The sequence below is a fragment of the Haloarcula marina genome (assembly GCF_024218775.1).
In the GTDB taxonomy this organism is placed as follows: domain Archaea; phylum Halobacteriota; class Halobacteria; order Halobacteriales; family Haloarculaceae; genus Haloarcula; species Haloarcula marina.
In genome coordinates this window covers 2747379-2853625 of sequence record NZ_CP100404.1, presented here as the reverse complement: position 1 = coordinate 2853625, position 106247 = coordinate 2747379, and the positions used below count along the sequence as shown (strand labels likewise).

Genomic DNA, 106247 nt, shown 5'->3' with positions numbered 1-106247 from the left:
GCCGCCGTCCTCTGGGGCCGTGAACGTCGCCGTGTACGTCTCGTCGCGGGTGCCTACCTCGGTCGTCGTGTGGCACATCGGCCCCCTTCGTCCGGGTCGCTCCGTCCGGGCCGTGAAAGTCCACCTCGATAGTGTAGCCCGGCGGTGCGAGGCCGCATTTGTCGCCGTCCCACGGGTTGATGTAGGCCGCGCCGTTGGAAACGAGCGCGTCCACCTCGAAGGACTCGCCGGGGTCCACATGGTCCGGCACGTCGACGCGGCGCAAGATGATGTTGCCGCCCTTCGTCTCCGTCATGCTTGCGCCCCCTCGAAGATGATGCCCACGCCGTCACCGGCGCTGTTGGTCTTGATGTGCAGGTCTGCGGTCGTGGTGCCCTCCCAGCCGAATACGTTGCCGGGGTCGGTCAGCGGTACGAACTGCTCGGCGGCGTCTCCGAGGTACACGTCGCCGCTGTTGCCGGGAAGGTAGACGATGAGCGCCGCGCCCCCCGTCCGGTATCGTCAGGTCCGGCAGTTGCTCCGGGTCGGTCCCCGAGGTCGTCACCGTCTGGATGGTCGCACCGTCGGGGTTGCTGACCGCGGCCTCAATCGACTTCTGCCGCTTCTCGTTGCTGGGGGCCTGCGGGTTGCCGTCCTCGTCTTGGACGTTCAGTAATGTCCTCCACTCTGCCGTTAGAGTAGATGGTCACTCGCCGCTCACCTCCCAGCCGATAGGTTGGACTGTGTACGTGCGGGTCGTCGTGTCCGAGAGGTTGCGGCAGTAGACGGTAAGACGGCTCTCGAACCGCTTTGCCGGGATGAACGTCGGCACCATATCGTCTATGTCCGTCGGCGGGATGGGCGACGGGCCGTAGACGCGCTGGCCGTCCATCCACACCTCGTAAGACGAGTCCGGGTGCTTGCTCATCGCGAGGAACGGCAGGACGAACTCGGTGATACGCTGGCGCGGCTCGAAGGTGACGACGAGCTGTTGTCCGGGGTCCAGCTCGCGGGTGATGGGGTCGTTGTACCCCACGTCGCCGGGTTCAGGCTTCGGGATGACCGTCACGCCTGACCGCCCTCCTGCTTGATTCGCTGGCGCTGAGTCTCTACCTCGGCGTCGTCCATGTCCTCGACGACAGCCTCAGTTTCCGGCATGGGCAACCTCCTCGCTGACTGGCGATGAGTCCGGCCAGCGCGACTACGATACCGACGGCCTCGGGGTTCTGCTCGATGGTCGCTCGGAGCTGTGCCGGGATGCCCTGCTGGTGGCCGCCGTCGCCTCGGTCGTCAGGCTGACGGGGCGCGTTGGGCGGTGTGGCTCCCTCGGAGTTGTCCGGGTCGGCGTCGTTGACGCCTCCCGAATCCGTGCTGTCGTCAGGTCCGGGGACGTTAACCCTGACCGTCCCCGTCGCCATCGAGGACGTTGGGGCCGTCCTCGTTGTTGGCGTCCGGGTCGTCGCCGTAGTGGTCCGAGGGCATCCCGCCCCTCGTAGTTCGTCCGTGGTCGTCTCGCTCTCGTCAGGGTAGCCGATGCGCTGGCCGCTGACGGTGATTCCGCCGAACTCCTCGGCGGCCTGTATCTGTCGGTCGGTCGGTTCCCCGCCGTACCGCAGATTGTTGCTGAGACTACTGCGGAGGGCGTCGAGGGCTGATGCCGTTGGACGCTACGGGTTGTCGTCGCCGTCGGAGTCGTCCCCGATGCTCACCCCGTCGCTGTCCGAGGAGCTGGAGTCCGTCGACGTGTCCGACCCGTTCACCGCCTCGTCCCAGCTACTCGTATCGTCGTCGTAGATGGGCGCGTTGCCGCTGTCGTCGTCGGCGGTGTTGACTCCCGTTTCGGTGTTGGTGATGCTCCCGTCGTCCTCGATGACCATATCATCCCTCTCAGCCACCCATTGCTCCATCCCGTTGAGTTCGCTCATCGGCTATCACCGTCGCTGAAAGCCTCGTAAACGAGTGCGAGGAACAGTAGGATGTTGATGAGCTGGGCGGCCATCATCACATCGTCTTGGCTCCAGCCGGACCGCTCGACGGTCGCCGTCAGCGGGCCGTTCGTCTGACTGTTGCTCCCCGGTACGGACTCGTCGCTGTCGGCGTCGGTCGCCTCGAAAGTGACCGATTGCTCGAAGTCCTCGCCGGGGGTGCTGTCGCTCTCCCATATCGGCGTGTAATCGCTCGAAAATGGCATTGTGAGACTCCTACGCCTGCCCCATCGCCGCCTTGATTGCGGCGGTGAGGCCACGCACCTCACTCGACCCCCGCATGACCGGGACGTTGAGTAGGGCGTTGGTCGGTTCGGTGCCGTCGCCGTCGTTGTCGGTCCATCGGACCGTGTACGGTGCATCGAGGTACGCGATAACCTCCATATCAGCGCCGAGCCACGGGTGCATCTGACTGTCGGTGAGTCGCAGGTACTCGGGTTGCTCCAGCTGGGGTGCGGCGTTGACCAGACCGAGGTTAGCGGAGTACAACCGCTGGCTCTGCTTGGTCGACTCGCCCGGCGCTCGCTTCCGAAGCTCCAGAGAGGCCGCGTCTCCGGCGATGTAGTAGACGTGAACGTTGCTGTTGGTGTTGGGGTCCGTCACGTCGATGGTGTCGGCGTCGTAGTCCACGGCGTCCGGGGTGCCGTAGTACGTGCCGTCGAGCCACACGACGACCGACTGAGTAACCGGACTGTCCACGAGGTCGTGCGTGAGGCTGAACGTCTCGGAGTCGCCCGCGCTCCCGTCGCTGGTGAACTTCTCGTACGCCGGGATTGCGACTTTGAAGGGGTTGTCGCGCCCCTGTCGGATGTAGTGCGCCGTATCGACTCGGTAGGTGCCGATTTCAGACCGCTGGCCCTGCGAGTTGACCGACGTGTCCATCTTCTCCGGGGTGATGTGCCCCGGCTGGCGGGTCGTCTGCTCCAGTCGCTCGGCTAGCTCTGCCTCCATGAGTTACCGGCTCCGTTGCTCCACGGCGGCGGAGTCGATGAACGCCTGAGACTCCGACCAGTCGATTTGTGCCGCCGAATCACACATCAGGTACGCCGTGTCGATGTCGCGCACGTCGACGTACGGGGTGGGTTCTCCGGCCTTCGAGGGGTGCGACTCGGGGAACTGGAGAGTGAGCTTGCAGGCGTCGATGTTGTCGACGTTGCGTTGCTCGGTGATGGATAGCGTCACGTACTGGTCGATGGACTCGACCACCTCGGAGACGACCAGCTGGCCCGTGTGCCCGTTGGGTTCGATGACGAGGTACAGCGTGGTGTTGACCGGGAGCGGGTCGCCGTTGCTGTCGCGCAGGTCGAGATACAGGGGGAGGCCCTGCATCTCACCGCGTGCGATTTGGTTCAGGATTCGGAGGAACTGGCCGCGCTCCGGCGAGATTTCGAGGATGGGCGTCGGGACCGGACTCGACGGGGCGTTTTGAACCGGAGTGACCGCCTCCGCACTCTTGCCCTTCGACGCGTAGAGGTCTTGTCCCATCAGTTACCCTCCATCACGCGGGTTCGGAGTGCTTCGAGGGTGTGGACGCCGCCGCCGATAGCGACCTTGCGGCCCGCGCCGCCGTAGACAGCGCCGCCCGCCGCGACGGTCAGGCCGTAAGCCTCGTCGGGGAGGTCCTTGCCCATCTTGTTCTCGACGCCGTGCTTGACGAGTGCCGGTGCAGCGAATCCACCCATCACGAGGGCTACGTCCATGACGTACTCCTCGGATGCGAGGGTCGACATTGCATTACTAAAATCCATGCAACCCTACGCACGACTCCTCTACCCATCAAATACCGACGAACTGAAGAAGTACGATAGCAACCTGTGGCTTGCCCGGACTGTCCGAGCCAGTCAGAGGTCGGCCATGTCCATCAGCGCCCGGACCGCCTCGGCGTTGCACGGGGTACTACCGGGACGGTCCTTGCCGATACGTTCCTGTATCCGCTCGAAGCGTTTGGCGTCGTCTCCGTAGAGTGTTATTTGTGTCCTCATGCGCTGTACTCCGGCATTTGGAGGTGGTTGCCCTGACTCCCGTAGTGCGTGCTTTCCATGTTGACGTGCTGAGTGTTGATACGGCGGATTTCGCCGTCGTTGTTGCTGTATATCCACTCGCTACCGATGGTGTGGCCGTCCTCGTCGGTATGCTTCTGGAGCGTGGTCGGCGTCTCGCGGTCCGACGGCAACAGCTCGTCGGTCAGAGTCGACGCCGGGACGTTGGCCGCCGGGTTGTGCAGGTTGTCGGGGTACTCCACGTCGACGGCCCCGAGGTCGCCGCCCCGGAACCCGCCTAGAATCCGCTCCTGACATTGCGTACTCACGGTCAGGTCTATCTCCGCGAGTCGCTGAGTCACCCACATGGATGACGTGCCCTCGCCTCTCCCGGTCGTCGCTATCTCCTTGATGGGTTCGGGCAGTTTGACCTGCTGGGGTGCGACGAAGTGGGCCTCATCCACAACTACCAGCTCATCGCGCCGGAGCGTCCTCGACGCCGCCGCAATCTTGGTACAGACCTGCCGCCACTCGTCGGTAGTCACTTGGTGGTGACGCTCCAAGACGAGCATCGGATTTTCGTCGAGGATTGCCCGCCAGTCGTCCACGGAGAAGTGCAGTTCTCGCGGCCCAACTATCCAATGCGCGGCGTATCCTGCTTTGACGAGTCCCCGGTACTCTCCGCAGTAGTCCAGCACCGTGAGGGCGGCGTACGTATCGGCGTCGGCTACGTTCGTCTCCATCCACGCCTGAGCGTGGAACGACTTGCCCCAGCCGCTCTGTGCCGCCAGTAGCAGACTACTCACGCCTCGGTATCCTCCTCGGCGGCGTCAGCGGTCGTCAGCCGGATAGTCTCGCCCTGTGCCGTGCCGACCGTCTGCGCGTCTCCCTCGGCCAGCGCGGTCAGGTCCACCTCCCGAAGTATCGCGTGGTCTGGCCGGTCGTCGCGGTCGCCGGTCGCCGTCGACGCCCCGTGCATCTCGATGGCGGCGACGAGTCCGGCGACCAGCAGGCCGACGCCGATTGCCTCCAGCACGTCGCCTCGGGTGGCCCTCATTGCAGGCCCTCCGTGTTGGCGCGGATGGCCGCCTCGGTCGCCTCGCTCGCTCCGGCGAGTATGTCGGTCAGGGCGGTGGCGCGGTCGAACTCGACTACCTCCGCCTCGAAGCGAGAGAGTGAGATGCCCCACGTATTGACGGTGTGGGCGTCGGCCAGCGAACGGTCCGAGTGCATCGAGTCGGCCCCGTTCGCCCGGTACGTGTCGGCCCATCGCTCTATCTGTGCGTCCCACTCCTCGGGCGTCATCTCGGCGTAGTGAGCGAGTTGGGCGGCTTCCTCGCCGTCCAGCTCCTCGGGGCCGCATTGCCGAATCCACACCTCAGACAGCGACGGACCGCCGGGGCCGTAGCCGTCCACGAGGTCGATAATCTCGGCTACCCGCTCCTCTTTGTCGAGTCGGTCCACGTCGTCGGCGGCCTCGACGCCGAGGGTGTCGCGCTGGTCCATGACTGCCGCCCGTTGCTCCGTCTGGATTTCGGCCAGCACGTCAGCGAGCGCGCGGATACGGTCGCTTTCGTGGGGGTTGGTGAGTTCGGCCTTTGCCTCTCGCGCCTGCTTGAGTTTGTCCATCATCGTCAGAAGTTGAGTGCGTCCGTCAGTTCGCCGCTGAGGGCGTCCATTGCGTCTTTTGCGAGGTCCGTTTCAGTCAGGATGACCACCAGAGCGATGCCGAGAGTTCCGAGGGCGAGTGCCTGCCCCGGCGGTATATCCTGACCGACGCCGGACTGAGCCAGCCACTCGTCTACCTGCTGGTCCAGCTCGACAGGCGGGGCGCGGGCCAGCTCCTCTATGTCCTCGGCAGTCTTGCCCGTCTCGCCGTCGCTCTGCTCGGCCACTTCCCCGAGGACGAGTGCCAGCATCGTCACGTACTGGTCCCCCCACGACTCGCCTTCGATGCCTTCGAGGGGGTCGGGCATCTCGTCGGCCTGCTCGTCGCCGTCGTCGGTCGCCTCGTCGCCGTCGTCGTCGGCTTGGTCGTCAGACTGAGCGCCCGCCTCGGCCTCTATCTCCTCGGAGTCGATACCGAGTGCATCGAGGTCCACGTCGGCTTTCTCCTCGCCCTCGATTTCGGGGCGGTCGTCCTCCTCGACGGACTCGCTCTCCGGGCCGTCCTCCGCGTCGACCGGGGCCGCGCCGGGGTCGGACTCGTCGGTATCGGCCTCACTCATCCCACGTCACGCCTCCGTCTGCGTCGGCGGCGTCGTCGCGGTCGTCGCGGTCGCGGTCGCCGTCGCCGTCGCCGTCGGCAACCTCGCTCTCTATCTCGACGGGTTCGCTCGTCTCCTCGCTCTCTCTGGTCGCCATGATTGCGAGCAAAGCGAGCAACCCGACAGCGGCCAGCGCCTTGCCGATAGGGACGCCTCGCCCGCCGCCTTGATTCGCCTGATTCTGCTTGCTTCGGTCGCTCTCTGTCTGCTTCTCGCCGCTCTCCTGTTGCTGTATCGCCTGCTGTTGCTGGTACTCGTCGGCTTGGTCCATGTCTGAGGTGGTCGTCTGCTGGTCGTCGCCTTGCTCGTCCGGGTCGGATTCCGGCGCCTCGGCCTGCTCTCCGTCTGCTTCTTGCTGGTCGTCGCCTTGCTCGTCCGGGTCGTCGTCCTCTGTCTGTGCCTCCACGTCGGCTTTGAGGGCGTCCCAGTCGTGCTGTTGGTCGCTCTTTGCGTTGATGTGGGACCGGATGGACGCGAGAGACGCGCCCCCGGTGTGGTCGCACCCCTCTACGGGGCAGTAGTATGGCTGTTTCATCAGTAATCGAGTAGTCCCCCGCTGTCGGGGTATGCCTCTTTCTTCGCTTCTGCGGCGGCCTCCTGCAACTCTCTGTCAGCGTTGTGTCCCGTCACCTCGTTGGGCTGGAGTCGGTCGGTGAAGGCTTCCGCCACCTCCTCGGCGGTCGCCGCGTCGTCTGTCTCGACTATCTCCATCGGCCCGGCGGGGCCGGTCAGCCTGACGACCCATACGCCACGGCTGGGACTGTCGAGAGAGACGGAGTGCGGGCCGCCGCTCCACGTCGTGCCCTGCTGTCTCCACGCGGTCGGGGCCGTCTCGTTGCCCGCGTCGTCTGCTCCGGTGAGAGTCACCTGTTTTTCTTCGGCGGCTTCCTCGCTCTCCACCCCTACCGAGAGTGTGCCCTGTTGCTCGGCGGCGAACTGCTGGGCGCTCTCCGGGCCGTCCTCCGCGTCGACCGGGGCCGCGCCGGGGTCGGACTCGTCGGAGTCTGCGAAGTGGTCGAGCGTCCTCACTATCGGGATGTTGCCGGGCATCGCGTCGGCGGCGTCGAGGAGCGTGTGCAGGCGGTCGGGGTGCATCTCGTCTTGGCCGTTCGCCTCCCGAATCCGGTTGATGGCCCGCCACGCTTGCCGGGCGTTGATGGTCGATTCTCTCACCTGCGAGATGGCCGCCTCCAGCTCCCGTATCGCGCCTTTGTAGCCGGTCCAGCTCTTGCGGAGTGCCCCGGCTACCTCGGGCCGTAGCTCCATCTCGGGGTACTCGTCGCCGCCGACCGTCACCAGCTCGGTTTGCTCGCCCTCGTCGTCGCGGTCGTCGTCGAGGAACTGTGCCACCTCATCCTCGGAGTAGCCGCAGACGTTTTGAAGGAACTCGCACGCCTCGGGGTCGCCGTTCTCACACCCGCCTTCGGCGTGGTCGCACCCTTCCTTTCGCGCTCGGCGGGCGGCCCGGCCCGCCTTCTCCTCGACGCTCTCCGTACGCCGTTGGTCGCCGGACTCCCGGCCAGCTCGTTGCATCACCTCTCGATGCTCGTCCACCGTCAGCGTGCCGTCGTAGTAGCTCGTCCAGTCCTCGACGCCCTCGGCCTGCGCGATGCCCTTTACCGACCGGGCGTGCCCCTCGTTGGCGCGAGGTTGCGAGTAGTCGAGACGGTCGCGCTCGGCGTCAGATAGCGGTACCTGACCGGGGCCGCTGGACCGCTCGCCTTTGCCGTCCTCGGCCCGCAGGCGCTCGTCCTCTAACACGGCGTCGGGCGTGTCGGAGACGTACGCGACGGTCAACAGCCGCCGGTCGTCGTCTACCGGGCACAGGTAGTCCTCTCGTCTCTCTCGCGCCGCGTCGGCGGCGTCTTTACTTCCATACTCAATTCGCTCAGTCACTTCAGTAAGGTCCTCCGCGAGAACGGACGGACTTACTAGAAATAAAACCTGTTGATAAATTGATAATTAAGCAAGCAAAAAGAATGCAGTAGCCGACTGACTACGTATCTCTTTGCTGGTGAGTGTCCGCAACTACCGTGCAACTCTGAACGACGTGCCGCGGATAGTCACGCTTCGCACGACGGCGTGCGTCGCGTCGGTCTTCTGCTTTGACTTGGATGTGCGTCCGGGAGTTCGAGGCAGGGTTGTCAAGCGTCACCCGGTACGTTCCGCTCGCAGACTGCTCACGCATCTGCCCTCACACCTCCCTTCGCGGGGTCGTGCCGGGAGTACGGGCGGACGTGGACGGCCATATAGTCGCTCGGCGGAATCCCGTTCTGGAGGTGGACGTATCCGCGCTTCTCCAACCGACGGAGAAGGCGGTGAGCGTCGGTCTGGTCGATGTTGTCGACGGCCTGTGCCAGCGCTCGCTTGGCCGTTTCGCCCCGCACGATACCGCTCTTGGTTCGCTTCTTGCACAGCGTCCGGTACGCAACAGCGAGGTCGCGGTTGTCGGGGTCAGCGTAGGGTTCGAGTCCGCCGTCTTCACTCGGCTGGTTGACCTGCTGGCGGACGTACTTTTCGAGGTCGGCACTCATGTTGTCGACCTGCTCCTTGAACTGCTCTTTCAGGTGCGTAGGGAGCCGGAACGTGATTTTGTCGTTCCCGCTCTCCTCGTGCAGTTGGTTCCCGCCGGTCATGTCTGACTAGACACCTCCTCGTAAGACGTGGCGAAATCCCCATACGGCGCGCTGACAGCCGACGGGAATAGTACTTGTAGGACAGGGGGGCGGGGGGTCGCCGGAAGGTCTCGCGCTAGGGCGGGTGCGTGTGTGCGCGTCATCGGCGGCCCTCCGTCTTCTCTCGGGCGTCGGCCAGCAGGTTCCCGATAGTGCCGGGCGACCGACCGGACAGCCGTGCGTACTCCCGAACGCCGAGGCTCCCGAGGTCGCAGGTGAGGAAGGCGTCGAGTTCGGCAGGAGTAAGGTGGTCGTAAGCGGTCGGGTCGTCGTCGAGGCGGAGCCATGCTGGTGGCGCTGGGTACTGACGCCCCGTGTCGAGATGGGTCACGACGATGCCGCCACGGACCCACTGCCACCACAGAGAGGCGACGTGAGCGCACCATCCGCTGTGGAACTTGTAGCCCGCGCAGTCGCACTCGGCGGCGAGTGTGCGGCCTGTGAGTGCCCACAGAACGCGGTGGTAGTCGTCGCCGTCGGACAGGCTGACGATGCGCTCGGCGTCGTTCACAGCGCCGCCCTCGTCGTCCTCCTGCTGTGCGCGTTGCCACGCCGTCGACAGCGTCCAGTCGGCGGGCATGGAGAGCGTCGACGGCCCGCCCAGCATACCGGGCAGGTCGTCGCTTGCCTGCCAGCTACGGTCGGCGCGACTCATGGCCGACAGCCTCCCTCGTCGAGCGCCGGACAGCGTTTCAACTCGCGGTCGATGACGAAGCCGCAGATGGTACAGACTTCCCCGAGGTGGGCGTCAGCCGCGTGGCTCACGCTGACCACCTCGTTGAAGTGAAAAAGCGGCATAGAGGGCCGCTTTCCTTTATTTTGGAGTGGGACCGCCGAGATTCGAACTCAGGTCCTACCGACCCCATCGGCAGAGGATACCGCTACCCCACGGTCCCGCACTCGGGAGGAGGAGGCTGTTTTAATTAAGGCCTTCGCTTCACCGACGCCGTGGGCCGGTGTGACTCGGTCCGGTGGCCAGTTCGGCGATGGCGTTGGCGAGGTCCCGGAAGAACGGGGAGGGGTCCGAGAGCGAGAGGTAGTCACAGTTCGGATGCCGCCACAGCGACCAGACCGCGTCGGCGACGGCGCGGCCGAGGCCCGGCGGCTCCACGAGCGGGCAGGACTTGCTGACGATACTGTAGAGGTAGGACAACTCGCCGCGAAGGATGTGGGTGCCGACGCCCGTCTCGTAGGTAGATGGCTCGATTGGGTCGCCGCTGGCCAGTCGGAGGAGCGCCGTCGGATAGTCGGCCCCGGCGACGACATCCGTCGAGACGGACGCCCACAGACGCGGGTTCGCCTCCATCAGGAGGTAGCCGTCGTCGGTCCGGAGGAACTCCACCTCCGCGAGGCCGTGCCAGTCAAGTTCGTCGAGGAGGGCCCGTCCGAGTTCCTCCAGTTGCGGGTCGTACATCGACTCGCGATAGACGCTCGCGCCGCCCATGTAGTGGTACGCTCGATGCTGGCGGATTTGGCTCGTCAGGACGGGGTCGCCCTCGTCGTAGAGCGCGCGAAACGAGTACTCGCCGCCGCGGACGTACGACTGGACGAGGGGGACGTGCCCCATCCGCTGGACTAGCGCCTCTCGGTCGGGTTCGGTTCCGGGTTCGAGGTACACCGTCGAGGGCGGTTTCCGGAGGTGCGTCCCGTCGATGGCGGCGTCGTACTCCGCAGTGAGGAGTGCGTATCGCGACTTGACGACGTATTCGGTCGTCCAGTCGTCGACGGCAGTCAGGAGCGCTGACCGCGGGTACGGGACGCCAGCCCTGTCGGCGGCCTCGAACAGCGCCACTCGGTCCTGTGTCGTCCGAATTCGGTCGGAGTCCGGCCACACCGTGCGGAGGTGGTCGGCGAACTGGTCGCGATGCTTGCCGAACAGGAAGGCGTCCTGTTCGCGGGCCAAGACGAAGGTCAGGACCGACGGCCGGCGCGCGAGGTCAAGCAGTGCGGCCGTGTAGTCGGTCCGGTCGGCCAACGGTGGGAGCGGGACGAACTCCGTACAGTACCGCGAACTGGCACACGGCGGGCGAGCCAGTTCCGACGCGACGACGACGTCGACACCGTGACGACCGAGCGAACGGACCGTCGAGATACTGCTGGGAGACCCGCTGTCGAGGACGACGGCGCTCCCGGTCGTGTCCTCCATCGGTTTCTCAGGGGGACTGCGCCACATAGGTAACGAGCGAATTACCAAGGGGGAACAGCCACGCTGTGTCCGATAATCACCTCCTAGACGGTCGAATCAGTCAGACGAGAACGCGTTCGAGTTCGACGACCGTGCCGCTCTCGGCGGCCGGGTCGCCGACCAGCGTCCCCAGACAGACGGCGGCGTCGTCGGGCGTATAACAGGTAACGAGCGCTCCGTTCTCGGGTTTCGCGTCTCCGGCCGCGGCCGGTTCAGCGCGGATAATCCCCGGCGCGTACACCGGCGCGCCGTCGGCGACCGCGCGGGCGGCGCTCGGCGCGATGGTCACTCGCGGGAGGGCCACGAGCGCGCGTTCGGCGGGGGCGACTATCTCCCGGAGCGGCCTCTCGTCGCCGTCCTCGGCGAAGGCCAGCGCGTCCACGAGGTCGTACATCGTCGCGAGGTCAGCGTCGTCGAAGGTCCCCGTAGCCGTTCGCCGCAAGTCGCCCATGTGCGCCCCGGTGCCCAGCGCGAGTCCGATGTCGTGACACAGTTTGCGGATGTAGGTCCCCGACGCACACCGAACCCGAAGCAGGGCGCGGCGGTCCTCCCGTTCGAGTACGTCCAGCGCGTGGATGCGGCGACTCCGCAGTTGTCGCTTGACCGCGCTCTTGCGGGGCGGTTTCTGGTAAATCTCGCCTTCGAACTCGGCGACGACCTGGTTGAAGTCCGCGGGGGCGCTGTCGTGGAGTTCCAGCACCGTGACGTACTCTTTGACGGCGTCGTCGAAGACGCGGGCGGCGCGGGCGGCGTCGCCGAGTAGCATCGGCAGACAGCCGGTCACTTTCGGGTCGAGCGTGCCGCCGTGGGCCACTCGGTCCTGTCCGGTGGCGTCACGAACCCACGCGGCGACCTGATGGGCCGACGGGCCGGGCGGCTTGTCGAGGTTGACGACGCCGAACGAGAGCAGGTCGTCTACGTCCCGGTCGTCGGGTGGGCCACGGAGCGGCATGGCTCAGAACTCGTACCGGATGTTCTCGATGGGCGCTTTCCCCTCGTCGCCCTCCGGCCGGTAGGAGTCGATGGCGTGCAGCGAGACGGCGAGCACGCCCTGAGGGTCCCAGCGGGCGGTGTTGACCGAGATGTCGTAGATAGAGAGGTCGTCGAAGTCGATGTCGTAGTAGTCGCTGTAGCGCTGGGCCTCGCTCTCGCCGCGCTCTCTCGTCTCCGTTCGCGCTTGCTCGAACGGCTTGTTCTCTCGCTGGGCGATGCGGTCGGCGCGAACGTCCAGCGGCGCGGTCAACCAGAGTTTGATGTCGGCGTACTCGCCAGCCATCCACCCGGCGAGACGGGATTCGAGGACGAGGTTGTCGCGTTCGGCGGCGATGTCCCGCAGTCGACGGTCCAGGTCCCGGTCTATCTGGGCGTCCTCCTCGGCGGCCTTGTTGAGTTCGAGGGGCGTCATCCCCCGTTCCTCGGCCAGCGAGCGGAAGATGTCGCCGCCGCTGACGTGGTCGTAGTCCAGGGCGTCGGCGAGACTCTTCGCGAGCGTACTCTTCCCGCTCCCAGCGGGACCAGAGACGGTAATCAACATACGTCCTCTCCGCGAGAGGCGATAAAAGGAGTTGTGTCTTCGGGTCGAACGACAGCGCGGAAGCGAGGCCCGGATTAGCCCGCCGTCGGGTTCGTCTCGACGTTGAGCGCCTTCCGGATGATCTGGGTGAAGGAGAGCGAGCAGAGGAAGTACCAGACGATCCACGCCTGCATCGGACCGACGACGCCCTCCTGCCAACTGGCGACTTCACCGGTCAGGGGGAAGGTCATCACCGGTGCGTCGACGGTCATGCCCGTGCCAAAGACCATCCAGTATATCCAGAGGAAGACCGGGATGTTGATGAGCATGATCCACACCATCGGGCGGAACATGGCGAACATCGAGCCCATCTGCTCGCTCATCATCTCCATCTGCTCCTCTTCGATGCGTTCGAGGGCCTCGTCGTCGCCGCGCTCCTTGGCGGCTTTGCGGCGGTCCTGGAGGTCCTGCATCTTCGCCTGACTCTCCTGCATCCCGGCGGTGTCCATCAGTTGGTCCTGCAGTATCGAGGACGTACTCCCGGTGAACACGGCGAGGACGAGGATGACGACGTAGAAGGGGAGGAGGTCCGCGAGCGGTCCCAGCGCGATGTCGATGACGCCGCCGATGGCGTCGCGGACGGAGTTGAGCGAGTAGCCCGCGAAGAGGCCGAGCGTCGCGAGACCCGCGAGTTTGTCCCACGTGCTCCAGCCCTCGTCGTCGTCGCCCTCGGCGGGCGCGGCGTCCGTCTCTTCGAGTGCGTCGCGCACACCTTCGGGGTCGTCGACGACGAACCCCTCGCCGTCGGCGTCGACGAGGAGACCCGACTCGATGAGTCGGCCCCACTCGCCGCTGGTGATGTCGTCGCTGACGTCACTCCACGTGACGGTCCCCTTCTCCTCGGCGACCGAGAGGACCGCGGCGAGCGCGTCGGTCATTGCCTCGCCCTCGTCGGCGAGTCGTTCTACCTTCGGCGCGGTGCGTGCCATTGTACTGTGTTCAGCAGGGACGACTTATCAACGTTTATTCTGCGTGTTCGTCGACGGCGGCCTCGATGTCTGTCCAGACCTCGTCGGGGGTCTGCTCGCCGTCGATGCTGACGAAACCGGCGTGGGATTCGTAATGTTCGATGACCGGGGCGGTGTTCTCGTCGAAGACGTCGAGGCGGTTGCGCACGGACTCCTCGTTGTCGTCGTCGCGCTGGATGAGGTCGCCGCCGCACTCGTCGCAGACGCCCTCCTCCTCGGGCGGGCTGAACTCGACGTGGTAGTTCGCGCCACAGTTATCACAGACGCGACGGCCGGTCAGGCGGTCGACGAGTTCCTCGCGGGAGACCGACAGCGAGAGAATCACGTCGAGGTCGGTCATGCCTTCGAGTTCCTCGGCCTGTTCGAGGTTTCGGGGGTAGCCGTCGAGGACGAACCCGTCGGCCTGCGACAGGGCCTCGTCGACGATGGCGTTGACGACGGCGTCGGGGACGAGGTCTCCGGCCTCCATGTACTCCCGAGGCGTGTCGTACTCGGTGTCCATGTCGCTGATGTCCATGTCCTTGTTCGCCCGGAGGGCGTCGCCGGTGGTGATGTGTTCGACGCCGTAAGCGTCGGCGAGGTTGGCGCTCTGGGTGCCCTTACCGGCTCCCGGCGGTCCGAGAATCAGGATTCGCGGGTTCGACATGGACGCGACTTGTTCGGCAGTCGTTAAATGGTTGTCCAAACGCGGCCGAACGGCGACACTGCCTGCACCGACCCGAGTCCATAAATCCGTCCCGCCCTACCTACCGGTATGCTCGAACCCGGCGACTCGGCACCCTCGGTGAGCGCACAGAACCAGTACGGCGAGACGGTCACACCGGCGTTCTCGGACCCGACGGTCGTGTACTTCTACCCCGAAGACTTCACCGGCGGATGTACCATCGAAGCGCGGGACTTCCAAGCGACCCTGCCGAAGTTCCGAGAGGGCGGCATCACCGTCTACGGCGTCTCCGGTGACGACGTGGCGACCCACGACGAGTTCGCCGAGGAGGAGGGCATCCTCTTCGACCTCTTGGCGGATACGGACGGCGGGCTCGCCGAGGCGTTCGGCGTCGACGCACCCGACGGGCGGCCGAACCGCCGGACGTTCGTGCTGGCCGACGGCGAGGTGAAAGCCGTCTACGACCCGGACCGCGGCGACCCGTCGGGCCACGCCGAAGAGGTCCTGACCGACACGCGAAACGAGTACGTGCAGGGCGGTTGAGTCAGACCCACGGCGTCTCGGGGTCCACCGGATTCGCGGGGTCGTCGCCCTGCAAGACGGCCGCCACGTCGCTGGCGACGCTTCGAGAGAGGTCGGCCCGACTCTCCTCGGAATACCACCCGACGTGCGGGGTGCAGACTACGTCGTCGCGGCCAGCCAGCGGGTCCTCGGGGCCGGGCGGTTCCGTCGCGCGCACGTCGAGACCCGCCTTCGCCAGTTCGCCCGCGTCGAGCGCGGCGACCAGCGCGTCCTCGTCGACGACCGGTCCCCGCGAGGTGTTGACGAGGACGGCGTCCTCGCGCATCCGCTCGAAGGCCGCCGTCGAGAAGAGTCCGCGCGTCGCCTCGTAGAGCGGGACGTGGACCGAGACGAAGTGCGAGCGCGCCAGCAGGTCGTCGAAGCTGACCCGTTCGACGCCGTAGTCGTGCATCGTCGTCGCCGGGACGTTCGGGTCGGCGGCGACCACGTCGACCCGGAAGTCCCGGAGTTTCGAGGCGAACCGGCGGGCGATGCGACCGAACCCGACGAGTCCCAGCGTGCGCCCGGCCATCCGATGGAGCGGGCGGCCGGTCTTCCAGTCCCACGTTCCCGCCGCTATCTCGCGGTCGTAGCGGGGGACCCCGCGCACGCAGGCCAGCAACAGCGAGAGGGCGTGGGTCGACACCTCGTCCAAGCAGTAGTCGGGGACGTTCACCACGGTGACGCCCGCGGCGGCGGCCGCGTCCACGTCGACGTTGTCGACGCCGATGCCCGCGCGGCCGACGACTCGGAGCGTGTCAGTCCCCGTGAGCGACGCGGCGGTCACCGGCGTGGCGGCGTCTACGATGAGGGCGTGCGCGCCGTCGACGGCCTCGGTGACGGCCGCTTCCGTCTTCTCGTCGAGTATCTCGATGTCCGCACCCGCCGCTTCGAGGAGGTCGGATTGCGAGGCTGGGTCGACCGTTTTGTTGTCACAGATGACGACTGTCTGGTCCATACGTCCCCTCCCGACGGCCACCACAAAGAGCGTATGCCCCGGTTCTCGGGCGGTCTGTCCCGCGCTCCCTCCTCTTGCGGGTCGTCGGTGACGACGTGTTCGTCTCCACATCCCGCTCGATGGTCCACCGTCTAGTTGCACTGCCGTCAGGAGTCGGGGCTAAATAGTTGGCCAGAAGATATATGCTATCACTCGCCCGGGTTTGTGACAATGAGTCCGAATTTCAGCCAGCGGATCAAGTCGCTGTTCTCGGCGACCGACCCTGCGCACGGACCGGGACCGGACGCACAGGATAGGACGACGACGACGACCGCGCTCTGGTGTTGTGCGGAGTGTTCGAAGACGTTCATCGTCGAGGAGATGGAGGTCTGCCCCGACTGCGGGTCGGCCGTCGAACAGACGCCGACCGAACGCGACCTCGGACTCCTGTAGTCAGAAAATCTTCGCGCCGCCGCCGATGCGCGTCTGGTACGCGCGGGCGTCGACGCCGCGTTCGCCGAAGGTGTCGAGCATCGTGTCGGCGATGGCTCGCTGGTCGGCCTCGTCGCAGGCGGCGATGACCGTCGGCCCGGCCCCGGAGATGGTGACGCCCGTCGCGCCCGCGTCGAGGGCCGCCTCCCGAACCGATTCGTAGCCGTCGATGAGTTTCGCGCGGGCGGGCGTGACGACCGTATCGTGCATCCCCTCGCCGACGAGTCCGGGGTCGTTGCGGTGCATCCCCGTCGTCAGCGTCGCGGCGTTACCCACCGTCTCGACCAACTGCTCGACGCGGGCGTGTTCCGGGACGACGCGGCGGGCGTCCCGCGTCGAGACGACGATGTCCGGGAGGCAGGCGACGAGCGGAATCGACGCGTCGACCTGCCGGACGCCCGAGTGGGTGGCGATGGTGAATCCGCCCAAGATGGAGGGCGCGACGTTGTCGTCGTGGGCGTCGCCAGAGACGACGGCTTCGCCCTTCGCCGCGATAGGAACCAGTTCCTCGCGGGTGTGGCCGCGGTCGTACAGTTCGTTCAGTCCCACCGCGGCGGCGGCCGCACTCGCCGCCGAGGACCCGAGTCCCGAGGCCGGTCGCACGCCCTTGTCTATCTGGATGTGGGCGGGCGCGTCGAGGGCCTCGGCGACGGCCCCGACGGTGTTCTTCTCGGGGTCTTCGGGGATGAACTGACTCCCCGCGCCGGTCACTTCGATGGTCGTCCGGTCGGCCTTCGACAGGCGGACGACGTCTGCGGGGCGCTCTAACGCGACGCCGAAGACGTCGAAGCCACTGCCGAGGTTCGCGCTCGTGGCCGGGGCCCGGACGGTCAGCATGCGTGCGAGTTTTTGTAGTGTGGTCAAAAAGGTAGCGGACCGCCACAGCGACCCGTGCGTCCCTCTCACGATTGAGAACGTAACCCAAAGTAATAAGCGAAACAGTCCGGTGGTAGCGGTAGGGACGAGGATGGACGTCGATGTGGGTTCCGCGGTCGTCGTGGGTAGCGTAGTCGGCGGTATCGTCAGCGTCGGTATCGTCGCTCTCGCGTGGCGACACCGGACCATACCGGGTGCCGTCCCGTTCGGGTGGCTGATGCTCGCCGCCGGTGGGTGGTGTTTCCTCGAAGCGGCGTGGGTCATGGCCACGACGCCGACGGTCGCGACGACGCTGTTCTTGCTCATCAGGTTCACTTCGGGGCTGATGGTCGGCCTCTGGGTGCTGTTCGCCCTTGTCTACACCGGCCGGGACGCGTGGCTCTCGCCCGGCCGCGTGGCGGCGGTGTTACTCGTTCCGAGCGCGTACGCCGTGCTGGCGCTGACCAATCCGATCCACGGCCTCGTGACCATCGAGACGGTGGCCCAGACCGTCGGTGGACAGACGTTCTTCGCCGCCGTCACCGGCCCGGTGTACGCCGCTCAGACGCTCGTCTCCTTCGGGTTCATCCTCATCGGATACGCCCTGTTCGGCGAGTTCCTCCTCCGCTCGCAGAACGTCTACCGGCGGCAGACGTTCGTCGTCCTCGTCGCCGGGTTGCTGACCGCCGGAGTCCACGCCCTGTTCGTTCTCGGCGTGACACCCCATCCCGGCCTGAATATCGCCCCGCTCACGTTCGCTGTCAACGGCCTGCTCATCGGCGTCGTGCTGTTTCGATACGACTTCCTCTCGGTCAGTCCGCTGGCCGGGAACCTCCTCGTCGACGAACTCCCCGACCCGGTGCTCGTCCTCGACACCGACGACGTGGTCGTCGACCACAACGCCGCCGCGGCGACGGCGCTGGCCGCGCGAGACGACCTCACGGGCCGTCACATCACCGACATCAAACCGGAGTTACTCGCGGACATCGAGTGCGGCGAGACGCTGACGCTCCGGTCGACGACGACGTACTACGACCCGCAAATCAGCACCGTCACCGACCACCACGGGACCGAACGCGGACGGATGGTCGTTCTGCGGAACGTGACCGGGCAGAAGCGGCGACAGGACCGTCTCGAAGCCCTCCAAGCCGCGACGCAGAAGTTCATCGAGGCGGACCAACCGGAGACCGTCGCCCGACTGACGGTGAACTTCGCCGCACGGGTGCTCGACCACAACTCGGCGGGCGTGTTTCTCGCGACCGGCGACGGGACGCTGGAACTGGTCGCGAGCAACGACGGCACCGGCGTCGCACTCGAACACGACGCCGCCGTCGGCGAGGACGCGGCCGACGCACCGCTCTGGGAGACCTACCGGGACGGGACGCGGCGCGTCGCCGCAGTCCCCGGCGTCCCGGCGTTCGAGACGGCGCTGCTCCTGCCGCTGGGGGAGCATGGCGTCGTCGCCGTCGGGTCCACCGACGGGACGTTCACCACCGAAGACGAGCAGTACACGGAGATACTGGCCCGGACGACGCAAGTTGCGCTCGAACAGGTCGACCAGCAGCGCGAACTCCGCGAGAGCAGGACCTCGGTCCAGCGGCGCAACGAACAGGTCGAGTTCTTCAACGGCGTCCTCAGACACTCGCTGCGCAACGCGATGCTCGTCATCCGGGGCCGAGCGGAATACGTCCGCGACAACGTGCCGGCCGACCAGCACCGTCACCTCGACAGCATCACGGAGTGGTGCGAGGAACTCTCCGAGATGAGCGAGACCATCCGCGCCATCAACGAGACGGTGACCGCGAGCGAGCGACAGCGGTTGGCGACTATCGACCTCTCGGCGACGCTCGCGTGTGCCATCGAGGACATCGAGGCGGCGCACCCGAGCGCGAGAATCGAGGCGAACGTCGGCCGTGAGTACGTCCGCGCCAACGGACTCGCCAAAGCAGTACTGGACAGGGTCCTCGAGAACGCCGTCGAGCACAACGAGAGCGGCGACCCGACGGTGCGCATCTCGACGCAGGAGGCGGGTGACTGGCTTCAACTCCACATCGCCGACGACGGGCCGGGCGTCAGCGACGAGCTAAAAGCCGCTATGTTCGAGCGGTCGTTCAAGCCGAACCACTCGGGCGACGGGTTCGGTCTCTACTTCGTCTCCGTGATGATGGAACTGTACGGCGGGAAGGTGTGGTTCGAGGACAACGACCCCGCTGGGACCGTTACCGTACTGGAGTTCCAACGGGCGACGAACCCGGCCCCCGCCGAGGGGCCGCGGGACGAGAGCGTCACCACCGGCGAAGCACAAAGTAAATCCGCCGACAACTGAAATCGGCGAGTATGATTGGCGTCGTCGGCGGCGGTATCGCCGGGCTCTCTGCGGCGTACCGCCTCAGGGAGCGCGGGCACGAGGTTCGCGTCTTCGAGGCGAGCGACGCCCTCGGGGGTCTCGCCGCGGTGTACGAGACTGCCGGTGACCCCATCGAGAAGTTCTACCACCACCTCTCGAAATCAGAAGAGACCATCGTCGAACTCGCCGAGGAACTGGGACTGGGCGACGACGTGGAGTGGCACGTCGGGAAGAACGCCTACTACGTCGACGGCGTCGTCCACCCGATGGACACGCCGTGGGAGATTCTCTCTTTCCCGCACTGGAGCCTCTACGACAAGTTCCGACTGGGGATGCTCACGCTCGACATCGACGTTCGCGGCGGCGTCCCGTCGTTCGACACCTACGAGGAACTCTCGGACTTCGAGGACGTGCCCGTCGAGCAGTTCGCCCGCGAACACACGACCCAGAACGTCTACGAGACTTTCTTCGAACCCCTGCTGGACGCGAAGTTCGGCGACCGGAAGGCGGACGTGAGCGCCGCGTGGCTGTTGGGACGCATCAAGTTCCGCGGCGAGCGAGACATCCTACGCGGGGAGATACTGGGCTATCTGGACGGCGGGTTCGGACGGTTGCTGGACGCACTCGTCGACGCCGTCGGCCGCGACAACATCGAGACGGGGACGCGCGTCACCGACCTCCACACCGCCGACGGCGAGGTGACCGGCCTCACCGCCGAGAACGCCGACGGCGAGACGACCCACGACGTTGACAGCGTCGTCGTCGCGGCGATGCCGAACGTCCTCGAATCGCTCACGGGCTACCCCTGCGACATCGACTTTCAGGGGACGGTGTGCTCGGTCATCAGCATGGACGAGTCGCTACTCGATACGTACTGGCTCAACGTCGCCGACGAAGCCCCATTCGGCGCGCTCATCGAGCACACGAACTTCATCCCGCGGGAGCGGTACGGCGGGGAACATCTGCTGTATGTCGCCCGCTACGTCCAGTCGCTGGACGAGGACATCTGGCAGCAGGACGACGAGGAGGTCCGCGAGACGTGGCTCTCGGCCATCGAGGACCTGTTCCCGCAGTTCGACCGCGAGGCCGTCAACTGGGTCCGCACGGCGCGAAACCCCCGGACAGCGCCGGTCTACGAGCGCGGCTATCTGGACATGGTCGTCCCCTACGACCTCGGCGACGAGGTGGCCGACGGCGTCTACTACGCCGGGATGGCCTCCGCCGCGCAGTACCCCGAGCGGTCGCTGAACGGCGGCGTCGTGGCGGGCTACGAAGTCGCCGACCGTATCGACGGCCGCGCGGACGCCGCGACCGACCACGTACCCACCGCGGAGTAGGCCGCCCCGTTTTGTCGCTCCGGCCCGAAGCCCTCCCATGCGCCGACGCGCCGTCCTCGCGGGACTCGCCGGACTCTCGGGAGTCGGCGGCCTCGCCGGGTGCAACGCCCTCGGGGCCGCCGAGGACGACGCCGACGGAGACCCAGAGGTGACGCCCGCACCCGTCCCGTCGGCGACGGCCACCGCGGCGGACCCGTGGCGTCGCTTCGACGACGAAGTGTGTCCGCGATTCGACCGCCGCACCGACCAGACGGTGTGTTCGCACATTCAGACCGACGAGTCGGGCCTGCGACTCGTCCCGGACAGGCCCGTCGTCAGTCTGGTCGAGGGCGACCCGGCGAACCCGCTCCGGGTGACGCTGTACTGGCGCGTCGAGGGCGACCTGACGGTGTTCGCGAACGACTGGTACCTCTTCAAGCGGCGCGCGGCGGCCCAGGGCGCGGAGTGGACGAACGTGGCGACGGCCGACCCCGGCGGCGAGACGGCGACGCTTCGGACGGACGAGCGACACGAATGGCTCCTCGATACGACGACCCGCGACACCGGCGAGAACGTCGAGTCGGTCGCGACGAAACTCTCGCCCGGTCGGTACGCCTTCGCCGTTCAGACCGTCGGGCAGAATTCGACTGTGTACACGGAGTGTCTCGCGCTGTTCGACGTGGTGGACGAGTCCGCAGAACCGTGACCGCCGCTCATAGTGACTACTGTCGGTCTGTTCCACATCGACCGCACGACTGCGTGCGGTCGGAGCGGTAAATCGCTACAGCAATCACTATCAGTCGCTCGTGGCTTCGTCGTCCGCGCCGGGGGCCATCGACGGGTCCACGTCGTCGGGTTCCGCCTGTCCGCCCGCGATTATCTCGCCGTCTTCCGTCTCGACGTAGGCGTCGTCGGCGAACCCGCCCTCGGCATGGGGGTGCTCGGGGTTCTCCAGTTTCTCGGGCGTCGACGGGGCCGCCGTGATACCGTCGGCCGGTCGGAACGTCCCGAGGGGGTCGTCGATGGTGATGTCGTAGCGCTCGAAGAACGCCGCGTAGCGCTCGTAGTGGGCTTCGAGTTCGTCGCTCGGGAACTCCATCATCTCCGTCCAGCCGTGGTTGTAGAAGTCGAAGTTGGCCTGCACGTGGGTGATTTCACGGGCTTCGGCCTCCGGGAACCCCGCGTCCAGCGCGGCGACGTAGGTGTCCATCGTCGCGTCGAAGAAATCGTCTAAGTGGGGCCGTCGCTCCTCGGCCCGGTCGTCGTCGGCCTTCTTCGCGAAGACGTTGGTGTGGAGGTCCACCAGCCAATCGTTCACTTGCTCGCCGACCACCGGGAGCGTCAGCGCCTGCTTGGCCGCGAAGTGCTTGACGTTCTGACGGAGTTTCATCACTTCCGCTTAGGACTCGAACGCCTTCAATACCCCGACTACCGCCCGATTTCGGGGATTCGACCCCCGATAGCGCAAACGATACGGAGATAGCAATCCACATTAAGCACGATTTCCTACGCACCGAACATGAGCACGTCGCACGTGATAATCGGAGACGGCATCGCGGGAGCGTCCGCGGCCGAGACAATCCGGGAAGAAGACCCGGACGCAGATGTAACCATCATCACCGACGAGGGCGAGGCCCTCTACAACCGCATCCTCATCAAGGAGTTCGCGAAGGGCAAACTCCCCGAGGCCCCCATCTCCATCCACGAACCCGAGTGGTACGAGGAGCGGGACATCAACCTCGAACTCAACACCCACGTGACCGACATCGACCCCGACGCTCACGAGGTCAACACCCACAAGGGAACGACCTACGAGTACGACAAACTCCTCGTGGCGACGGGCGGCACGCCCGCACAGGTCCCCGTCGAGAACAGCGACGCCGACGGCATCCACCACTTCTGGACCTTCCAGGACGCGCGCGGCATCGCCGAACACGCCGAGGAGTCCGACAAAGGCATCATCGTCGGGGCTGGCCTGCTCGGCATCGACCTCGCCGCGGTCTGTGCCGCACAGGGTATCGACGCGAAGTACCTCATGCGCGGTAACCGCTGGTGGCGCTACGCGCTCTCGGAGGACGGCGCGGAAATCATCCACGAGGCGCTGCGCGAGAACGGCGTCGAACCCGTCTTCGACTCCGGCGTCGACCACTTCACCGTCGACGACGACGGCCACGTGACCGGTGCCGTCGACCCGAACGGCGAGGCGTACGACGGCGAGTGGGCGGGCGTCGCCATCGGACTGGACTTCAACACCGAGTTCCTCGGTGGCTCCGGTATCGAACTCGACGACGGCATCGTCGTCGACGAGTACATGCAGACCAACGTCGAGGACGTCTACGCCGCCGGTGACATCACGCAGTTCTACGACACCATCCTCAACGCGCAGGCCCAGAACGGTGCATGGGGCTCCGCGAAGGAACAGGGGTCGGTCGCTGGCACGAACATGGTCGCCGACGACGAGGCCGACGAGTTCCGCTGGGTCTCCTCGTACTCCATCACTCACTTCGACTTCCCGTTCCTCTCCTTTGGCCACCCGGCCCGCGGCGACGACGAGGCCGAGCGGAAGTACTCCGACAGCGAGTGGCGGCGTCTCGCCTTCGAGGACGGCCAACTGGTCGGTGGCGTGCTCATCGGCGACCTCTCCCAGCAGTCGAAGTTCAAGAAGCTCATCCGCGAGGAGCGACAGGTCGCCGAGAAGAAGGAACTCCTCTTGGAGAAGGACGTCGACCTCGAAGAAGTGAAAGCGCAGACGGCTGCACCCGCCGAGTAAGCCGCGACGACCCCCGACTTTTCCTTTCTGGACACCCAATCGGTAGCTGTGCTCCGAGCAGTCCTCCGGCGTCTCCGTAGCACCCTCCGTCGGGGCGACAGAGGCGACGCCGAAGACGGCGACGACGGCTTCGCGGGGGCCCGACTCGACGCCTCGGTCAACCAGAGCCACGGCGAGAGCGGTCAGACCGCCGCGCGTGAGATGGACGAGATACAGGAACGGGCCCAGACGTTGTCGCAAGCGGACCAGCGTCGGCGGTAGTCGGCGGGGGATAACGACGCCCTTTTTTCTGCGCACAGCGGAGGTAGCGCCATGGACGGCGGCAGCGGCGACATGACCCTCGCGTTCGACTTAGACGCGCTGAAGCAACTGGCGTATCCGGACAGCGTCTTCAACGACGCCCGCCAGTGGTCCGAGTACGTGGGCGTCATCTCCGACCAGCCCACCTACGTCGTGACGAACTTCACGCGCAAGCACCGCATCCGACAGGACTTCTTCTCCGGCCCGCGGGGCCGCGAGGAGAGTCTGGTCAACGTCAAAGAGCAGTTCGACACCGACCGGCACGTCTTCGTCGGCACCGACGAGGAAGCCGCCGCACTGGCCGAGACGGCCGGGTGGGAGTACCTGCCCGTCGAACAGGCCGCCGAGGCCGCCGAGTGGGAACTCGGCGAACCCGAGGCCCCGGCGGCGACGACCAACGAAGACGACGAACGCGACGACTGGCCCTGACGCCCCGTCTGTTTCACGCCGGAACCGGTATTTATTATCGCGTCCGCCGAGTCGAACGAACATGTCCCTCGACATCGGAGCGGCCCTCCGCCGCGGCTTCGACGACCTGACGAGCGAGACGGGACTGCTCGTCGTCGCCGTACTGGTCCTCTACAACCTCGGCAACCTCGTCGCGACACAGAGCTTCAGCAGCGAACTGCTCGACATCGTGTTCGAGAGCGGCGCGTACACCGAGGCCCAACAGCAGGCCATCGCCTCCTTCGCCGCGAACTTCCCGTTCGCGCTCGACTTCGGCATCGCTCTCGCCACCGTGCTCGTCCTCCTGTTCGTCCTCGCTGGCGAACTCGTCCGGTTCTGGGCGATTCGCTCCTTCGCGGGACCGAGCGAGACGGCCGTCGGGTCGGCCGCCGAGCGAGCGGGGATGGTCCTCGTTCTGGGTGGCGGCGTCGCCGTCCTCCTGTTCGTCCTCGGGTCCGTGGCCCCGACTCTCGGACAGATATACGGCCCGATGGGGTCGATACTGGGGTCACTGCTCGGCTCCGTCGGGTCGCTCGTCCTCCTGACCGTCTTCGTCTACCTCCGACAGGAAATCGCGCTGAACGACGGCGGCTACGGCGAGACGGTGCGCAACAGTTTCGCCCGGTTCATGGACGACCCCGCGAGCATCATCGTCCTCTTGGTCGTCCTCGGCCTGTTCGGCCTCGTCGCCAGCGTACCCACGTTCCTGTCGGCGTTCCTCGGTCCCGGTCCCGTCGCCGGCGTCTCGGGGCCCGTCCTACTGAGCGTCGTCTCGACGGTTCTCAACGCCGTGTTTCAGGCGCTCGGTATCGCCGCGGTGACCGCCGCCTACCTGCAAGTGCGAGCGAGCGCGGCCGAAGCCGAGGTCTAAAGCCGTATCGCGGGCTTTAACCCCGCGAGTCGCCTACCGCCGGTAATGGCAGAACCGCGCGTGCCCGGCGGGCGCGAGTCCGAACTCGAACTCCCCTGCGGCGAGGTCATCGACACTCACGACGACCTCCACATGGGGATTCGCGAGTTGGACTGCGCCTGCGGCGCGACTCACGCCGTCGTGCTGGACGCCCATCCGCTGGCCCGCTTCGTCCCCGAGTTCTTAGAGCAGGTCCTCGTGGAGACTGTCGAACCGGCCGACGACCACGACGAGTTCACGATGGCCCACCTGATGGGCGTCGTCATCGAGGAATTTCCCGAGCGAGTCGCCGTCGCCGACGCCGCCGAAGACGGGGCCGTGGGCTTCTCACTGGCGTGGGTCACCGACTTCGACTCGCGCCGCCTCCACGAAATCGTGGTCGAGTTGCTGGTCGAACTGATGGAACACGCCGTCAGTCACGCCGAAGACGACGCCGTGATGGCCGAGTTCGAAGAGCAGATGCTGGCGTTCGACGTGAGCGCGTTCGTCGAGCAGTACCGCGCGGAGCGGAACTTCGACGACCGACACGACACGGCGATCTGAGTGTCGGTCGAGGCGTTCCTCGGAAGTCTCGTGAACGGCGTGAACGAGCCCTCGATAGACGCAGTCTATCGGTGCTTCGACGACCGACACGACACGGCGATCTGAGTGTCGGTCGCGGCTAGCTGAGACAGTACTGTTTCCTGCGAGCAGTCCGTCCTTCGAGTGATGGACTGGCGTCCCCTCGCCGTCGCGACGCTCCTCTTGCTTACCGGCTGTAGCGGCTTCACCGCCGGAGAACGGACGCCGACGGTGACGCCCGCGCCGGTCCCCGAGCAACCGACGGGGGCGGCGGGGATTCCGGGCCTGACCAACGACAGCATCGCCGACCCCGAGGCGCTCGCGCTCGCCCACCGAGACTTGCTGGCGAACCGGTCGTACACGCTGGGCATCCAGTGGAGGGGCGGCAACAGGGGTCGGGTGACGGAACTCGCCGTCGAGAGCGAGCGTCGGTATCGCTACCGGAGCGAACGCACGACCGGTGGGTACAGCGACCGGACGTTCGTCGACGGGCCGGTCCGCTACAGTCGCGCCCGCCGACCGCTCGGCGTGCAGTTCTCGCGGGCCCAGTCCGTTCCCGCGCACGACCGCTTCGGCCACGTCACCGGTCGCCTCCTCGAAAGCTACCTCCCGGTCGGGAGCGCCCGAATCAACCCTCACCCAGGCGGGTACGAGATTGTCGCCGGGCGTGCGCCCGCGGGGTTCTACCGGACCGAGGAGTACGCCGTCCGTGCAGTCGTCACACCGCCCGGGTTCGTCCGCTCGTTCGCAGTCGGCTACCGCGACGCGGCGCAGAACACCACGGTCAGCTATCGCTTCCGGTACACGCGGGTCGACGAGACGACGGTCGACCGTCCGGGGTGGGTGCGCGACCAGTGGCCGAACGCGAGCGTCGAGACGGCAGACGCGACGACGCCGTCGGCGTATGACAACGGCTGACAGGACGCGCCCCTGCGCCGTCCGTCGATTTTCGCTAAAACGCCGTCTGACGGCTGTCTGACGGTGTTATATGGTGTTTCGGGTTTTGTATGTCCTCATGGCCATCCGCCACGGCGAGTTCGAGCGCATCCAATCGGTGCTCGACGACGCTGACGCCGACGGCCCATTCACCGCCCGGGAGATTCTCGACCTCCTGGAGCAACACGACGTGGATTTCGGGAGCGCCCACCGCGTCGCGACAGTACTGGGGCGGCGCGCCCAGTCCGGTGAGGTCGAGGTCATCGAGGACCAACCCTACCGCTATCAGTTCCCCGACAACGGGAACTGACCCGGCCAGTCCCGTCTCGGGCCGCGAGGATGTGAGGGGCCACCGTGTGAGACGGTCGCATTACGATATTCGAAATCGGGCTTCGAGACTCGTACCTTTTCGCCGGGCTTATTACGATGTGTGGGTTCGACTGGTGTAATGACAGAGGACGAAGACCGCACTATCCTGCTCATCGGGAGTGGCCCCATCAAAATCGGTCAGGCAGCCGAGTTCGACTACTCCGGCGCGCAGGCCTGCCGGGCGCTCCAGGAGGAGGGCGCGCGCGTGGTACTGGTCAACTCCAACCCCGCGACCATCATGACGGACCCGGAGATGGCCGACAAGGTGTACCTCGAACCCATCAACACCGAAGCCATCACCGAGATTATCCGGAAGGAGGACCCCGACGGCGTCATCGCTGGCCTCGGCGGCCAGACGGGCCTCAACGTCACGGCCGAACTCGCCGAGGAGGGCGTCCTCGAAGAGTACGACGTGGACGTGATGGGCACGCCGCTGGACACCATCTACGCGACGGAGGACCGCGACCTGTTCCGCCAGCGCATGGAGAACATCGGCGAACCCGTCCCCCGGTCGACCACCATCTCGCTGGACGAAGGCGAGTCGGTGACGGATTTCGACGAGGAAGCGCTCGAATCGCGCGTCCAAGACGCCGTCGACGAAGTCGGCGGCCTGCCCGTCATCGCACGCACGACGTACACGCTAGGTGGTTCCGGGTCCGGCGTCGTCGACGACTTCGACGAACTCATCGAACGCGTCCGCAAGGGCCTTCGCCTCTCCCGTAACAGCGAGGTTCTCATCACCGAGTCCATCTCTGGCTGGGTCGAACTGGAGTACGAGGTCATGCGCGACGCCGACGACTCGTGTATCATCATCTGTAACATGGAGAACATCGACCCGATGGGGATTCACACGGGCGAATCCACCGTCGTGACGCCGTCGCAGGTCATCCCCGACGAGGGTCACCAAGAGATGCGCGACTCCGCGCTGAAGGTCATCCGAGAACTCGGTATCGAGGGCGGGTGTAACATCCAGCACGCGTGGCGCGACGACGGCACGCCCGGCGGCGAGTACCGCGTCGTCGAGGTCAACCCGCGCGTCTCTCGCTCCTCCGCGCTGGCTTCGAAGGCGACCGGGTACCCCATCGCCCGCGTCACCGCGAAGGTCGCACTCGGCAAGCGCCTCCACGAAATCGAGAACGAGATTACCGGCGAGACCACCGCCGCCTTCGAACCGGCCATCGACTACGTCGTGACGAAGGTGCCGCGCTGGCCCATCGACAAGTTCCGCGATACGGACTTCGAACTCTCGACGGCGATGAAGTCCACCGGCGAGGCGATGTCCATCGGTCGGACCTTCCCCGAGAGCCTCCTGAAGGCCCTGCGTTCCTCCGAGTACACCCCCGCCGTGGACTTCGATGAACTCGACGACGAGGAACTCGAAACGGGATATCTCGTCCGCGCCTCGCCCGACCGCCCGTACGCCATCTTCGAGGCGTTCACCCGCGGCTACACGGTCGAGGAAATCGTCGACCTCACCGACATCAACGAGTGGTACGTCGAGCGCTTCGAGGAAGTCGCCGACGCCGCCGAAGCCGCGATGAACGGCGACTACGAGACGGCCGCACAGGCCGGGTTCACCAACCAAGAGATCACCGCGCTCGCGGGCGGCGAGTTCAACGACACGCACGTCTCGTGGCTCCCCGCCAGCCTCGAGGCCGAGGACGGCGACGAACCGGCAGTCGAAGCCGCGACCGACGGGTCGGGCGTCCAAGTCGATATGGTCGAAGACGACACGACCCACCGCGACTACAAACTCGTCGACACCTGCGCCGGTGAGTTCGAGGCGACGACGCCGTACTACTACTCCACCCGCGACCCGGTTTCGGGTATCGACCGCAACGAACTGCAGATCGACCCCGACGTGGAGAGCGTCGTCGTGGTCGGCGGCGGCCCCATCCGCATCGGGCAGGGGGTCGAGTTCGACTACTGTTCGGTCCACGCGGTCCGCGCCCTGCGCGAGATGGGCATCGACGCCCACGTCGTCAACAACAACCCCGAGACGGTGTCGACCGACTACGACACCTCCGACGGCCTGTTCTTCGAACCCGTCACCGCCGAGGAAGTCGCCGACGTGGTCGAGTCCACCGGCGCGGACGGCGTGATGGTCCAGTTCGGCGGCCAGACCTCCGTCGACATCGGCGAACCGCTGGAGGACGAACTCCAGCGCCGCGGCCTCGACTGCGAGATTCTCGGCACGAGCGTCGAAGCGATGGACCTCGCCGAGGACCGCGACCGCTTCAACAAACTGATGGACGAACTCGGTATCGCACAGGCCGAGGGTGGCACGGCCACCAGCAAGGAGGAAGCGCTGGACCTCGCCCACGACATCGGCTACCCCGTCCTCGTCCGTCCGTCCTACGTGCTGGGCGGCCGCGCGATGGACGTCGTCTACAACGACGACGACCTCGAAACGTACATCGAGGAAGCCGTTCGCGTCTCCCCCGACAAGCCCATCCTCGTCGACGAGTTCCTCGCCGACGCGGTGGAACTGGACGTCGACGCCGTCGCCGACGGCGACGACGTGCTCATCGGCGGCGTGATGGAACACGTCGAGACGGCTGGGGTCCACTCCGGCGACTCGGCGTGTATGATTCCGCCCCGCTCGCAGGAAATCAAGGACGTGATGCCGCGCATCCGCGAGGTCACCGAGGACATCGCCGACGCGCTGGACACCGTCGGCCTGCTGAACGTCCAACTGGCCGTCCGCGACGGCGAAGTGTACGTGCTGGAGGCGAACCCGCGCTCCTCGCGTACCGTGCCGTTCATCTCGAAGACCACGGGCGTCCCCATCGCGAAACTCGCCGCGCAGGTGATGGCGGGTCACAGCCTCGACGAACTCGACGTGGACGAGCAGATTCCCGAGCAAGTCTCCGTGAAGGAGGTCGTCCTGCCGTTCGACCGCCTGCCGGGTTCGGACCCGCGTCTCGGTCCCGAGATGAAGTCCACGGGCGAGGTCATGGGTACCGCTGGCTCGTTCGGCAAGGCCTACCAGAAGGCCCAGATGTGCGTCGGCAAGCCCATCCCGCTGTCCGGGACGGCCATCGTCGACCTGCCCATCCTCGGCTTCGAGGAGCACTTCGACGTGAAGGACTTGGACGACTTCGAGGACACCGAGGCCGTCGTCCAAGCCATCCAGGACGGCGAAATCGACCTCGTTGTCTCCCGTGACCGCGACGTGCTCGAAGCCTGCGTCGAGGAGACGGTCACCTACTTCTCGACCATCGAGAGCGGCGAAGCGGCGCTCGAAGCCATCAACTCCGACGACCAACCGCTGGCGGTGCAGGCCGTCGACGACCGTCCCAAGACCCAGCGTCAGTGGGGCGACCAGTAGCCCCGACGGCACGGTAGTTTCGATCCGTTTTCTCCGCGGCTTCGCGATGGGAAATAGCCACGCCGCGACTCCCGCAAATGCAGTTCGCCCCCGATGTCCCTCCGCCGCTCCGTCTTCGGGAGCATCCACTTCAACGGACTCCCTGTAGTCCCCGAACAGGGCCAGCGAATCGGTGACCTCGTCGCCGGAACGACGGTCGCTCGCGACGGTAATCATCTCGAAATTCGGATACGGCGAACATTCAGAATACTCGTCAAAAATTCCATGTTCGGCCCCCTCATACCGAAATATACAGATGGTGGTGGGCCTATTTCGTCAATAATACCACGTTCGCAACCCTCATGTCCGTGTAGCGAGTCCGACCGGCCATGGAGCGTGTCACGGACGGGTTCGCTGTCGACACGGCGCGTCGATGACCGACCAACGAGTCGTCGATAGGGCGCTGACGCTCGCCGAGATGGCCCCGAACGATTCGGTGACCATGGCGGTGCTCGCGGGTCGGGAAGGGCCGCATTCGAAGGCCGCGCCGCTGAACGAACCGCCGGTGACGTACCTCGAAGGCGCGGAGGCGCCGGCGTACATCCTGAGCAACGTGAAGCGGGGCATCGGCCTCGGGAGCAAGCGGAACACAGTCTCACCGCAGGGCGACCGACAGGCGCTCGTGCTCGTCACCGGTCGGCGGACGCTCTGTCTCGTCGGCCGAGAGTCCGAGGACGAACGCATCGAGATACCGCACGAGGCGGTGGCCGAAGTCACGTACAAGACCGGATTCCGAGCGCATCGGCTGACGCTCACGACGCCGCACAAGGAGTATCACTGCTGGGTCCACCGCAAGACCGAAGAGACGCTGCTCGAACAGGCGTGGACCTTCATCGAGGACCGAAAGCAAGAGACGCCGTCGGCCATCGACGACGAGGACGGCGCGAACCGAGTCATGTACCGCGGTCGGCCGGTCAAGACGGACGCCGAGACGAACGGGAACGGTGACGCGACGGCCGACGGGTCCGACGACGAGGACGCGACGAGCGAGACGTCCGAGAGCGAGGAGTACACCGTCATGTACCGCGGTCGGCCGGTCGACCGGTCCTCGTGACCGGCCGCGCGGTCGGAGCAGATACCGGCGCCGCGTAGCCGCGTCAGCCCCGGAGACCGTTCCCGTCGGTCGGCGTCTCCCTATTCTCCCGCCATCCCCAGCACGTCGTCGAAGAAGCCGAGCGAGTCGTGCGGGCCGGGGTTGGCCTCGGGGTGGTACTGGCGCGTGATGATGTTCAGGTCGTCGTTCTCCAGTCCCTCGGGGGTGTCGTCGTTGACGTTGACCTGCGTCACGTCGAGGTCGTCGCCGGGGTCGGCGACGGTGTAGCCGTGGTTCTGGGTCGTCATCACGACCTGATTCGTGCGCAGGTCGCGGACCGGTTGGTTGACGCCGCGGTGACCGAACTCCATCTTCTCCGTCTCGCCGCCCAGCGCGTTGGCGACGACCTGCTGGCCGAGACAGATGCCCGCGAGCGGCACGTCGCCGACGTACGTCTCGACGAGTTCGCCCGCCTGCTCGAAGTTCTCGGGGTCGCCGGGGCCGTTCGAGATGAACAGGAGGTCCGGGTCGACGGCCGCCACGTCGTCCTCGCTCGCGTCGTACGGGAAGACGTGGACGGCGGCGTCGCGTTCGACCAGCGAGTCGATGATGGACCCTTTCGCGCCGCAGTCGACGAGCGCGACGGTCGACCCGTCGCCGCCCTCGTTGTGGACTTCCACGCTCTCGACGGACACCTGCGCGCCGATGTCCGTGTGGTCGGACATGTGCTTACACTGGTGGAGTTCGTCCAGCGCGTCCTGCTCGGTCACGTCGGGACCGGCCGCGATACCGCACTTCATCGCCCCCTCGTCGCGAATCTCGGTGACGATGTCGCGCGTGTCGAGGTGGTCGACGGCGGGGACGCCCTCGCTTTCGAGCCACTCGGCCACGTCGTCGGTCATCTCGCGGGCGACGGCCGCGCGCGGGTGGACGCGGTCGGACTCGAAGCGCTCCTCGCGGACGCCGTAGTTCCCGATGAGCGGGTACGAGAAGGTGAGGACCTGTTCCTCGTAGGACGGGTCCGTCAGGCTCTCCTCGTAGCCGGTGTACGCTGTGGTGAACACGACTTCGCCGCGTGCGGTGCCGGGCGCGCGAGCGCGGGCCTCGATGACGCGGTCGCCCGCCAGTGCTACGTATGCGTCTGTCATTACGAGATGCGTACAGGATTCCGGTTCATAAGGATTGCTTTCGAAGCCGAGTTACGATTTTCGTAATCCTCAAGTCCACCGGGCGGGAACCCACGAATCTCGATGGACGAACTGGACAGGGAGATACTCTCGATACTCAGGCGGGACGCCCGAACCCCCTACACGGAGATAGCCGACGAGGTGGGGACCTCCGAGGGGACGGTCCGAAACCGCGTGGACCGACTGGTCGACGAGGGCGTCATCGAGCGCTTCACCGTCGCGACGCGTACCGGGAACGTCAAGTCGATGATAGAGGTGGGCGTCGACGTCAACGTCGATACGGAGGCCGTCACCGACCGTATCGCGGAATGGCCCGCCGTCGACTTCGTCTGGCAGGTGTCGGGCGAACAGGACATCGTGGTCGTCGTCGACGCCGCCGACACCGGCGCGGTCAACGACCTCATCACGCGGGCGCGAGAGTTGGACGAGGTGGTGAGCACGAAGACGCGGCTGATTTTGGACGAACGGGTCGGGTGAGCACCCTATCTGACAGCTAGCTTTTACGTCGCCACCGGCAGTACCGACCGGTATGCAGTTTTCCGGCACCCTCCCCGGCGACATCACGTCGACGTACACGCAACTCGTAAACGACGGCGCGGAGTTCCTCGCGGTCGCCGCCCTCCTGTACGGCCTCGGTCGGTTACTGGTCGTCCCCGGCGTTCGCTGGGTCCTCTCGCGGTCGAAGTTCAACCGAACCGCCGAGAGTGCGCTCGTGAGCGCGACGCACCTGCTGGTGGTCGTGGTCACGGTGGTCGTCGCGGCCAGCGTCGCCGGATTTCGGGGGAGTCTGGCCGGGTCGACGCTCATCGCCGCGGGCATCACCATCGCCATCGGGTTGGCCGCACAGGACGTGCTTGGCAATTTCGTCTCCGGCGCGTTCATCGTCACCGACCCCGACCTGAACGTCGGTGACACCATCGAGTGGGACGGCAAGCAGGGAACCGTCGTCGACATCGACCTGCGAGTGACGCGGATACGGACCCCGAACAACGACCGCATCGTCGTCCCGAACACGACGCTGGCGACGACGGCCGTGACCAACCACACGTCGACGGACCCCGTCGGCATCGACTACGAGTTCGGCATCGACTACGAAGCGGACGTAGACGACGTCGAAGCGATAATCCAGAACGTGGCACGCGATTTGGACCACGTCCACGAGAAGCCGAAACCGACCGTCGCCGTCGCCGACCTGACGAGCAGTTCCGTGGTTCTGGTGGGTCGCGTCTGGATGCCCGTCGAACGGAAGAACCGCGCTCTCGCGGTCAGGTCGGCGTTCATCCGCGGCGTCTACGAGGCCTGCCGGGAGGAGGGCATCGACCTCAGCGAGACGCCACACACCGAACTCTCCGGCGAGGTGACCGTCCACGAGTCCGGAGCGGCGGGGGAGTGACTCACTCGCTGGCGAGGAGGCCATCGAGCAGATGGATGGCTCCGTGCTTGTCGAGCGGGTCGTTGGCGTTGCCACAGTGGGGCGACTGCACGCAGGCCGGACAGCCGTCGGCGCAGTCACAGGAGCGCAGCATCGACAGCGTCGTCTCCATCAGCGGCCCCACCTCGCGGTAGGCCGCCCGCGTCAGGCCGATGCCGCCCGGATAGCCGTCGTAGATGAAGATGGTCGGTTCGCCGGTGTGGGGGTGTAACGGCGTGGAGAGGCCGCCGATGTCGCCCCGGTCACAGAGGTACTCGAAGGGGAACATCGAAATCATCGCGTGCTCGGCGGCGTGGATCGCGCCGGGGAAGTCCCCGGGGTCGCCGCTCCCGTCAGTCTCGACGGCCCGCCCGTCGTCGGCCGTCTCGGCGGCCCCGCCGCGAATCTCGCTTTCGAGGTCCGACGGGACGGTGTAGTACAGCGCCTTCGTCTCCAGGGTCGTCTCCGGGAGGTCCAGCGGCCGCCGCCCCAGTACGTCCCCGGAAGAACCGTCGCGGCGCTCGTAGCCCGTAATCTGCTTGCGCATCGTCACCGAGGCGAAGCGGACTGGCACGTCCTCGCGGGTCGGCAAGGGTCGCTCGGCCAAGTCCGTCTCGACGGTGATGGTCTTGTCGTGGCGGACGCGCGTGTAGTAGTTCGCCCACGTGCGGTCGAGTTCGGCGACGCCCGTCGACAGGTCGAGGTCCGTCACCTCGTAGCGACGGCCCTGGTGGTGGTATATCGCGCCCGGATGGGCGTCCCGCAGGGCGTCCTCGAAGGGGAGTCTGGCGATAACGTCGCCCTTCGCCACCAGTTTCACCTCGCGGTCGTCGACGGTGCGGAGGCTCATGTCGTGGTGCGGGCGGCCGTTCGAGAGCCACCGGACCCCCTCCTCGGTCGACCGGCGCTCCAACTTCCCCGCGGATTCGAGGCCCGCCACCACGTCGGGGAACGTCTCGCCGAAGTGCCGGTCGTCTCCTGGCGAGAGCCAGTTCTCGCTGGCGGCGGCGAGGACGTGGTTCGGGAGCAACTGCTCGTTCTCGGGGTTCGTCACCGCCTGCTCGGCGGCCTTCTCGAACAGCGTCTCGGGATTGCGGAGGACGTACTGGTCGAGTTGGTCCTCGCCGCCGACGAGGACGACCAGCGCCGGGTCGGTCCCGCGCCCCGCGCGGCCCGCCTGCTGGAACGCGCGCATCCGCGTGCCGGGGTAGCCGTCCAAGACGACGGCGTCCAGTCCGCCCACGTCGACGCCGAGTTCCAGCGCGCTGGTCGACCAGACGCCGCGCAGGTCGCCCGACTGCAACCGGGTTTCGAGGTCGCGGCGCTTCTCGTCGGTGAGCGCCGCCTGATACGCGCCCACGCCGTCGGCGAGGTCGTGGTGGCCGCGGTCCCGTAACTCGTCGGCGCTGTCGCTGGCGTAGCGCTCGGCGGTCTGTCGGGACCCGGCGAACACGACGGTCTGGAGGCCCCGTGCCACGAGGTCGACGAACAGCCGTTTCGTCTCGACGTGACTGGACTTCCGCCGGCCGCTCCCCCACCCATCCCCACCGTCGGACGAGTCCGACGAGCCTCCGCTCGCGGTGCTCGCGGAGACACCGTCGTACTCGGGCGGATTCCACAGCAGCCAGTGTCGCGGGCCGCTGGCGCTCGCGTCCGCGTCGACGAGCGCGTACGACGACTCGGGGTGGCCGGTGACCGTCGCCGCGTGGTCGACCGGGTTCCCGATTGTCGCCGAACAGCAGACCCACTCGGGGTCGCTGTCGAACCGCTCGGCGATGCGCTGGAGGCGGCGAAACACGAGCGAGACGTGGCTCCCGAACACGCCCCGATACCCGTGGACTTCGTCGACGACGACGGTTTCGAGCCGTTGGAAGAACCAGTCCCACAGGCGGTGGGCGTGTGGCAGGATGCCGTAGTGGAGCATGTCCGGCGTCGTCAACAGGACCGTGGGCTGGCGCTCCCGGATGGCCTCCTTCTCGGAGTTGGACTGGCGGCCGGTGTACTGGGCCACCGAGACGCCGGAGGCGAATCCGAGTCCCTGTGCCAACTCCGAGAGCGTCTCCGTCTGGTCGTTGATGAGCGCGACCTGCGGGGCGACGTACAGGGTCGTCGCTCGGCGGTCCAGCGCCCGCTCGAAGGCCGGGACGGTGTAGGCGAGACTCTTGCCGCTGGCCGTCTCCGTCGCGAGGACGACGTTCTCGCCGTCGCGCACGGCGTCTATGGCGGCGACCTGGTGGGCGTAGAGGTCCGTGATGCCTTCGTCGGCGAGGACGCCCGCAAGCCGAGTATCGAGGTCGCAGTCGGCCAGCGTCGCCCCCCGTCCGGGGACGGTGCGCTCGTCGACGATTTGGCCCTCGTAGTACGGACGGTCCCGCAGCCACGCGATAGTGTCGTCCACGGGCGGGCTAGGGAGCGGGTCAGTATCGGTCTTGCTGTTCGTGCGAGACGGTCGCACGCCCGGGAGCGCGGTCGGGACCGGCCCCCGGCGGCAGGTCGGCGACGGCCTCGGGGAGCGAGTCGACGGTCGCGACGGTCGTTCGGCCGGACTGAATCGCGGGGACGCCCTCGCCCTCGACGACGACGAGTCGGTCGGCGGCAGCGACGACGGACTCGTTGGCGTCGCCCGCGTCGCCCGCGAGGACCACCGCGTCGGCGTCGCGGACCATTTCGCACGCTCGCTCGCGCGCGTTCGCGTCGACGCCAGCGAACGGGGGGACGGTGACCGACTGACAGTCGAGTTCGGTCGCGCGTTCGGCGGCGGCGTCGCCCGCGGGAACGACGCCGACGGTCACCGATAGCCCGGCAGCCACGAGGCGGGCGACGGCGGCCGCGGCCTGCGTGCCCGTGCCGACGACGTGAACCGTCTGGTCCCGTGGCTCGCGGTCCGAGAGCGGCGTCACCAGCGGCGCGTGGGTTCCCGGTTGCCGGGTCACGAGCGTCTCGGCGTCGAAGGCGTCGCCGAGCGTCTCGGAGGTGAGCACGTCCGTTGGGTCGCCCGCCGCCCGCACCGTGCCGTCGGCCAGCAAGACGAGTTCGTCGCAGTACCGCGCGGCGAGGTTCAGGTCGTGGATAGCCGCGACGGCCGTCTTCCCCTCGTCGACGAGTTCGGCGACGAGTTCCAACGTCCGGACCGCGTGGTTGATGTCCAGATTCGCGGTCGGTTCGTCCAGTAGGAGGACCGGCGTCTCCTGTGCGAGCGCCCGGGCCAACAGCACCCGTTGGCGCTCCCCGCCGGACAGCGAGGTCACGTCCCGGTCGGCGAACCGCGCGACTTCCGCGCGTTCCATGGCGGCCTGCACGGCCTCCCGGTCGGTCTCGTCCGCGCGGTCGAACCGGCCCAGATGCGGGGTCCGACCCATCTCGACGGTCTGTTCGACGGTGAAGCCGAAAGAGAGCGTCGTGGCCTGCGGGGTGCTGGCGGCGCACCTGCTGACTTCTTTCGCGGAGAGTCCGTCGATGGACTCACCGGCGACCCGCACCGTCCCGCTGTCGGGCGAGAGCGTCGCCCTGAGCGTCCGCAGGGCCGTCGTCTTCCCCGCGCCGTTGGGGCCGACGAGGCCGACGAACGACCCGCACTCGGCGGTGATGTCCACGTCCGAGAGAATCTGTTGTCCCCCGAGCGAGACGCCGACGCCGTCGGCTTCGAGCATCGGAATCGGGTCGCCAGCGTGACCGCCCGCATCGTCCCCCGTCACAGTTCGTGCACCTCCCGATTTCGGAGGAGATACAGGAAAAAGGGCGCGCCGAGCGCGGCGGTGACGATACCGACCGGTATCTCGGCCGTGCCCGAGCGAGCGAACGTGTCCGTGACGACGAGGAACGACGCACCGGCCAGCGCCGCCGTCGGCAGGAGGATGCGGTGGTCCGGGCCGACCACGAGTCGCATGACGTGGGGGACGATGAGGCCGACGAAGCCGATGATACCGGCGACGGCGACGCCCGCCGCCGTCGTCAGCGAGGCGAACGCCAGTAAGATTCGCTTGGTCCGCTCCACGTCGATGCCGAGGCTCTGGGCGTCCTCCTCGCCGAGCAAGAGGACGTTCAGGTCCCGCGCGTACACCATGAGGACGGCGAAGGGGACGAGGACGAGGAGGAGACTCGACCACACCTCGGGCCACGACGCGCCCTTGAGGTGGCCCATCAGCCAGAACAGCGCCCGGCGGATGCTCTCGCCGCTGTGGAGCAGGAGAAAGGAGACCACGGCGCCGAGAAACGTCTGGACGGCCACGCCCGCCAACAGGAGCGTCGCGACGGGGGTCTGGCCGTTCTGCGTCGCGATGAGGTAGACGCCGAACGCCGCCAGTAGCGCCCCCGAGAAGGCCGCGGCGCGCAGACCGAGGCCGAAGGGAAGCGCCACCGGCGCGACGATGAACGCCACCGCGCCGACGGCGGCGCCCGAGGAGACGCCGATAATCGAGGGGTCGGCCATCGGGTTCCGAAAGATGCCCTGCATAATCGTCCCGGCGGCCGCGAGCGAGAACCCGACGACCGCTCCCAGCAAGATGCGCGGGAGGCGAACTCGGAGGACGATTTGGCGCTGGAGGTCGTCGACGGCGAATCCGAAGGGCGACAGCGTCGTCACGCCGAGTGTCGTCCCCGAGAGGTCGACGGCCGTCGGAACGGCGACGGCGTTGAGTAGCACTTTCCCGACCGCGCCGGGCGGAATCCACACCGGGCCGATACCGGCGCTGACGGTGACGACGGCACAGAGGAGCGCCGCGAGCGCCAGCGACCACGTGAGCGTTCGGCCCGACTGTTGCACGACTGCAACGTCACTTGCATTAGGTAAATATTTATTGTTCCCGCTCGCCGCCACACACGATGCGACGATACGCCACGCTGGTGGTCGGCCTCGCGCTCTGTCTTTCGGTAGTCGGTGCGACTCCGGCCGCCGCGAGCGCGCAGTCGACGCAGTCGGACTGTTCGTTCCCGATGACGGTGACAGACGCCACGGGAACCGAGGTAACCATCACGGAGCGCCCCGACCGGGTGACGACGACCAACCCGTCGGCCGCTCAGACGATGTGGGAAATCGGCGGCCGCGAGCAGGTGGTCGGCCTGACCCAGTACGCCTCCTACCTCGACGGGGCCGATAGCCGGACCAACGTCTCCGCCGGGTTCGGCGTCAACGTCGAGAAAGTTCTCGAAACGGAACCGGACCTCGTTATCGCGCCGAACTCCAGCGCCGGTGACGTGGCAGCGCTACGACAGGCGGGCCTGACGGTCTATCACCTCCCGGCCGCGACGACAGTCGACGACATCCGCGAGAAGACGACGACCGTCGGCCGCATCACCGGCAACTGCGAGGGCGCGGCCGAGGCCAACGCGTGGATGACCCAGAACGTCGACGCCGTGCAGAACGTCACCGCTGACGTCGAAGACCGCCCGACGGTCGTCTATCCCCTCGGAAGCGGCTACGTCGCCGCGAACGGGACGTTCATAGACGCGCTTCTCACCATCTCCGGCGCGGACAACGTCGCCGCCCGGAACCACAGCGGCTACCCGCAACTGAACAATGAGGTGTTGCTCCAACTGAAACCCGAGGTGCTGGTCGTCACCGAGCGGACGGTCGGTATCGTGAACGAGGAACCGTACGCCAGCACCACCGCGGGCGAGACGAACGCGACGATTCGGCTTCGCGTGCGCGACCTGAACCAGCCGGCCCCCCGTAGCGTCGTCAACACCGTCCACAACGCGACTCGTCAGCTCTACCCCGAGCGGTACGACGAGGCGGCGTACGTCCCGCGGTCGGCCGTCAGTAGCGAGACGGAAACCAGAACGGCAGCCCCGACGGTAGCTTCCCACTCGGCGACGCCGACTGAAACAGCGACGACGACCGGGAGCGGTCCCGGATTCACCGTTCTCACCGCGTTGCTGGCCGTCCTCACCGCGACAGCGCTCGTTCGGCGGCGCTAACGGAGGCTATCCGAGTCCTCCGGATAAGCCGCGTTTACTCGGCAGTTGTTTTTCTTTACAGGAGATGCTGCTTCGAGTGTACTGTAAATACAATTCCAAATTGTTTGGGTAAAACAGCTGTCGTAACAATGTAAATTTGCGCAAAATTTTTTGTTTAGGGTGCTAACTGTCACGGTAGACCGTTTGTGATTTAAGATGACTGACAAAAGTTCCCGCCTCCACGACGCGCTCTCACGACGAAAACTCATGCAGGCAGTTGGGGGCCTCGGCGTCGCCTCGATTGCTGGCTGTTCCGGCCTGAGCAACGGCGGTGGCGGTGGCTCCGTCGACCCCGTCCAAGACCGCGTCACCGTCGACCCGGCCGACATCCAAGAGGGCGGGACGTTCCGGACCGCCATCGGCGCGAACCCCGACACCTTCGACTTCCCCGAGAGTTCCTCTGCGACGGCCTCCATCCTCCACAACCTCCTGTTCGACGGGATGATTACCACCAACGCCGCCGGCGAACTGTTCCCGTGGCTGGCCGAATCCTACGAACAGGTCGACGTACAGGACGTTTCTGCGGGCGACTACACGGACTACATGACGACGGTGCCCTACGCCGAAACCGAGGACGGCACCGTCTACATCGACACCGAGAAGCAAATCGTCATCGAGAGTCCCGACAACCCCGACAGTCCCTCCGCGGGTGACGAGGCCCAAGTCCTCACGGTCGACGAGGCGGGCGACGCCGTCGCCGACGGCACCTACGGGATGCACTACCAGTTCGAACTGCACGAGGGCGTCGAGTTCCACGACGGCGAGGAGATGACCGCCGACAACGTCGTGGCCTCCTACGGCCGTATCGAGAACTCCACGCTCTCGGGGCAGGTGTTCGACTCGCTCCTGTCCATCTCCGCCGACGGCGACTACACTGTCGACCTCTACGCGCAGGAACCGGACGCCTCCGCCGTCCGCGAACTCGGCGGTCTTCCGGTGTACCCCTCCGAGATTACCGAGAACGTCCCGCTGGGCGAGATGGACCCACGGCAGGGCAACACCCCGCTGGGAACCGGGATGTTCACGCTCGACGAGTTCCAGAACGAGGAGTACGTCATCTTCGCGAAGAACGAGAACTACTGGTTCGACACCGAGATGAAAGACTGGTTCGACGGCCCCTCGGAGTTCCCGAACGGCCCGGTCGTCGACGAAGTCGACATCTCCATCATCTCCTCGGACTCCCAGCGTGCCGGAGCGCTCCAGAACGGCGAAATCGACATGACGTTCGGCCTGACCGCGAGCACGCTGACGAACTACCAGCAGTCCGAAGACTACCGGACCGCGCCGACCGACGGCGCTGGCTACACGTTCATGCAGTACCCGGTCCGCGTCGAACCGTGGACCAACGCCAGTCTCCGCCGCGCGGTGAACAAACTCATCCCCCGACAGAGCATCTCCGACAACATCTTCCAGGGCTGGGAGAGTCCCGCGTGGGTCCCCTTGCCGCCCATCGGGGCGTCCACGGGGTCGACCGACTACGAGGCGATGGTCGAGGAACTCCGGAGCTACAACGAATACGAACCGGAGGCCGCGGCCGAACTCGCCGAGGAGGCCGCGAGCGAAGACGACATCGAGTTCCCCGTCGAGGTCACCTTAGAGACGAACTCCGACAACGACGACCGGGTCCGGACCGTCGAACTCATCGCCGAGTCGATGAGCCAAGAGATCAACGGGACCCAGTACTTCGACGTGACCGTCAACACGAAGGAGTTCCTGACCTTCGTCAGCCAACTCCTCTCGGAGGACTACTGGGACCAGGGCAAACTGGCCTTCATCGGTCTCTCCGGCGGCTTCAACCCCCACGGCTACGCGAAGTCCGTCCACAGCCCCGAGAACTTCGCCCAGTGTTGTAACTTCCAGAACATCGACTTCCCGGACCTCAACGAGGCGATGCGACAGGCCCGCTACGGCGTCGACGTCGCCGAGGACACGCAACTCCGACAGGAACGCTACGAGGATATCTGGGAGATGATTCTGGAGTTGAACGGCAACTCCTACGGCACTCACAGCACGCTGGTCGGCGTCGTCAACAACGAGGTGAAAGGGTTCAACACGTACCCGAGCACGCAGGACATCGTCGGCTACGCGCTGTACAACCCGACGGACGAACAGATAACCTACCTGGACCGGTAGGCTCACTATGAGCCTCCGACGATTCATCGCGAAACGCGTCCTGCTCATCTTCCCGATACTGTTCGGTGTCTCGGTCATCACGTTCGCGCTCGTCCACATCACGCCGGGCGACCCCGTCGACGTGGTGGTGGCGCTGAACCCGGACATCTCCCCGGCCGAGGAGGCGCGTCTCCGCGGGCGGTACGGGTTGAACGACCCCATCTGGCGGCAGTACCTCGATTGGCTCGTCGGCGTCTTACAGGGCGACTTCGGGCGCGTCATCGCCACCGACCGCGCCGTCAGCACCGTCATCGCGGAGCGCCTCCCCGAGACGGTCGCACTGGGCATCTTCGGGTGGGTGTTCGCCGTCGTCATCGCCGTCCCGACGGGTATCTACGCCGCCGTCCGGAAGGACGAACTCGGCGACCACGTCAGCCGGTTCCTCGCGCTGTCGGGCATCTCCATCCCGAACTTCTGGTTGGGGCTGATGCTCATCCTCGTCGGGGCACTGACGCTGAACCTCTGGCCGGTGCTCGCCCCGCGGTCACCGCTGTACGCCCCGGAGATGCTGTGGTATCTCCTCTTACCGGGCATCACCATCGGCACCGCGTCGGCGTCGACGCTGATGCGCATCATGCGCTCGTCGATGGCCGAGGAGATGAACAAGGAGTACGTCACCGCCGCCCGCGCGAAGGGCTTGCCCGAGCGAACGGTCGTGCTGAAACACGTCCTGCGCAACTCCCTCATCTCGGTGACGACGGTGGCGGCGTTCCTGACCGCGAGCATCGTCTCGGGGTCCGTCGTCGTCGAACAGGTGTTCGGGTGGCCGGGACTCGGTCGCGCGCTCATCAGCGCGGTCAGCAACCGCGAGATAGACCTCATCTTGGGGATTACGCTGTTCATCGGCGTCGCCATCATCCTCGCGAATCTGGTGGCGGACATCCTCTATGCAGTACTGGACCCACGGATTAGATACGATTGACAATGTCTACAGAACGAGGCCGTATCCGGGTGACCGGATTCGACACTGACCGCGTGACGGAACGAGACGCCCTCTCGGATTGGTCTGCGGCGACGACGGGCGGGACACAGAGCCGATGGCGGCGGGCGCTCCGACGCTTCCGACACAACCGAGTGGCGATGCTCGGCGTCTACGTCGTCGCCATCATGGCGCTGCTGTCGCTGTTCGCCCGCCCGGTGACGATAGCGGGCGTCACCGTCCAACCGTTCTCCATCGCACCGTACGACCCCGGAACGATTCTGTACCTCGAACCGGGGTCGACGGTCGGGCGCTACGACCCGCCGACGCTGGCCCACCCGATGGGCACCGACGCCTCCGGCCGGGACCTGTTCTCGCGGGTGCTGGTCGGCGGCCGTCTCAGCATCTCTATCGGCTTCGTCGTCGTCGGCATCACCGCCACCTTCGGCCTCGCCTACGGGGCCGTCGCGGGCTACTACGGCGGGTGGGTCGACGAGGCGCTGATGCGACTGGTCGACGTCATCTTCGCTTTCCCCGGACTGGTGCTGGCGCTGGTCATCGTCGCCCTACTGGGCGGGGGCTACTGGCCGCTGGTCGTCGCCTTCTCGGTCCCCGGATGGGCGGGCTACGCTCGTCTCATCCGCGGGGAGATTCTCTCCGTGAAGGAAAACGAGTACGTGCTGGCGGCACAGGCGCTGGGCGCGCGCGACCGGTCGGTCATCTTCCGCCACATCGTGCCCAACGCCATGGCGCCGCTCATCGTGCAGGCGTCGCTGTCTATCGGCACCGTCGTCATCGGCGTCGCCGCGCTGGGCTTCCTCGGTCTGGGCTTCGAACCGGGGACCGCCGAGTGGGGGACGATGCTAGACCAGACCCGCGAGACGCTGATTCAGGGTCCCGGCGGGTCGATTCCGTGGTGGGCCACCGTCTTCCCCGGCGGCGCCATCTTCCTGTTCGTCATGGCGATGAACATGATCGGCGACGGCGTCAACGACGCGCTGGACGCCCAAGAGGTCGGCAACGTCGGCCAGGGAGGCGGCGGATGACCTTACTGGAAGTGAACGACCTCACGGTGAACTTCTACACCGAGGACGGGGTCGTCACGGCCGTCGACGACCTCTCCTACCGCATCGAGAGCGGCGAGACGTTCGGCGTCGTCGGCGAGAGCGGGGCCGGGAAGTCGGTCACCGCCCTCTCGCTGATGCGACTCATCGAGAGTCCCGGCCGCATCGAGAGCGGCGAGATTCTGTTCAAGGGCGAGGACCTCCTGGCGATGAGCGAGGAGGAGATTCGCTCGGTCCGGGGCAACGAAATCGCTATGATATTCCAGGACGCCCAGACCGCGCTCAATCCGGTCTACACCGTCGGCGAGCAGATTTCCGAGGCGATTCGCCACCACTTAGACTACGGGGACGAGGCGGCCCGCGAGCGGAGCATCCACCTGCTGGACCGCGTCGGCATCCCCGACGCCGAGAGCCGATACGACGACTATCCGCACGAGTTCTCCGGCGGGATGCAACAGCGGGCGGTCATCGCGATGGCCCTCTCGTGTGACCCGGACCTGCTCATCGCCGACGAACCGACGACGGCGCTGGACGTGACCACCGAGGCGAAGATTCTCGACCAGATAGAGGACTTAGCCGAGGAGTTCGACACGGCGATTCAACTCATCACCCACGACTTAGGCGTCGTGGCGAAGATTTGCGAGCGCGTGATGGTGATGTACGCCGGGCGACCGGTCGAGAAAGCGCCGGTCGAGGACCTCTACTACGACCCGAAACACCCCTACACCGTCGGCCTGATGAGTTCGATTCCGCGCATCGGCGACAAGCGCGACCGCCTCCAGACGATTCCGGGGACGATGCCGGACCTCGTCGACGTGCCGCCGGGGTGTGCGTTCCACCCCCGGTGTCCGTACGCCGAGGAATCCTGCGCCCGGACGCAACCGGCGCTGGTCGACCCCGAGACGGGAACGACGGCGACGGCCGCCGACGACCGGGCCGCCGCCTGCCTCGAATACACCGGCGACTTGGAGGGCGAACTGGACTTCGAAGTCGTCGTCGAGGGCGAGAACCCCGTCCGGGAGGAGACCCACGATGCCCAGTGAGGACCCCATCCTGAAAGTCGAGGGCTTGAAGAAGTACTACGACTCCAGCAGCGGCGTCATCGACAACCTGCTGGGGCGCTCCCAGCAGGTGAAGGCCGTCGACGGCGTCGACCTCGAACTCCGTGAGGGCGAGACGCTGGGCGTCGTCGGCGAGAGCGGGTGCGGCAAGACGACGCTCGGCCGGACGCTCCTGCGTCTCATCGAACCGACCGGCGGGGCCGTCACCTACCGCGGCCGCGACCTCACGGCGATGGACTCGGGCGAACTGCGGGACCTGCGCAAGGACCTCCAGTACATCTTCCAAGACCCCTTCGCCAGCCTGAATCCGCGGCTGACCGTCGGCGACATCGTCGGCGAACCGCTGGACATCCACGGCCTCGCCGAGGGTGACGAGCGCGAACAGCGCATCTACGACCTCTTGGAGACGGTGGGGTTGAACTCCAGTCACACCCACCGCTACCCCCACGAGTTCTCGGGCGGCCAGCGCCAGCGCATCGGCATCGCCCGCGCACTCGCCGTCGACCCGGAGGTCATCGTCTGTGACGAACCCGTCTCGGCGCTGGACGTGTCCGTGCAGGCCCAGATTCTGAATCTGCTGGAGGACCTGCAGGACGAGTACGGCCTCTCGTACATCTTCATCGCGCACGACCTCTCTGTGGTCGAGCACATCTCCGACCGCATCGGCGTGATGTACCTCGGCGAGTTCGCCGAAGTCGGGACGACCGAAGAGGTGTTCGAACCGCCGTACCACCCTTACACCGAGGCGCTGCTGTCGGCGGTCCCGGAACCGGACCCGCTGTGGGAGGGCGACCAGATATTCCTCCCCGGGACGGTCCCGTCACCGCTGAACCCGCCCAGTGGCTGTCGGTTCCACACGCGGTGTCCGAAGGTCATCCAACCCGACGCGTACGACCTGCCCCAGTCGGTATGGCGGTCGGTGATGGACCTGAAACTGCGGGCCGCGACGGCCGAGAGCGTCGAGTCGCTGACCGCCGTCACCGACGACGGCGAGACCGACGCCGAAGCGGTGGACCGGGCCATGCTCGGTGACCTCGTCCGCGCGGAGTTCGACCTCCCCGACCGCCTCTCCGACGCCGCCGCCGAAGACGCCCTCTCCTCGGCCATCGACCGGCTCCACGGCGGCGACGTAGACGGGGCGTCCGCGGCGCTCTCGGAGGCGTTCGTCTCGCCCTGTGAGACGGACGAACCGCGAGCCGTCGAGACGGGCGACAGCCACCGCATCGCCTGTCATCTCCAGGACCCCGAGTACGCCGACGACCCGCGGGAGACCGGCGGTGCTGACGCCGTCGCGGACGACTGACCACCCCAACCTTTTCCCCACCTCGTCACCGAGAATCACCGACTACCGATGCGTCGAATCTACGAGTCACAGGCGCTCAGACGGGACGACGACGACGCGTTCGCACCGCGTGAGCGCGGCTCCGAGGACGCGAAGCCAGCGGCGATGCGGTCTGTCCCCGGGGCGGCGCTGAGTCGGTTGCTCGTCCCGTCGTGGCTGGCCCACCGAGCGATACGGGTCACCGTCGAGACGCCGGAGACGGCGTTCCCCGAGGGGACGGACGTGCCGATTCGCGTCACCCTGCGGAACACGTTCCCCATCCCCATCAGCGTCCGGACGGCCACCCCGCGCCTGTGGACGTGGACCGTCGACGGCGCGCCCGAGGGGTCCCGAGTGCCCGACGACCTCCCGGACGAAGAGCGCGTGTTCACGTTCGACCGGGGCGAGCGCAAGCAGTTCCTCCGGCGCTGGCCGGGCCTGTTCAAAGTGACCGACACGGAGTGGGAACCCGCGGACCCGGGCGAGTACACCATCGGTGCGGCGCTGGACGTCGAAGACGCCGCCGAGAAGGGACTGGCCGCCGAGACGACGGTCCGCATCGAACCCGAGTGAGCGGGGACGACCGACGGCGCACGCTTTTGCCCGTCGAGACGGTAGAGGGAGCAATGCCTACCGACGGGCCGTCGCCGCTCGGACGGATGCGGAACGCCGAGCACACCGGGGAGAACCGCTGTTGGCCGTGTACGGCCGTCAACGTCGCTATCGCCGCCGTTCTGAGCGGCCTCGCGGCGTTAGTCGCGGTGGAACTCGCGCTCGCTGTCGCGCTCCTCTCGCTGGCGGCCATCGCCCTCCGCGGATATCTCGTCCCCGGAACGCCAGCACTGACACGGACCTATCTCCCCGAGCGGGTCCTGCGCGCGTTCGGCAAACCGTCGCCGCCGACCGAACCCGACGACTTCGAGACGCTACAAAAGGTGGCGTACCACCGCGAGAACGCCGTCGACGCCGACGACTTCCTCGCCGAGGCGGGCGTCACGGCTGACCGCGACGAAGGCCGCGAACTCACCGAGGAGTTCGTTGCCGCCGTCGCCGAGCGGTTGGCGGAGACGGCGGAAGTCGAGACGCTCCGTGCCCCCCTCGCGGACGCCTTCGACGCCGACCCGAGCGAGGTGACCGTCGACGGTGACGAACACCCGTCTGTGAGAGTCGGCAACCGAATCCGCGAGTGGCCGTCGTGGAGCGCACTTCGCGTCGACGTGGCCGCCCACGAGACGCTCACGGCGCAGACCGACGATTGGGCCGCCGTCCCCCTCGAACAGCGGGTGAACATGCTGGAGACGGTGCGCTCGCACTACCCGACCTGTCCCGCCTGCGGCGGCGGGGTCCGACGTGCTAACGAGGTCCAGACCTCCTGCTGTGGCGTCCACGAAGTCCTCGCGGTGGCGTGTGACGACTGCGGGGAGCGACTGGCCGAACTCGACCCGACGACGCACGCCGGTCGCCTCGTCAGCTAACCGCGACCGTTTTTCCCGGCGTGGCCCCTCCCGTCGGTATGGACAAGCAGGCGATTCGCGACCGGGTGTGGGACGCGCTGGAGGCCGACGGCGTCGCCCGGTTTCCGTTCCCGCCACACGACCGGATTCCGAACTTCGCGGGGGCCGACGCGGCCGCCGAGCGAGTGACCGAGACGGCGGTCTGGACGGCCGCGGAGACGGTGAAGGCCAACCCCGACTCGCCGCAACTCCCGCTTCGCCGGGCGGCCCTCCGCGCTGGCAAGACCGTCTACATGGCCGTCCCGCGCCTGCGCGACGAGAAGTGTTTCTACGAACTCGACCCGGCGCGACTCGACGACATCGAGGCCGCGCCCGCCGTCTCGAACGTCGCCGACCACGCTCGGCAGGTCGGTCCCGAAACCGTCGGCGAGGTGGACCTCGTCGTCTCCGGGTCCGTCGCCGTTACCGAGGACGGCGCGCGCATCGGGAAAGGCGAGGGGTACAGCGACTTGGAGTACGCCGTGCTGTCGGAACTGGGCCTCGTCGACGAGGAGACCCCGATACTCACGACGGTCCACGAACTGCAAGTCGTCGGTGGGCCGGACGGCGTCGTCGACACCGAGGTCCCGGTCGACGCCCACGACGTGCCGATGGACTACGTCATGACGCCCGAGCGCACTGTCGAGACGGAGACGCCGTACGCTCGCCCCACCGGCGTCGACTGGGGCGCGTTGCCGCCGGAGCGAATCGAGGAGATTCCCGTCCTCGCCGCTCGCTCGCCCGAATAAATATCATATATATTTCTTGTTCCCCTACTCATTTAACACAACATCCCCTACGAGGGATTGTGACTAAGCCCCTAGCCACGGTTGACCTCGACGAGCGGGCGGGCGGCTACGGGGCCCGTACGCTTCTGTACGTCGACGACAGCCCGGACGCCGTGGCGGCACGAGACGCGCTGGAGAGCATCGCGGACTCCGTCGACGTGAGGACGGTCCGGAGCGTCGAGGACGCGCTATCGACGCTCCGGAGCGAGCGGATTCACTGCGTCGTCACGGAGTACACGCTACCCGACGGAACGGGGCTCGATATCCTCGACGCGGTGCGCGAGACGGACCGAGACCTCCCGGTAGTGCTGTTCACTGCCGACGGGACGGAGGCTATCGCGAGCGCCGCTATCGACGCCGGTATCACGGGCTACCTCAAGAAGCGACCGCTCGACGACCAGGTCACGGCGCTGGCCGACCGCGTCGGGACCATCCTGACCGAACGTACCAGACGAGAGGCCATTCTCGGGCGGATGACCGACGCGTTCTTCGCGCTCGACGAAGACTGGCGATTCACCTACCTCAACGACCGGGGCCGTGAGGTAATCGGCGAGGCGTCGGTCGACGCCGACGCCACCGACGACTTCGTCGGCACGTCCATCTGGGAGGTCGTCCCCGAGGCCGTCGGCACGGAGTTCTACGACGCGTACCACCGAGCCATGGACCAGCAAGAGCCAGCGTCGTTCGAAGCCTTCTACGAACCGCTAGAGACGTGGTTCGATGTCAGAGCCTATCCGTCGCCGACCGGCCTTTCGGTGTACTTCCGAGATGTCACCGAACGACGGGAACACGAGCAGTCGCTGGCCGAGCGAGAACAGATACTCACCGACATGTACCGCGTCATCGCGGAGAAAGGGACGCCGTTCGAGGAGAAAGTCGACCGGCTACTGGAACTCGGGTCGGCGGCGCTGGGAACGGAGTCGGCCGCCTTCTCGCGCGTGGATGACGACGACTACGTCTTCGAGGCCGTCATCTCCCCCACGGAGAGCGTCGAACCCGGCGACGTGGTCGCCCTCCAGTCGACCAACTGCGAGCGGGCAATCGTCGAGGAGGAGACGCTGGTCCTCGCCGACATCTCGTCGGACGCCCCGGACCTGACCGACCGCGTTGGCAACGTCGACTTTGGCATCTCCTGTTACCTCGGGATGCCAATCGTCGTCGACGACGAGGTGTACGGCACCTTCTGTTTCTACGACCGCGAACCCAAGGGAGAGGCGTTCGCCAACTGGGAGGTGACGCTGGTCGAGTTGATGGGCAACTGGATTAGCTACGAACTGGAACGCGAGCGCCGCGAACTCCAACTCACCCGCGAACGCAACCGACTGGAGGACTTCGCCAGTCACGTCTCACACGACCTGCGGAATCCCCTGACCGTCGCGGCCGGTCGTCTCGAAATCGTCGGCGAGAGCTACGACGGCGACCCCGAACATCTCGCCGCGGTCGAACGCGCGCTCAATCGGATGGACGAACTCATCGACGACGTGCTGACGCTGGCCCGGTCTGGGGACCGGGTCGACGACGCGACGCCGACCGAGTTGCGGCGACTCGTCACCGACGGCTGGAAGGCCGTCGAGTGCGAGAACGCGACGCTCGAGGGCCCGGCAGACGACCTGACCGTCGTCGGCGACGCCAGCCGCCTCCAACAACTGTTCGAGAACCTGTTTCGGAACGCTGTGGACCACGGGTCCACGAACAGTCAGCCCCAGACTGGCGACGACGTGTCGGGCGGCGACCGGCCACACGTCACGGTCTCCGTCGGCGTTCTGCCGAACCGCGACGGGTTCTACGTCAGCGACGACGGTCCCGGTATCCCGGAGACCGACCGAGAGCGGGTGTTCGAGAGCGGGTACACCACCCGCGAGGACGGGACGGGGTTCGGTCTCCGAATCGTCCGCGAAATCGTCGAGGCTCACGGCGGCACCATCAGTGTCACCGACGGCGAAGCGGGCGGCGCGCGCTTCGAAGTGAGCGGTCTCCGGACCGAGTGACGCCGTTCGACGCAAATCGCGGGCATACGCTTATGGAAGTGTAAATAGAACTACACGATATGGCGCATCAACCCGAACGGCCGACGGAGTACGTCTGCGAGAACTGCCACACGATAGTCGCGGGTACCGTCCACGGTGAACCGCCGGACCACACCTACAGCGCACCCGAGAAGTGCGCGGCCTGCGGCAGTGTGGAGTTCGTCGAGTTAGAGAGCTATCCGTCGGCCTAAGCGTCGTCGAGGTCGGCGACGCAGTCTCGGATGAGGCCGTCTAAGTTCTCGGGGAGCGTCGGGTGGTACGCCCGGTCGGGCAGGTCACGCACGTCGAGTCCCAACTCGACGACTATCTGCATCGTCTTCGCGAAACTGTCGGCGTGGTAGTGCAGGCCCTGCCATCCCAGCACCGTGCCGTCGGCGGCGTCGACGACGAGTTTCGCCAGTCCCTCGGGCACGTCTTTGGACTTGAACACGCCGTCGTCGCTGGCCTGTCGGGTCGCCGTGACCACGTCGTAGCCCGCTTCGCGGGCGGTCTGTTCGTTGTGGCCGACGCGGGCGAATGGGTAGATGCCCAGTCCCGAGAAGATGACGTGATGGTGGACGTTCTCGTACGCCTGCGGGTCCGCTCCGGCCTCCTGTCGGAGGATGTTCTCGGCGGCGGTGAAGCCCTGCTCTTTCGCGACGTGGAGAATCGGCTCTTTCTCGTTCACGTCGCCGACGGCGTAGACGTGGTCGGCGTCCGCGGTCTGCATCGTCTCGCGGACCCACTCGCCCTCGGCCGAAATGGACGTGTTTTCGAGGCCGAGACCCTCGACGGTGGGTCGACGGCCGGTGAAGAGGAACAGTTGGTCGGCCTCGTAGGTATCCGTCTCGCCGTCCTCGAACTCGACGTGGAGGCGGACGCCGCCGTCCTCGGTGCGTTCGAGTTTCCGCTCGTGGCAGTTGGTCGGAATGTCGATGTCCCAGTTGTCCTCGTAGATGCGCCGGGCCTCGTCGCCGAACGCGGGGTCGGCCTCGTCGATGGGGCGGTCGTCGTGTTCGACGACGGTGAGTTCCATCCCCCCGGCCTCGGCGAGATACGGGACCATCTCCATCCCGATGTACCCGAGGCCCATGACGATACCCGAGTCCGGGAACTCCGTCGCGTGGAGCACGTCCTCGCTCGTCATGAAGTCCACGTCGTCGATACCCGGCGTGTCGGGGACGTTCACCGACGACCCGGTGGCGATGACGACGTAGTCGGCCTCGTACTCCTCGCCACCCGCCCGGACGGTGTGCTCGTCGACGAACGTCGCCGTGTCGTGGACGAACTCCACGCCCTCGCGTTCGGCCATCGAGTGGATCGAGTCCCGCCGGTGGCCCGCCCACCCGCGGGTTCGCTCGTTCTTCGTCTCGACGACCGCGTCGAGGTCGATGTCCGGGACGCCGCCGGTCAGGCGGTGGTCGTGCCGGACCTGAAAGCGATGGGCGCCCGCGGAGAGAACTTCCTTCGAGGGCATGCAACCCTCGAGGATACAGAGGCCACCGCCGGGGTCGCCGTTGTCGATGAGCGTGAGTTCGATACCGTCCTCGTCGACGAGTTCGCCAGCGACGGCCGCGCCAGCGCTCCCGTACGCGCCGATGATGACGACGTGGGTCATACGGGAGGATGGCGGTGGCGTCGGATAAAGGCTTCAGTGGCGTGCCCGGTGGGGACACGACCGCGCCACAGACGAACTGGTAGGCGCCGATACCGGACCGACCGCACGGGCGCGTGCGGTCGACCCGAAAAACAGTTCCGACAGTCCGTCTCAGTCGTCGCTCTTCGTCTTGCTGGCCTGAATCCGCTCCGGCCCGCTGATGTGGAACAGCCGTCGGAGCGGTTGGTCGTAGTTCGTCAGGCCGTCCCAGATGACCAGCACGGACGGGAGGACCAACAGCGACGTGAGGAACGCGTAGGCGATGGACAGCGCCGTCAGGATGCCGAACTGGCCGATGGCCGGGAAGACGGCGAGCGCCAGCACACCGATGCCGAAGACGGTGGTGAGCATGCTGCCGAGCAACGCACCGCCGGTCCCGCGAACCGTCCGGTCCAGCGCCGTCACGAGGTCGTAGTCGTGTATCTCGTCGGCGAAGCGGTGGGTGACGTGAACGGAGTAGTCCACGCCCAGGCCGATGGTGATGGCGAGCATCGTCGCCGTGATGGCGTTGAACGGAATCCGGAGTAGCCGCATCGTCCCCGCCAACAGCGCGACGGTGACGACGACGGGGATGACGTTCGCGATACCCAGCGACGGCCTGCCCTCGAGGACGTAGTAGATGAACACGAGAAACACCGACGCTCCAGCCAGCGCGATGGCTAGCGACTGGACGGCGGACTCGAGAATCACGTCCGAGACGGCCTGGAAGACGACGATGGACCCGGTCGCCACCGCGTCGTAGCGGAAGTCCTCGGCGACCGTCCGCGCGTCTTCGGCCACCTCGGAGTCGCTCGCACCGGCCTCGACGGTGTAGACGACGCGCGTGCTCCGGTAGTCCTCTGTGATGTAGTTCAGCGCCCGGTCGCGCGATGACGACGACAGGAGGTACTCGTAGACCTCTTCGAGGTTGTCGTCGGGGACGCCGTTGTCGTTGGCGTCGTTGCGCTCGACGAGGCGGCGGAACTCGGGGTCGCGGGCCGCGCGGTCCTGGATAACCGTCACGATAGAGGTCGACGACGCGCGGCCGTCCTCGCGGACGAACGAATCCGGCGGGTCGTCACCGGCCCGGTAAATCTGCTCTAACGCCGAATCCTGTCGCATCGGCCCTTGTACGTATATCGTCGCCCGCCCGCTCTGGGTCGAGTCGAACTTCTCCTCTAAGAAGTTCGTCCGCTCGGTGACGGTGTACTCGCTGGGGGCGAACGGTTCCGGGAGCGACTCAATCCAGTCGGGGTTGTCCTCCGGCGGGAGGAAGTCGTCCTGCGAGAAGGAGGTCGAGATGCCCGTCGCGTAGACGCCCGCGCCCGCCGTGAGCACCAGCGTCGCGAGCAGGAAGACGACCGGCGCGCGTTCGGCGATGACGACGCCGCCGCGGAGGACGCCGCCCAGCGCGGAGTCCTCGGAGCCGAGGGGTTTCTCCGTGAACGTCGGAATCGGATAGCGCTGGCGGAGCGTGTCCAGTTCCACCTTCGCCGCCGGGAGGAACACGCCGAAGATGAAGAACGTGAACGTGATGCCGACGGCGGCGACGAACCCGAAGTCCTGAATCGGCGGGAGCGAACTGGTGAGATTCGCCGCGAATCCGATGACCGTCGTCCCGGTGACGATGAAGAAGGCGACGAGCAACTGGTCGGTGGTGATACGCATCGACCGGTGGATGCTCGTCCCGTGTTGGCGCTCCTCTCGATAGCGGTTGATAGCGTGGATACCGAAGTCGATGCCCACCGCCAGCAACAGCGGTGGCACCGCGATGAGCATCTGCGAGAACGGGATACCAGCGAGACCCATGAACCCGAACGTCCAGATGATAGCCATAAACAGGGCGATGAGACCGAGCGCCATGTCCGCGAGGTCACGGTACGCGATAGAGAGGAAGATGAGGATGAAGATGACCGCCGCCGGGACGGTCAGGATGAGCGAGTCGAAGACCACGTTCGAGAACTCCGCGGCGACGATGCCCGACCCGAAGACGGTGATGGTCCCCTGCCCGGCCGACTGGACCGTGAACTGGGCCTGTCGCTGGATGCTCGTCAGCGGACTGGACCCGCCCTGCCCGGACCCCGAAGAGATACCGGCCGGGAGTTCGTGCGTGACGAGGCCGAGCGTGACCGACGCCGAGGCCGACCCGCGGTTGAAGTCGCTACTGACGAGCGAGCCGAACTGCGGGTTCTCGGCGGCCCGGCGGACGGCCGCGTCGATTTCGCCGCTCGAGGCCGACTCAATCGCCCGAATCTGCGCCTCGGTGGTCCGGGCCGACGGGTCGAGTTGCTGGGCGACGATGGTCGCGGCGCTCGACGTGCCGGTCACGCGCAAGTCCCGATGTTCCTCCAGTCGCTCCTGCGCGCGGAGCATCCGCAACAGGGCGTCCTTCGAGAGGACGTTGTTCCCTTCCTGTATCAACTGGGTGTTCCCGGTGTCCGGCGAGAACGCCGGTGAGAACTCCGTGTTGACCTGCGAAAACGCCTCTTCGGCGGGCAGGTCGGTGGTGAACTGGGAGGTCCCCGCGTTCGTCGAGATGTTCCCCAGACCGGCGCTGAAGACGAGCGTCACGACGATGAACGCCAGGACGACGCGTCTGGAGTCGTCGACGATGCGGTCGTCCGCCCAGTCGATGTACCGCTGGTAATCCATCTTAGCGGAACCTGACGTACCCACCGATTGCGAGGAGACTCACGAGCGAGACGGCACCGATGGCCGTAAGCGGAAGGCCGCCGCCGCCACCGCTCCGTTGGGTCACGTCGATGGCGACCCGGTAGGTGTCGGACATCGGCGTGTCGCCGTCGGGTTCCTCGTACTGGAAGTCCAGCGAGACGGGGTAGGACTTCGCCATCGCCCCGCCGCTGGCGCTGATGCCGAACTTGAGCGTCTCGGACTCGCCGGGGGCGAGTTCCGCGACGTACGCCTCGTCGTCGGTGACCGAGATGGGCGAGTCGGCGAACAGTTTCGCCGAGATGTCGGTCAGCGGCACATCCTCGTTGTTGGTCACCGTCAGTTCGATGACCGCGGACTGCCCCGCGCCGACCGTGGTGTTGGCCGATTCGACGGCGAACTCGTCTTCGTCGGCGGCCACTTCGGCCTGCACTTCGAGGATGTCGCTCTCGCGGCGGTCACCGTTGTCGTCGCGGTACGCGGCCACGAAGTCGAACTGTCGCGGCCCCGCGACGGCGCTCTCGGAGGCGTCCACGCCGAAACTCGCCGTCGCGGACTCGCCGGGCGCGAGGTTGCCGACGGCGTACTGGGTCTCCTGTGGCGAGAGGTTGCTGTGCTCGCTCTCCCAGTTCAGGACGACGTTCTCGACGGCCCGCTGACCGTCGTTCGTCAGCGTGACTTCGAGCGTCCCGTCCGCACCGGCCTGTAAGTCGGCCTCGACGTCGGACAGCGAGAAGGACTGTTCGGGGAGCGGCAGGATACCCGTGGCGATGTCGCCGGAGGTGGCGGCGTCGCCCTCGGGGTCCTCGTACCCGACGCTCGTCGAGAGCGCGTAGCCGCGGGTTTCGGCGTCGGCGCTGGCCGTGGCGTCGACGCGGACCGTCCGCGTCTCACCCGCGTCCCACTGGCCGACGTACTGCGTGGTCGACGTGGCGTCGCCGAACGTGATGTCGGGACTCTGGGAGGCGACGGTGACGACGGCGTTGTCGACCGGCACCGGCCCGTTGTTGCGGAGCGTCACCGCGTACGTCCCGGTGTTGTCGACGGCGACGGCGCTGGAGACGTTGACGACGGAGAACGTCTGTTCGGGGTCGGGCGCGATGCCGACCGAACTGCCGACCGACTGCTTGCGGACGCCGTCGGTATCGTCGAACGCCACGTCGAGGCCGAACTCGTACGGTTCGGGTTCGGCGTTACTCGACGCGCCCACGCGGAACCGGAAGGTCCGCTGTTCGCCGGATTCCCACGTGTCCACGTAACGGGAACTCTGCGTGCTCCCGCCGACGCTGAGTTCCTGGTTCTCGCTCTGGAGCGTGACGGCGGCGTTGCGGGCGGCTTCTTCGCCGGTGTTCTCGATGGTGACGGCGACGGACCCGGTCGAACCGACGCGGGCGTCGGATTCGACGTTCGTCACGTCGAAGGTCGCGTCGTCAGAGACGCGGAGTTCCACGTCGATAGTCCGTTCGACGTCGGTCTCGTCGCGGTTCCCGTCGGCCTCGGAGATGTAGTCCGTGTGCTCGTAGCGGAGTTTGACGGGTATCTCGTAGGTGCCCGGGTCGGCGTCCTCGTCGACGCTGATGTCGAACGAGACGGTCGTCGGCGGCCCCTGTGCGAGCGTCCCGACGGACTGGCGGGACGTGGTGACCGAAATCGGCGCGCCGCCAGAGTTGACGGCGACGGACAGGCCGCGAGCGGTCGTCACTTCGCTGTTCAGACTCGGATTGCGGGCGGACCCGCTGGTCAGGTCGCCGCTGTTGACCAGCACCACGTCGAGTGTCGTTTCCTCGCCAGCCGAGACGGTGTTGTCCGCGAACGTCGCGTCGATGTCGGGACTACCGGTCACGGCGGCGGCGGCGGTCCCGGCAACGAGCAACAGTGCTACGACGGTCAGCGTGAGTGGGATTCGAAGTCTCATACGTACCAAATCGGCTCTGAGAGGGCGGCTTTCGATGCGAAGCATCGAACCCAGACGGAGGAGAGGACTGCGGGGTGACCGGAGTCGGTGCGGTCGAAGGTCCAGTCGGCCATCTCGTATCGAACGAACGTTCGGTCAAACATCAACGTTCCGGTTAGCAGTCGGTACGAAGGCTTTTTTGACACCGACCGAATATTCGTTCGGGATGACTGACGCCGACGCGATTCCGTTCACGGGCGAACCGGCCGACTCGCACGAAGCCATCATGCGTGCGACGTTCTACGCCCTGCAAGAGCACGGCTACGCGGGCCTCTCTATCCAGCGTATCGCCGACGAGGCCGACCTGAGCAAGTCGACGTTCTACCACCACTTCGACGGCAAGGACGACCTCCTGCTGGCCTTTCTGGAGTTCATCTTAGACGAGTTCGACCGAGTGTTCCAGTTGGAGTCCTCCGGCGACCCCGCACAGGACCTTCTGACCTTCTTCGCGCTCATCCTCGGCGACTTTCCGACCGCCGAGGAGATGCCCGACCCGAACGACGTGTTAGCGTCGTACGTCGAACTCCGGGCGCAGGCGGTCCGCAATCCGGAGTTCAAGACGAAGTTCACCGAAACGGACCACCGCTTTACCGCCCGCATCACCGCGCTCATCGAGGAGGGTATCGAGAAAGGCGTGTTCGCCGACGTCGACGCCGAACGGACCGCACAGTTCCTGCTGACGAGTCTCGACGGCATCCTGTTGCAGAACGCGACGCGAAACGACAACCCTCTTCCCGGCATGCGCGAGGCGATGGAGCGCTACATCGAGCGCGAACTCTTGCTGTCCGACGGCGAGTAGGCCCTCAACTCGATCCGCGGTCGATTGCCCGGTACGTCTCGACGATGGCGTCGAAGTCGTCGAGTTCGGTCCTGAGTTGCCACTCCAGTTCGTCCGCGCGGGCTTCGAGTTCCGCGTACTCCTCGCTGGAGTCGAGTTCCGACGGCGACTTCTCCCCTTCCAGCACCGCGAGTTTCGAGGAGACTTCGAAGTACTCCTCCAGTCGGTCGTCTCTGACAGCGCCGTCGAGGTGCTGTTCGAGCGTCGACAACAGCGTCTCTCGGTCGACCGGTTTCTGGAGGTAGTCGTCGAACGCCATCTCGAGGATGTTGAGGTCCGGGTCGACGGCGGTCAGCATGATGACCTTGCCCTCGTAGCCCCGTTCTCGAAGGCGGTCCAGCACCTCGTCGCCGTGGATGTCGGGCATCCGCCGGTCCAGCAGGATGGCGTCTATCTCCGGCCCGGCCATCTCCAGTGCCTCGTTCCCACCGTAGGCGACGCTCGTCTCGTAGTGGTCACGCAACCGCAACGCCTGCGTGTCCGCCACGTCGTGTTCGTCGTCGACCACGAGTACGTGCCCACGGCCCGGTGTCCCTAGTGCCACGTCAGTAGATGATAGTCACGAGGACGGTTTATGCTTTACCGCATCGCTCGCGCACTCGTGGGTGTAAACTCCGACATCGGACCGAGACGTGTCATCGGTCGGCGTGATTAGTCCGGGCGACGCCCGATTTCCTGAAACGCGGCGTCGATATCGTCGAACTCCAAGAGGGCGTCGTCCATCTCTCGTTTGAGTTTCTCGGCCCGCTCCTGTAGCGATTCGACGCCCTCGTTGTTTTCGAGTGTCTGGGGCGTCTTCTCGCCCTCCAGCAGGGCGAGTTTCGACGTGACTTCGAGGTACTCCGCGAGGCGGTCGTCGTAGCGCCGGGCGGCGAGTTGCTGGTCGATGGCCGCGACGAGGTCCTCCTTCTCGACCGGTTTACAGAGGTAGTCGTCGAACGGCATGTCGATGATGTCGAAGTCCGGGTCGACCGCGGTAATCATGATGACCCGCGTCGAGACGTCCCGTTCGCGTATCTCCGCGAGCACCTCGTCGCCGGCGATGTCCGGCATCCGTCGGTCCAGCAGGACAACGTCCACGTCGTCGTCGATGCGTTCGAGTGCTGCGCTGCCACCGTAGGCCGTCTCCGTCTCGTACTGATTACGGAGACGTAACGCGTAGACGTCTGCGACCTCTTTCTCGTCGTCGACGACGAGAACGGTTGCGTCTGCAGTCGAATCAGGCACGATGGGGTGTACTGTGGGCCGCGGACATATAACTACACGCCACTCGCCTCGGCCGCCAACGGGCGGGGAGGCGGACGGTGCGGAGTCACGCGGCCCGGCGGCCAGCGGTGACGTAACGGAACTTTAAAGATTGCGTCACGGTCAGATTCGGAGTAGGAATGCTCGTGCCACCGCTGCAGATCATCGACAGTTTCCTGCTGAACTACACTATCGGTGATGTCCTGCTGTTCGGGTTCGCCGTCGGCGCTGTCGGCATCTTGCCGATGCGGTCCCTGCGCATGCTTGGGCTACACACCATCGCCATCGGCGCGCTGCTACTCATCACCCCGGCCTCGGCGATGGAACCGAACGCCGGAAGCATCCTCGCTTCGTCGTTCCAGTACAAACTGTTCGGCCTCGTGATGCTGGCGCTGGCCCCCGTGCTGTACGCCGTCGGCCGCCGCTAACCGCTACCCAAGTTTGCCGAGCGCCGTGAAGAAATCGAGCGGTGGACCCGCCAGCCTGATTGGCTCGCTCGCCCGCGAGAGCGTCACTCGCGCCGGTGGCGTAATCTCTTTTCGCACCCGTCCGTCGCTGACGACGACGCCACGTTCCGCGTCGGTCAGCGTCACGGTCACGTCGCTGTCGGTGTCGACCACCAGCGGGGGCATCCCTTCGTCCTGTGCCATTCCCGTGACCACGAGACCCGCAACGTCCGGATGCACTAGCGGGCCGCCCTCGCTCAGGTTGTACGCCGTGGACCCCGTCGGCGTCGCCACCAGTACGCCGTCGGCGTGGCCGCTCGTGTACAGCACGCCGTCGACGCGGATTTCGAGCGTTCCGCCGCCGCCGTGGCCGCGGTGGCCGCCTTGCACGACAACCTCGTTGAGCGCGGGCGAGAGTTCCCAGTCGGGACCGGTCGCGCGCAGTCGCGGCATCGCGCGAGTCCGGGCGCTCCCGGTCTTCTGGATGTGTTCGACCTCCGCGACCACCGTCTCGACGGCCTCCTCGGGAGCCAGCGCGTTGAGGAAGCCGACTTCGCCGAGGTTGACGCCCATCAGAGGCGTCGACCCTGCGCCGCGGGCGGCGTAGAGGAACGTCCCGTCACCGCCGATGCTGACGACGAGGTCACAGTCCCGCATCTCTCGGACCGGTTGACTGTCCGGTTTCGCGGCCTCCCACGCCTCGTGGTCGGTGAGCGCCGCACCGGTGGTCTGGTCGACGACGACGGCCTCCCCGACCGCGTGGAGGCGGTCGGTCAACTCGCTCGCGAGCGCCATCGCCCGGTCGTTGTCGCGTTGCGCGACGATACCGACGGTCATTGCCCGTGCTTACCCCCCGTCGGACATAAACCCATCACGACGGCAATTATATCTGTCTGGGCGAGAATCGGGATGCATGGCCCGGGTCTGTGGCCGGTGGTTGGGGCGATGAGTGACAACGGGCAGGACGACGACGACTGGTTCGAGAGTGCCATCGACGACGACGGCGAGGACGGGTCCGACCCCGAGCAGACCCACGACGCCGAACGCGACGGCCCGTTCGGCGACACTACGTTCGGTGATTCTGAGGCCGGAAGTTCGTTCGGCGACACGGAGAGCGACAGCCCGTTCGATGGGACGGGCGGCGACAGTCCGTTCGGCGATTCGGGTGACGACAGCCCGTTCGGCGACTCCGGCGGCGACAGTGGCGGCCTGTTCGAGGACGACTTCGCGTCGGCGTTCGAGTCCGCGGGGAGCGACGCGTCCGGCGGCGACAGCGAGTTCGCGGACGAGGACTTCGAGTCGGACATCCCGCGCATCGACATCGGCATCGAGGGACTCGACCGGATGATACAGGGCGGCATCCCCGAACGACACCTCATCGTCACCGTCGGGTCTGCCGGGACGGGCAAGACGACCTTCGGACTCCAGTTCCTGCACCACGGCCTCCGGAACGGCGAGAACTGCGTGTTCATCACGCTCGAACAGTCACACAGCGCCATCATGGACACCGCCAACGACCGCGGGTGGGGGTTCGACGAGTACGAAGCCAACGGCCAACTCGCCGTCGTCGACTTAGACCCCGTCGAGATGGCGAACAGCCTCGACAACATCCGCGGCGAACTCCCGAGTCTCATCGAGGACTTCGACGCCGACCGACTGGTGCTCGATTCGGTCTCCCTGCTGGAGATGATGTACGACCAGCCAGCCAAACGCCGGACCGAGGTGTTCGACTTCACCCGGTCGCTGAAGAAGGCGGGCGTGACGACGATGCTCACCTCCGAAGCCAGCGAGGACAATCCCTACGCCTCCCGTCACGGCATCATCGAGTACCTGACCGACGCCGTGTTCATCCTCCAGTACGTCCGCTCGGAGACCCGCGAGACGCGCCTCGCCGTCGAGATTCAGAAGATACGCAACGCGAACCACTCCCGGGAGACGAAGCCCTACGAGATAACGATGGACGGCATCAGTGTCTACCAGCAGGCCAACATCTTCTGACCGCGGGACGCCGGGCTATCCTTTATACCGCAGTCCGTCGAAGGCCCGACTGTGACTTTACTCGTCCCCTTCGACGGTTCGGACCTCTCGACGGCCGCCCTCGAACGCGCGACCGAGTTCTCGGAGTACACCGGCGAGGACGTCGTCGCGCTAGTAGTCATCCCGAACGAACCGGACTACGCGCTGGAGCGAAACTGGCTCACCCCGAACGACCCGTTCGACCACGAGGCAATCGCCGAGCGCTTCCGCGAGCGCATCGCCGAGATTGCGCCCGACGCGCAGTTCCGCTACGAAGTCCCCGACGACGTGAGTTCGATGGCCTCGAACACGACGGACGTGGTGCGGACGATTCGCGCCGTCGCTCACGACATCGACGCCTCTATCGTGTTCATCGGGAGCGAGAACGCCGGACGCGTTTCCACGCCGGTCAGTAGCGTCGGCGCACCCGTCTCCGAGGACCCGCAGTACGACGTGCACATCGTCCGGCACGCCTGAGAACGCGCGTCAGCGGACGACGGTGACCGGAATCGACGCCCGCCGGACGACCGTCTCGGCGACGCTCCCCAGCAGGATTCGGGACACGCCCGACCGGCCGTGACTGCCCATCACGATTTGGTCGATATCGTTGTCCTCGTCGTCGGCGTAGTCGACGATGGTCTGGGTGGGCCGACCGACTTCGAGGACGCGTTCGACGTCCGAGACGCCGCCCTCGTAGGCGAGTGCTTCGAGGTCGTCGAACAGCGATTCGGCGGCCGATTTCTTCTGCTCGTACCATTCCTCGGAGAACGATGGGACCGACGCTTGCGCGCTGTACCCCGCCTCCGCGGGGTTGATGACGTGGAGGAGGACGAGGGTCGCGTCGGGGTGGTTGTCGACCACGAACTCACAGGCAGTTCGGGCTTGGTCGGACCTGTCGACTGGAACGAGGATTCGCGGTGCCATACGACCACTGGCCGCGCCCGTCGGCTTGAATGTTCGGCCTTCGACAATCAAGGCACGCGCAGTCGGACCGTCCACAGCGACCGGACGGCATCCGCGAGGGCGTCCTCGGGGTCGCCCGTGGCGTCGACGCTCTGGGTCAGCGCCGCGAGGTCGGTGAACTCGTGGATGACGGAGCGCTCGCCGACGACGTACAGCGTCTCGTGGTCGACCGCTTCGATGGTCGCCCGACACCGCTCGACGTGGTTCTCGATTTGCTGGTCGCGCAGGCGCTCGAACCGGGACTGCGAGAAGCCGCCTTTCGAGTGTTGGCTCTTCAGTTCGGAGTCGAAGCCGTGGAAGGCAGTCCGCTCGCGGCCGTCGTAGACGCCCAGCGCGAACAGGTCAGAGCGCACGAGGGCAACGGCGTACTCGCCGGTCGGTTCGAACCGCGAGCGGTCGAGTCTGACGTGGTCGTCCCACGACGCGAACGGTTCGGGCGGCACCGGCACCGACAGACAGGCCGACAGCAACCCGGCGTCGTCGGTCACCGCGAGGCAGGGGGCCGCCCCGGCGACCAGCGACGCCCGGTCACCGAACGCTTCTCGAACCGATTCCGTGAGGTCGCTCTCGTCGGCGACGTAGGCGGTGAAGACGCCCTCGCGCTCGGTTTCGAACGACTCGAGCCGGTTCAGGATTTCGGCGACTCGTTCGCCGGTCAACCGTTCCTCGGCGCGGTAGGTCGGGCCGCCCTCGCTGGCTTGCAGGCGCTCGACGCGGTCTTCGAGTTCGGTGACGCGGTCCTCGAGGCGGTTCGTCTCCGCCTCGGCGCGCTGTCGGGCCGTCGCCGCCTCGGAACGGCGCTCCTGTTCGGCGTCGAGTTGCCGTTCGAGGTGGCGCTTCTCCTCTTCGAGGTCCGCGACGCGCTCTTTGAGCGCGGCGCGTCCCAGCAACCGGTCCAGCATCGACTGGACTGCGGACTCCGACCGGCTTAAAACTGGCCGCCACGGACGGCGGCTACACGGCGCTGTCCGGAATCGCGGCGTCCGTGCCCGTCACCGACAGCAGTTGGGCGGCGTGGTCGGCCTTCGCGAGGAACACTTCGCGGAGGCTGGGGGGGTTGCGCACGTTCGCGGACTCCAACACCTCGCTGGGGACCGCGAGGGTGTCGGCCGGGACTTGCTCGTCGCCGTGGACGGGGAAGTGCCGCGACCCGAGTTTCATCACGAGCGGCAGGTCTGTGCGCTCGACGCCCGTTCCGGAGGCGTACAGTTGTCGATTGACTCGCTCGTGTTGGTCCCGGCACATCGCGGCCGCGCCGTCGTCGCGTGGTTCGACGTAGAGACGGCCGAGGTAGTAGCCGCGGGAGAACTGTTCGAACATCTGTTCGTGTGTATGTTTGTCAGTGACATGGATAAGCGTTTGCCGATATCCTTTTGCCGTCGGGCATTCAGCCCGCAATTTTCGCCGCCGTCGGACCGACAGGGTTTCCGCCCGCCGGGCCGGAGACGGCGTATGGACATCGACTGGGGACCGCTCCCGCGCCGCTACGCGCGGTACTATCTGGAGAACACGCCCAGTCTGGTGTGGCTGGTCGTCGTCAACGCCGTCGCGACGCTGGTCGGCGTACGCTACTACGTCGAGACGATGCCGGACGTGTCGACGTTCCTGTGGCCGCTGTACGCCGACTCGCCCGCCGCCCTGTTCCTGATGACGCTGTCGCTGGTGACGCTCCTGCCGTTCCTCGGCCGGTCGCTCGACGACGTGCCGACCAACCTTCCGCTCGCGTACCTCCACACCATCGCGCTGGTGTGGCTGTTGAAGATGGGCGTCTGGACGTTCGTCGCGCTCAACCTCGGGTTCGACGCGTACTTCCCGGCCCCGTGGGCGTACTTCGGCATCATCGTCACTCACCTCGGGTTCGTCGCGGAGGGATTGTTAGTGCCCCACTACGGCCGAACGACCCGCGGAGCGCTCCTGACGGCGCTGGTGTTGGCCCTCGGTAACGATGTGCTCGATTACGGCTTCGGCTACTACCCGCCGCTCAGATACGACCCCGGTTTCGCGCTCGTCGCCGCGAGCGTGGCGCTCTCGGTCCTCTCGGTAGCCGTCGCGTGGTGGCTCCTCCCGAGACAGAGCGAGAGGGGTCAGTAAACTCTCTTGGACGGTCTGAAGGCGTTTTCGTGGGCCGCTAAACCGTCCGAACGAAGTGACTGCTTTTTGTGCGGGGTCCTCGATTGACGAGTGAAGATGACACGACGGTACGCCGTGGTGTTCGTGTTGGGGCTGGTCGCCGTCGCGCTCCTCGGGATGCCGAGCGTCGCGGCACAGGAAACGGGGACGCCGACCGCGGCGGCCAACGAAAGCACCGACGACGGCGGACTCGGGGCACAATTGACGGCCTTCTTGCAGTCGAGTTCCGCCGCCGCAAACGACACCGTCAAGAACGGGATGTGGCGAGCAGGCTTCGACAACGCGAACGAGAGCCAGCGGGCGCGGATGGTGACCAACCGTGCGAACGGCCTCGAACGCCGCCTCGAACGACTCGAAGACCGCAACCAGACGCTCCGTGAGCGCTACGAGAACGGGTCGCTCACCCGGCAGGCCTACGTCGCACAGACGAGCCAGCTATCGGCGCAGATGAGCGGTCTCAGAGCGGCCATCGACGACACCGACGACGCTGCGACGTCGGCGGACGTGAACGAAACGAGGCTGGACGAACTCCGCGAGAACGCGAGCCGACTCTCCGGGCCGCGCGTCGCCGAACTCGCGCGCGAGAACAGCCGGGGACCGTCGGTGGAAGTCGACCGAGAGAACGAGACGGCGGCGCGAAAGGTCGTCGAGGACCGCCCTGAAGTGTCCAGTCGGGGAAACGCGTCGGCGGTTGGTGACCAGGGCCCGCCGACGGCCGTCTCGACTCACGCCGACGGCCGCGAGGGACCGGTCGCCCCCGGGAATCGGGGCGGTGACGGGCCGCAAGTCGACGCCGACGGCCGAAACTCGACGGGCGGTGACGACCGGACCGACCAGCGTGGCGCTGCTAGCGAGATGGACGCCGTGACGGCCGAGCGGCCGCCCGCACCGGGGCCGACTAACAGCAGCGGCGGTGTGGCGGTTGGCGAGCGCGGAAACGGCCGGAACGAGAGCGTTCGGGGTACCGGAAACGACACCGCCGCGAGCGGCCGTCCCGACTAGCGGTGTCGCCCGCTGTCGCCGACACGCTGTAAGCGAGAGTCACCCTTTTCTACCGCGACCCGCTACCCTCGGGTGAATGGACTCCGCCGAGTTGCTCGACTTGCTGGGGAACGCCAACCGACGGCGCATCCTCCGCCTGCTCGCGCACAAGCCGTGCTACGTGACCGAGATAAGCGAGTACATCGGCGTCAGCCCCAAAGCCGTCATCGACCACTTACAGAAACTGGAAGACGCGGGCCTCGTCGAGTCACGCACCGACGACCAGCGGCGGAAGTACTTCTCTATCGCCCGTAACCTCCGTCTAGAGGTCCGCGTCTCGCCCTACGAGTTCGGGACCAAGAGCGCCTATCCGGCGAACTCGGGACTGGACATCTCGGCCTGTCGCCACCTCTCTATCGACCTCAACGACGAGGAGAGCGGCGACCTGCGGGACCTCGCCCACGAACTCGAACACCTCGAACAACTGGAGAACGAACTGTCGCTCGCCCAGCGGTGGGTACAGGGCCGCGTGACGAAGGTCCGCGACGAGTTCGAGGACCGCGCCGGTGACGGCGACGGCCGCCTCTACGCCGAACTGGTGAGCGCGCTGGCCCACGGGTCGGCGTCCGTCTCGCGACTGGTTCGACGGGTCGAGGCTCCGCCGGAACTCGTCGAGGAAGCGCTCCGCCGCCTCGACGACGAAGGCATCGTCGAGCAGACTCGCGACGGCTGGCAGTTGCGTTAGAGGTCCCGGGTCAGGCCGTCCCGGAGGTCCCGACCGAAGTAGTGGCCGAGGATGGACAGCACGAGACCGACAGCGGCCGCGACGGCGAACAGCCGTCCCATCCCGAGTTGACCGCCGCCGACCCCGCGGACGAGGAACTGCGGAAGGAAGGACGTGACGGTGAGCAGGCCCGCGACGACGCCCCCGGCGAGTCCCGTCTCGATATAGCGGCGCTGACTCGCCAGCAGGCCGTAGACGAACGCGCCCGCCGGAATCCCCAGCAGTGCGGTGAACGGAATCACGGGAATCAGGCCGCCGACGACGGTCCCCGCACCGACCGCGACGAGTGCGAACAGGAGCGCTCGCGCGGAGAAGTAGCGCCCGCCGTCGCTCTCCGTCTCGGCCTCGTCGGTCGTCGAGAATCCGTCGAGGCGGCCGATGTCGACCCCCGAACCAGTCTCGGCGCTCGCCTCACTCTCGGTCTCTCGGGAGCGCTCGGCCGTTCGCTCGGACATACTCGTCGGTTCGCTCGGCTGACGTATGGCCTTTGTGCCGCTGCCGACCCGATGACCGACCGCCGGACGCTCGAAACAAATGGGTTCAAGTCCCGCCGGCGGAAAGCCACGCGCATGAACGCAGGCGACCGGGTCCGCGTCGACCGCGCGGACCAGACCTACGAGGGCGTCTTGCTCCCGTCCAGCACGCCCGACCACCTCGTGGTCAAACTCGACGGCGGGTACAACGTCGGCATCGACCGCGACGAGTCGTCGGTCGAAGTCCTCGAATCGGACGTGTACGACGTCGAGAGCGCACAGGACGAGGACGACGGCTCCGCCGTCGAGTTCGACGACGACCTCCCGACGGTGTCGCTCATCTCCACCGGGGGGACCATCGCCTCCACCGTCGACTACCGCACCGGCGCGGTGACCGCCCAGTTCGACGCCGAAGACGTGCTTCGAGCGGTGCCGGATCTCGCCGGGATGGCGAACTACCGCGGCCGCGTCGTCGCCAACATCCTCTCGGAGAACATGACGCCCGCGGTGTGGCAGGACCTCGCCGACGCAGTCAGGGAGGAAATCGAGGCCGGGGCCGACGGCGTCGTCGTCATGCACGGCACGGACACGATGCAGTTTACCGCCTCCGCGCTGGCCTTCATGCTCGACACGCCGGTTCCCATCGTCTTCACCGGCAGTCAGCGCTCGGCGGACCGCCCCTCCTCCGATAACGTGATGAACGCCGTCTGCGCCGTCGAAGCCGCGAAATCCGACTGCGCCGAAGTGCTGGTCTGCATGCACGCCGACGAATCCGACGACCGGTGTGCGCTCCACCGGGGCACCCGGGTCCGGAAGAACCACACCTCCCGCCGTGACGCCTTCCGGACGGTCGGCGCGAAACCGCTCGGCGAAGTCGACTACAGCACCGACGGCGACAACGCGGTCACGTTCCGCCGCGAGTACGCGAAGCGGGACGAGACCGAACTCGCCCTCCACGAGGACCTCGCGACCGACGTGGAACTCGTGAAGTTCACGCCCGGCATGAGTACGGAACTGCTGGAAGTCGCCGCCGACGGGGCCGACGGCATCGTGCTGGAAGGGACGGGACTGGGCCACGTCAACACCGAGTGGATTTCCGTCATCGAGGACCTCGACATCCCGGTCGTGATGACCAGCCAGTGCATCGAAGGCCGCGTCTGTGACCGGGTCTACGACACCGGCCGCGACCTCCTCGACGCGGGCGTTATCGAGGGTGAGGACATGCTCCCCGGAACCGCGAAGGTGAAACTGATGTGGGCGCTGGCGAACGCCGACGACGTGGCCGACGCGATGGCCGAACCGCTGGCTGGCGAGATTCAGCGGCGGTCGACGCCGTGGCTCTAACCGCCGGGACCGGTGGGTGACCCACCCAGTCGCTCGATGTAGCAGTCCATGACATATCAACGTTTATTACAGTTCGACAGTCAGGAGAGTACAGAACTAGATGCGACATCGAAACGCCGTGAGTCGGCGAGCGGTCGTTCGGTCGGTCGGATTGACGCTGGCTGGCAGCGCAATCGCGGGTTCTGTGAAGGCGGCCGACCGGAATCGGCCAGCCCAGTATCGGTGGGATTTGACACCGGTTCGAGACGCTGAGCGGCGGGACGAACTGTCGGCCCTCGTGGGAGATGTCGGCCCGCTAACCGAGAGCCATCCGGCCTTCGCGTACGAGACTGACGCCGAGCGAGACGACCACGGGGTCGACTTCGAGGCGCTGAAACTCTACCGCGAGCGAAACTACCAGGAGTACGACGAATCATCCGGAAGGTCGCTCGGACGGTTCGTCGAGGCGTTCGACAACGACCGGTTCGAGGAAGCGAAGACGGAACGGTTCCGCTACGCCAGACGGGACGCACCGAAAGAGTGGGACCGAGAGGCGTGGCTGAACGCGGACGATTTCGGTACGTCGCTGGACTACGCTCACAGCCTGCTCATCTCGATAGACAACGCTGTCGCTGGCCGCCGTTTTGGAGCGAAGACGGCGATACTCAGAGAGGCCTACCGACGGTATCACCCCACGTACGACGTGCTCGCGTGGAGTTTCACGATGGACAACGGCCACGACGACAACACCATAACGCCGACCGGTGACGACGGGACGCAAGTCGGACTCGTCTACTCACCACAGGCCGACGAACTCCGAGCGTTTACGCTCACGGCCACCGGCTTCGCAGAGGACGGGTCGCTGCAGATGCATCCACTCATCGAGGAGTGGTCGGTCACCGACGACCCGGACGCGGAGGCGGACCGCGGACCGGACTCGCTCCACCATCCGCTCCTGTTTCACACCGAAGGGTGGAACCGGCAATCGATCGCGTTCGGACCGGCGAAGACGGCGGTCGTCGAACTCGTGAACCACATCGGTTGCGACCCCGTTCCACAACACTTCGACCGCGAGGGACGAATCGGCCTGACCACGGGTTTCGCGACGGTGTTGACGCGAACGCTGCTCGAATACAACCGCCACGACGACGTCGAGTTCGAGTGGTTCCGGAATCTCGCTGGCGTGATGGAACTCGCTCGCGACCGCGGCGGCAACTACGTCTTCGATATCGCGCCCGGAAGCGATGGATACGGCGGCCTGTTCGACGGCAACTTCGCGGTGTACGAAGTCGCGTACGACTACGTTCCCGGTCTCGTCCACGCCGACGCTGCTCGGGAGTTAGACCGATTCGGGCAGGTTTACGGAGGGCTCGAACGGTGACGGCGCTCAAGAGCGTCCTGCTCGTCGTCCTCCTCGTCGGCGCGTCGGGGGGTGTCGTGGGTGTGACGAACGTCGTCGACCTCGACGGGGACAGCGTCCCGGCGGTGACAGAACTGACGGCCGGGACCGACCCGTTGAGCGCCGACACCGACGGCGACGGCCTCGACGACGGCGCGGAGCGGGCGAACGGTGCTGATCCAACTACCGCCGACACTGACGGCGACGGACTCACCGACCCGGAAGAGGTACGCGAACACGAGACTGACCCGACGGCCGCCGACGGCGACGGGGACGGACTCGACGACAGTGCGGAACTCGATGCCGGTACCGACCCGGCAGTCGCGGACACCGACGACGACGGGCTAACCGACGGGGCGGAACTCGACGAGTACGACACCGACCCGCTCGTCGCAGATACCGATGACGACGGACTCGTCGACGGAACGGAAGTAGAAGAGTACGGGACGGACCCGCTCGTCGCCGACAGCGACGAGGACGGACTGAGTGACGGCGTCGAAGTCGACGAGCACGGCACTGACCCGACGGCGGCCGACACGGACAAGGATGGATTGGCCGACAGTGCGGAACTCGACGCGGGGACCGATCCGACGGCGGCCGACACCGACAGTGACGGACTGGGCGACAACGCTGAACTCGACGCGGGGACCGACCCGACGGCGGCCGACACCGACGGCGACGGACTCACCGACGGGCGAGAGTTCGTCGAATACGGTACCGACCCGCTCGTCGCCGACAGCGACGAGGACGGCCTGACCGACGACGCCGAGGTCACCGACCACGGCACGAACCCGACACAGGCGGACTCCGACTTCGACGGACTCGATGACGACAGAGAACTCGACGCAGGAACGAACCCGACGAGACGGGACGTGGACGGCGATGGGCTGGCCGACGCCGTCGAACTCTCGCTCGGGACCGACCCGAAGGCGGCCGACACCGACGGTGACGGCATCCCCGACGGTCTCGAAGTGAACGATCCAGACCGGTACCCCGGCGCGGACCCGCTCAGAACGGACATCTACGTCGAGGTGGACGTCGTCGACGGGACGAGCGCTCCGACGAGTGGACTCTCTCGTATCGAAGACAGTTACGCCGCGGCACCCGTTTCGAACCCAGACGGTTCCACCGGAATCAACCTCCACTTCGTGGTCGACGACCGAGGAATCCCCGACGAGGAAGGCTTCGACCAGGGTACGTGGAGCGCCTACGAGCGAGAGTACTTCGACAACGAGGGCTACGGCTATCACCACCTCTTGTTGGTCGACAATGCAGACCTTGGCGGGGCCGTGGGAGTGCACAGTGAGGGCACGATGATTGTGAAAGACCAGTCCACGGCCACCGGGTCGGTGATAATGCACGAACTCGGCCACTCGGTCGGTCTGAGAGCTACCGGCTACAACGGCATCGACAGCGAGCGGTACTCGTATGCAGAGTACCGGAGCGTGATGAACTACAATAGGCCCGCCGATAGCTACACCTATTCGTCCGACGGCACTGGCAACGGCTTCGACGACTGGTCGTACATCGAACGGAACCTGTACGTCCCCGACACTACCGAACTGGATTCGTCGGGCTACACGCCGCCGGACGAGTGACGCCCTCTTTCTCGTGAGATGGGGTTCCTCGCACGGCCGCCGCTCTCCAGTCGTGCCTTTTTGTCGCCACGGCACCTCCGATAGCGTATGTCTCCGACCGTCCGGCAGGCCCGTCTCGACGACTACGACGACATCGTTGCCTTCGCGACGGAGGTGTGGGCCGACCGCGAGGACACCGTCGACTACATCCCCGAAGTGTTCGAGTCGTGGGTCGAGAGCGACGGCCCGACCCAACGCACCGTCGTCGCCGAGGTTGGCGGCACCGCTGCCGGACTCTGTCAGGCGGTCATGCTCACCGACCACGAGGCGTGGTTCCAGGGCATCCGGGTCGACCCCGACCACCGCGGCGAGGGACTCGGCGTGGCGATGGTCCACGACCTGTTCGAGTGGGCAAGCGACCGCGGGGCGACCGTCGGCCGCAACATGGTGTTCTCGTGGAACGACGCCGGTCTGGGCCAGTCCATCACCACGGGGTTCGAACCGATTACGTCGTTCCGGTGGGCGCACCCGTCCCCGAGAGCGACCGACTCGGAGGCCGACGGCGACGGCCTCATCGTCGAGGCCGACCCCGCCGCGGCGTGGAGTTACTGGACCGGCAGCGAGGGGCGAACGACGCTTTCGGGACTCGCGCTGGACCCCGGACAGACGTGGGCGCTCTCGGAGTTGACCCGCGAGCGCCTGCACCGTCTCGCGGAGGAACAGGCAGTCTTCGCGGTCAAGGGGGACGGCACGCGCGGGATGGCCTGCCGGGTCCGTGAAACGGTCGACCCCACCGCCGACGAGACGCTGGCGGAGTACGCCGTCGGGACGTGGGACGACCGCGACGCCGCCCGGGCGCTGTTCGACGCGATTCGGACCGACGCCGCCGAACTGGGCGTCGACGGCACGCGCGTACTCATCCCGGAGACGCCGCGCCACGTCGCACAAGCGGCGTCGGTCCGGGCAGACCTCGCCGACTGGCCGGACTTCGTGCTGGCGGCGGACCTGACGTAATCGCCCGTCGCGCCCGGCCGCTCAGCCGCCGCTGACCGGCGGAAACAGCGCCAGTTCGGCGTCCGCGTCGACGGTCGTCTGGAGACCGTCGTCCGCGAGAAACGGGTCTTCGCCGTCGACCAGCAGGCGGATGTGCTCCGCGAGGTCACCGTCGTCGAGGACTTCCGCCGCCAGCGCGGGCCGCGAGTCGAGGAGGGCGTCCAGCGCCGTCCCGACCGTCGCGCCGTCCGCGACGTCGACCGTGACGCTGTCGGCGTCGGCGGCGTCCCGGAGGTGTGCGAACAGTTTCCACTCCATACCACATCCCGGCCGTCGGGGACAAAGAGGGTTGCGGACCGGTCACTCCCTGTCGCGGTCCGCGTCCGGTCCGCCGTTCGCATCCTCGTCCGGTCCGTCGTCGGCGTCTTCGTCCGGTCCGTCGTCGGCGTCTTCGTCCGGTCCGTCGTCGGCGTCTTCGTCCGGTCCGTCGTCGTCGTCCTCCGCGTTCGTCGTCGGTTCGCCCTCGTCACCGCTGTCGTCGGCGTTCGTCTCCGAACCATCCGCCTCGCCGTCTGCCTCCGCCTCCGCCTCCGTCCCCGAGTCCGGGTCCGGAACGCGTTCGTCCGGGTCCCAGATTTCCACGCCGTCTTTGGGTTCGGGGGCCGTCTCGTCGTCCAGTAGCGACGCGTCGGTCGGTTCCCCCTCGATGTCGAGCGAGTCGAACACGTCAGCGTCATCGTCGTCGGCGTCACTGTCATCGTCCTCGATAGCGGCCAGCGGGTCCGCTTGCTCGTCGTCCGCGGGCGTCTCCGCGTCCCGGGTCTCTGTCGTGCTCTCGGCTTCCTCGGGTTCGTTGTTCTCGTCGGTCGCTACCGTCGGCGAGTCCGACTCGTCGCCCGCCGCCGCGTCCGAACCGACGGCGGCCTCCTCGGTCCGCCGGAGGGCGTCCGGCGTCGCGATGGCGTACAGCACGTCGCCCGCCCGGAGCACGCGGTCACGCGAGGGAATCGTCTCGGGTTGGGCGTCCTCGCGCGTGATGGCGGTGACCGTCACGGCGAGCGACCCGACGGACTGCCCGACGAGGGCGCTCCCGGCCTCGATGGTGACGGTGTCCATCGTCTCGTCGGCCGCTCGGAGGAGCGACGCGAACTCCCGGTCGGGCCGGTCCTGCACGGGGAGCGTCACGAGTTTGTACTCCGTCGCGGGGTCGAGTTTCTGCGTGTCCGCCGCGTCGATGGCGACGGTCACCACGTCCCCGACGACGCCGCGGAGTTCGCCCGTGAGGACGCGCTGGAGCGGGTCGCTCGCCCACACCTGTACGAGGTCGCCCGAACTCGCGGCGTTGGCCGGGTTCGCGCGGATGGCGACGGCGTTGGTCGCTGGCGGGAGCGTCGGTCCGATACCGGCAGCGCGTGACCCGACGGCGAGGAACTCGACGGTCCCGTTGTCGGCGAGTTCGAGGTCGACGTGGCCGACGCCGTAGTCCGTCTTGAGGCGCGTGACGAGTCGGTCGCGCAGTTCGTTCTTCGTCAACCGTCGGGGAAAGAGGAACCGGCGGCCCGAGAGCGTCTCTTTCGTCGCCTTGGGGACCGGGTCGTAGCCGACGATGTCTTCGATGTCTTCGGGGAGGTGGACCGCGGTGACGCGCCCGACGGTCTGGACGATTTCGCTCACGTCGGCGTCGACGTCCCGGCCGCCGGCCGCCGCGAAGAGGTCCGTCCCGAGTCGGTCGCCGACGCGCGTGCCAACCGACGACGCGGCCGCACCGACGGCGAACGCCGCGAGGTTCGGGAGGACGCTGCTGGAGGCGAGCACATCCTCCTGTCCGCCGATGACCTCGCCGAGCGCCCCGGTCGTGCCGAGGTAGACGGCGACGACGCTCAACCCGAAGAGGATGCCCAGCCCCGAGGGGACGCGTTCGCGGACGTACCAGCGGTACGCCAGCGCGACGACGGCCGCGGCGGCCGCGGCGGCGATGCCGATGCCGAGCAACTGGGCGAGCAGTCGGACAACGACGTCGGTCGTCGACCCGCCCTGCAGGACCAAACCGCCCTGTAAGAGGAGCGTCATGCGACCGCCTCCGCGAACGCGTCGAGGCCGTCGCGCGACCCGACGGCGTACACTTCTTCTCCGGCCTCGATGGTCGTTTCCCCCCGCGGCGAGAGTTTCCACCCACCTTGCTTGCGGACGGCGACGACGGCGACGCCGTACGTCTCGCGGATATGTGCCTCACCCAACGCCACGCCGTCCAGCGCGCCGTTCGGGCGAATCGTCAGCCGACGAAACCGACTCCCGGCCCGTCGGAGCAGCGAGACGAGTTCGTACTCCCGACGAGTCCCCCGCGGTTCGACGACGACTTTCGCCGACTCGCTCCGCAGCAGCGGTTGGGCGTCGGTGCGGTTGACCGCCACCGTGAGTCGTCCCTCGCCCCCGTCCGTCGTCGGCGCGCGCACCGGCGCTGGCGGCGCGTCGTCGTCGAGGATTTCCGGTTCGTCAGGCGTCTCCACGTCCTCTTTCGCGCCGTCTGTGCGCGCGCTGACGACGGTTCCCCGGACCTGCGCGTCCGGCGTGAGCACGGTCACTTCGTCGTTTCGCGCCAGGCCGGTCGGAAGGAGCGCGTCGACGGAGACGGCGTGGCGACCGTCGGCCACTCGCTTGGAGAGGCCGGAGAACGGCGGGGCCGCGACGACGGTGGCCCGCCCCTTCTCGTCGATGGTGACCGCGACGTCGCCCAACTCGAACTCCGTCCGCAGGCGCTCTTCCATCCGCGCTTCGAGTTCGCCGATGCGGAGGTCCGCCGGAAAGGTCCACTCGCCGGCCCGAATCTCCGCCCGAAGCGCGTCCGACAGCGGCGGGTACCCCTCCATGTCGGCGACTTCGCCGACGACGGGAATCCGTATCTCGTCGCGGCCGCCGACGAACTCGACGACGTCCGCAGAGAGTTTCCTGTCACGGAACCCCTTCAGTGAGAGCCGTTTCGGCATCGTCGCGCCCATCTTGTCGCCCTTGCTGTGGGCGTACAGCGACACCATCCCGACGAGGATGATGGCGGTGATTATGCGCTCGGCGTTCGGGGCCTGCGTGATGGACTCGTCGGCAAGCGCCAACAGGCCACCGCTGACCCCCGCGAGCGCGATAGCGAGGACGGCGACACCGAACCCGGGGAGGGTCACCCCGGTGAAGTACTTGAAGACGAATCCCAGCGTCCACGACGCGAGCGCGGGGATGACGCCCACGAGAAGGCCGAGATAGATACCGATGAGAATCTCGATAGGGAGCGAGGCCATACACCCACCCTGCGCACCCGAAGCCAAAGGGTTTCCGCCACCGTGAGGCAGTTCCGGATACGGACGCCGAAGGACAGCACATTTACACCACCCCATCGACAGAGGATAGATATGGATTGGTCGCGGGAGTGGCTCGGCGCGCGGGCGACGATACTGCTGCCGACGCTAGTGGCGGTGCTGTCGTTCGCCACGGGCGTCGTCAACATCGGCGCGATGACCATCAGCGGCCCGCTCGCCGACGTGGTCCCGCACAGCGCACAGCGAGCGGCCGGGTTCACCGGCGCGCTGACCGGGTTCTCGCTCCTGTTGAGCGTGGTCGGCCTGCGCCGTCGCTTGCGCGTCGCGTGGTACAGCACCGTCGTCCTGCTGCCGGTGTCGGCGCTACAGGGCATCGTCCAGTCGTCGGCGTTCGCCGTTCCGCTCGTGGTGCTCTCGCTGGTGTCCCTGCCGACCATGCTGTTGAACCGCCGTCGGTTCGACCGCGAAGTCGACCTCTCGACGGCTCAGTTGGCCGCGGGCGCGGCACTGTTGGGCGCGCAAGTGTACGGGACGGTGGGGACATACGCCCTGCGCGACGAGTTCAACAACGTCTCGACGCTCACCGACGCCTTCTACTACACGCTCGTCACGGCCAGCACCGTCGGCTACGGCGACCTGACCCCGGCGACCGAACAGGCGACGCTCTTCGCGATGTCCGTCGTCGTCCTCGGCACGGCGAGTTTCGCCATCGCACTGGGGTCACTGCTCGGCCCGGCCATCGAGAAGCGACTCTCCGAAGCACTCGGGAACATGACCGAAGCACAACTCGAACTGTTCGAGAACCACGTCGTGGTTCTCGGCTACGGCGACCTGACAGAACCGATTATCGACGAACTCGTGGGGACGACGGACTTCATCGTCATCACGCCGGACCCGGACACGGCGGCGCGACTCCAACAGCGAGATATCGCCGTGTTGACCGCGGACCCGAGCGACGAGGAACCGCTCGAAAAGGCCGGTATCTCCGATGCGCGGGCCGCCGTCGCCGCTACCAACAACGACGCGCAGGACGCCCTCGCGATTCTGACAGCCCACAACCTCAACCCGGACCTGAACATCGTCGCCGCGGCCACCGAACGAGAGAACGTGGAGAAACTCCGCCGGGCGGGGGCAAACACCGTCATCAGTCCCGCGCTCATCGGCGGCCACCTCCTCGTCCAGTCGGCGCTGGGCCGCGAGGGCATGGAGAACATCGCCGACCACCTCCTCGATATCGAACGCGAGGAAGACGCCGAAATTTAGCGGCTCCGGTCGACGATTGCCACGTCGGTGTCGATGTCGTCCAACCGCTCGAACGTCGGCGGCGCGACGAACCGAGAGGCGGCGCTTCTGTCTCGACTCGCGCCGACGATGATGAGGTCGTACTGCGGCCCGGCGCTGCTCAGAAACGAGTGGATGCCGGTCTGTGCGACCCGCGTCTCTATCGGTCCCGCGAACGGTTCGACGAGGTCTGCGAGCATCGACTCCGCGCGGCGGCGGCCGTTGCTCCGGTCGCCGATGCACGTCGCCACGGCCACGTGGCCGCTCCCGCCAGCGAGACGGAGGGCGAAATCTATCATGTGGTGTGCCACGTTGCTGGCCCGTCGGACCGGCACGAGGACGCGTTTCCAGCGCCGACGCCCCTCGCGCGACCGGTGGACGACCACGTCCGTACTGCCCCGGAACAACTGGCGGAGGTACGGCGTCAGCGCGCCGTGTTCGCTCTCGTAGGGCGCGACGACGAGGTCGCAGTTCGCCTCCTCGGCGGCCTGCAACGTCGCCACTCCCGGGTCCTCGCTCGCGGCGACGACGACCTGACAGGGGACGCCCATCTGCGTCTCGACGCGGTCGGCATGCGTTTCGAGGCGGTCGACCGTCGCCCGCATCGACTCGGTCACCGCGTCGTTCGGCGGTGACTCCGCGGTCCCGCGGCCGTGGCCCTCCAACAGCGCCTGCTTGGCCTCGGCGTGGGCCACGTTCTCGACGATGTCCAGCAGGACCACCTTGCCCGCTTCGTGGGCTGACGCCAACCGCCCGGCCAGCATCGCCGTCGCGCCAGCGTGTTCGCCGCGCATCGGCACGAGGACGTGGTCGTCGCCCGTCGTCGACTCGTAGAGGACCGTCGCCCGCCGGTCGTAGAACCGCGACCGCCAGACGACGAACACGCTCGCGACCAGCGAACTCGCCAGAAAGATGCTCAGGAGGAAGGGCACGCGCTGGGTGGGCTGGACCAACAGCGCGAGCAGCGCCGTCGAGTACGCCGACGGCTCTTCGATGTCGAGCGGCCACGTCACCACGCCGGTCGCCAAGACGGCCAGCGCCGCACTGGCCGCGGCCACCTGAAACTCCCCTTGCGGGGCCGCGAGCGCGTGTTTCGACACCCAGAGCGCGCCGAGGCCGCAGGCCGCGCCGATGGTCAGACCTCCGACGAAACGCCCCGGCGCGGAGTAGCGCCCCCGCGGGTCGACGAACAGCGTGTACGTCCCGGACGCCAGCGGCGGGAACAGGAGGAAGGTGAGCGTGGGGAGGGCGTTGGCGAGCGCCGTGACGAGGCCGATGAGTAAGGGGACGAACACCAGCACCGAGAGGTGGACCAGTCGGTCGGTCGTCTCGGCCCACCGGCGGAATTCCCGGAGTTCGCGGCGCTCGACGCGGCGGGCGCGCGCCACCGCGTCGCGGCCCCGCTGGAAGAGATGGTCGAGCATAGCGACGTCTACATCTACCGCGTGCGGCGGAGCGTCTAAAACCCACCGCCCGGAGCGACCGTGGGAGTTGCTACAAACGGTGTTGGTAGGCGGAACCGGAACGTCCCGACACCGTTGCCGGGCAACCGGTTACGGCCGGGGATTCCCGGGTCGCGGACCCCGTCGCACCGGAACGGACGACGCGACAACCTCAGAGCGAGGCGGCCGCGTCGAGCGAGATAGCGATGGCGCGGTCGACGTTGTCTTTCGCCTTCTCGGGGAGTTCCTCGTCGCTCGTCTCGCCTTTCTGCGTCCCCTCGACGAGGTTCCCGTCGACGGTGCAGATAGCACCGGCCGCGAGTCCCTTCCGGCGGGCCAGCGAGAAGATGGCGGCGGCCTCCATCTCGACGGCTAGCAGTCCGGCGGCCTCCCAGTTCGCGACGTACTCGTCGGTTTCCGCGTAGAAGGCGTCGTCCGTGGCGACGGGGCCGACGTGTACGTCTTCGTCGTTGGCCTCGGCGGCATCCACGAGCGCCGACAGCGTCTCGTACTCGGGGACGGCGGGCACCGTCGTCGACTCGTAGCGCTCGGTCGTCCCCTCGTCTTTGGCCGCGCCCGTGGCGACGACCATGTCGCCGATTTCTATGCCGCGCTGGAGCGCCCCCGTCGTGCCGACGCGGACGAACGTCTCGACGCCGACGGCGGCGAGTTCCTCGACGGCGATAGCGGCCGACGGGGACCCGATACCGGTCGAACAGAGGGTCACGTCGGTCCCGTCGTACGTCGCGTTGACGACTTTGTACTCGCGGTTCTCGGCGACGACTTCGTGGTCCTCGCAGTGACCGGCGATGCGGTCGACGCGACCGGGGTCGCCCGGCAGGAGCGCAACGTCGTTCAGGTCGCCCGGTTCGACCAGCAGATGGGGCTGTTTCGCCATAGCCGTGGTTCGACCGGCAACCTACAAGAACGCCGGGGGTCCGCCCGGAACAATGAGGTGGGCGGAGTCCGAGGGGTGGGACATGAGCGACAGTCTCTCGCCGTTCGACGACCGGATGCGCTGGCCAGCCCTTGGTGCCGTCGTCATCGGATTCGGCCTCGCCTTTCTCGCCGTCTACGTCCAGCGAACCGCCGGTGGCACGGCCCCGCCGTGGGCGTTCGCGCTCCCGTTCGGTGCGATAGCGGCCGCGTTCCTCTACGCGGTGATGTATCGCAACATGTCGAAGCGACTCGGCTGAGTCACAACTGGGTGACGGCGACGGGCGTCAACAGCGCCAACGTCGTTCCGTAGATGAACGAGGAGAGCGCCCACTGTTGGACGATGTCTTCCCGGTCGGCCCGGAAACTCCCGCCAGCCCGCGGCATCGCGATGCGCTCGAAGAAGAAGTAGATGAACAGCGTCACCGCCGTCGCGCCGAGCAGGTGCGGAATCGCCGGAATACCGTTGAGCGGGACGGCCGTCGGGAGAATCGCCGCGAGGACGAAGACGACGAGACCGTAGAGGAGTCCCGCCGCGGTGCCGGTGACGTGGTGGAGGGCGACTGCGAGGGCCGTGTGCACGTCCCGGGGGTCGACGCCGGTCAGGCCGCCCGCGGCGACGTACGCGGGGCGATACCCTTCTGGCTGGACGTACATCGGGATGTTCATCAGCACCGCGGCGAACGCACCGGAGACCAGACAGACGAACATCCACTGTCCGAGCGGAAAGGCCAGCATACTCGGCATCTGCGTGGGGGGAGGGTATGAGGGTTTGGAAGCTACACCGGGGTAAAGAGGAAGAGGACGATGTTGTTCGTCGCCGGGCCGAGGCCTACGGCGGCGATAAACGACAGCAGGAGGCTCCCCTCGACCGGTTCCTCTTCGAGATACTGGTGCATGAGGGCGACGACGAGGACGGCGACGAACAGTTTCACGGCGATGAACAGCCACCCCTCACCGATGGTCGACGCTATCGGGAGCGTTCCGGCGAAGTCCATGATGGCCCGCGGGACCGGCGAACGTTCGCCAACGCCGATAACGTCGGTGCCGACGGCCGTCGACACGCCGTCCAGTGCGTGTGCGAAGACGACGACGGGCGCCGCGTAGCGACTGCGGACGATGAGCGGGGTGCGCCACAGCGCCACGACCAGTAGCGTCACGGCCGAGAGCACTAGCGCGACGACGACGGACACCGTCGGCCACACCAGCGAGAGCAGTCCCGACCGAAGCGCGGAGATGGCGGCGAGGAAGAGTAACACCGTCAGAACGCCCGTTCCGACGAGGCCGAGGTTGCGCGAGACGTTCTCGTCGTGGCCGCGGCGGACGCCGAACAGCGAGAGGAGGACCCACACGGTGCCGAGGGTCACGAACGTCGTGAAGTACACTGCCGGGGTCCCGAACAGCGGGCGTATCGCCGCGGTGTACAACTCGATTGGCGGCTGATTCAGCGCGTGGAGCGACCCGCCGATAGCCATCCACGGCGCGAGCGCCACCACCGTTCGCTGGTCGATTGGCGGTTCGAGGGCGACGAGGAGGGCGGCGACCACGAACGTCCCACCGACGAGCGCGGCCGTGTACGGCAACGGCGGTAGCGCGAACCCCGAGGGCAGTACCATGTCCCCCACGGCGGCCCGTGGTGCCGAAAAGGTTCCGGCATCGGTCATCCGCCCGAGACGTTTAGGTATCCGCCCCCTGTGCTGTGGATATGGACGACGTACCCGACCGGATAGAACACACCGTTCTCGGGCCGACGACGACGCCGGACGACGTGCGCGCGTGCCTCGACGACGCCATCCAGTACGGGATGCGGGCCTGCATCCCGCCGTGTTACCTCCCGCTGGCGACCGACTACGCGAACGTCCCGCTCACGACGGTTATCGACTTCCCGCACGGACAGGGCGCGACGGACACCGCCTGTCACGCGGCGCGGCAGGCGTGGGACGACGGGGCCGAGGAACTGGACATCGTCTGTAACGTCGGCCGCCTGAAGGCGGGCGAGGACGACGCCGTCAAGGAACGACTCACCGAAGCCGTGGCGGCGGTGCCGATTCCCGTGAAAGTCATCGTCGAAGCGCCGCTACTGACCGACGAGGAACTCGACCGCGTGGGGCGATTAGTCGCCGAAGCCGACGCGGCCTACCTCAAGACGGCGACGGGATTCAGCGAGGGCGGCGCGACAGTTCACGACGTGGAGATTCTCAGCAAGTACCTTCCGGTGAAAGCCAGCGGCGGCGTCGGGTCGTGGGCCGAAGCGAAAGCGATGTTCGAGGCGGGGGCCGAGCGCATCGGCGCGTCCAGCGGGGACGTTATCGTCCAACAGTGGCGCGAACAGCGGGGGGAGTAGCGGGTGGAGGGCCGCGTCAGCGGGTGGGCGGTCAGCGGCGTAGCTCGGCCGTTTCGGTCGATTGGAGCCACGCGCGGTGGTTGTCGGGGTCGTAGATGACGAGTTCCCCGTCGATTCGCAGGGCCGTGTAGTCGTCGACTGGGCTGGTAGTGTCGTGGGTCTGAACGTCGGTTTCTGTGGTCATGACAGTGGTGGCGAGTCATCGGAGCGGTCGGCGGTGCCGCCGCGAGCGACTGGGTCGGCGGTCACGGTGCCGTCGCTGTCGACGGTCACCGCACAGCCAGCGTGTCTGAACTCGACGACGGCGCTCTCGGCCGTTTCGATGACGCGGCCGAGCGCGTCCGGGTCGAGGCAGTCGTACAGCGGCGGGTCGATATCGACGACGGATTGGTCGGTAGCCGTTGCGACGGCACTGACGATCGCGTGAACGATATCGTCTGTCGACGAATCGGACGCGATTGACGCCACCACAGGGGGTGACCGCATCTCACTCCTACTCATCGCCCCAACGTGTGATAGTTAGGCCAATAGCGGTGGTGGCTACGTGTAATTAGTCACTCGAACTGGACACTACGCACGTCGTATCGGCGGCGGTAAGGTGGGACTATTCTCGACAAACCGGTAGAATGATGTGTATAATCGTGGACGTTATCCCGCCGTGCAGCGCGAATCCGTCGTCCTTTTGACGCGGAAGCCGTACCCCTAGACGAATGGCCCGCTACCACATCGAGACGTACGGGTGTACCTCCAATCGAGGTGAGACCCAACAGATAGAGCAGGCGCTCCGGGAGGGCGGCCACCACCCCGCGGACGGCCCCGAGTCGGCCGACGTGGCTATCCTCAACACCTGCACCGTCCTGGAGAAGACGGAGCGGAACATGCTCAAACGGGCCGAAGAACTGGACGCCGAGACGCCGGCGGACCTCGTCGTCACCGGATGCATGGCGCTCGCGCAGGGCGAGCAGTTCCGCGACGCCGACATCGACGCGGAAGTCCTCCACTGGGACGACGTGCCCCAACACGTCCTCAACGGGGAATGTCCGACGGTCACGCCCGACACCGAAACCGTACTGAACGGCGTCGTCGGCATCCTCCCCATCGCCCGCGGGTGCATGAGTGACTGCTCGTACTGCATCACGAAGCAGGCGACGGGTCGTATCGAGTCGCCCTCCGTCGCAGAGAACGTCGAGAAGGCCCGGGCGCTCGTCCACGCTGGCGCGAAGGAGATTCGGATTACGGGTCAAGACACCGGCGTCTACGGCTGGGACCGCAATCAGGGGACGAGTCTCCTGCCGGAACTCTTAGAGCGCATCTGCACCGAAATCGACGGCGACTTTCGGGTCCGCGTCGGGATGGCGAACCCGAAGGGCCTCCACGGCGTCCGCGAGGAACTCGCGGCGGTGTTCGCAGAACACGACGAACTGTACAACTTCATCCACGCCCCGGTGCAGTCCGGGTCCGACGACGTGCTCGCGGACATGCGCCGCCAGCACAGCGTCTCGGAGTATCTGGAGGTCGTCGAGGCGTTCGACGACGCCCTGGACTACTGGACGCTGTCGACGGACTTCATCGTGGGCTTCCCGACCGAAACCGAGGCCGACCACGAGCAGTCGATGGCGCTCCTCCGGGAGACGCGACCGGAGAAAATCAACGTCACGCGCTTCTCGAAGCGGCCCGGAACGGACGCCGCGGACATGAAGGGACTGGGCGGACAGACGAAGAAGGACCGCTCGAAGCCCATGAGCGAGTTGAAGATGGAAGTCACCGGCGAGGCCTACGAGGACATGGTCGGCCGCGAGTCCGCCGTTCTGCTGGTGGAAGACGGCACAGACGAGTCGCTGGTGGGCTACGACGAGGCCTACCGGCAGGTGGTCGTCGCCGACGCCGAGGACCGAGGGCTCGAAATCGGCGACACCGTCGACGTGGAGATTACGAGCCACAACACCGTCTACGCCTTCGGCGTGCCCGTCGACCGCGAACCCGTGCGAGCGGCCGATTGAGGCGGCAGGTGCGGACCGCCGCCCGACACCGAAGCCGCGAAGTACCGACGGCCACCAGCATCGAGTATGCGACGGCGACGCCTGCTGGCGACTGTCGGAACGGCGCTGGGAGCGACCGCCGGATGCGCCGGACAGGGGCAGACGGACGGCCAACCGTTCTCCGTCTCGTTCCCCGGTGACGAGCGTCTCCCGACCCGCTACACCTGCGACGGCGCGGGCGAGTCGCCACTCATAACCGTCGAGTCCGTCCCCGAACCGGTCGAAGCCGTGGCCGTCACCGCCGAGGCGAACCGCGACGCCATCATCGAACCGGTGCTCTGGACGCTGTGGAACGTGCCCGCCGACCGTCGGGAGATTCCCGCTGGCCTCCCGCGGACGGCCTCGCTCGACTCGCTCGGTGGCGCGCGACAGGGCCGGTCCGGCGGTGACGCGCCGGGTTACGCCGCCCCTTGTCCGGCCCGCGGCGCGACCCAAGACTACCGCTTTCAGGTGTCCGCCCTCGACTCGCCGCTGGACCTTCCGGGCGGGACCGCCAACGACGACGCGCTGGACGCTATCAGCGCCGCGACCGTCGCCAGTCAGCGGTTCGTCCGGACCTACGAACGCCCGGCCGACGCCGAGTGACCGCGTCGCTCAGTCGAGTCGCGCCTCGCAGAACGTCCACGGTGACTCGTCGCCGTCCGCCCTCTCGGGTCCGCTTCCAGCGAGGACGCGGTTTCCCGCTCGCCGCCGACGGTATCTCACTTCAGGTCGGCCAACCGCTCGACCTCGTCGTCGTCTTTCCACTCGCCGAGTTCCTTCGGGTCGACGTGGACGAACACGTCGTCGACTTCCGGGAGTTCCTGCACCGCCTGGATAACTGCCGTCTCGATGTCGTGGGCCTCCCGTAGGGTGAGGTCGCCTTCCACTTCGATGTGGAGGCTCACGTCGATTTCCGGGCCGACGTAGTGGGCGATAACGTCGTGTGCGCCCTGCACCTGCGGGTGGTCGAGCGCCCGTTCGAGAATCTCCCGGCGCAGGTCTTCGGGTGGTGCGGCCCCCACGAGGTAGGCGACGTTGTCCCGGACCACGTCGACGCCGGTGTAGAGGATGCCGACGGCGACGACGACGGCCGCGAGGGGGTCTGCGAGCGGGTAGCCCAGCGTCGCGCCGAGGACGCCGACCAGCGCCGCGCCCGCGGTGAGGATGTCGGTGCGGTTGTCCTTCGCCGTCGCGACCAGTGCCGGGGAGTTGCTGTCCCGGCCCGTCCCGAGGCAGTAGCGGTAGAGGCCGTACTTCGCCGCCGCGGAGAACGCGAGGACGCCGACGGCCATCGGCCCGCGGGCGACGGCGACGTTCCCGGACAGCAGGGACTGCCCGGCCTGCCAGAGGACGACGCCGCCCGCGGCGAAGATACCGGCCGCGACGAACAGCGAGACGAACGGTTCGATGCGCTCGTGGCCGTGCGGATGCTCGAAGTCGGGCGGTTGGGTCGTCAGGTACAGGCCAGCGACGATGACCAGCGAGTACGCGGTGTCGGCCGCGCTGTTGACCGCTTCGGACTGGACCGCGAGGCTCCCGGTGGTAACCCAGACGGCCCCCTTGAGGACCGCGAGGAGGAGGTTCACTCCGAGGACCAACAGACCGACCCGGCGGAGCGTAGCGCGGCGCGACATGGACGGGAGTAGACGGGCCTGTTCAAAGCCCCTTTCGGGACTCCGTGACCCGAACGGCCGTCGACTCGTCGTCGACGGTAGCCCCGTCCTGTTCGGCGAACGCCGCGTGCAAGCGGTCGTAGGTGTCCTCGACGGCTTCGACGATGACTTTGGTGTCGCTTACCACGGGCATGAAGTTCGTGTCGCCCTCCCATCGCGGGACGACGTGGGTGTGGAGGTGGTCGTCGATGGACCCCCCGGCGGCCGCCCCGCCGAGGTTCAAGCCGACGTTGAAGCCGTCGGGACCGAGGCCGGTTTCGAGCGCGTCGAACGCGCGCTGTTTCAGGCGGGCCACGTCCAGGAGGGTCTCGTCGTCCAACTCGCGGTACTCGCCCGTGTGTACGTGCGGGATGACCATCACGTGTCCCGGGTTGTACGGGTAGTTGTTCAGCAGCACGAACGCGTGGTCGCCGCGTGCGACGACGTTGTTCGCCCGGTCGTCGGCCTCCTCGCGGAACGCACAGAACACGCAGTCCACCTCGGGGTTCGACTCCTCGCGTTCGACCCACTCGATGCGCCACGGCGCGAACACTTTGTCCATACACCACGGTCCGGTGCCCCGCTCTAAACGACTTCGGCGGGCCAGTGGCAGTATTTAAATCTGTCGGCCGTTCACGCCGAAAACGGTCGGTTAGAACGGTGATAACCGTCGGGAACCCGGTTCCCGGCCGTTCGGCGGAAATCCCCGGACCCGGCGGGTGACAGGTTAAACGGTGGTGAACTGACCCCAACGGTCGGCCCGCTTTATCCCCATCTCAGGGAATGGTTCGATAGGGATGGCAACCACGAACGACGGCGTCGATATGACCGAGTCCTGTGTCGTCTGTGAACGAGAGACGCCCCACGATATCCGTCTCGAAATACAGACCGAGAGCAGCAAACCCGAGAACGCGGAGTTCTCCCGCGAACCCTATCGGGTCAGCGAGTGTCAGGTGTGCGGCGAGACGACGAGTACCAGGATGAACAACGCCTAAGCCGTCCCCCGGCGAACGACCCCCGAAAAAGTCCCCCTCCGTTCGGCCCTCGCCGACGACCTGCCGTTCGCCGACGGCGATTTTCGGCCCAGTCTACCGTGACCGCGTCGTCACTTCGACGCCGTCTTCGGTGACGATGACGGTGTGTTCCTTCTGACTCACGTACTTCCCGTCTTCCTCTTTGAGGACCGGGTAGCCGTGGACCATGTTCTGCTGTTTGAGGCGGCGCAGCGCCATCTTCGCCCGCGGCGAGTCCAGCCACCGGGCGGCGAACGGGAGCGTCTTGTACTCGTCGACGATTTGTTCGAGGACCTGCCGGGCGTTCCGGTCGCGAATCGAACCCTGTCGTTCGAGCGCGAAAATCTCCTCGTCGGCCCCCTCCTTGACCTTCCCGCGGCCGTCGGTGGCGAACGGTTCGATGGCGACGACCTGTCCCGGCGAGAGTTCTGCGCCCTGCGAGACTTCGCGGTTCGGGATGTTCGGCGCGGTGTGTTGCTCCCAGTGGCCCAGTCCGTGGCCCGTGAGGTTGACGACGGGGTTGAAGCCGTAGCCCTCGATGACCTCCTCGACGGCCGCGCCGATTTCGCCCACGTCGACGCCCGGCCCGGCGACGTCGAGGGCGGCGTCGAGCGCTTCCTCGGAGGCCGCCGCGAGTTCGTCGTGGCCCGAGAGGTCGACGGTGACGGCGGTGTCGGCAAGCCACCCGTCGACGTGGACGCCGATGTCGAGGTTGACCATCTCCTCGCCGAAGGTGCTGTCGTCGTCCCGTTCGGGCGTCGCGTGGGCGGCCTCCTCGTCGATGGAGATGTTGACCGGGAAGGCGGGTTCGCCGCCCAGTTCCCGAATCTTCCCCTCGGCCCACTCGGCGACTTCGAGGTGGGACGCCCCCACTTCGACTCGCTCTGCGGCCTCGTCGCGTACCTGTGCGAGGATTTCACCGGCCTCGCGGCACTTCTCGTACTGCTCGGACTCGAAGTCCACGTCGCTCATGCCCCGGCGTTGGGCGCTGTCGGTGAAAGCGTTTGTCGTTGTGGGCTAGACTGCCCGGTATCGGGTGACGACGCTGTATCCGGAGAGCACCGCGAGGGCGACGAGCAGCAGGCAGCCGACGAGCACCGCGAGGAGTTCGCGCGGACTCGCCACGACGACGGGGCCGCCGGTCAGTGTCGCGTATCCGCTCAATAGGGCGCTCTCGGCACTGAGAGCGACGAGCGATGCGGCGACTGTCGTGCCGCCGACGGCGACTGTCGCGGGGAGCCACGACCGCCCGCGCCGAGCGGCGTCGACGCCGGCGACGACTGCCGCGACGGCGGCGAACCCGACAGCGAGGGCGAGGAGGAAGGCGTTCATGCACCGCGATGCGGCGGCCAGCGATATAAACACTCACTCACGCGGCGTCCGGGCCGTCTGCATCGCGTCGGTGTTGTACTCGGTCCCGACGTGGCCCGCGTGGTCCAGGACGACGAGGCCAGCACGGCCGCCCGTCTCGTCCGCGAACTCGGCGAGCGCTTCCTCGGCGGCCTGCCGCGGGCCGAACGTCGAGAGGAGTTCGACCGCGCGTCGCGCGAGGCCGAAGCGGGCGATGGCCTCGCCTTCCCCGGTGACACTCGCGCCACCGCGCTCGTCGGCGAAAAAGCCCGCACCGAGTTGGGGCACGTCCCCGACGCGTCCCGCGAGCGCGAACCACCGGCCCGCCGTCGAGGTGGCCGCCACGAGTCGGTCCCCGTCCGTGGCGACGGCCCCGACGGTGTCCGTCCCCGCGAAGTGGTCGCGCACCCACGCGAGGTGGTCCGCGACGTTACCGTCGGGCGGGTCGGCGTCCGCGTAACGGCCGCGGGTGCGCTCGGTCAGCAGTTGCTCGTCCGTGTCGACGCCGTTGGCGGCCGCGAGTTCGACTGCTGGGTCCCCCGCGAGCAGGACGTGTGGCGTCTGCGTGGCGACTGTCGCGGCGGCGTCGACGGCGTGGGCGACGCCGGTCAGGCCGCAGGCCGCACCGGTCGTCCCGTCGTCGGTCAGCAGGCCCGCTTCGGTGCGGACGACGCCGTCGCTCTGGACGGCCCCGCCGACCCCCGCGTTGAACGCCGGGTCGCGTTCGAGAGGCCGAATGGCCGCCCGAACCGCGTCGAGAGGCGACTCCGCCTCGCCCCCGCTGCTGGCGGCCGCCGCGAGCGTCGACTGTCTCTCGGCCGGTTCCTCGGGCGGACTCCCCGCTCCACCGTGAACGACGACGTGCATACTCCACCTCCGGCCGCCACCGATAAAGTATGTCGCCGCCTCGCGCCGATAATATCGCCTCGCTGTCCTGTGGGTTGCGCTACCATGTCTACGGGAAAACGGCACTCCTTTAGGCGCGAATATCGATGCCCGCGTATGGGCTACGATTACGAGCAAGTGGAGGTCCCCGAAGAGGGACAGAAGATTCAGGTCACTGACGACAACGCACTCGACGTCCCCGAGAAACCCATCATCCCCATCATCCACGGTGACGGTATCGGTAAGGACGTCGGCCCCGCCGCCCAGAAAGTGCTGGAAGCCGCCGCGAACGCCACCGGCCGCGACATCGCGTGGATGCGCGTCTACGCCGGTCAGTCCGCCCGCGACAAGTACGACGAGAACCTGCCCGACGACACCGTCGAGGCCATCAAGGAGTTCAACGTCGCCATCAAGGGCCCGCTCACGACGCCCGTCGGCGCTGGCTTCCGCTCGCTGAACGTCGCGCTCCGCAAGACGCTCGACCTCTACGCCAACGTCCGTCCGACCTACCACCTGGAGGGCGTTCCCTCCCCCGTCTCGGAACCCGAGAAGATGGACATGGTCACCTTCCGGGAGAACACCGAAGACGTCTACGCCGGTATCGAGTGGGAAGCCGGTACTGACGAAGTCGAGGAAGTCAAGGAGTTCGTCGAGGAAGAGATGGGCTTCGACAGCACCATCCACGACGGCCCCGTCGGCATCGGCGTCAAGCCGATTACGGAGTTCGGGACCAAGCGACTCGTCCGCGAGGCCATCGACTACGCCATCGAGAACGACCGCGACTCCGTCACCCTCGTCCACAAGGGCAACATCATGAAGTTCACCGAGGGCGCCTTCCGCGACTGGGGCTACGAAGTCGCCGACGAGGAGTACGACGACTCGGTCATCACCGAGGACCAGCTGTGGGACGAGTACGACGGCGAGGCTCCCGAGGACACGCTGGTCGTCAACGACCGCATCGCGGACAACATGCTCCAGCAGCTGCTGACCCGCACCGACGAGTACGACGTCATCGCGACGATGAACCTCAACGGCGACTACATGTCCGACGCCGCCGGTGCGCAAATCGGTGGTCTCGGCATCGCCCCCGGGGCGAACTTCGGTGAGGCTCGCTGTCTCGCGGAACCGGTCCACGGCTCCGCCCCGAAGTACGCCGGTGAAGACAAGGTCAACCCGACCGCGATGATTCTCTCCGGCCGCCTCATGCTCGAATACATGGGCTGGAAGGACGCCGGTATGCTCGTCCGCGACGCCGTCGAGAAGACCATCTCCGATGGCGACGTGACCTACGACCTCGAACGCCAGATCGAGGGCGGCAACAAACTCGCCACCAGCGAGTTCGCCGACAAGGTCGTCGAGAACATCGAAAAACTCGCATAACCGAGTTTTTGAGCATCCGAAAATAGACGATTTTCGGGGATCTCGAGAAGCTGGCTCAGGCCACCTTCTCTGACTCTGGCGGCTGCGCCGCCAGAACATCGACAAACTCGCGTAAACGACGCCCCGACGGCGACCGATTTCTCCATCTTTCATCCCGCGAATGACGGCTACTCGCGCCGCGACATCGTCGTGTTCGCGACCCACGACGGCCGCTCGACCGTCGTCTCGCCCATCTCGGTGATTCGGGTCTCGCGGACGATTCGGACCGAGCGACTGCTCAACACCGCGTCGTAGGTGAGGCGGCGGGCGACGACGGTCCCGTCGTAGCGGACGTGCATCCGGACGCTGAGGTTCTCGATGTCGCGGACGAACAGCGGCGTGACCAGCCGTTCTGGGTCCCGCAGTCGCGCCCCCGCGACGACCACGTCGCCGTCGGCGTTGCGCCGGACGACTCGATACTCGGCGGCGGCGAGTTCGCCTTCGAGGCGCTGTTCGTCGGCGAGGTCGGTCAGCAGTTCGTCGTTCTCGGCGGCCCACCGCAGGAGTGTCACCTCGCCGCGACGGTTCTCGTAGCGGGTGGCGACGATAGTGCCGTTCGACCAGTAATCGACGGCCGTGGTCGACCACCCGGCGCGATACTGGCTCGCGTTCTGCCGGTACTGACCGCGGTAGTGGGAGGCGTTCGCGGCAACCCAGCGCGTGTGCGTGGTCTGTCGGACCACCTCGTCGTCGTCCGTCTCGCGGACGACCTGCTGGGTCGTGATGGTGTAGTCAGTCGTCGCGAGCGACCCGGCGTGGGCGCTCGCCAGCGCGGAGGGGACGACGCCGTCGGCGGTGACTCCCGGGGGGAACTGGATGCCGTCTGTCGGAACTGGCGCGGGCGTCACCGTCGCCGCCTCGTCGGCCGTCGTGAACCCGCCACAGCCCGCGAGAACGAGCGTACAGGCGAGGACGGCGAGTCGGAGCCGCATCGTCCGGACAACGGTCCCGAGACACAAACACCTATCGCGCACCCGTCCCGGACGCGCCGAGCGCCGGGAGGACGCCGCCTATCCGCTCTCGCCGACCGCGGCCGTCTCCGGCGTGTCGGCGCCGCCCGTGGTGAGGTCCTGACACCCGGCGGTCACCAACAGGAGCGCGACGGCCACGGCGAGCGCGCGTGACTCGGGCACATCCGGGTGGTCCGGCGGGCGGAAGAAAGTGTCTTGTGTCAGTCCAGCCAGTCGGGGTCGGTCCGAGGCGGGCTGAACACGTCGATACCGGTGACCGGGTCGTCCCGGCGGTTCTCGGCGCTGTGGGTTTCGCCGCCGGGGATGACGTAGGAGTCGCCCGGGCCGACGACGAACGTCTCCCCGCCGACGCGGAAGGTGAGCGTTCCCTTGACCACGAAGCCGACCTGTTCGTGGGGGTGGCTGTGTTCGGGGACGGCCGCTCCGGGGTCGATGTGGAAGTGCTGGACGCTCATCGCCTCGCCAGCGGCCAGTTGGGTGAGGTAGACGCCGTCGACGACTTCGACCGTCTCGCTCGCGGCCTGCGGGACTTCTTCCATGGGGACGGATAGCGGCAGGGGAGCGTAAATCCCGGGGTCGAGATGCGCGGCAATCCGAACGTTCAACCCCGAACGGGACCAACGAACGCCCATGTACGCGGTGGTCGGGTGCAGCGAGTGTAGCGCCCTCTGGGTCGTCTCCGGTCGGCCCGAGACGACGCAGTGTCCCCGCTGTGGACAGCGTCGGAAACACGCGAAACGGCGGAAGTTCGTCGAGACGGACGACGAGGCCCACGCCCGCGAAGTGCGGGCCTCGATGCTGGCGAACCGACAGGGCCACGGCGAGGACTTCGCGGAACTGGACTCGTTCGCCGAGATGGATCGGCAAATCGAGGAGTCGGGCGTCGACGACGAGACGTACCTCGAAGCGTCGGGTATCGACAGCGACGCCGTCGCGGCCGCGGGCGACCGGGCCGAACGGGGCGCGACGAGCGGTTCGAGTCGGAAAGAGACGGTGCTGACCGCGCTCCGGGAACTCGACTCGCCGACCCAAGACGAGGTGGTTTCCTACGCCGCGGAGCGCGGCGTCCCCGCCGACTACGCCGAGAAGACGCTCGCGAAACTCGTCCGGGCGGGCGAGGCCACCGAGTCGCGGGGCACGTACCGCCTGCTATGACGGTCACCCCTGAGTTCGAACTCGGGCCGATGGCCGTCGGCGTATTGGTCGGCCTCGCCGGTCTGCTGTTCCTACTCGCGCCCGTCGTGGACCCCGTGGCCGTCGGCGGCGGCGCGGTGAGCGTCGTCGCCCTCTCGGCCGTCGTCCTCACCGCGGGATTCAGTCTCGGAACGGTCGTCTTCGCCCGGCGCGGCCACCGCCTGTTCGCCATCGCACACGGCGTGTTCGCCGTCGCGTGGGTGTTGCTGGTGTTGGGACCGTTGCTCGGTGTCGGCGATTTGCTGGTGGCTGGCGTCGTCGTCCTCGTGGCCGGTATCGGCCTGCTGGTGACGCTCGCCCGCGACCGCTGAGTTAGCGCCCGAGTTCGGCGTGGGCCGAGGAGAGGTGCCGCGAGGACAGCGCCGCGAGCAGCGAGAGTTCGCCCGCGAGCGTCCCGGCCGCGATGACTTCGGCGAGGGCATCGGCGTTGCTCCCGGCGGGGTCGCCGCCGCCGCCGTACCCCAGTACGTCGAGCGCTTCCGACTGGGTCGGCAGACTCGTCCCGCCGCCGACCGTGCCGACTTCCAGCGACGCGATGGTGACCGAGGCGTACAGACCGTCCTCGCGGTCGTCGACGGTCGTGATGGTGTTGCTCCCCTCGACGACCTGCGCGGCGTCCTGCCCGAGTGCGAGGAACGCGGCGGCGACGACGTTGGCGGCGTGGGCGTTGAAGCCGAGCGCACCGGCCTTCGCGGACCCGACGAGGTTCTTGCGGGTGTTGGCCTCGACGATAGCGTCGCTGGTGGTGTTCAGCCGTTCTTCGACCTGTTCGTGCGGGACGAGCACGTCGGCGGAGACGGTCCGGCCCCGTCCCTCGATGGCGTTGATGGCCGCGGGTTTCTTGTCCGAACAGAGGTTCCCCGACAGGGCGACGAGGTCCGCTGGGGTCTCGTCCTCGATAACGTCGCAGGCCGCTTCGGTGGCGATGGTCGCCATGTTCATCCCCATCGCGTCTTTCGTGTCGTAGGAAAAGCGCAGGAAGACGCTGTCGCCGACGACGTAGGGCGTCACGTCCTGCAGTTCGCCGTGGCTGGTCGTGGACTCGGCGGCCTCGGCCAGTCGGTCGACATTCTCGCGGACCCACGAGGACACTTCCCCGGCGGCGGCCACGTCTTCGACCCGAAACACGGGCGCGCGGGTCATCCCGGACTTGAGGACGCGGGCCGTCGCGCCACCGGCCGTGCGGATGGTGGAGACGCCGCGGTTGACCGAGGCCAACAGCGCGCCCTCCGTCGTCGCCAGCGGGAGGTAGTGCTCGCCGTCGGCGGCCCCGCCGTCTATCGGGAGGGGGCCGACAACGCCCATCGGAATCTGGGCGGCCCCGACCATGTTCTCGATGTTGCTGTCTGCGTCGGCGGCGTCGAAGGCGTACTCGCCGACCGTCGAGAGGTCCGCGCCCGTCTCCGCGGCGAGGAGGCGGCGGCGGGCGGCGGCGGCCGTCTCGGCGTCGGCGTGGTCTTCGAGTTCGTAGAGGCGCAACTCGCCGTCGCGGACTCGCTCGGCGAGCGTCTCGGCGTCGGTGTCGGTCATACAGGGCGGTAGCGGGCCGCCCCCCTAACAGTTGCTCTTGCGGACGGTCACCGCAGGCGCTGGAGGTCGTAGCGCCCGGCCGGACAGCGATAGCGAGCCAAGAGACGGCGGTTCGCGTCGGCCGAATCGGTCGCTTTGTCCACACCGTAGGCGCTGTACGTGCAGTCCTCCGGCGTGAACTCGACGGTGGCGTACCCCCAGTCGTGGCTGTTGAAGAAGTCGACGTGGGGGTTGTACTGCTGGACGTACGACTCGACGAGTTCCCGGATACCGCGTTCGTCGGGGATACCCAGCAGTTCCCGGAGGTTCTGACTCGTGACGGCTGGCGTCATGAACTCCACACCGTAGCGGTCGTCTTCCCCCTCGATGTAGCCCGCCAGCGCGGTGTGCATGTCGCCGGTCAGCGCGACGAGCGTCCCGTCGCCGGACGCCGCGCTCCGCAGGATTCGGTCGCGTTCGGCGGGGAAGGCGTCCCACGCGTCGGCGTTGAGCAGCGACACCCCGGCCAAGTCGAGGTCGAACTCCATCGCCAACACCTCGTTCGCCCACGCCGACCACGTCGCGTCGGTGCTCGCCAACCGCTCGGTGAACCACCCTCGCTGGCGCTCGCCGAGCATCGTCTCGGTTATCTCGTCGCCCGCCTCGCCGATGCGCGCGCCGAACTGCGCGCCGTCGGCCGGGGAACTCCGGAACAGTCGCTCGTCCGTGAGGAACAGTTCCACGAGGTCACCGAAGCGGAGCGAGCGCCACAGTTCGAGTTGCTCCAGCAGGGAGTCGGCGTCGGGGTCGTAGGGGACCCGCGTCGGCGTGTACTCCCACCACGCCCGGATGCCCTCCGCGAACAGTCGCGTCATGAACTCGGCGTCGGCGTTGCGCGGATGGTCCCCGTCGCCCGCGTAGGGGCGGGACTCCTCGTAGTCCCAGTAGCGGTTGTTCACTATCTCGTGGTCGTCCCACGTCTGGAGGACGGGGTGAGCCGCGAGCGCCGTTCGGAGGAACCGGTCGCTTCGGTACGTGCGGTGCAGATAGCGGAAGTCCTCGACGCCCATGACGACGTTCTTGCCGTTCGGCAACGAGAGCGAGCGCCCGGCGTACTGGCTGTTGCCCCCGTGTTCGTAGATGAAGTCACCCAGGTGGACGATGAAGTCCACGTCTTCCCGCGCGACGTGGTCATACGCGCCGTAGTAGCCGTTCCGGTAGTCCTGACAGGTCATGAGGGCGAACGCGACGCGGTCCGGACTCGCGTCGGCGGCGGGGAGCGTCTGCGTGCGCCCGACCGGACTGGCCGCGCCGTCGTACTCGAAGCGGTAGTAGTAGGTTCGGTCGGCCGACAGTTCGCCGTCGAGGGCGACTTTCATCGTGTAGTCCTGCTCGGTGAGGCGGTCGGTCGGGACGCGCCACGACCCGACGGCGTCGTTTAGCGCCTCGTCGCGGGCGACGGTCACGCGCAGTTGCGCCCCCTCGCGGTAGGCGTCCGGAGAGAGGCGGGTCCAGAGGACGGCCCCGTCCGTCGACGGTCCGCCGCTGGCGACGCCCTGCGGGAACACCGCCGCGGAGGCGTCCCCGTCCGCCGTCTGCCCCGCCGTGGGCAACGTCTCGACGGTTTCCGCGCGGGCGACGCCAGCGGGGAGCGCCGCGGCGAGTGCGCCCGCGAGCACCCGTCGCCGACCGGTGTCGACCTCGGAGTGGTCGGTCATACGCCCAGAAAGCACGAGATACACAAAGTTACGAGAGCGATAGCGACGGCCCGGAACGGATAAGCGGACCTTATCCGCAATGGTTGGCTAGACATTTTCACACATGTGGCCTCGACAGTACCGAAAATCACCAATCGGTGTGTCTGTCTCCCAATTCTCCCCAGGCCGCATCATTGAAGGCAAAATGTTTTCAATACCGCCGTCCGAACGGTGTGATACTCATAGGCTGGTCAACCGTGCCAAAAATGGAAACAGCTGAGTTCGAAACCGACCTCAGTCTCTTCAAATACGACAACCTCGAACAGCTACCCCCCGCGTACCGGGAGTTAGAGGCGGACGAACGGACCGAGCGCATCGAGGCCGCGCTCGACGAACTGGGCGACGACGTGGTCATCCTCGGCCACAACTACCAGCGCCGGGAAATCGTCGAGCACGCGGATTTCATCGGCGACTCCTACCAACTGTCCGTCGAAGCGGCCGAGAGCGACGCCGACTACGTAATCTTCGGCGGCGTGACGTTCATGGCCGAATCCGCCGACATCATCACGGACGACGACCAGAGCGTGATATTGCCGTCGATGGAAGCCTCGTGTCCGATGGCGGGGATGGCCGAGGCCCTGCAAGTCGACGCTGCGTGGGCCGAACTCACGGCCGCGACGGACGAGACCATCATCCCCATCACGTACATGAACAGTTACGCCGACCTGAAGGCGTTCTGCGCCGAACAGGGCGGCTTGGTCTGTACGTCCTCGAACGCGCACAAAGCCTTCGAGTACGCCTTCGAGAAGGGTGACAAAGTGCTGTTCCTGCCCGACAAACACCTCGGCGAGAACACCGCACACCGACTGGATATGGCCGACGAGACGGTCCAGTGGGACCCGTGGGACCCCGAGGGAACCGACGCCGCCGCGGCCGTCGAGAACGACATCGTCCTCTGGGAGGGGTACTGTCAGGTCCACGAGCGGTTCCGCGAGGACCACATCGAACAGATTCGGGCCGACGACCCCGACGCGAACGTCATCGTCCACCCCGAGTGCCGTCGCGAAGTCGTCGAAGCGGCCGACGTGGTCGGGTCGACGGCGACCATCTGCGAGACAGTCGCGGACGCCGACCCCGGCGAGACGTGGGCCATCGGGACCGAGATTCACCTCACCAACCACCTCCAGCGGTGGCACCCCGAGGTGAACGTAATTCCGCTCTGTGGCGACGCCTGCATGGATTGCAACGCCATGCGCCAAATCGACCCCAACTACCTGACGTGGGTCTTGGAGGAACTGGTCGCGGGGCGCGAACGCAACGTCATCGAAGTCGCGCCCGAAGAGAAGGAACTCGCACAGGTCGCGCTCGACCGGATGCTGGACATCTGAGTATGACCGACCACGACACCTCCGACGTACTCGTCGTCGGGTCCGGCCTCGCCGGGTTGGCGGCGGCGCTCGGCGCGACACGGCAGGGCGACGACGTGACGCTCGTCACCAAAGCCACCCGCCCCGAAGGCGCGTCCTCGTGGTGGGCGCAGGGCGGTATCGCCGTCTCCCGGGACGACCCCGAACAGTTCAAAGACGACATCGTCGCGGCCAGCGACGACACCGCCGACGCCGACGCCGTCGACGTGTTGGTCGAGAACGCGAACGACGCCGTCCAAGACGTGCTGTTCGAGACGCTGGCAGTCGAATTTGACAGCGGCGATGACGGCCCGGACTACACCAGAGAGGCCGCCCACAGCGAGGACCGCATCCTCCACGTCGACGCGGCGACGGGCAAGCACATCCACGTCCCGTTCCTGAACTATCTGGATGCCCACGACGGCGTCGAGATTATCGACGACACCGCCGCGCTGGAACTAATTCGCCACGAGGGCCGCGTCCACGGCGCGATGCTCGAATCCGACGACGACGTGCGCCCGCACTTCGCGGGCAGCGTCGTCCTCGCCACCGGCGGTATCGGCGAACTCTACCCGCGGACGACGAACCCCGACAACGCTACCGGCGACGGTATCGCGATGGCCGCGCTAGCGGGGGCAGACGTTCGGGACATGGAGTACGTGCAGTTCCACCCGACCGCCTGCGTCGTCGACGACGCAGACAGCACCACCGGCGCGGACGCCGACGTGGCCTTCCTCGTCAGCGAGGCGGTCCGCGGCGAGGGCGGCCTCCTGCGCAACGGCGACGGCGAGCGGTTCATGCCCGACTACCACGCGGACGCCGAACTCGCTCCGCGCGACGTGGTCGCCCGGGCCGTGACGGCCGAACGCGAAGCCACCGGCGAGGTCCGTCTGGACGTGTCGCCAGTGGACTTCGCCGACGAGTTCCCCGGCCTCGCCGACCGCTGTGCGGAACACGGGGTCGACTACGACGAGGGGATTCCGGTCGCGCCCGCCGAACACTTCCTCTGTGGCGGCGTCGCCGTCGACGACCGGGGCCGGACGACGCTCGATAGGTTGTACGCCGTCGGCGAGTGTTCCCGCACCGGCGTCCACGGCGCGAACCGACTCGCCTCCACGTCCCTGCTCGAAGGCCTCGTCTGGGGCCTTCGCGCCGGCGCGGACGCCGCCGGGAACGACGCCGACCCAATCGAGGCCCCGGACCTGCTGACCCGGGACCCGGACCTCCCGGACCGCTTCGCCCGCGAGAAGTTCCACCGTCTCCGTCGCGTGATGGACGAGCAAGTCGGCGTCGAACGGACGCCCGCGGACCTGAACCGGTCGCTCGCGCTCCTCCGCCGCCTGAAAGGCGAAGTCGACGCCTACGTCCGGACCCGGACCTCGCGCTCGCTGTACGAACTCCGGAACGCGAGCGTCACGGCGCTACTGATCGCCCGCCACGCCACCGAGAACACCGAGAGCGTCGGCACGCACAACCTCGTGGCCGACGCGGAGACGCCAACGGCGGACTGATGATTACGAACGCCGACGTGGAACGATGGCTCCGCGAGGACGTGGGCCACCACGACGTGACGAATCAGGTCCCCGGCGACACCGAGGGTCGACTCGTGGCCAAGGAGTCCGGCGTGGTCGCTGGCCTCGACGCCGCCAGTGCCGTCTTCGAGTATCTGGATTGCGATGTGACCCTCGAAACAGACGACGGCGACCGAATCGACGCCGGAGATGTGGTCCTCCGGGTCGCGGGACCGGCCCGCGAGGTCCTGCGCGGAGAGCGGGTCGCGGTCAACGTCGTCGGCCACGCGTCGGGCATCGCCACGGAGACGCGGGCGGCCGTCGACGCGGCCCGAACCGTCGACGACGCGGTGCGTATCGCGGCGACCCGCAAGACGACGCCCGGCCTGCGCGGCGTGGAGAAGCGCGCCGTCGTTGCGGGCGGCGGCGACACCCACCGACTGGACCTCTCGCACATGGTGATGGTCAAGGACAACCACGTCGCCGAGATGGGACTGGCGGGCGCTATCGAGCACTTCCGCGAGCGCGCGTCGTTCGCCACGCAACTCGACGTGGAAGTCGAGACGCCCGCGGACGCGCCGCGGGCCGCCGAGGCCGGGGCGGACATCGTCCTGCTGGACAACATGAGCGTCGCTGAAACCGAACGTGCCGTCGACCTCGTGGCGGCGACGGACGGCGAGACACTCACCGAGGCCAGCGGCGGCATCACCGTCGCCGACGTGCCCGACTACGCCGCGACGGGCGTCGACGTGATTTCCATGGGGGCGCTGACCCACTCCGCGCCGACGCTGGACCTCTCCTTCCGGACCGGATAGGCGGGACGTTTTTCCGTCGGAGTGACCCACGAGAGGGTGATGCCCGACGCCGTCCGAATCTGCGAGGACCACGGTTTCTTCGAGGGCGAGGCCTGTCCCGCCTGTGCGTCAGGGGGCCGCCCCGTCCTCTCGGGTGACCGACGGCGACGCCTCTCGAAGTTCGTCTCGGGCGCGCTCCGACACTTCCCCGCCGACGCCGGGATAAGACTCGACGACGCCGGATGGACGCCGTTCGACTCGCTGGTCGCCGCCGTCGAGCGAAAGTACGGCTGGGCCGACCGCGAGTCGCTGGCGGCGGTGGTCGCCACGGACCCGAAAGGGCGGTTCGAGCGGACCGGCGGCGACGGCGACGCCGACCGGGTTCGCGCGGCCTACGGCCACTCTGTCGACGTGACCCTCGACGCTGGCGACGACCCGGTGCCCGGGACGCTGTATCACGGCACCGCGCCGCGGAACGTCGACGCGATTCTCACGGAGGGCTTGAAACCGATGGGTCGCCAGCAGGTCCACCTCTCCGGTGACGTGGAGACGGCCCGCGAAGTCGGCGCGCGCCACGCCAGCGACCCGGTCGTGCTGGTGGTCGACGCCGCCGCGATGGAGGCCGACGCTCACGACGTGACCCGACGCGGACGGGCGACGTTCACAACCGATTTCGTCCCGCCGCGGTACCTCTCGCGGTTGGACGGGGCGTAGCGGTCACTCCGCGTTCAGGACAGCGTAGCGCGGTCGACGCGAAGGCGGCGAATCGACTACTCGACTACTCGACCAGCGGCGTGCCGGTCATCGCGTCGGGTCGCTCGACGCCCATGAGCGCGAGCATCGTCGGCGCGAGGTCGGCCAGCGTCCCGCCGTCGCGGGCCGTCTTGCCGCCCGCAGTCCCGTCCGGTGAGACGTAGATGAACGGGACGGGATTGGTCGTGTGGGCCGTGTGGGGGTCGGATTCGGTCCCCATGTTGTCGGCGTTGCCGTGGTCGGCACAGACGAGGAGGTGCCCGCCAGCGGCCTGAATCGCCGCGGCGAGTCGCCCCAACTGCTCGTCGACGGCTTCGACGGCCTCGACGGCCGCCTCGAAGTCGCCGGTGTGGCCCACCATGTCCGGGTTCGCGTAGTTGAGCACCATCGCGTCGGGGTCCTCGCTCTCGATGACCCCGATGGCGGTGTCGGTCACCTCGGGGGCACTCATCTCGGGTTGCAGGTCGTAGGTGGGCACGTCGGGACTCTCGACGATGTGTCGAACCTCGCCGTCGAACTCCACCTCGCGGCCGCCGTTGAGGAAGTAGGTGACGTGGGCGTACTTCTCCGTCTCGGCGAGTCGGAGTTGAGTCTTCCCGGCGTCGGCCAGCACCTCGCCCAGCACGTCTTGCGGTTGGTTCGGCGGGAACGCGATGGGGAGGTCGAACGTGGCGTCGTACTGGGTCATGGTGACGACCCGTGTCGCCGGCGGTTCGGTGTCGGCCCCCCAGTCCTCCGGCCGGATGTCGGCGAGCATCCGCGTGAGTTGGCGGGCGCGGTCCGACCGGAAGTTGAAGAAGACGACCGCATCCCCGTCTTCGAGGGCGGCCCCGCCCTCGACGAGCGTCGGTTCGACGAACTCGTCGGTGTCCCCGCGCTCGTAGGACTCGGTGGCGGCGGCGACGGCCGACGCGGCGGTGTGGTCGGCCTCGCGGTTCACGATGGCGTCGTAGGCCCGGCGTGTCCGGTCCCAGTTCTGGTCGCGGTCCATCGCGTAGTAGCGGCCGGTTACGGTGGCGACCCGTCCGGTCCCGTGGTCGTCGGCGTGTGCTTCCAGTTCTGCGAGGTAGCCCTCGCCGCCTTTCGGCGAGGTGTCGCGGCCGTCGGTGAAGGCGTGGGTCACGGCGTCGGCGTCTCGCTCGTCGGCGAGTTCGATGAGCGCGTGGAGGTGGTCCTGATAGGAGTGGACGCCGCCGTCCGAGACCAGTCCCATGAAGTGGACGCGGCCGCCGTGGTCCTCGGCGTACTCGAAGGCCGACAGAACCCGCTCGTTCTCGAAGAAGGGCGGGTCCTCGGCCGTCTCGTCGGCCGCGACCTCGCCACGCGAGCGAGCGATGCTGTCGCTGACGCGGGCGGAGTCCTGCTTGACGACGCGTCCGGCCCCGATGTTGAGGTGGCCGACCTCGGAGTTGCCCATCTGGCCCTCCGGGAGGCCGACGCGGCGGCCGTGCGTCTCCAGCGTCGAGTGTGCGCCTGCGTCCCAGTACCGGTCGAAGTTCGGCGTGTCGGCGGCGGCCACCGCGTCCCGAACGTCGTCGTCCGGGTTCAGGCCCCAGCCGTCGAGGATTACGAGCCCGACTTGCATACTAGGCGGGTCGCACGACCCGCGTAATAGCCCTTCGGTCGGACCGAACGGACCGCTCCGTAGCGCTTAGGCGGCGCTCGCCGGACCGGGGCCAGGCGGCGCGGCGCTGGCGGCCCTCGACGCCGAACGAACCGAGTGAGCGTCCCGGAAGACCGAACCCCGTCGCCGGGAACCCCGACCTTAAGACGCTGGCCCGTCACCCTATGGGCATGACACGAAACATCCTCTCGGAGGACCTCGCCGACAGCATCGTCACGACGGCGCGGACGGCGACCGGGGATTCCCTGCGGTCGGTCACGTACTTCACGCGGGCGAACTTCGAGCAGTTGTACCTCCGCGAGGACTTAGAACAGGACGCCGACCTGAACACCTTCGTCGGCCACGAGTGGCAGGGCTACAAACAGACGAAGAACGCGTATCAGGAGTCCGAACTCGGCGACTACAAGTTCACGGTTCGGGCCTTCGAGAACGGCTATCTCCTCCGGGTCACGACGGAGCGCCAGGGTATCCTCATCACCACCGACGGCCTCTCGATGAGCTCGTACGAGGAAATCGCCGAGGCCATCGAACGCCTCCTCCGCGAGGAGTCGGGCAAAGAGTAATCATAGCAGGTTCACGACCCAGTTCGCGGCGTTGAGGACGACCAACAGACCGCCTTCCAGCCGCGACAGCACTTCTTCCGTATAAAAGAGGACGAGCACCAGCACCGTCGTCCCGAGGAGCCACGTCGCTCCCTCGATACCGACGGGCGCGACCGGGAGGGGGTGAACCACCGCGGCCAGTCCGAGGACGCCCAGAACGTTGAAGATACAACTGCCGACGAGGTTCCCCGCGGAGATGCCCGTCCGCCCCTGCGTGGCCGCCGCCATCGACGTGGCGAACTCCGGGAGCGAGGTGCCCGCGGCGACGACGGTGAGGCCGATGACCCACTCGGAGACGCCGACGACTTGCGCGATGTCGACGGCCGAGACGACCAACAGGTGGCCGCCGCCGACGACCAGTGCGAGGCCGCCGACGAGGCGACCCACGTCCGGCCAGTGGAACCGCTGGTCGGTGTCCGGTTCGACGCTTCCGCCGCCGACGCGAGCGAGGACGCCGAGATAGACGAGGAGCGCTCCGAACAGCAGGCCGCCTTCGAGGCGCGTGAGACGGCCGTCGGAGACGAGCGCTACGAGGACGAGCGACGAGAGGACGAGGACGACGGTGTCGCGGCGGAGCAGCGCCGTCGACGCCGTCAGCGCCCGAACGAGGGCCACGCCGCCGAGGATGAACCCGAGGTTGAGGACGTTCGACCCGACGACGTTCGCGACGGAGATGTCCGTCTGCCCGGCCAGCGCGGCGTCCAGCGTCACCGCGAACTCGGGGGCGGACGTGCCGAAGGCGACCACGGTGAGGCCGACGACCAGCCCCGGGACGCCGAGTCGGCGAGCGAGACGGGCCGCTCCCGTAACGAACTGGTCGGCCCCGAACCAGAGGGCGACGACGGCGACGCCGACGAACAACACGTCGAAGACGACCATCTCAGCGTCGCTCCCGCAGGTAGCGCACTCTTTCGGCGACTGTCTCCCACATGGGGCGGCCTACCGACAGCACGCTCCTAACTGTTGTGTCTGTCCCCACCAGAGTTATGCTCGCGCCCCCGAACCCACGCACATGACGCTGGACCCGGTACACGTCGACGGCATCGCGAGCCTCGCCAGACAGGTTCGCCAGACCGTCGAGACGAGTGACCAGGGGGCCGCCGCCGAGACGGTGTGGGCGAACTTTCTGGACCCGCTCTACGACACGCACGGGGGTGAGCTACTGGCACCGATGGGCGAGCAACGCCGCCGGATGGTCGACATCGAGGATGCCGCGCTCACGGAGCCGCCCTACCCCACGCAACACGGCCTCGACTCGGGGACCATCAACCCGACGACGTTCAAGAACGGCCTCGTCATCGACGTGGCCCAGGCGGCGATGAGCGCGACGCCGTCGGACGTGGAACTGCACCGCGGTCGGACCATCATCATGGCCGTCCACTCCAACGACGCGACCATCGCGTTCGACGGCGACTGGCAGGGCCTCGACCACGGCTACGGCCGCCGCCGGGTGCTCGACGCCCCGAAGGTCGACCGCTTCGAGCAACGGGTCGTCCACGCGCTGGCCCTCTACCTCGCCGAGAGCGAACACGCGCTGTTGAACGCCGACACCGTCGAGGACCTGTTCATCTTGGACGGGCCGCTCTATCCGACGGGCCTGTTGCGGTGGGCCGACCGCGACACCGAACTGGCCGAACTGCTGGACGAGAGCGACGAACCGAAAACCGTCGTCGGCAACTACGTCGAACTCGTCGAGCGGTTCGTCGACCGGGACGTGCCGCTGGTCGGGTTCATCAAGAACTCCTCGACGAAGGCGCTGACCCGCGGGGTCCGCAAGCGGACGAACGCGCCGTGGGTCAACGACACCGCGTTCTTCCGCCGCGTACTGGAGCGACGCGACGAGGACGGGGAACTCCTGACGGACGCGCTCACCTGCACGAACTGGTTCCGCTCGCGGGCCGGAACCGACGGCGTGATGGCCGCCGACGGCGACGCCCTCGGCATCGAGCGCTCGCTGGACCCCGAACTGTACGAGGTCACCTTCTTCGTCTGTTACGACCCCCGGAGCGACCTCGTCTTCCGCGTGGAAGCGCCCTACGCGTTCACGAGTGACGAGGAGCGCCGAGAACGACTCACGCGGCAGATTCTCCACGACGTGGCCGCCCGGAAGGGGCCGCCGCTGGCCGTCGCGAAGGCCGACGAACTCGCCAGCATCGACCGCGAGGGCGGCGAACGACTCACTCGCCGCATCGAACAGGCGTTCGACACCGACCGGGAGAAAGAGTACAACGACACCCGCTGGGGCGCGGCCGATGAAGTGTTCTGACCTACGCTTCCTCGACCTGCAGCACGGTCACCTCGACAGCGGCCTCCTCGACGCCGAGGCGCGCGAACTGCGTCCGGACGTGGTCTTTCGCCGCCTCGATGGCCGTCTCGCGCGTCTCGAATCCGCGGGGCATCGGCGACTCGAAGGCAACGCGGAGTTCCCGGTCACCGATGGCCTGGACCTGCCCGCCGCTCTCGACTTCGTAGAAGGCGTCACACACCCAGACGTACGGCGACCCCTCGTCCGGCGCGCCCCGGAACGACGGCGGGTCTTCGCCCGGTTCGTACAGCGTGCCGGTCAGACCGGTCCCCCCGGTGGTCCCGCGAATGAACAACATACCGAGGCGTAGGGGCCGTACGTGCAAAAGCCTCCCCGCGAAAGGCTTTTAGACGTATGGTGCCTGTGGGTCGCTATCATACGACACGGGGTGGCGACCGAACCGCGCCTCAGAACCGACAGTCCACGACGACAGGGAGGTGGTCGGAGGCGTAGTGTTCGTCGTCCCGGTCGGCGACCGCGGCCCACCCGTCGACGACGGTGTCGCTACCGACGAACACGTGGTCGATGCCCATGTCCGGGATGAGGTCGTGAAAGTCCGTCCGGGTCGTCGTCGGCCCGTGCTGAAACGGGCTCAGGTCGCGCGTATCACGGAGTTCCCGGCCGTCGGGGAGGGCGTGGCCGTCGGCGCGTTCGTGTGCCGGGTCGCCGACGACGCAGTTGAAATCGCCGTTGAGGACGACCGGTTCGCCGTCGACGGTGTCGTCGATGTACGAGAGAATCAGGTCGATGCCCTCTCGCCGGGCGCGTGCACCCTTGTGGTCTAAGTGCGTGTTCACGACGACGACCACCTCCCCGGAGTCCCGGTCGCGCAACCGCGCGGAGGTGGCGACGCGCGGATAGGCCGCGTCCCACCCGACGCTCCCGGGTTCGTCGGGGGTCTCAGAGAGCCAGAACGTCTCGGTCGCCTCGCAGTCGAACCGGGAGGTCCGGTAGCCGATGGCGGTGTGTTCGCCGCCCGCCTCCACGGTGTCGCGCGGGTCACCCACCCAGTCGTAACTCGGCAGGACCGTCTCCAGTTCGAGTATCTGGTGGGCCTGTGCCTCCTGTGTCCCGACGATGTCGGGGCCGTGGTACCGTATCGTGCTGGCGACCAGTCGTCGACGGTGCGACCAGTTGTCCAGTCCGTCTTCGGGAGCGTCGTACCGGACGTTGAACGACATCACCCGCGCCTTGTCCATACCCCATCCTACCGGGCCACGAGCGTAAGGTTTCACTTCCGCCGCGGCGGGGAAAGGTGTTAGTCCCCGGCTACCGTCGGTGGCGATATGTCCGACTTGGGGGACTTCACCGATTTCGACGGCGACGACGGCGACGCCGAGAGCGCCGACGCCGCGACCGCCAGCGAGACAACCGAGACGACCGCCCAGTCGTCGGCGGAGACGGGAGCGAGCACCGCGACCGACGCGGCCACCGACCGAGACGACGACTTCGAGGAGGTCGACGACATCGGCCCGACCGGCGTCGACACCGGTCTCGGCGTCCTCTCGGCCGCGAACGGCCTTCGCATCAGCGAGGACGCCGAGGAGTGCGCGCTCCGGGCGTACGTCACCGCCGGGAACCGCTCGACGGTCCGCATCGGCAAGTACCTTCTCGTCCCCTACCCCGACGGCGAGCGCCTCTTCTGTCGCATCTCTGCCTTGGAGTACGCCCGCGAATTCCGCACCGACGACGCCACCGAGATTCACGCCCGCCGCGCGATGCGCGAGACGAGCATCGACGAACGCGACTTCAAGTTCATGGCCGAACTGGACCCGCTCGCCGTCCTCTATCAGGACGGCGGCGAACTGAAGCGGCGGATGACCGACCGGATACCGAAACCAGACACCGCCGTCCGGGAGGCCACCGACAAGTCCGAAATCAAGACCGGCCTGAAGATTCCCGAGGACGGCGTCTTCCTCGGTCACCTCTCGGTCGGCGGGGAGAAGGTC

121 protein-coding genes and 1 tRNA gene (3 of these 122 running past the window's edge) are annotated in these 106247 nt (G+C 67.1%); 55 read left to right on the top strand and 67 right to left on the bottom strand.

The window, feature by feature from the left end; genetic code table 11:
• On the bottom strand, positions 1–78 hold the 5' end (the start) of the coding sequence (locus tag NJQ44_RS15055) for a hypothetical protein (RefSeq protein ID WP_254272175.1). The gene continues 273 nt to the left of window position 1, outside the view; 78 of the gene's 351 nt are visible here — the first part of the coding sequence; the start codon lies at positions 76–78; its stop codon lies beyond the left edge, outside the window.
• A protein-coding gene (locus NJQ44_RS15050) for a hypothetical protein (protein ID WP_254272174.1) crosses the window boundary here: on the bottom strand, positions 1–295 show its 5' portion. 14 nt of this gene lie to the left of the window's left edge; the window shows 295 of its 309 coding nt (coding positions 1–295); its start codon is at positions 293–295; its stop codon lies off the left edge, out of view. The genes NJQ44_RS15055 and NJQ44_RS15050 overlap by 92 nt, the downstream gene beginning before the upstream one ends.
• On the bottom strand, positions 292–444 hold the full coding sequence (locus NJQ44_RS15045) for a hypothetical protein (RefSeq protein WP_254272173.1): 153 nt from the start codon (positions 442–444) through the stop codon (positions 292–294). Before NJQ44_RS15045 ends, NJQ44_RS15050 begins: the two co-directional genes overlap by 4 nt.
• A 28-nt stretch (positions 445–472) precedes the next feature.
• On the opposite strand from NJQ44_RS15045, the gene NJQ44_RS15040 reads away from it, so the two are divergent.
• Positions 473–655 (top strand): hypothetical protein, encoded by a 183-nt coding sequence (locus tag NJQ44_RS15040; protein ID WP_254272172.1) that lies wholly within the window; start codon positions 473–475, stop codon positions 653–655.
• A 30-nt stretch (positions 656–685) separates the two neighbouring features.
• Here NJQ44_RS15040 and NJQ44_RS15035 read toward each other — a convergent pair whose 3' ends face one another.
• From NJQ44_RS15035 to NJQ44_RS14925, 23 genes are all read right to left on the bottom strand, one after another.
• Entirely contained in the window at positions 686–1048 is a 363-nt protein-coding gene (locus NJQ44_RS15035; protein ID WP_254272171.1) for a hypothetical protein, read from the bottom strand.
• Between the two features lie 40 nt (positions 1049–1088).
• A complete protein-coding gene (locus tag NJQ44_RS15030) occupies positions 1089–1397 on the bottom strand; it encodes a hypothetical protein (RefSeq protein WP_254272170.1) in 309 nt (102 codons plus the stop codon).
• A gap of 249 nt (positions 1398–1646) precedes the next feature.
• A complete protein-coding gene (locus NJQ44_RS15025; RefSeq protein WP_254272169.1) occupies positions 1647–1904 on the bottom strand; it encodes a hypothetical protein in 258 nt (85 codons plus the stop codon).
• On the bottom strand, positions 1901–2170 hold the full coding sequence (locus tag NJQ44_RS15020; protein WP_254272168.1) for a hypothetical protein: 270 nt from the start codon (positions 2168–2170) through the stop codon (positions 1901–1903). The genes NJQ44_RS15025 and NJQ44_RS15020 overlap by 4 nt, the downstream gene beginning before the upstream one ends.
• A gap of 10 nt (positions 2171–2180) precedes the next feature.
• Complete coding sequence (locus NJQ44_RS15015) at positions 2181–2915, bottom strand: hypothetical protein (RefSeq protein WP_254272167.1); 735 nt, start codon at positions 2913–2915, stop codon at positions 2181–2183.
• Positions 2916–2918: 3 nt separating this feature from the next.
• Positions 2919–3449: a hypothetical protein gene (locus NJQ44_RS15010; RefSeq protein ID WP_254272166.1), complete on the bottom strand. Its 531-nt coding sequence runs from the start codon at positions 3447–3449 to the stop codon at positions 2919–2921.
• Complete coding sequence (locus tag NJQ44_RS15005) at positions 3449–3694, bottom strand: hypothetical protein (RefSeq protein WP_254272165.1); 246 nt, start codon at positions 3692–3694, stop codon at positions 3449–3451. Before NJQ44_RS15005 ends, NJQ44_RS15010 begins: the two co-directional genes overlap by 1 nt.
• 111 nt (positions 3695–3805) lie before the next feature.
• Positions 3806–3946 carry a hypothetical protein gene (locus NJQ44_RS15000; RefSeq protein ID WP_254272164.1) on the bottom strand — a complete coding sequence of 47 codons (141 nt, stop codon included), beginning with the start codon at positions 3944–3946 and terminating at the stop codon, positions 3806–3808.
• Positions 3943–4749 carry an ATP-binding protein gene (locus NJQ44_RS14995; RefSeq protein WP_254272163.1) on the bottom strand — a complete coding sequence of 269 codons (807 nt, stop codon included), beginning with the start codon at positions 4747–4749 and terminating at the stop codon, positions 3943–3945. Before NJQ44_RS14995 ends, NJQ44_RS15000 begins: the two co-directional genes overlap by 4 nt.
• Positions 4746–5000, bottom strand: a complete 255-nt coding sequence (locus NJQ44_RS14990) for a hypothetical protein (protein ID WP_254272162.1) — start codon at positions 4998–5000, stop codon at positions 4746–4748. The genes NJQ44_RS14995 and NJQ44_RS14990 overlap by 4 nt, the downstream gene beginning before the upstream one ends.
• A complete protein-coding gene (locus NJQ44_RS14985) occupies positions 4997–5575 on the bottom strand; it encodes a hypothetical protein (protein ID WP_254272161.1) in 579 nt (192 codons plus the stop codon). The genes NJQ44_RS14990 and NJQ44_RS14985 overlap by 4 nt, the downstream gene beginning before the upstream one ends.
• 2 nt (positions 5576–5577) lie before the next feature.
• Positions 5578–6171: a hypothetical protein gene (locus NJQ44_RS14980; protein WP_254272160.1), complete on the bottom strand. Its 594-nt coding sequence runs from the start codon at positions 6169–6171 to the stop codon at positions 5578–5580.
• Positions 6164–6745: a hypothetical protein gene (locus NJQ44_RS14975; protein ID WP_254272159.1), complete on the bottom strand. Its 582-nt coding sequence runs from the start codon at positions 6743–6745 to the stop codon at positions 6164–6166. Before NJQ44_RS14975 ends, NJQ44_RS14980 begins: the two co-directional genes overlap by 8 nt.
• Positions 6745–8106 (bottom strand): hypothetical protein, encoded by a 1362-nt coding sequence (locus NJQ44_RS14970; protein WP_254272158.1) that lies wholly within the window; start codon positions 8104–8106, stop codon positions 6745–6747. Before NJQ44_RS14970 ends, NJQ44_RS14975 begins: the two co-directional genes overlap by 1 nt.
• Positions 8107–8390: 284 nt before the next feature.
• Positions 8391–8846 (bottom strand): hypothetical protein, encoded by a 456-nt coding sequence (locus NJQ44_RS14965; RefSeq protein WP_254272157.1) that lies wholly within the window; start codon positions 8844–8846, stop codon positions 8391–8393.
• A gap of 139 nt (positions 8847–8985) precedes the next feature.
• A complete protein-coding gene (locus tag NJQ44_RS14960; protein WP_254272156.1) occupies positions 8986–9540 on the bottom strand; it encodes an SWIM zinc finger family protein in 555 nt (184 codons plus the stop codon).
• The gene (locus NJQ44_RS14955) at positions 9537–9683 is read right to left on the bottom strand and encodes a hypothetical protein (protein WP_254272155.1); all 147 of its coding nucleotides are present in this window, start codon (positions 9681–9683) and stop codon (positions 9537–9539) included. The genes NJQ44_RS14960 and NJQ44_RS14955 overlap by 4 nt, the downstream gene beginning before the upstream one ends.
• Positions 9684–9710: 27 nt before the next feature.
• A tRNA-Pro gene (locus NJQ44_RS14950) sits at positions 9711–9781 on the bottom strand.
• A 41-nt stretch (positions 9782–9822) separates the two neighbouring features.
• Positions 9823–11031, bottom strand: coding sequence for a carboxylate--amine ligase (locus tag NJQ44_RS14945; RefSeq protein WP_254272154.1), 1209 nt, complete (start codon positions 11029–11031; stop codon positions 9823–9825).
• Positions 11032–11131: 100 nt separating this feature from the next.
• Positions 11132–12022, bottom strand: coding sequence for an RNA-guided pseudouridylation complex pseudouridine synthase subunit Cbf5 (locus NJQ44_RS14940; protein WP_254272153.1), 891 nt, complete (start codon positions 12020–12022; stop codon positions 11132–11134).
• Between the two features lie 3 nt (positions 12023–12025).
• Complete coding sequence (cmk, locus tag NJQ44_RS14935) at positions 12026–12604, bottom strand: (d)CMP kinase (RefSeq protein WP_254272152.1); 579 nt, start codon at positions 12602–12604, stop codon at positions 12026–12028.
• A gap of 74 nt (positions 12605–12678) precedes the next feature.
• Positions 12679–13572, bottom strand: coding sequence for a DUF106 domain-containing protein (locus NJQ44_RS14930; RefSeq protein ID WP_254272151.1), 894 nt, complete (start codon positions 13570–13572; stop codon positions 12679–12681).
• A gap of 34 nt (positions 13573–13606) precedes the next feature.
• Positions 13607–14257 carry an adenylate kinase gene (locus NJQ44_RS14925; RefSeq protein WP_254272150.1) on the bottom strand — a complete coding sequence of 217 codons (651 nt, stop codon included), beginning with the start codon at positions 14255–14257 and terminating at the stop codon, positions 13607–13609.
• Positions 14258–14365: 108 nt separating this feature from the next.
• Here NJQ44_RS14925 and NJQ44_RS14920 point away from each other — a divergent pair, with 108 nt between their 5' ends.
• A complete protein-coding gene (locus NJQ44_RS14920; RefSeq protein ID WP_254272149.1) occupies positions 14366–14818 on the top strand; it encodes a peroxiredoxin in 453 nt (150 codons plus the stop codon).
• Between the two features lies 1 nt (position 14819).
• Here the strand turns inward: NJQ44_RS14920 and NJQ44_RS14915 are convergent, their stop codons facing one another.
• Positions 14820–15794, bottom strand: a complete 975-nt coding sequence (locus tag NJQ44_RS14915; RefSeq protein WP_254272148.1) for a C-terminal binding protein — start codon at positions 15792–15794, stop codon at positions 14820–14822.
• 210 nt (positions 15795–16004) lie between these two features.
• Here NJQ44_RS14915 and NJQ44_RS14910 point away from each other — a divergent pair, with 210 nt between their 5' ends.
• Positions 16005–16226, top strand: coding sequence for a hypothetical protein (locus NJQ44_RS14910; RefSeq protein WP_254272147.1), 222 nt, complete (start codon positions 16005–16007; stop codon positions 16224–16226).
• Here NJQ44_RS14910 and NJQ44_RS14905 read toward each other — a convergent pair whose 3' ends face one another.
• Positions 16227–17102 carry a homoserine kinase gene (locus NJQ44_RS14905; protein WP_254272146.1) on the bottom strand — a complete coding sequence of 292 codons (876 nt, stop codon included), beginning with the start codon at positions 17100–17102 and terminating at the stop codon, positions 16227–16229.
• Positions 17103–17232: 130 nt separating this feature from the next.
• On the opposite strand from NJQ44_RS14905, the gene NJQ44_RS14900 reads away from it, so the two are divergent.
• Genes NJQ44_RS14900 through NJQ44_RS14890 form a run of 3 tightly spaced genes read left to right on the top strand, consistent with a single transcriptional unit; the run spans position 17233 to position 21489 of the window.
• Entirely contained in the window at positions 17233–19446 is a 2214-nt protein-coding gene (locus NJQ44_RS14900) for a sensor histidine kinase (protein WP_254272145.1), read from the top strand.
• An 11-nt stretch (positions 19447–19457) separates the two neighbouring features.
• Positions 19458–20804, top strand: a complete 1347-nt coding sequence (locus NJQ44_RS14895; RefSeq protein ID WP_254272144.1) for an NAD(P)/FAD-dependent oxidoreductase — start codon at positions 19458–19460, stop codon at positions 20802–20804.
• Between the two features lie 37 nt (positions 20805–20841).
• A complete protein-coding gene (locus NJQ44_RS14890; RefSeq protein ID WP_254272143.1) occupies positions 20842–21489 on the top strand; it encodes a hypothetical protein in 648 nt (215 codons plus the stop codon).
• Between the two features lie 90 nt (positions 21490–21579).
• Here NJQ44_RS14890 and NJQ44_RS14885 read toward each other — a convergent pair whose 3' ends face one another.
• On the bottom strand, positions 21580–22173 hold the full coding sequence (locus NJQ44_RS14885; RefSeq protein ID WP_254272142.1) for a DUF6149 family protein: 594 nt from the start codon (positions 22171–22173) through the stop codon (positions 21580–21582).
• Between the two features lie 129 nt (positions 22174–22302).
• Here NJQ44_RS14885 and NJQ44_RS14880 point away from each other — a divergent pair, with 129 nt between their 5' ends.
• The 9 genes from NJQ44_RS14880 (at position 22303) to NJQ44_RS14840 (ending at position 31500) form a co-directional block, all read left to right on the top strand.
• Positions 22303–23553: an NAD(P)/FAD-dependent oxidoreductase gene (locus NJQ44_RS14880; RefSeq protein WP_254272141.1), complete on the top strand. Its 1251-nt coding sequence runs from the start codon at positions 22303–22305 to the stop codon at positions 23551–23553.
• A 48-nt stretch (positions 23554–23601) separates the two neighbouring features.
• A complete protein-coding gene (locus NJQ44_RS14875; RefSeq protein WP_254272140.1) occupies positions 23602–23814 on the top strand; it encodes a hypothetical protein in 213 nt (70 codons plus the stop codon).
• A 51-nt stretch (positions 23815–23865) separates the two neighbouring features.
• Positions 23866–24282 carry a DUF7124 domain-containing protein gene (locus NJQ44_RS14870; protein ID WP_254272139.1) on the top strand — a complete coding sequence of 139 codons (417 nt, stop codon included), beginning with the start codon at positions 23866–23868 and terminating at the stop codon, positions 24280–24282.
• Positions 24283–24343: 61 nt separating this feature from the next.
• Positions 24344–25171, top strand: a complete 828-nt coding sequence (locus tag NJQ44_RS14865) for a DUF7847 domain-containing protein (RefSeq protein ID WP_254272138.1) — start codon at positions 24344–24346, stop codon at positions 25169–25171.
• Positions 25172–25216: 45 nt separating this feature from the next.
• On the top strand, positions 25217–25753 hold the full coding sequence (locus NJQ44_RS14860) for a DUF5815 family protein (protein ID WP_254272137.1): 537 nt from the start codon (positions 25217–25219) through the stop codon (positions 25751–25753).
• Positions 25754–25918: 165 nt separating this feature from the next.
• The gene (locus tag NJQ44_RS14855; RefSeq protein ID WP_254272136.1) at positions 25919–26689 is read left to right on the top strand and encodes a hypothetical protein; all 771 of its coding nucleotides are present in this window, start codon (positions 25919–25921) and stop codon (positions 26687–26689) included.
• A 97-nt stretch (positions 26690–26786) separates the two neighbouring features.
• Positions 26787–27017, top strand: a complete 231-nt coding sequence (locus tag NJQ44_RS14850) for a hypothetical protein (protein WP_254272135.1) — start codon at positions 26787–26789, stop codon at positions 27015–27017.
• 138 nt (positions 27018–27155) lie between these two features.
• Entirely contained in the window at positions 27156–30407 is a 3252-nt protein-coding gene (carB, locus tag NJQ44_RS14845; RefSeq protein WP_254272134.1) for a carbamoyl-phosphate synthase large subunit, read from the top strand.
• A 412-nt stretch (positions 30408–30819) separates the two neighbouring features.
• The gene (locus NJQ44_RS14840; protein ID WP_254272133.1) at positions 30820–31500 is read left to right on the top strand and encodes a hypothetical protein; all 681 of its coding nucleotides are present in this window, start codon (positions 30820–30822) and stop codon (positions 31498–31500) included.
• An 80-nt stretch (positions 31501–31580) separates the two neighbouring features.
• Here NJQ44_RS14840 and carA read toward each other — a convergent pair whose 3' ends face one another.
• Positions 31581–32627, bottom strand: a complete 1047-nt coding sequence (gene carA, locus NJQ44_RS14835; protein ID WP_254272132.1) for a glutamine-hydrolyzing carbamoyl-phosphate synthase small subunit — start codon at positions 32625–32627, stop codon at positions 31581–31583.
• A 102-nt stretch (positions 32628–32729) separates the two neighbouring features.
• Here carA and NJQ44_RS14830 point away from each other — a divergent pair, with 102 nt between their 5' ends.
• Both NJQ44_RS14830 and NJQ44_RS14825 read left to right on the top strand, forming a co-directional pair.
• Positions 32730–33143: an Lrp/AsnC family transcriptional regulator gene (locus tag NJQ44_RS14830; protein WP_254272131.1), complete on the top strand. Its 414-nt coding sequence runs from the start codon at positions 32730–32732 to the stop codon at positions 33141–33143.
• Positions 33144–33195: 52 nt separating this feature from the next.
• Entirely contained in the window at positions 33196–34059 is an 864-nt protein-coding gene (locus tag NJQ44_RS14825) for a mechanosensitive ion channel family protein (RefSeq protein ID WP_254272130.1), read from the top strand.
• A gap of 1 nt (position 34060) precedes the next feature.
• Here NJQ44_RS14825 and NJQ44_RS14820 read toward each other — a convergent pair whose 3' ends face one another.
• The 3 genes from NJQ44_RS14820 to btuC are packed head-to-tail and all read right to left on the bottom strand — an operon-like array spanning position 34061 to position 38839.
• On the bottom strand, positions 34061–36475 hold the full coding sequence (locus NJQ44_RS14820; RefSeq protein WP_254272129.1) for a DEAD/DEAH box helicase: 2415 nt from the start codon (positions 36473–36475) through the stop codon (positions 34061–34063).
• 19 nt (positions 36476–36494) lie between these two features.
• Entirely contained in the window at positions 36495–37727 is a 1233-nt protein-coding gene (locus tag NJQ44_RS14815) for an ATP-binding cassette domain-containing protein (protein ID WP_254274343.1), read from the bottom strand.
• Positions 37728–37768: 41 nt separating this feature from the next.
• Positions 37769–38839, bottom strand: coding sequence for a vitamin B12 ABC transporter permease BtuC (gene btuC / locus NJQ44_RS14810; protein ID WP_254272128.1), 1071 nt, complete (start codon positions 38837–38839; stop codon positions 37769–37771).
• 59 nt (positions 38840–38898) lie between these two features.
• Between btuC and NJQ44_RS14805 the strand changes: the two genes are divergently transcribed.
• The 11 genes from NJQ44_RS14805 (at position 38899) to NJQ44_RS14755 (ending at position 51068) form a co-directional block, all read left to right on the top strand.
• A complete protein-coding gene (locus NJQ44_RS14805; RefSeq protein ID WP_254272127.1) occupies positions 38899–39993 on the top strand; it encodes a PGF-CTERM-anchored ABC transporter substrate-binding protein in 1095 nt (364 codons plus the stop codon).
• A 246-nt stretch (positions 39994–40239) separates the two neighbouring features.
• Entirely contained in the window at positions 40240–42165 is a 1926-nt protein-coding gene (locus NJQ44_RS14800) for an ABC transporter substrate-binding protein (protein WP_254272126.1), read from the top strand.
• A gap of 7 nt (positions 42166–42172) precedes the next feature.
• Positions 42173–43126, top strand: coding sequence for an ABC transporter permease (locus NJQ44_RS14795; protein WP_254272125.1), 954 nt, complete (start codon positions 42173–42175; stop codon positions 43124–43126).
• Between the two features lie 2 nt (positions 43127–43128).
• A complete protein-coding gene (locus tag NJQ44_RS14790) occupies positions 43129–44169 on the top strand; it encodes an ABC transporter permease (protein ID WP_254272124.1) in 1041 nt (346 codons plus the stop codon).
• Positions 44166–45230, top strand: a complete 1065-nt coding sequence (locus NJQ44_RS14785; RefSeq protein ID WP_254272123.1) for an ABC transporter ATP-binding protein — start codon at positions 44166–44168, stop codon at positions 45228–45230. Before NJQ44_RS14790 ends, NJQ44_RS14785 begins: the two co-directional genes overlap by 4 nt.
• Complete coding sequence (locus NJQ44_RS14780; protein WP_254272122.1) at positions 45220–46551, top strand: ABC transporter ATP-binding protein; 1332 nt, start codon at positions 45220–45222, stop codon at positions 46549–46551. Before NJQ44_RS14785 ends, NJQ44_RS14780 begins: the two co-directional genes overlap by 11 nt.
• Before the next feature lie 48 nt (positions 46552–46599).
• Entirely contained in the window at positions 46600–47142 is a 543-nt protein-coding gene (locus tag NJQ44_RS14775; protein ID WP_254272121.1) for a DUF7974 family protein, read from the top strand.
• A gap of 53 nt (positions 47143–47195) precedes the next feature.
• Positions 47196–48044 carry a DUF8054 domain-containing protein gene (locus NJQ44_RS14770; protein ID WP_254272120.1) on the top strand — a complete coding sequence of 283 codons (849 nt, stop codon included), beginning with the start codon at positions 47196–47198 and terminating at the stop codon, positions 48042–48044.
• Positions 48045–48082: 38 nt separating this feature from the next.
• The gene (locus NJQ44_RS14765) at positions 48083–48811 is read left to right on the top strand and encodes a 5-formyltetrahydrofolate cyclo-ligase (protein ID WP_254272119.1); all 729 of its coding nucleotides are present in this window, start codon (positions 48083–48085) and stop codon (positions 48809–48811) included.
• 59 nt (positions 48812–48870) lie between these two features.
• Positions 48871–50838 carry an ATP-binding protein gene (locus NJQ44_RS14760; RefSeq protein ID WP_254272118.1) on the top strand — a complete coding sequence of 656 codons (1968 nt, stop codon included), beginning with the start codon at positions 48871–48873 and terminating at the stop codon, positions 50836–50838.
• A 59-nt stretch (positions 50839–50897) separates the two neighbouring features.
• Positions 50898–51068 (top strand): hypothetical protein, encoded by a 171-nt coding sequence (locus tag NJQ44_RS14755; RefSeq protein WP_254272117.1) that lies wholly within the window; start codon positions 50898–50900, stop codon positions 51066–51068.
• On the opposite strand, the gene NJQ44_RS14750 is transcribed toward NJQ44_RS14755, so the two are convergent.
• The 4 genes from NJQ44_RS14750 to NJQ44_RS14735 form a co-directional block, all read right to left on the bottom strand.
• Positions 51065–52474, bottom strand: coding sequence for a dihydrolipoyl dehydrogenase family protein (locus NJQ44_RS14750; protein ID WP_254272116.1), 1410 nt, complete (start codon positions 52472–52474; stop codon positions 51065–51067). The two genes, NJQ44_RS14755 and NJQ44_RS14750, sit on opposite strands and share 4 nt — an antisense overlap.
• 150 nt (positions 52475–52624) lie before the next feature.
• Positions 52625–55144 (bottom strand): efflux RND transporter permease subunit, encoded by a 2520-nt coding sequence (locus NJQ44_RS14745; protein ID WP_254272115.1) that lies wholly within the window; start codon positions 55142–55144, stop codon positions 52625–52627.
• A 1-nt stretch (position 55145) separates the two neighbouring features.
• Complete coding sequence (locus tag NJQ44_RS14740) at positions 55146–57077, bottom strand: COG1361 S-layer family protein (RefSeq protein WP_254272114.1); 1932 nt, start codon at positions 57075–57077, stop codon at positions 55146–55148.
• Positions 57074–57220 (bottom strand): hypothetical protein, encoded by a 147-nt coding sequence (locus tag NJQ44_RS14735; protein ID WP_254272113.1) that lies wholly within the window; start codon positions 57218–57220, stop codon positions 57074–57076. Before NJQ44_RS14735 ends, NJQ44_RS14740 begins: the two co-directional genes overlap by 4 nt.
• A 62-nt stretch (positions 57221–57282) precedes the next feature.
• On the opposite strand from NJQ44_RS14735, the gene NJQ44_RS14730 reads away from it, so the two are divergent.
• Complete coding sequence (locus NJQ44_RS14730; RefSeq protein WP_254272112.1) at positions 57283–57915, top strand: TetR/AcrR family transcriptional regulator; 633 nt, start codon at positions 57283–57285, stop codon at positions 57913–57915.
• A gap of 4 nt (positions 57916–57919) precedes the next feature.
• Here the strand turns inward: NJQ44_RS14730 and NJQ44_RS14725 are convergent, their stop codons facing one another.
• Positions 57920–58498 (bottom strand): response regulator transcription factor, encoded by a 579-nt coding sequence (locus NJQ44_RS14725; protein ID WP_254272111.1) that lies wholly within the window; start codon positions 58496–58498, stop codon positions 57920–57922.
• Between the two features lie 107 nt (positions 58499–58605).
• Positions 58606–59181: a response regulator gene (locus NJQ44_RS14720; RefSeq protein WP_254272110.1), complete on the bottom strand. Its 576-nt coding sequence runs from the start codon at positions 59179–59181 to the stop codon at positions 58606–58608.
• Between the two features lie 158 nt (positions 59182–59339).
• Here NJQ44_RS14720 and NJQ44_RS14715 point away from each other — a divergent pair, with 158 nt between their 5' ends.
• Positions 59340–59627, top strand: coding sequence for a DUF8006 family protein (locus tag NJQ44_RS14715; protein WP_254272109.1), 288 nt, complete (start codon positions 59340–59342; stop codon positions 59625–59627).
• A 3-nt stretch (positions 59628–59630) separates the two neighbouring features.
• Here the strand turns inward: NJQ44_RS14715 and NJQ44_RS14710 are convergent, their stop codons facing one another.
• On the bottom strand, positions 59631–60482 hold the full coding sequence (locus NJQ44_RS14710; RefSeq protein ID WP_254272108.1) for an NAD(+)/NADH kinase: 852 nt from the start codon (positions 60480–60482) through the stop codon (positions 59631–59633).
• 108 nt (positions 60483–60590) lie between these two features.
• Between NJQ44_RS14710 and NJQ44_RS14705 the strand changes: the two genes are divergently transcribed.
• Together NJQ44_RS14705 and NJQ44_RS14700 are read left to right on the top strand one after the other, a co-directional pair.
• Positions 60591–61643: a KaiC domain-containing protein gene (locus tag NJQ44_RS14705; protein ID WP_254272107.1), complete on the top strand. Its 1053-nt coding sequence runs from the start codon at positions 60591–60593 to the stop codon at positions 61641–61643.
• Positions 61644–61694: 51 nt separating this feature from the next.
• Complete coding sequence (locus tag NJQ44_RS14700) at positions 61695–62138, top strand: universal stress protein (protein ID WP_254272106.1); 444 nt, start codon at positions 61695–61697, stop codon at positions 62136–62138.
• Positions 62139–62147: 9 nt separating this feature from the next.
• On the opposite strand, the gene NJQ44_RS14695 is transcribed toward NJQ44_RS14700, so the two are convergent.
• The 3 genes from NJQ44_RS14695 to NJQ44_RS14685 are packed head-to-tail and all read right to left on the bottom strand — an operon-like array spanning position 62148 to position 63944.
• A complete protein-coding gene (locus tag NJQ44_RS14695; protein WP_254272105.1) occupies positions 62148–62585 on the bottom strand; it encodes a universal stress protein in 438 nt (145 codons plus the stop codon).
• A gap of 47 nt (positions 62586–62632) precedes the next feature.
• On the bottom strand, positions 62633–63526 hold the full coding sequence (locus NJQ44_RS14690; RefSeq protein ID WP_254272104.1) for a Vms1/Ankzf1 family peptidyl-tRNA hydrolase: 894 nt from the start codon (positions 63524–63526) through the stop codon (positions 62633–62635).
• A 52-nt stretch (positions 63527–63578) separates the two neighbouring features.
• Entirely contained in the window at positions 63579–63944 is a 366-nt protein-coding gene (locus tag NJQ44_RS14685; RefSeq protein WP_254272103.1) for a DUF5802 family protein, read from the bottom strand.
• A 132-nt stretch (positions 63945–64076) separates the two neighbouring features.
• On the opposite strand from NJQ44_RS14685, the gene NJQ44_RS14680 reads away from it, so the two are divergent.
• From NJQ44_RS14680 to NJQ44_RS14670, 3 genes are all read left to right on the top strand, one after another.
• Complete coding sequence (locus tag NJQ44_RS14680) at positions 64077–64715, top strand: DUF1405 domain-containing protein (protein WP_254272102.1); 639 nt, start codon at positions 64077–64079, stop codon at positions 64713–64715.
• Positions 64716–64811: 96 nt separating this feature from the next.
• A complete protein-coding gene (locus NJQ44_RS14675; protein WP_254272101.1) occupies positions 64812–65756 on the top strand; it encodes a hypothetical protein in 945 nt (314 codons plus the stop codon).
• Between the two features lie 76 nt (positions 65757–65832).
• A complete protein-coding gene (locus tag NJQ44_RS14670; protein WP_254272100.1) occupies positions 65833–66480 on the top strand; it encodes a metalloregulator ArsR/SmtB family transcription factor in 648 nt (215 codons plus the stop codon).
• Here the strand turns inward: NJQ44_RS14670 and NJQ44_RS14665 are convergent.
• Positions 66477–66974 (bottom strand): DUF8526 domain-containing protein, encoded by a 498-nt coding sequence (locus NJQ44_RS14665; RefSeq protein WP_254272099.1) that lies wholly within the window; start codon positions 66972–66974, stop codon positions 66477–66479. The two genes, NJQ44_RS14670 and NJQ44_RS14665, sit on opposite strands and share 4 nt — an antisense overlap.
• Positions 66975–67088: 114 nt before the next feature.
• On the opposite strand from NJQ44_RS14665, the gene gatD reads away from it, so the two are divergent.
• The 4 genes from gatD (at position 67089) to NJQ44_RS14645 (ending at position 72305) form a co-directional block, all read left to right on the top strand.
• Entirely contained in the window at positions 67089–68336 is a 1248-nt protein-coding gene (gene gatD / locus NJQ44_RS14660; protein WP_254272098.1) for a Glu-tRNA(Gln) amidotransferase subunit GatD, read from the top strand.
• A gap of 100 nt (positions 68337–68436) precedes the next feature.
• Complete coding sequence (locus tag NJQ44_RS14655) at positions 68437–69696, top strand: hypothetical protein (RefSeq protein ID WP_254272097.1); 1260 nt, start codon at positions 68437–68439, stop codon at positions 69694–69696.
• Positions 69693–71312, top strand: coding sequence for a hypothetical protein (locus tag NJQ44_RS14650; protein WP_254272096.1), 1620 nt, complete (start codon positions 69693–69695; stop codon positions 71310–71312). Before NJQ44_RS14655 ends, NJQ44_RS14650 begins: the two co-directional genes overlap by 4 nt.
• 87 nt (positions 71313–71399) lie before the next feature.
• On the top strand, positions 71400–72305 hold the full coding sequence (locus NJQ44_RS14645; protein ID WP_254272095.1) for a GNAT family N-acetyltransferase: 906 nt from the start codon (positions 71400–71402) through the stop codon (positions 72303–72305).
• Positions 72306–72326: 21 nt separating this feature from the next.
• On the opposite strand, the gene NJQ44_RS14640 is transcribed toward NJQ44_RS14645, so the two are convergent.
• The 3 genes from NJQ44_RS14640 to NJQ44_RS14630 are packed head-to-tail and all read right to left on the bottom strand — an operon-like array spanning position 72327 to position 75571.
• Complete coding sequence (locus tag NJQ44_RS14640; RefSeq protein WP_254272094.1) at positions 72327–72602, bottom strand: ubiquitin-like small modifier protein 1; 276 nt, start codon at positions 72600–72602, stop codon at positions 72327–72329.
• 42 nt (positions 72603–72644) lie between these two features.
• On the bottom strand, positions 72645–74354 hold the full coding sequence (locus tag NJQ44_RS14635; protein WP_254272093.1) for a cation:proton antiporter regulatory subunit: 1710 nt from the start codon (positions 74352–74354) through the stop codon (positions 72645–72647).
• Positions 74351–75571 carry a potassium channel family protein gene (locus tag NJQ44_RS14630; RefSeq protein ID WP_254272092.1) on the bottom strand — a complete coding sequence of 407 codons (1221 nt, stop codon included), beginning with the start codon at positions 75569–75571 and terminating at the stop codon, positions 74351–74353. Before NJQ44_RS14630 ends, NJQ44_RS14635 begins: the two co-directional genes overlap by 4 nt.
• A 111-nt stretch (positions 75572–75682) precedes the next feature.
• Here NJQ44_RS14630 and NJQ44_RS14625 point away from each other — a divergent pair, with 111 nt between their 5' ends.
• Positions 75683–76852 carry an NAD-binding protein gene (locus NJQ44_RS14625; protein WP_254272091.1) on the top strand — a complete coding sequence of 390 codons (1170 nt, stop codon included), beginning with the start codon at positions 75683–75685 and terminating at the stop codon, positions 76850–76852.
• Here the strand turns inward: NJQ44_RS14625 and NJQ44_RS14620 are convergent.
• A complete protein-coding gene (locus tag NJQ44_RS14620) occupies positions 76849–78294 on the bottom strand; it encodes an HPP family protein (protein WP_254272090.1) in 1446 nt (481 codons plus the stop codon). The two genes, NJQ44_RS14625 and NJQ44_RS14620, sit on opposite strands and share 4 nt — an antisense overlap.
• A 190-nt stretch (positions 78295–78484) precedes the next feature.
• Positions 78485–79210 (bottom strand): guanosine phosphorylase, encoded by a 726-nt coding sequence (locus NJQ44_RS14615; protein WP_254272089.1) that lies wholly within the window; start codon positions 79208–79210, stop codon positions 78485–78487.
• Positions 79211–79262: 52 nt separating this feature from the next.
• Here NJQ44_RS14615 and NJQ44_RS14610 point away from each other — a divergent pair, with 52 nt between their 5' ends.
• Positions 79263–79508 (top strand): hypothetical protein, encoded by a 246-nt coding sequence (locus NJQ44_RS14610; RefSeq protein WP_254272088.1) that lies wholly within the window; start codon positions 79263–79265, stop codon positions 79506–79508.
• 1 nt (position 79509) lies between these two features.
• On the opposite strand, the gene NJQ44_RS14605 is transcribed toward NJQ44_RS14610, so the two are convergent.
• The gene (locus tag NJQ44_RS14605) at positions 79510–79986 is read right to left on the bottom strand and encodes a hypothetical protein (protein ID WP_254272087.1); all 477 of its coding nucleotides are present in this window, start codon (positions 79984–79986) and stop codon (positions 79510–79512) included.
• Positions 79987–80027: 41 nt separating this feature from the next.
• The gene (locus NJQ44_RS14600; RefSeq protein ID WP_254272086.1) at positions 80028–80864 is read right to left on the bottom strand and encodes a DUF63 family protein; all 837 of its coding nucleotides are present in this window, start codon (positions 80862–80864) and stop codon (positions 80028–80030) included.
• An 89-nt stretch (positions 80865–80953) separates the two neighbouring features.
• On the opposite strand from NJQ44_RS14600, the gene deoC reads away from it, so the two are divergent.
• Positions 80954–81592 (top strand): deoxyribose-phosphate aldolase, encoded by a 639-nt coding sequence (gene deoC, locus NJQ44_RS14595; protein ID WP_254272085.1) that lies wholly within the window; start codon positions 80954–80956, stop codon positions 81590–81592.
• A gap of 31 nt (positions 81593–81623) precedes the next feature.
• Here deoC and NJQ44_RS14590 read toward each other — a convergent pair whose 3' ends face one another.
• Together NJQ44_RS14590 and NJQ44_RS14585 are read right to left on the bottom strand one after the other, a co-directional pair.
• A complete protein-coding gene (locus tag NJQ44_RS14590) occupies positions 81624–81776 on the bottom strand; it encodes a DUF7331 family protein (RefSeq protein ID WP_254272084.1) in 153 nt (50 codons plus the stop codon).
• On the bottom strand, positions 81773–82093 hold the full coding sequence (locus NJQ44_RS14585) for a HalOD1 output domain-containing protein (RefSeq protein WP_254272083.1): 321 nt from the start codon (positions 82091–82093) through the stop codon (positions 81773–81775). The genes NJQ44_RS14590 and NJQ44_RS14585 overlap by 4 nt, the downstream gene beginning before the upstream one ends.
• A gap of 209 nt (positions 82094–82302) precedes the next feature.
• Here NJQ44_RS14585 and NJQ44_RS14580 point away from each other — a divergent pair, with 209 nt between their 5' ends.
• Both NJQ44_RS14580 and NJQ44_RS14575 read left to right on the top strand, forming a co-directional pair.
• Positions 82303–83592 carry a tRNA (N(6)-L-threonylcarbamoyladenosine(37)-C(2))-methylthiotransferase gene (locus NJQ44_RS14580; protein WP_254272082.1) on the top strand — a complete coding sequence of 430 codons (1290 nt, stop codon included), beginning with the start codon at positions 82303–82305 and terminating at the stop codon, positions 83590–83592.
• A 66-nt stretch (positions 83593–83658) separates the two neighbouring features.
• Positions 83659–84216, top strand: a complete 558-nt coding sequence (locus tag NJQ44_RS14575; protein ID WP_254272081.1) for a YbhB/YbcL family Raf kinase inhibitor-like protein — start codon at positions 83659–83661, stop codon at positions 84214–84216.
• Positions 84217–84332: 116 nt separating this feature from the next.
• Here the strand turns inward: NJQ44_RS14575 and NJQ44_RS14570 are convergent, their stop codons facing one another.
• Positions 84333–85247 carry a cation diffusion facilitator family transporter gene (locus NJQ44_RS14570; protein ID WP_254272080.1) on the bottom strand — a complete coding sequence of 305 codons (915 nt, stop codon included), beginning with the start codon at positions 85245–85247 and terminating at the stop codon, positions 84333–84335.
• 22 nt (positions 85248–85269) lie between these two features.
• A complete protein-coding gene (locus NJQ44_RS14565; protein WP_254272079.1) occupies positions 85270–85827 on the bottom strand; it encodes an HIT family protein in 558 nt (185 codons plus the stop codon).
• Positions 85828–86062: 235 nt separating this feature from the next.
• Between NJQ44_RS14565 and NJQ44_RS14560 the strand changes: the two genes are divergently transcribed.
• On the top strand, positions 86063–86260 hold the full coding sequence (locus tag NJQ44_RS14560; RefSeq protein ID WP_254272078.1) for a DUF7835 family putative zinc beta-ribbon protein: 198 nt from the start codon (positions 86063–86065) through the stop codon (positions 86258–86260).
• Positions 86261–86353: 93 nt separating this feature from the next.
• Here the strand turns inward: NJQ44_RS14560 and map are convergent, their stop codons facing one another.
• The 3 genes from map to NJQ44_RS14545 are packed head-to-tail and all read right to left on the bottom strand — an operon-like array spanning position 86354 to position 88495.
• Complete coding sequence (map, locus tag NJQ44_RS14555; RefSeq protein ID WP_254272077.1) at positions 86354–87250, bottom strand: type II methionyl aminopeptidase; 897 nt, start codon at positions 87248–87250, stop codon at positions 86354–86356.
• A gap of 45 nt (positions 87251–87295) precedes the next feature.
• Entirely contained in the window at positions 87296–87610 is a 315-nt protein-coding gene (locus NJQ44_RS14550) for a hypothetical protein (RefSeq protein ID WP_254272076.1), read from the bottom strand.
• A gap of 33 nt (positions 87611–87643) precedes the next feature.
• Entirely contained in the window at positions 87644–88495 is an 852-nt protein-coding gene (locus NJQ44_RS14545) for an isoaspartyl peptidase/L-asparaginase (protein ID WP_254272075.1), read from the bottom strand.
• 135 nt (positions 88496–88630) lie between these two features.
• On the opposite strand from NJQ44_RS14545, the gene icd reads away from it, so the two are divergent.
• The gene (gene icd / locus NJQ44_RS14540; protein ID WP_254272074.1) at positions 88631–89893 is read left to right on the top strand and encodes an isocitrate dehydrogenase (NADP(+)); all 1263 of its coding nucleotides are present in this window, start codon (positions 88631–88633) and stop codon (positions 89891–89893) included.
• Between the two features lie 167 nt (positions 89894–90060).
• Here the strand turns inward: icd and NJQ44_RS14535 are convergent, their stop codons facing one another.
• The 3 genes from NJQ44_RS14535 to NJQ44_RS14530 form a co-directional block, all read right to left on the bottom strand.
• A complete protein-coding gene (locus NJQ44_RS14535) occupies positions 90061–90864 on the bottom strand; it encodes a hypothetical protein (protein WP_254272073.1) in 804 nt (267 codons plus the stop codon).
• A gap of 78 nt (positions 90865–90942) precedes the next feature.
• Positions 90943–91065: a hypothetical protein gene (locus NJQ44_RS19495; RefSeq protein WP_256557174.1), complete on the bottom strand. Its 123-nt coding sequence runs from the start codon at positions 91063–91065 to the stop codon at positions 90943–90945.
• A gap of 38 nt (positions 91066–91103) precedes the next feature.
• A complete protein-coding gene (locus NJQ44_RS14530) occupies positions 91104–91442 on the bottom strand; it encodes a cupin domain-containing protein (RefSeq protein ID WP_254272072.1) in 339 nt (112 codons plus the stop codon).
• A 91-nt stretch (positions 91443–91533) separates the two neighbouring features.
• Here NJQ44_RS14530 and NJQ44_RS14525 point away from each other — a divergent pair, with 91 nt between their 5' ends.
• Together NJQ44_RS14525 and NJQ44_RS14520 are read left to right on the top strand one after the other, a co-directional pair.
• Positions 91534–92058, top strand: coding sequence for a DUF5817 domain-containing protein (locus NJQ44_RS14525; protein WP_254272071.1), 525 nt, complete (start codon positions 91534–91536; stop codon positions 92056–92058).
• Positions 92055–92408 carry a hypothetical protein gene (locus tag NJQ44_RS14520; protein WP_254272070.1) on the top strand — a complete coding sequence of 118 codons (354 nt, stop codon included), beginning with the start codon at positions 92055–92057 and terminating at the stop codon, positions 92406–92408. Before NJQ44_RS14525 ends, NJQ44_RS14520 begins: the two co-directional genes overlap by 4 nt.
• 1 nt (position 92409) lies before the next feature.
• Here the strand turns inward: NJQ44_RS14520 and hmgA are convergent, their stop codons facing one another.
• On the bottom strand, positions 92410–93627 hold the full coding sequence (hmgA, locus tag NJQ44_RS14515) for a hydroxymethylglutaryl-CoA reductase (NADPH) (protein WP_254272069.1): 1218 nt from the start codon (positions 93625–93627) through the stop codon (positions 92410–92412).
• A 47-nt stretch (positions 93628–93674) separates the two neighbouring features.
• Complete coding sequence (locus tag NJQ44_RS14510) at positions 93675–95324, bottom strand: alkaline phosphatase D family protein (RefSeq protein ID WP_254272068.1); 1650 nt, start codon at positions 95322–95324, stop codon at positions 93675–93677.
• Between the two features lie 245 nt (positions 95325–95569).
• On the opposite strand from NJQ44_RS14510, the gene nadA reads away from it, so the two are divergent.
• Genes nadA through NJQ44_RS14490 form a run of 4 tightly spaced genes read left to right on the top strand, consistent with a single transcriptional unit; the run spans position 95570 to position 99728 of the window.
• On the top strand, positions 95570–96691 hold the full coding sequence (gene nadA, locus NJQ44_RS14505; RefSeq protein ID WP_254272067.1) for a quinolinate synthase NadA: 1122 nt from the start codon (positions 95570–95572) through the stop codon (positions 96689–96691).
• A gap of 2 nt (positions 96692–96693) precedes the next feature.
• The gene (locus NJQ44_RS14500) at positions 96694–98220 is read left to right on the top strand and encodes an L-aspartate oxidase (protein ID WP_254272066.1); all 1527 of its coding nucleotides are present in this window, start codon (positions 96694–96696) and stop codon (positions 98218–98220) included.
• Entirely contained in the window at positions 98220–99035 is an 816-nt protein-coding gene (gene nadC / locus NJQ44_RS14495; RefSeq protein ID WP_254272065.1) for a carboxylating nicotinate-nucleotide diphosphorylase, read from the top strand. Before NJQ44_RS14500 ends, nadC begins: the two co-directional genes overlap by 1 nt.
• Positions 99036–99074: 39 nt before the next feature.
• Positions 99075–99728 (top strand): RNA 2'-phosphotransferase, encoded by a 654-nt coding sequence (locus NJQ44_RS14490; RefSeq protein ID WP_254272064.1) that lies wholly within the window; start codon positions 99075–99077, stop codon positions 99726–99728.
• 64 nt (positions 99729–99792) lie between these two features.
• Here NJQ44_RS14490 and gpmI read toward each other — a convergent pair whose 3' ends face one another.
• Positions 99793–101352 (bottom strand): 2,3-bisphosphoglycerate-independent phosphoglycerate mutase, encoded by a 1560-nt coding sequence (gpmI, locus tag NJQ44_RS14485; protein WP_254272063.1) that lies wholly within the window; start codon positions 101350–101352, stop codon positions 99793–99795.
• A gap of 209 nt (positions 101353–101561) precedes the next feature.
• Between gpmI and NJQ44_RS14480 the strand changes: the two genes are divergently transcribed.
• Entirely contained in the window at positions 101562–101954 is a 393-nt protein-coding gene (locus tag NJQ44_RS14480; protein ID WP_254272062.1) for a DUF7522 family protein, read from the top strand.
• Here NJQ44_RS14480 and NJQ44_RS14475 read toward each other — a convergent pair whose 3' ends face one another.
• Positions 101955–102872 (bottom strand): sodium:calcium antiporter, encoded by a 918-nt coding sequence (locus tag NJQ44_RS14475; RefSeq protein WP_254272061.1) that lies wholly within the window; start codon positions 102870–102872, stop codon positions 101955–101957.
• Positions 102873–103005: 133 nt separating this feature from the next.
• On the opposite strand from NJQ44_RS14475, the gene NJQ44_RS14470 reads away from it, so the two are divergent.
• Positions 103006–104259, top strand: coding sequence for a DNA double-strand break repair nuclease NurA (locus tag NJQ44_RS14470; protein ID WP_254272060.1), 1254 nt, complete (start codon positions 103006–103008; stop codon positions 104257–104259).
• Position 104260: 1 nt separating this feature from the next.
• On the opposite strand, the gene NJQ44_RS14465 is transcribed toward NJQ44_RS14470, so the two are convergent.
• Both NJQ44_RS14465 and NJQ44_RS14460 read right to left on the bottom strand, forming a co-directional pair.
• The gene (locus tag NJQ44_RS14465) at positions 104261–104596 is read right to left on the bottom strand and encodes a DUF7113 family protein (protein WP_254272059.1); all 336 of its coding nucleotides are present in this window, start codon (positions 104594–104596) and stop codon (positions 104261–104263) included.
• Positions 104597–104705: 109 nt separating this feature from the next.
• On the bottom strand, positions 104706–105497 hold the full coding sequence (locus NJQ44_RS14460; RefSeq protein WP_254272058.1) for an endonuclease/exonuclease/phosphatase family protein: 792 nt from the start codon (positions 105495–105497) through the stop codon (positions 104706–104708).
• 87 nt (positions 105498–105584) lie between these two features.
• On the opposite strand from NJQ44_RS14460, the gene NJQ44_RS14455 reads away from it, so the two are divergent.
• A protein-coding gene (locus tag NJQ44_RS14455; RefSeq protein ID WP_254272057.1) for an ATP-binding protein crosses the window boundary here: on the top strand, positions 105585–106247 show its beginning. 1200 nt of this gene lie beyond the right edge of the window; only the first 663 of its 1863 coding nucleotides appear in the window; it begins with the start codon at positions 105585–105587; the stop codon falls past the right edge of the window.

What these genes read in the sequence shown, in the direction of transcription:
- NJQ44_RS15040 (WP_254272172.1), top strand. Translation starts at nt 473, where the DNA reads ATGAGCGCCGCGCCCCCCGTCCGGTATCGTCAGGTCCGGCAGTTGCTC.
- NJQ44_RS15030 (WP_254272170.1), bottom strand. Translation starts at nt 1,397, where the DNA reads ATGGCGACGGGGACGGTCAGGGTTAACGTCCCCGGACCTGACGACAGC.
- NJQ44_RS15025 (WP_254272169.1), bottom strand. Translation starts at nt 1,904, where the DNA reads ATGAGCGAACTCAACGGGATGGAGCAATGGGTGGCTGAGAGGGATGAT.
- NJQ44_RS15020 (WP_254272168.1), bottom strand. Translation starts at nt 2,170, where the DNA reads ATGCCATTTTCGAGCGATTACACGCCGATATGGGAGAGCGACAGCACC.
- NJQ44_RS15015 (WP_254272167.1), bottom strand. Translation starts at nt 2,915, where the DNA reads ATGGAGGCAGAGCTAGCCGAGCGACTGGAGCAGACGACCCGCCAGCCG.
- NJQ44_RS15010 (WP_254272166.1), bottom strand. Translation starts at nt 3,449, where the DNA reads ATGGGACAAGACCTCTACGCGTCGAAGGGCAAGAGTGCGGAGGCGGTC.
- NJQ44_RS15005 (WP_254272165.1), bottom strand. Translation starts at nt 3,694, where the DNA reads ATGTCGACCCTCGCATCCGAGGAGTACGTCATGGACGTAGCCCTCGTG.
- NJQ44_RS15000 (WP_254272164.1), bottom strand. Translation starts at nt 3,946, where the DNA reads ATGAGGACACAAATAACACTCTACGGAGACGACGCCAAACGCTTCGAG.
- NJQ44_RS14990 (WP_254272162.1), bottom strand. Translation starts at nt 5,000, where the DNA reads ATGAGGGCCACCCGAGGCGACGTGCTGGAGGCAATCGGCGTCGGCCTG.
- NJQ44_RS14985 (WP_254272161.1), bottom strand. Translation starts at nt 5,575, where the DNA reads ATGATGGACAAACTCAAGCAGGCGCGAGAGGCAAAGGCCGAACTCACC.
- NJQ44_RS14980 (WP_254272160.1), bottom strand. Translation starts at nt 6,171, where the DNA reads ATGAGTGAGGCCGATACCGACGAGTCCGACCCCGGCGCGGCCCCGGTC.
- NJQ44_RS14975 (WP_254272159.1), bottom strand. Translation starts at nt 6,745, where the DNA reads ATGAAACAGCCATACTACTGCCCCGTAGAGGGGTGCGACCACACCGGG.
- NJQ44_RS14965 (WP_254272157.1), bottom strand. Translation starts at nt 8,846, where the DNA reads ATGACCGGCGGGAACCAACTGCACGAGGAGAGCGGGAACGACAAAATC.
- NJQ44_RS14960 (WP_254272156.1), bottom strand. Translation starts at nt 9,540, where the DNA reads ATGAGTCGCGCCGACCGTAGCTGGCAGGCAAGCGACGACCTGCCCGGT.
- NJQ44_RS14955 (WP_254272155.1), bottom strand. Translation starts at nt 9,683, where the DNA reads ATGCCGCTTTTTCACTTCAACGAGGTGGTCAGCGTGAGCCACGCGGCT.
- NJQ44_RS14945 (WP_254272154.1), bottom strand. Translation starts at nt 11,031, where the DNA reads ATGGAGGACACGACCGGGAGCGCCGTCGTCCTCGACAGCGGGTCTCCC.
- NJQ44_RS14940 (WP_254272153.1), bottom strand. Translation starts at nt 12,022, where the DNA reads ATGCCGCTCCGTGGCCCACCCGACGACCGGGACGTAGACGACCTGCTC.
- cmk (WP_254272152.1), bottom strand. Translation starts at nt 12,604, where the DNA reads ATGTTGATTACCGTCTCTGGTCCCGCTGGGAGCGGGAAGAGTACGCTC.
- NJQ44_RS14930 (WP_254272151.1), bottom strand. Translation starts at nt 13,572, where the DNA reads ATGGCACGCACCGCGCCGAAGGTAGAACGACTCGCCGACGAGGGCGAG.
- NJQ44_RS14925 (WP_254272150.1), bottom strand. Translation starts at nt 14,257, where the DNA reads ATGTCGAACCCGCGAATCCTGATTCTCGGACCGCCGGGAGCCGGTAAG.
- NJQ44_RS14920 (WP_254272149.1), top strand. Translation starts at nt 14,366, where the DNA reads ATGCTCGAACCCGGCGACTCGGCACCCTCGGTGAGCGCACAGAACCAG.
- NJQ44_RS14915 (WP_254272148.1), bottom strand. Translation starts at nt 15,794, where the DNA reads ATGGACCAGACAGTCGTCATCTGTGACAACAAAACGGTCGACCCAGCC.
- NJQ44_RS14910 (WP_254272147.1), top strand. Translation starts at nt 16,005, where the DNA reads ATGAGTCCGAATTTCAGCCAGCGGATCAAGTCGCTGTTCTCGGCGACC.
- NJQ44_RS14905 (WP_254272146.1), bottom strand. Translation starts at nt 17,102, where the DNA reads ATGCTGACCGTCCGGGCCCCGGCCACGAGCGCGAACCTCGGCAGTGGC.
- NJQ44_RS14900 (WP_254272145.1), top strand. Translation starts at nt 17,233, where the DNA reads ATGGACGTCGATGTGGGTTCCGCGGTCGTCGTGGGTAGCGTAGTCGGC.
- NJQ44_RS14895 (WP_254272144.1), top strand. Translation starts at nt 19,458, where the DNA reads ATGATTGGCGTCGTCGGCGGCGGTATCGCCGGGCTCTCTGCGGCGTAC.
- NJQ44_RS14890 (WP_254272143.1), top strand. Translation starts at nt 20,842, where the DNA reads ATGCGCCGACGCGCCGTCCTCGCGGGACTCGCCGGACTCTCGGGAGTC.
- NJQ44_RS14885 (WP_254272142.1), bottom strand. Translation starts at nt 22,173, where the DNA reads ATGAAACTCCGTCAGAACGTCAAGCACTTCGCGGCCAAGCAGGCGCTG.
- NJQ44_RS14880 (WP_254272141.1), top strand. Translation starts at nt 22,303, where the DNA reads ATGAGCACGTCGCACGTGATAATCGGAGACGGCATCGCGGGAGCGTCC.
- NJQ44_RS14870 (WP_254272139.1), top strand. Translation starts at nt 23,866, where the DNA reads ATGGACGGCGGCAGCGGCGACATGACCCTCGCGTTCGACTTAGACGCG.
- NJQ44_RS14865 (WP_254272138.1), top strand. Translation starts at nt 24,344, where the DNA reads ATGTCCCTCGACATCGGAGCGGCCCTCCGCCGCGGCTTCGACGACCTG.
- NJQ44_RS14860 (WP_254272137.1), top strand. Translation starts at nt 25,217, where the DNA reads ATGGCAGAACCGCGCGTGCCCGGCGGGCGCGAGTCCGAACTCGAACTC.
- NJQ44_RS14855 (WP_254272136.1), top strand. Translation starts at nt 25,919, where the DNA reads ATGGACTGGCGTCCCCTCGCCGTCGCGACGCTCCTCTTGCTTACCGGC.
- NJQ44_RS14850 (WP_254272135.1), top strand. Translation starts at nt 26,787, where the DNA reads ATGGCCATCCGCCACGGCGAGTTCGAGCGCATCCAATCGGTGCTCGAC.
- carB (WP_254272134.1), top strand. Translation starts at nt 27,156, where the DNA reads ATGACAGAGGACGAAGACCGCACTATCCTGCTCATCGGGAGTGGCCCC.
- NJQ44_RS14840 (WP_254272133.1), top strand. Translation starts at nt 30,820, where the DNA reads ATGACCGACCAACGAGTCGTCGATAGGGCGCTGACGCTCGCCGAGATG.
- carA (WP_254272132.1), bottom strand. Translation starts at nt 32,627, where the DNA reads ATGACAGACGCATACGTAGCACTGGCGGGCGACCGCGTCATCGAGGCC.
- NJQ44_RS14830 (WP_254272131.1), top strand. Translation starts at nt 32,730, where the DNA reads ATGGACGAACTGGACAGGGAGATACTCTCGATACTCAGGCGGGACGCC.
- NJQ44_RS14825 (WP_254272130.1), top strand. Translation starts at nt 33,196, where the DNA reads ATGCAGTTTTCCGGCACCCTCCCCGGCGACATCACGTCGACGTACACG.
- NJQ44_RS14815 (WP_254274343.1), bottom strand. Translation starts at nt 37,727, where the DNA reads ATGCTCGAAGCCGACGGCGTCGGCGTCTCGCTCGGGGGACAACAGATT.
- NJQ44_RS14805 (WP_254272127.1), top strand. Translation starts at nt 38,899, where the DNA reads ATGCGACGATACGCCACGCTGGTGGTCGGCCTCGCGCTCTGTCTTTCG.
- NJQ44_RS14800 (WP_254272126.1), top strand. Translation starts at nt 40,240, where the DNA reads ATGCAGGCAGTTGGGGGCCTCGGCGTCGCCTCGATTGCTGGCTGTTCC.
- NJQ44_RS14795 (WP_254272125.1), top strand. Translation starts at nt 42,173, where the DNA reads ATGAGCCTCCGACGATTCATCGCGAAACGCGTCCTGCTCATCTTCCCG.
- NJQ44_RS14790 (WP_254272124.1), top strand. Translation starts at nt 43,129, where the DNA reads ATGTCTACAGAACGAGGCCGTATCCGGGTGACCGGATTCGACACTGAC.
- NJQ44_RS14785 (WP_254272123.1), top strand. Translation starts at nt 44,166, where the DNA reads ATGACCTTACTGGAAGTGAACGACCTCACGGTGAACTTCTACACCGAG.
- NJQ44_RS14780 (WP_254272122.1), top strand. Translation starts at nt 45,220, where the DNA reads ATGCCCAGTGAGGACCCCATCCTGAAAGTCGAGGGCTTGAAGAAGTAC.
- NJQ44_RS14775 (WP_254272121.1), top strand. Translation starts at nt 46,600, where the DNA reads ATGCGTCGAATCTACGAGTCACAGGCGCTCAGACGGGACGACGACGAC.
- NJQ44_RS14770 (WP_254272120.1), top strand. Translation starts at nt 47,196, where the DNA reads ATGCCTACCGACGGGCCGTCGCCGCTCGGACGGATGCGGAACGCCGAG.
- NJQ44_RS14765 (WP_254272119.1), top strand. Translation starts at nt 48,083, where the DNA reads ATGGACAAGCAGGCGATTCGCGACCGGGTGTGGGACGCGCTGGAGGCC.
- NJQ44_RS14755 (WP_254272117.1), top strand. Translation starts at nt 50,898, where the DNA reads ATGGCGCATCAACCCGAACGGCCGACGGAGTACGTCTGCGAGAACTGC.
- NJQ44_RS14750 (WP_254272116.1), bottom strand. Translation starts at nt 52,474, where the DNA reads ATGACCCACGTCGTCATCATCGGCGCGTACGGGAGCGCTGGCGCGGCC.
- NJQ44_RS14745 (WP_254272115.1), bottom strand. Translation starts at nt 55,144, where the DNA reads ATGGATTACCAGCGGTACATCGACTGGGCGGACGACCGCATCGTCGAC.
- NJQ44_RS14740 (WP_254272114.1), bottom strand. Translation starts at nt 57,077, where the DNA reads ATGAGACTTCGAATCCCACTCACGCTGACCGTCGTAGCACTGTTGCTC.
- NJQ44_RS14735 (WP_254272113.1), bottom strand. Translation starts at nt 57,220, where the DNA reads ATGTTTGACCGAACGTTCGTTCGATACGAGATGGCCGACTGGACCTTC.
- NJQ44_RS14730 (WP_254272112.1), top strand. Translation starts at nt 57,283, where the DNA reads ATGACTGACGCCGACGCGATTCCGTTCACGGGCGAACCGGCCGACTCG.
- NJQ44_RS14715 (WP_254272109.1), top strand. Translation starts at nt 59,340, where the DNA reads ATGCTCGTGCCACCGCTGCAGATCATCGACAGTTTCCTGCTGAACTAC.
- NJQ44_RS14710 (WP_254272108.1), bottom strand. Translation starts at nt 60,482, where the DNA reads ATGACCGTCGGTATCGTCGCGCAACGCGACAACGACCGGGCGATGGCG.
- NJQ44_RS14705 (WP_254272107.1), top strand. Translation starts at nt 60,591, where the DNA reads ATGAGTGACAACGGGCAGGACGACGACGACTGGTTCGAGAGTGCCATC.
- NJQ44_RS14695 (WP_254272105.1), bottom strand. Translation starts at nt 62,585, where the DNA reads ATGGCACCGCGAATCCTCGTTCCAGTCGACAGGTCCGACCAAGCCCGA.
- NJQ44_RS14690 (WP_254272104.1), bottom strand. Translation starts at nt 63,526, where the DNA reads ATGCTGGACCGGTTGCTGGGACGCGCCGCGCTCAAAGAGCGCGTCGCG.
- NJQ44_RS14685 (WP_254272103.1), bottom strand. Translation starts at nt 63,944, where the DNA reads ATGTTCGAACAGTTCTCCCGCGGCTACTACCTCGGCCGTCTCTACGTC.
- NJQ44_RS14680 (WP_254272102.1), top strand. Translation starts at nt 64,077, where the DNA reads ATGGACATCGACTGGGGACCGCTCCCGCGCCGCTACGCGCGGTACTAT.
- NJQ44_RS14675 (WP_254272101.1), top strand. Translation starts at nt 64,812, where the DNA reads ATGACACGACGGTACGCCGTGGTGTTCGTGTTGGGGCTGGTCGCCGTC.
- NJQ44_RS14670 (WP_254272100.1), top strand. Translation starts at nt 65,833, where the DNA reads ATGGACTCCGCCGAGTTGCTCGACTTGCTGGGGAACGCCAACCGACGG.
- NJQ44_RS14665 (WP_254272099.1), bottom strand. Translation starts at nt 66,974, where the DNA reads ATGTCCGAGCGAACGGCCGAGCGCTCCCGAGAGACCGAGAGTGAGGCG.
- gatD (WP_254272098.1), top strand. Translation starts at nt 67,089, where the DNA reads ATGAACGCAGGCGACCGGGTCCGCGTCGACCGCGCGGACCAGACCTAC.
- NJQ44_RS14655 (WP_254272097.1), top strand. Translation starts at nt 68,437, where the DNA reads ATGCGACATCGAAACGCCGTGAGTCGGCGAGCGGTCGTTCGGTCGGTC.
- NJQ44_RS14645 (WP_254272095.1), top strand. Translation starts at nt 71,400, where the DNA reads ATGTCTCCGACCGTCCGGCAGGCCCGTCTCGACGACTACGACGACATC.
- NJQ44_RS14640 (WP_254272094.1), bottom strand. Translation starts at nt 72,602, where the DNA reads ATGGAGTGGAAACTGTTCGCACACCTCCGGGACGCCGCCGACGCCGAC.
- NJQ44_RS14635 (WP_254272093.1), bottom strand. Translation starts at nt 74,354, where the DNA reads ATGACGCTCCTCTTACAGGGCGGTTTGGTCCTGCAGGGCGGGTCGACG.
- NJQ44_RS14630 (WP_254272092.1), bottom strand. Translation starts at nt 75,571, where the DNA reads ATGGCCTCGCTCCCTATCGAGATTCTCATCGGTATCTATCTCGGCCTT.
- NJQ44_RS14625 (WP_254272091.1), top strand. Translation starts at nt 75,683, where the DNA reads ATGGATTGGTCGCGGGAGTGGCTCGGCGCGCGGGCGACGATACTGCTG.
- NJQ44_RS14620 (WP_254272090.1), bottom strand. Translation starts at nt 78,294, where the DNA reads ATGCTCGACCATCTCTTCCAGCGGGGCCGCGACGCGGTGGCGCGCGCC.
- NJQ44_RS14615 (WP_254272089.1), bottom strand. Translation starts at nt 79,210, where the DNA reads ATGGCGAAACAGCCCCATCTGCTGGTCGAACCGGGCGACCTGAACGAC.
- NJQ44_RS14610 (WP_254272088.1), top strand. Translation starts at nt 79,263, where the DNA reads ATGAGGTGGGCGGAGTCCGAGGGGTGGGACATGAGCGACAGTCTCTCG.
- NJQ44_RS14605 (WP_254272087.1), bottom strand. Translation starts at nt 79,986, where the DNA reads ATGCTGGCCTTTCCGCTCGGACAGTGGATGTTCGTCTGTCTGGTCTCC.
- NJQ44_RS14600 (WP_254272086.1), bottom strand. Translation starts at nt 80,864, where the DNA reads ATGGTACTGCCCTCGGGGTTCGCGCTACCGCCGTTGCCGTACACGGCC.
- deoC (WP_254272085.1), top strand. Translation starts at nt 80,954, where the DNA reads ATGGACGACGTACCCGACCGGATAGAACACACCGTTCTCGGGCCGACG.
- NJQ44_RS14590 (WP_254272084.1), bottom strand. Translation starts at nt 81,776, where the DNA reads ATGACCACAGAAACCGACGTTCAGACCCACGACACTACCAGCCCAGTC.
- NJQ44_RS14585 (WP_254272083.1), bottom strand. Translation starts at nt 82,093, where the DNA reads ATGAGTAGGAGTGAGATGCGGTCACCCCCTGTGGTGGCGTCAATCGCG.
- NJQ44_RS14580 (WP_254272082.1), top strand. Translation starts at nt 82,303, where the DNA reads ATGGCCCGCTACCACATCGAGACGTACGGGTGTACCTCCAATCGAGGT.
- NJQ44_RS14575 (WP_254272081.1), top strand. Translation starts at nt 83,659, where the DNA reads ATGCGACGGCGACGCCTGCTGGCGACTGTCGGAACGGCGCTGGGAGCG.
- NJQ44_RS14570 (WP_254272080.1), bottom strand. Translation starts at nt 85,247, where the DNA reads ATGTCGCGCCGCGCTACGCTCCGCCGGGTCGGTCTGTTGGTCCTCGGA.
- NJQ44_RS14565 (WP_254272079.1), bottom strand. Translation starts at nt 85,827, where the DNA reads ATGGACAAAGTGTTCGCGCCGTGGCGCATCGAGTGGGTCGAACGCGAG.
- NJQ44_RS14560 (WP_254272078.1), top strand. Translation starts at nt 86,063, where the DNA reads ATGGCAACCACGAACGACGGCGTCGATATGACCGAGTCCTGTGTCGTC.
- map (WP_254272077.1), bottom strand. Translation starts at nt 87,250, where the DNA reads ATGAGCGACGTGGACTTCGAGTCCGAGCAGTACGAGAAGTGCCGCGAG.
- NJQ44_RS14550 (WP_254272076.1), bottom strand. Translation starts at nt 87,610, where the DNA reads ATGAACGCCTTCCTCCTCGCCCTCGCTGTCGGGTTCGCCGCCGTCGCG.
- NJQ44_RS14545 (WP_254272075.1), bottom strand. Translation starts at nt 88,495, where the DNA reads ATGCACGTCGTCGTTCACGGTGGAGCGGGGAGTCCGCCCGAGGAACCG.
- icd (WP_254272074.1), top strand. Translation starts at nt 88,631, where the DNA reads ATGGGCTACGATTACGAGCAAGTGGAGGTCCCCGAAGAGGGACAGAAG.
- NJQ44_RS14535 (WP_254272073.1), bottom strand. Translation starts at nt 90,864, where the DNA reads ATGCGGCTCCGACTCGCCGTCCTCGCCTGTACGCTCGTTCTCGCGGGC.
- NJQ44_RS14530 (WP_254272072.1), bottom strand. Translation starts at nt 91,442, where the DNA reads ATGGAAGAAGTCCCGCAGGCCGCGAGCGAGACGGTCGAAGTCGTCGAC.
- NJQ44_RS14525 (WP_254272071.1), top strand. Translation starts at nt 91,534, where the DNA reads ATGTACGCGGTGGTCGGGTGCAGCGAGTGTAGCGCCCTCTGGGTCGTC.
- NJQ44_RS14520 (WP_254272070.1), top strand. Translation starts at nt 92,055, where the DNA reads ATGACGGTCACCCCTGAGTTCGAACTCGGGCCGATGGCCGTCGGCGTA.
- hmgA (WP_254272069.1), bottom strand. Translation starts at nt 93,627, where the DNA reads ATGACCGACACCGACGCCGAGACGCTCGCCGAGCGAGTCCGCGACGGC.
- NJQ44_RS14510 (WP_254272068.1), bottom strand. Translation starts at nt 95,324, where the DNA reads ATGACCGACCACTCCGAGGTCGACACCGGTCGGCGACGGGTGCTCGCG.
- nadA (WP_254272067.1), top strand. Translation starts at nt 95,570, where the DNA reads ATGGAAACAGCTGAGTTCGAAACCGACCTCAGTCTCTTCAAATACGAC.
- NJQ44_RS14500 (WP_254272066.1), top strand. Translation starts at nt 96,694, where the DNA reads ATGACCGACCACGACACCTCCGACGTACTCGTCGTCGGGTCCGGCCTC.
- nadC (WP_254272065.1), top strand. Translation starts at nt 98,220, where the DNA reads ATGATTACGAACGCCGACGTGGAACGATGGCTCCGCGAGGACGTGGGC.
- NJQ44_RS14490 (WP_254272064.1), top strand. Translation starts at nt 99,075, where the DNA reads ATGCCCGACGCCGTCCGAATCTGCGAGGACCACGGTTTCTTCGAGGGC.
- gpmI (WP_254272063.1), bottom strand. Translation starts at nt 101,352, where the DNA reads ATGCAAGTCGGGCTCGTAATCCTCGACGGCTGGGGCCTGAACCCGGAC.
- NJQ44_RS14480 (WP_254272062.1), top strand. Translation starts at nt 101,562, where the DNA reads ATGACACGAAACATCCTCTCGGAGGACCTCGCCGACAGCATCGTCACG.
- NJQ44_RS14475 (WP_254272061.1), bottom strand. Translation starts at nt 102,872, where the DNA reads ATGGTCGTCTTCGACGTGTTGTTCGTCGGCGTCGCCGTCGTCGCCCTC.
- NJQ44_RS14470 (WP_254272060.1), top strand. Translation starts at nt 103,006, where the DNA reads ATGACGCTGGACCCGGTACACGTCGACGGCATCGCGAGCCTCGCCAGA.
- NJQ44_RS14465 (WP_254272059.1), bottom strand. Translation starts at nt 104,596, where the DNA reads ATGTTGTTCATTCGCGGGACCACCGGGGGGACCGGTCTGACCGGCACG.
- NJQ44_RS14460 (WP_254272058.1), bottom strand. Translation starts at nt 105,497, where the DNA reads ATGGACAAGGCGCGGGTGATGTCGTTCAACGTCCGGTACGACGCTCCC.